This is a genomic window from Chloroflexota bacterium (assembly GCA_016219275.1).
GTDB lineage: Bacteria > Chloroflexota > Anaerolineae > UBA4142 > UBA4142 > JACRBM01.
Window position 1 is genome coordinate 115344 of the sequence record JACRBM010000058.1, and the last position, 90004, is coordinate 205347.

81 protein-coding genes and 1 pseudogene (1 of these 82 running past the window's edge) are annotated in these 90004 nt (G+C 56.8%); 48 read left to right on the forward strand and 34 right to left on the reverse strand.

What is annotated here, in order from left to right; all coding sequences use genetic code 11:
- From HY868_16205 to HY868_16260, 12 genes and pseudogenes are all read left to right on the forward strand, one after another.
- Positions 1–564: the 3' portion of a type II toxin-antitoxin system HicB family antitoxin gene (locus HY868_16205; GenBank protein ID MBI5303680.1), read on the forward strand. Its footprint begins 90 nt before the window's first position; the window shows 564 of its 654 coding nt (coding positions 91–654); its start codon lies beyond the left edge, outside the window; its stop codon occupies positions 562–564.
- A gap of 78 nt (positions 565–642) precedes the next feature.
- On the forward strand, positions 643–1764 hold the full coding sequence (locus HY868_16210) for a tetratricopeptide repeat protein (GenBank protein ID MBI5303681.1): 1122 nt from the start codon (positions 643–645) through the stop codon (positions 1762–1764).
- Between the two features lie 35 nt (positions 1765–1799).
- Positions 1800–3065: a threonine synthase gene (gene thrC, locus HY868_16215; GenBank protein ID MBI5303682.1), complete on the forward strand. Its 1266-nt coding sequence runs from the start codon at positions 1800–1802 to the stop codon at positions 3063–3065.
- A gap of 111 nt (positions 3066–3176) precedes the next feature.
- Complete coding sequence (locus HY868_16220) at positions 3177–3935, forward strand: SUMF1/EgtB/PvdO family nonheme iron enzyme (GenBank protein MBI5303683.1); 759 nt, start codon at positions 3177–3179, stop codon at positions 3933–3935.
- A gap of 52 nt (positions 3936–3987) precedes the next feature.
- Positions 3988–5202: a twin-arginine translocase TatA/TatE family subunit gene (tatA, locus tag HY868_16225; GenBank protein ID MBI5303684.1), complete on the forward strand. Its 1215-nt coding sequence runs from the start codon at positions 3988–3990 to the stop codon at positions 5200–5202.
- Between the two features lie 18 nt (positions 5203–5220).
- A pseudogene (locus HY868_16230) lies at positions 5221–5547 on the forward strand (SUMF1/EgtB/PvdO family nonheme iron enzyme).
- A gap of 190 nt (positions 5548–5737) precedes the next feature.
- Positions 5738–6337 carry a hypothetical protein gene (locus tag HY868_16235; GenBank protein ID MBI5303685.1) on the forward strand — a complete coding sequence of 200 codons (600 nt, stop codon included), beginning with the start codon at positions 5738–5740 and terminating at the stop codon, positions 6335–6337.
- A gap of 65 nt (positions 6338–6402) precedes the next feature.
- A complete protein-coding gene (locus HY868_16240; GenBank protein ID MBI5303686.1) occupies positions 6403–7782 on the forward strand; it encodes a pyridoxal-phosphate dependent enzyme in 1380 nt (459 codons plus the stop codon).
- Positions 7783–8075: 293 nt separating this feature from the next.
- Complete coding sequence (locus HY868_16245) at positions 8076–9053, forward strand: polysaccharide deacetylase family protein (protein ID MBI5303687.1); 978 nt, start codon at positions 8076–8078, stop codon at positions 9051–9053.
- A 1-nt stretch (position 9054) separates the two neighbouring features.
- Entirely contained in the window at positions 9055–9675 is a 621-nt protein-coding gene (locus HY868_16250) for a hypothetical protein (GenBank protein MBI5303688.1), read from the forward strand.
- A complete protein-coding gene (locus HY868_16255; GenBank protein MBI5303689.1) occupies positions 9672–11030 on the forward strand; it encodes a hypothetical protein in 1359 nt (452 codons plus the stop codon). The genes HY868_16250 and HY868_16255 overlap by 4 nt, the downstream gene beginning before the upstream one ends.
- Complete coding sequence (locus tag HY868_16260; protein MBI5303690.1) at positions 11027–12145, forward strand: hypothetical protein; 1119 nt, start codon at positions 11027–11029, stop codon at positions 12143–12145. The genes HY868_16255 and HY868_16260 overlap by 4 nt, the downstream gene beginning before the upstream one ends.
- 22 nt (positions 12146–12167) lie before the next feature.
- Here HY868_16260 and HY868_16265 read toward each other — a convergent pair whose 3' ends face one another.
- Positions 12168–13358, reverse strand: a complete 1191-nt coding sequence (locus tag HY868_16265) for an MFS transporter (protein MBI5303691.1) — start codon at positions 13356–13358, stop codon at positions 12168–12170.
- A 168-nt stretch (positions 13359–13526) separates the two neighbouring features.
- Between HY868_16265 and HY868_16270 the strand changes: the two genes are divergently transcribed.
- From HY868_16270 to HY868_16290, 5 genes are all read left to right on the forward strand, one after another.
- Positions 13527–14435 carry a 1-acyl-sn-glycerol-3-phosphate acyltransferase gene (locus HY868_16270; protein MBI5303692.1) on the forward strand — a complete coding sequence of 303 codons (909 nt, stop codon included), beginning with the start codon at positions 13527–13529 and terminating at the stop codon, positions 14433–14435.
- 50 nt (positions 14436–14485) lie between these two features.
- Entirely contained in the window at positions 14486–14842 is a 357-nt protein-coding gene (locus tag HY868_16275; GenBank protein ID MBI5303693.1) for a hypothetical protein, read from the forward strand.
- A gap of 18 nt (positions 14843–14860) precedes the next feature.
- Complete coding sequence (ribA, locus tag HY868_16280; protein MBI5303694.1) at positions 14861–15511, forward strand: GTP cyclohydrolase II; 651 nt, start codon at positions 14861–14863, stop codon at positions 15509–15511.
- Positions 15512–15521: 10 nt separating this feature from the next.
- Positions 15522–16172: a dihydrofolate reductase family protein gene (locus tag HY868_16285; GenBank protein MBI5303695.1), complete on the forward strand. Its 651-nt coding sequence runs from the start codon at positions 15522–15524 to the stop codon at positions 16170–16172.
- A gap of 130 nt (positions 16173–16302) precedes the next feature.
- Positions 16303–17286, forward strand: coding sequence for a zinc-binding alcohol dehydrogenase (locus HY868_16290; protein ID MBI5303696.1), 984 nt, complete (start codon positions 16303–16305; stop codon positions 17284–17286).
- Positions 17287–17394: 108 nt separating this feature from the next.
- Here HY868_16290 and HY868_16295 read toward each other — a convergent pair whose 3' ends face one another.
- From HY868_16295 to HY868_16310, 4 genes are all read right to left on the reverse strand, one after another.
- Positions 17395–17934, reverse strand: a complete 540-nt coding sequence (locus HY868_16295) for a hypothetical protein (GenBank protein MBI5303697.1) — start codon at positions 17932–17934, stop codon at positions 17395–17397.
- 64 nt (positions 17935–17998) lie between these two features.
- Positions 17999–18763 carry a coenzyme F420-0:L-glutamate ligase gene (gene cofE, locus HY868_16300; protein MBI5303698.1) on the reverse strand — a complete coding sequence of 255 codons (765 nt, stop codon included), beginning with the start codon at positions 18761–18763 and terminating at the stop codon, positions 17999–18001.
- 218 nt (positions 18764–18981) lie between these two features.
- Positions 18982–19653 (reverse strand): NADPH-dependent F420 reductase, encoded by a 672-nt coding sequence (npdG, locus tag HY868_16305; GenBank protein MBI5303699.1) that lies wholly within the window; start codon positions 19651–19653, stop codon positions 18982–18984.
- Positions 19654–19745: 92 nt separating this feature from the next.
- Positions 19746–21434 carry a hypothetical protein gene (locus HY868_16310; protein ID MBI5303700.1) on the reverse strand — a complete coding sequence of 563 codons (1689 nt, stop codon included), beginning with the start codon at positions 21432–21434 and terminating at the stop codon, positions 19746–19748.
- Positions 21435–21759: 325 nt separating this feature from the next.
- Between HY868_16310 and HY868_16315 the strand changes: the two genes are divergently transcribed.
- From HY868_16315 to HY868_16325, 3 genes are all read left to right on the forward strand, one after another.
- Positions 21760–23001, forward strand: coding sequence for an SUMF1/EgtB/PvdO family nonheme iron enzyme (locus HY868_16315; protein MBI5303701.1), 1242 nt, complete (start codon positions 21760–21762; stop codon positions 22999–23001).
- Positions 23002–23201: 200 nt separating this feature from the next.
- Positions 23202–23438: a hypothetical protein gene (locus HY868_16320; protein MBI5303702.1), complete on the forward strand. Its 237-nt coding sequence runs from the start codon at positions 23202–23204 to the stop codon at positions 23436–23438.
- The gene (locus tag HY868_16325) at positions 23435–23719 is read left to right on the forward strand and encodes a type II toxin-antitoxin system mRNA interferase toxin, RelE/StbE family (protein MBI5303703.1); all 285 of its coding nucleotides are present in this window, start codon (positions 23435–23437) and stop codon (positions 23717–23719) included. The genes HY868_16320 and HY868_16325 overlap by 4 nt, the downstream gene beginning before the upstream one ends.
- Positions 23720–23774: 55 nt before the next feature.
- On the opposite strand, the gene HY868_16330 is transcribed toward HY868_16325, so the two are convergent.
- From HY868_16330 to HY868_16405, 16 genes are all read right to left on the reverse strand, one after another.
- Complete coding sequence (locus tag HY868_16330) at positions 23775–24011, reverse strand: DUF2283 domain-containing protein (protein MBI5303704.1); 237 nt, start codon at positions 24009–24011, stop codon at positions 23775–23777.
- A gap of 345 nt (positions 24012–24356) precedes the next feature.
- A complete protein-coding gene (locus tag HY868_16335; GenBank protein ID MBI5303705.1) occupies positions 24357–24998 on the reverse strand; it encodes a response regulator transcription factor in 642 nt (213 codons plus the stop codon).
- Between the two features lie 70 nt (positions 24999–25068).
- Positions 25069–27021: a GAF domain-containing sensor histidine kinase gene (locus tag HY868_16340; GenBank protein MBI5303706.1), complete on the reverse strand. Its 1953-nt coding sequence runs from the start codon at positions 27019–27021 to the stop codon at positions 25069–25071.
- Between the two features lie 145 nt (positions 27022–27166).
- Positions 27167–28507 (reverse strand): polysulfide reductase NrfD, encoded by a 1341-nt coding sequence (gene nrfD / locus HY868_16345; protein ID MBI5303707.1) that lies wholly within the window; start codon positions 28505–28507, stop codon positions 27167–27169.
- Positions 28507–29409, reverse strand: coding sequence for a 4Fe-4S dicluster domain-containing protein (locus HY868_16350; GenBank protein MBI5303708.1), 903 nt, complete (start codon positions 29407–29409; stop codon positions 28507–28509). Before HY868_16350 ends, nrfD begins: the two co-directional genes overlap by 1 nt.
- A gap of 198 nt (positions 29410–29607) precedes the next feature.
- Positions 29608–30504 carry a PD40 domain-containing protein gene (locus HY868_16355; protein ID MBI5303709.1) on the reverse strand — a complete coding sequence of 299 codons (897 nt, stop codon included), beginning with the start codon at positions 30502–30504 and terminating at the stop codon, positions 29608–29610.
- 358 nt (positions 30505–30862) lie between these two features.
- A complete protein-coding gene (locus tag HY868_16360) occupies positions 30863–31513 on the reverse strand; it encodes a response regulator transcription factor (protein MBI5303710.1) in 651 nt (216 codons plus the stop codon).
- On the reverse strand, positions 31482–33434 hold the full coding sequence (locus HY868_16365) for a HAMP domain-containing protein (protein MBI5303711.1): 1953 nt from the start codon (positions 33432–33434) through the stop codon (positions 31482–31484). The genes HY868_16360 and HY868_16365 overlap by 32 nt, the downstream gene beginning before the upstream one ends.
- 343 nt (positions 33435–33777) lie before the next feature.
- Positions 33778–35223, reverse strand: a complete 1446-nt coding sequence (gene hybB, locus HY868_16370; protein MBI5303712.1) for a Ni/Fe-hydrogenase cytochrome b subunit — start codon at positions 35221–35223, stop codon at positions 33778–33780.
- A gap of 60 nt (positions 35224–35283) precedes the next feature.
- Entirely contained in the window at positions 35284–36186 is a 903-nt protein-coding gene (locus HY868_16375) for a 4Fe-4S binding protein (protein MBI5303713.1), read from the reverse strand.
- A gap of 34 nt (positions 36187–36220) precedes the next feature.
- Positions 36221–36577 carry a hypothetical protein gene (locus HY868_16380; protein MBI5303714.1) on the reverse strand — a complete coding sequence of 119 codons (357 nt, stop codon included), beginning with the start codon at positions 36575–36577 and terminating at the stop codon, positions 36221–36223.
- Positions 36565–36732 carry a hypothetical protein gene (locus HY868_16385; GenBank protein ID MBI5303715.1) on the reverse strand — a complete coding sequence of 56 codons (168 nt, stop codon included), beginning with the start codon at positions 36730–36732 and terminating at the stop codon, positions 36565–36567. The genes HY868_16380 and HY868_16385 overlap by 13 nt, the downstream gene beginning before the upstream one ends.
- Before the next feature lie 167 nt (positions 36733–36899).
- Positions 36900–38165 carry an anaerobic glycerol-3-phosphate dehydrogenase subunit C gene (locus tag HY868_16390; GenBank protein ID MBI5303716.1) on the reverse strand — a complete coding sequence of 422 codons (1266 nt, stop codon included), beginning with the start codon at positions 38163–38165 and terminating at the stop codon, positions 36900–36902.
- Between the two features lie 53 nt (positions 38166–38218).
- On the reverse strand, positions 38219–39475 hold the full coding sequence (gene glpB / locus HY868_16395) for a glycerol-3-phosphate dehydrogenase subunit GlpB (GenBank protein MBI5303717.1): 1257 nt from the start codon (positions 39473–39475) through the stop codon (positions 38219–38221).
- Entirely contained in the window at positions 39468–41180 is a 1713-nt protein-coding gene (gene glpA, locus HY868_16400) for an anaerobic glycerol-3-phosphate dehydrogenase subunit A (protein ID MBI5303718.1), read from the reverse strand. Before glpA ends, glpB begins: the two co-directional genes overlap by 8 nt.
- 55 nt (positions 41181–41235) lie before the next feature.
- Positions 41236–41679, reverse strand: a complete 444-nt coding sequence (locus tag HY868_16405; protein ID MBI5303719.1) for an acyl-CoA thioesterase — start codon at positions 41677–41679, stop codon at positions 41236–41238.
- Positions 41680–41938: 259 nt separating this feature from the next.
- On the opposite strand from HY868_16405, the gene HY868_16410 reads away from it, so the two are divergent.
- The 9 genes from HY868_16410 (at position 41939) to HY868_16450 (ending at position 51806) form a co-directional block, all read left to right on the forward strand.
- Complete coding sequence (locus HY868_16410; protein MBI5303720.1) at positions 41939–45718, forward strand: tetratricopeptide repeat protein; 3780 nt, start codon at positions 41939–41941, stop codon at positions 45716–45718.
- Between the two features lie 30 nt (positions 45719–45748).
- Complete coding sequence (locus HY868_16415; protein MBI5303721.1) at positions 45749–46744, forward strand: undecaprenyl/decaprenyl-phosphate alpha-N-acetylglucosaminyl 1-phosphate transferase; 996 nt, start codon at positions 45749–45751, stop codon at positions 46742–46744.
- A gap of 43 nt (positions 46745–46787) precedes the next feature.
- The gene (locus HY868_16420; protein MBI5303722.1) at positions 46788–48152 is read left to right on the forward strand and encodes a nucleotide sugar dehydrogenase; all 1365 of its coding nucleotides are present in this window, start codon (positions 46788–46790) and stop codon (positions 48150–48152) included.
- Complete coding sequence (locus tag HY868_16425; protein MBI5303723.1) at positions 48145–48774, forward strand: guanylate kinase; 630 nt, start codon at positions 48145–48147, stop codon at positions 48772–48774. The genes HY868_16420 and HY868_16425 overlap by 8 nt, the downstream gene beginning before the upstream one ends.
- A gap of 156 nt (positions 48775–48930) precedes the next feature.
- Positions 48931–49686: a YebC/PmpR family DNA-binding transcriptional regulator gene (locus HY868_16430; protein ID MBI5303724.1), complete on the forward strand. Its 756-nt coding sequence runs from the start codon at positions 48931–48933 to the stop codon at positions 49684–49686.
- Between the two features lies 1 nt (position 49687).
- Positions 49688–50179: a crossover junction endodeoxyribonuclease RuvC gene (ruvC, locus tag HY868_16435; protein ID MBI5303725.1), complete on the forward strand. Its 492-nt coding sequence runs from the start codon at positions 49688–49690 to the stop codon at positions 50177–50179.
- Positions 50176–50754 (forward strand): Holliday junction branch migration protein RuvA, encoded by a 579-nt coding sequence (gene ruvA, locus HY868_16440; GenBank protein MBI5303726.1) that lies wholly within the window; start codon positions 50176–50178, stop codon positions 50752–50754. Before ruvC ends, ruvA begins: the two co-directional genes overlap by 4 nt.
- A 3-nt stretch (positions 50755–50757) precedes the next feature.
- Positions 50758–51411: a hypothetical protein gene (locus HY868_16445; protein ID MBI5303727.1), complete on the forward strand. Its 654-nt coding sequence runs from the start codon at positions 50758–50760 to the stop codon at positions 51409–51411.
- A complete protein-coding gene (locus tag HY868_16450; protein MBI5303728.1) occupies positions 51411–51806 on the forward strand; it encodes a hypothetical protein in 396 nt (131 codons plus the stop codon). The genes HY868_16445 and HY868_16450 overlap by 1 nt, the downstream gene beginning before the upstream one ends.
- A 39-nt stretch (positions 51807–51845) precedes the next feature.
- On the opposite strand, the gene HY868_16455 is transcribed toward HY868_16450, so the two are convergent.
- Positions 51846–52508, reverse strand: a complete 663-nt coding sequence (locus tag HY868_16455; protein MBI5303729.1) for a hypothetical protein — start codon at positions 52506–52508, stop codon at positions 51846–51848.
- 81 nt (positions 52509–52589) lie between these two features.
- Here HY868_16455 and HY868_16460 point away from each other — a divergent pair, with 81 nt between their 5' ends.
- The 11 genes from HY868_16460 to murJ all read left to right on the forward strand — a co-directional run bounded on the left by HY868_16460 (position 52590) and on the right by murJ (position 65284).
- A complete protein-coding gene (locus HY868_16460) occupies positions 52590–53123 on the forward strand; it encodes a ribonuclease H-like domain-containing protein (protein ID MBI5303730.1) in 534 nt (177 codons plus the stop codon).
- 238 nt (positions 53124–53361) lie between these two features.
- The gene (locus HY868_16465; protein ID MBI5303731.1) at positions 53362–54420 is read left to right on the forward strand and encodes a BMP family ABC transporter substrate-binding protein; all 1059 of its coding nucleotides are present in this window, start codon (positions 53362–53364) and stop codon (positions 54418–54420) included.
- A 133-nt stretch (positions 54421–54553) separates the two neighbouring features.
- On the forward strand, positions 54554–56098 hold the full coding sequence (locus tag HY868_16470) for an ABC transporter ATP-binding protein (protein MBI5303732.1): 1545 nt from the start codon (positions 54554–54556) through the stop codon (positions 56096–56098).
- Positions 56091–57446, forward strand: a complete 1356-nt coding sequence (locus tag HY868_16475) for an ABC transporter permease (GenBank protein MBI5303733.1) — start codon at positions 56091–56093, stop codon at positions 57444–57446. Before HY868_16470 ends, HY868_16475 begins: the two co-directional genes overlap by 8 nt.
- 239 nt (positions 57447–57685) lie before the next feature.
- Positions 57686–58798 (forward strand): ABC transporter permease, encoded by a 1113-nt coding sequence (locus HY868_16480; protein MBI5303734.1) that lies wholly within the window; start codon positions 57686–57688, stop codon positions 58796–58798.
- Between the two features lie 67 nt (positions 58799–58865).
- Positions 58866–59333, forward strand: a complete 468-nt coding sequence (locus HY868_16485; protein MBI5303735.1) for a hypothetical protein — start codon at positions 58866–58868, stop codon at positions 59331–59333.
- Positions 59215–61278: an SUMF1/EgtB/PvdO family nonheme iron enzyme gene (locus HY868_16490; protein ID MBI5303736.1), complete on the forward strand. Its 2064-nt coding sequence runs from the start codon at positions 59215–59217 to the stop codon at positions 61276–61278. The genes HY868_16485 and HY868_16490 overlap by 119 nt, the downstream gene beginning before the upstream one ends.
- 252 nt (positions 61279–61530) lie before the next feature.
- On the forward strand, positions 61531–62106 hold the full coding sequence (locus HY868_16495; GenBank protein ID MBI5303737.1) for a nucleotidyltransferase domain-containing protein: 576 nt from the start codon (positions 61531–61533) through the stop codon (positions 62104–62106).
- On the forward strand, positions 62103–62594 hold the full coding sequence (locus HY868_16500) for a hypothetical protein (GenBank protein ID MBI5303738.1): 492 nt from the start codon (positions 62103–62105) through the stop codon (positions 62592–62594). The genes HY868_16495 and HY868_16500 overlap by 4 nt, the downstream gene beginning before the upstream one ends.
- On the forward strand, positions 62591–63877 hold the full coding sequence (locus tag HY868_16505; GenBank protein ID MBI5303739.1) for a C39 family peptidase: 1287 nt from the start codon (positions 62591–62593) through the stop codon (positions 63875–63877). The genes HY868_16500 and HY868_16505 overlap by 4 nt, the downstream gene beginning before the upstream one ends.
- A 60-nt stretch (positions 63878–63937) precedes the next feature.
- Positions 63938–65284, forward strand: a complete 1347-nt coding sequence (murJ, locus tag HY868_16510; protein ID MBI5303740.1) for a murein biosynthesis integral membrane protein MurJ — start codon at positions 63938–63940, stop codon at positions 65282–65284.
- 556 nt (positions 65285–65840) lie between these two features.
- Here murJ and HY868_16515 read toward each other — a convergent pair.
- From HY868_16515 to HY868_16525, 3 genes are all read right to left on the reverse strand, one after another.
- Positions 65841–66509: a hypothetical protein gene (locus HY868_16515; GenBank protein ID MBI5303741.1), complete on the reverse strand. Its 669-nt coding sequence runs from the start codon at positions 66507–66509 to the stop codon at positions 65841–65843.
- A 147-nt stretch (positions 66510–66656) separates the two neighbouring features.
- Positions 66657–68150 (reverse strand): radical SAM protein, encoded by a 1494-nt coding sequence (locus HY868_16520; GenBank protein ID MBI5303742.1) that lies wholly within the window; start codon positions 68148–68150, stop codon positions 66657–66659.
- An 11-nt stretch (positions 68151–68161) separates the two neighbouring features.
- Positions 68162–71203 carry a hypothetical protein gene (locus tag HY868_16525; protein MBI5303743.1) on the reverse strand — a complete coding sequence of 1014 codons (3042 nt, stop codon included), beginning with the start codon at positions 71201–71203 and terminating at the stop codon, positions 68162–68164.
- Here HY868_16525 and HY868_16530 point away from each other — a divergent pair.
- Entirely contained in the window at positions 71183–71674 is a 492-nt protein-coding gene (locus HY868_16530; protein ID MBI5303744.1) for a hypothetical protein, read from the forward strand. The genes HY868_16525 and HY868_16530 overlap by 21 nt on opposite strands.
- Here the strand turns inward: HY868_16530 and HY868_16535 are convergent.
- The 7 genes from HY868_16535 to HY868_16565 form a co-directional block, all read right to left on the reverse strand.
- A complete protein-coding gene (locus HY868_16535; GenBank protein ID MBI5303745.1) occupies positions 71663–72772 on the reverse strand; it encodes a hypothetical protein in 1110 nt (369 codons plus the stop codon). The two genes, HY868_16530 and HY868_16535, sit on opposite strands and share 12 nt — an antisense overlap.
- A 76-nt stretch (positions 72773–72848) precedes the next feature.
- Positions 72849–74051 carry a hypothetical protein gene (locus tag HY868_16540; protein ID MBI5303746.1) on the reverse strand — a complete coding sequence of 401 codons (1203 nt, stop codon included), beginning with the start codon at positions 74049–74051 and terminating at the stop codon, positions 72849–72851.
- 214 nt (positions 74052–74265) lie between these two features.
- Positions 74266–75579 (reverse strand): winged helix-turn-helix domain-containing protein, encoded by a 1314-nt coding sequence (locus tag HY868_16545; protein ID MBI5303747.1) that lies wholly within the window; start codon positions 75577–75579, stop codon positions 74266–74268.
- A complete protein-coding gene (locus HY868_16550; GenBank protein ID MBI5303748.1) occupies positions 75570–77792 on the reverse strand; it encodes a hypothetical protein in 2223 nt (740 codons plus the stop codon). The genes HY868_16545 and HY868_16550 overlap by 10 nt, the downstream gene beginning before the upstream one ends.
- 134 nt (positions 77793–77926) lie before the next feature.
- Entirely contained in the window at positions 77927–78817 is an 891-nt protein-coding gene (locus HY868_16555) for an SWIM zinc finger family protein (GenBank protein ID MBI5303749.1), read from the reverse strand.
- 98 nt (positions 78818–78915) lie between these two features.
- Positions 78916–81645: a DEAD/DEAH box helicase gene (locus tag HY868_16560; protein MBI5303750.1), complete on the reverse strand. Its 2730-nt coding sequence runs from the start codon at positions 81643–81645 to the stop codon at positions 78916–78918.
- Between the two features lie 738 nt (positions 81646–82383).
- Complete coding sequence (locus HY868_16565; GenBank protein MBI5303751.1) at positions 82384–83310, reverse strand: tyrosine-type recombinase/integrase; 927 nt, start codon at positions 83308–83310, stop codon at positions 82384–82386.
- Between the two features lie 430 nt (positions 83311–83740).
- Here HY868_16565 and HY868_16570 point away from each other — a divergent pair, with 430 nt between their 5' ends.
- Positions 83741–83995: a hypothetical protein gene (locus HY868_16570; protein ID MBI5303752.1), complete on the forward strand. Its 255-nt coding sequence runs from the start codon at positions 83741–83743 to the stop codon at positions 83993–83995.
- An 8-nt stretch (positions 83996–84003) separates the two neighbouring features.
- On the opposite strand, the gene HY868_16575 is transcribed toward HY868_16570, so the two are convergent.
- The gene (locus HY868_16575; protein ID MBI5303753.1) at positions 84004–84351 is read right to left on the reverse strand and encodes a helix-turn-helix transcriptional regulator; all 348 of its coding nucleotides are present in this window, start codon (positions 84349–84351) and stop codon (positions 84004–84006) included.
- 477 nt (positions 84352–84828) lie between these two features.
- Here HY868_16575 and HY868_16580 point away from each other — a divergent pair, with 477 nt between their 5' ends.
- The 3 genes from HY868_16580 to HY868_16590 all read left to right on the forward strand — a co-directional run bounded on the left by HY868_16580 (position 84829) and on the right by HY868_16590 (position 86490).
- Positions 84829–85272: a reverse transcriptase-like protein gene (locus HY868_16580; GenBank protein MBI5303754.1), complete on the forward strand. Its 444-nt coding sequence runs from the start codon at positions 84829–84831 to the stop codon at positions 85270–85272.
- Positions 85273–85906: 634 nt separating this feature from the next.
- Complete coding sequence (locus HY868_16585) at positions 85907–86122, forward strand: hypothetical protein (protein ID MBI5303755.1); 216 nt, start codon at positions 85907–85909, stop codon at positions 86120–86122.
- A complete protein-coding gene (locus HY868_16590; protein MBI5303756.1) occupies positions 86119–86490 on the forward strand; it encodes a hypothetical protein in 372 nt (123 codons plus the stop codon). Before HY868_16585 ends, HY868_16590 begins: the two co-directional genes overlap by 4 nt.
- Positions 86491–86493: 3 nt before the next feature.
- On the opposite strand, the gene HY868_16595 is transcribed toward HY868_16590, so the two are convergent.
- On the reverse strand, positions 86494–86706 hold the full coding sequence (locus tag HY868_16595; GenBank protein ID MBI5303757.1) for a hypothetical protein: 213 nt from the start codon (positions 86704–86706) through the stop codon (positions 86494–86496).
- A gap of 1014 nt (positions 86707–87720) precedes the next feature.
- Between HY868_16595 and HY868_16600 the strand changes: the two genes are divergently transcribed.
- From HY868_16600 to radC, 3 genes are read left to right on the forward strand one after another with little or no spacing between them, the layout of a single operon-like run.
- Positions 87721–88086 carry a hypothetical protein gene (locus HY868_16600; GenBank protein ID MBI5303758.1) on the forward strand — a complete coding sequence of 122 codons (366 nt, stop codon included), beginning with the start codon at positions 87721–87723 and terminating at the stop codon, positions 88084–88086.
- Positions 88087–88122: 36 nt separating this feature from the next.
- Positions 88123–88929: a hypothetical protein gene (locus tag HY868_16605; GenBank protein MBI5303759.1), complete on the forward strand. Its 807-nt coding sequence runs from the start codon at positions 88123–88125 to the stop codon at positions 88927–88929.
- Complete coding sequence (gene radC, locus HY868_16610; GenBank protein MBI5303760.1) at positions 88916–89896, forward strand: DNA repair protein RadC; 981 nt, start codon at positions 88916–88918, stop codon at positions 89894–89896. Before HY868_16605 ends, radC begins: the two co-directional genes overlap by 14 nt.
- Positions 89897–90004 lie beyond the last annotated feature (108 nt).

Consider the following 90004-nt stretch of genomic DNA (forward strand, 5'->3'; position numbering starts at 1 on the left):
GTGGCGCGCGGCAAGACGAAGGACGAAGCGATGGCGAATGTGCGCGAAGCCATCGCGGCGTACCTCGCGTGGTTGCGTCAACATCATCTCGACGCGCCGGATGCGAATGAAGCAATCGAGCTCGACGTGACCGAAACGGAGAGCACGATCTTGCCGCCGGATTACGCGGCGATGAATTATGACGAACTCGAAGACTTGTGGCATCGCGCCGCGCTCTCGCGTCAAGAGTTGCTCCGCGTTCTTGCCGCGATGCCGGCGGACGCGCTCACTCGCAAATCGGGTGAAAATGATTGGGCAATCCGCAACATCCTCGCGCATCTCGCGCAAGCGGATCTGTGGTACGCGTCGCGGCTGGACGAAGGCGGCTTGCCGGAATTGTTGTGGCGCATCGCGGCGACGCGCGCGCTCGTGTTGCAACGTCTCCAGAATTTACCCGCCGACGAACGCGCGCGCGTGACCAATCACGGCGGCGAAGAATGGACGCCGCGCAAGGTCGCGCGACGAATGCTCGAACACGAGCGCGAGCATCTGGAACAGATCCGGGAAATTCTGAAAGCGCAATAGTTCGATAGTGGAATAGTGCGATAGTTACGTGACTGCGTTTTCAACTATCGCATTATCGCATTATCGCATGAGCAAACTATGGGACTATTTGACCTGCTCTCGATTTTCTACGCGGTGCTTGGCGTGCGCGCGTTGTGGACACTCAAGCAGAATTGGCGCGCGTTCACCGACGACGAGTTGTCCCCGTTCGACCGGCGACTCGCGAGCGAACTCGCGTTCTTCGTGCTCGTGCCAATCGGTGTGTTTCTGCACGAACTCGGTCACGCCGCGGCGACGTACCAAATGGGCGGAACGATTGATTGGTTCGGTGGCGGATTTCACTACGCGCTGTTTTTCGGATACGTGATTCCGCGCGGGCGATTCACAGACTTGCAAGATTGGTGGATTTCGCTCGCGGGCAATCTTGTGTCGGTGATTTTCGGATTTGCCCTCTTGCTTCTGACGCGCGTTTCCAACCGAGCATGGTTCAAGTACACGATGCTCGCGTCCGCGCGGATTCAACTGGGTTGGGCGCTCGTCGGTTATCCGCTGATCACGTTCGCCGGTTTTGAAGGCGATTGGCAAACGATCTATTTTGCGCTTCCGAACCTGGGTGTAGCTGTTTTTATCGCGCAAGCAATCCTGGTGATTGGATTGTTTTTGCTCGACCGCAGCGCCTGGGTCAAACGTTGGGAAGTGAGTCTGGACACACACGCGCGCGATGAATTACGCAAACTGGACAACGCGATTGCCGCGCGTCCTGGCACACCCGATCCGATCATCGAGCGCGGCAATTTTTTCGCGGCGTATGGGCACGCCGAATCGGCGATTGCCGAGTATCGCGCCGCGGCGAAACTCGATCCTGGGAATCCGCGTGCGCTCTACAACATCGGGCAGATGCGGCAGATGCAAAAGCGCTACACCGACGCCGAGAAATATTTTCGCGAAGCGTTGCCGCGCGCGGGGAACAACGCGGCAGGCGTTCACCACAGTTTGGCGCTCGCGCTGTTCCATCGCGGGAAAATCGCGGATGCCATGCGCGAATTCGATGCCGCCATCGCGCAGAATCCCAATGTCGCCGAGTTTTTCTTTTGGCGCGGGAATGCGCGGCGCGCACATCGCGACGATACCGGGGCGCGTTCCGATTTCGCTCACGTGCTCGAACTCGCAGTGGATAATCCGGAATTGGTGGCGCGCGCAAAGGAACTACTGAATTCGTGACGCGTGATGTGTGATCGCGCACGATGGGAGACACAATGACTTTTCATTTCAAATGTACGCTGTGCGGCGCTGAGTACGAATCGAACGCGGTGCGCTATGTTTGCCCCAAGCACGGCGATGATGGCATCCTCGACACGATCCTCGACTACAAGGCGATTGCCGCGACGACATCGCCGCGCCAAATTTCCGAGTCGCGCGATTTTTCGATTTGGCGATACGCGCCGCTGTTACCGATTGACGACGCGCACGCTTCGCGATTCGCGCCGCCGCTTCACGTTGGTTGGACGCCGCTCTATCGCGCGACGAAAGCGGGCGCGCAACTCGGTTTGAGCAATCTATATTTGAAGGACGATGGACGCAATCCGACCGCGTCGTTCAAGGATCGTGCGAGCGCGTTCGTCGTCGCCAAGGCGCGCGAACTCGGCGTCGAGATCATCACAACGGCGAGCACGGGGAACGCGGGCGCGGCGCTCGCGGGTCTCGCCGCCGCCGCGCAAATGCCGACTGTGATCTTCGTACCGCAAACCGCGCCGCAAGCCAAGATCGCGCAACTGTTGATTTTCGGTTCGCGTGTGATGCTCGTCAAAGGTAACTACGACCAGGCATTCGATTTGTGTCTCGCCGCGTCGAAAGAATTTGGTTGGTACTGTCGCAACACCGCGTACAATCCGTTCACAGTCGAGGGCAAGAAAACGGCGTCGTTTGAAATTTGCGAACAGTTGATGCAAATTACCAATTACCAATTACCAATTGCCAAATGGACTGCGCCTGATTCGATCTTTGTATCTGTAGGCGATGGCAACATCATCAGCGGTTTGTGGAAAGGGCTTGGAGATTTGTTGAACCTGGGTTGGATCAACCAGATGCCGAAATTGATGGGCATTCAAGCCGAAGGTTCGGCGGCGTGTTACAACGCGTGGAAAGCTGGGACGGAAAAGATTACACCGGTCAACGCGACAACCATCGCGGATTCGATCAGCGCAGACATTCCGCGCGATGGGGTGCGCGCGGTGCGCGCGGTGCGCGAGACCGGCGGCGCGTACCTCACCGTGAGCGACGACGAAATTCTCGCCGCGATTCGCGATCTCGCGCGCACCGAAGCCGTGTTTGCGGAACCAGCGGCGTCCACCGCGTATGCGGGATTGCAGAAAGCGGTCAAGCAAGGTCTTGTGAAATCGGACGAGACGATTGTGTGTCTCATCACCGGCAGCGGTCTCAAAGACATCAAGAGCGCGATGCAAGTTGCGGGTGAAGGCACGCTCATCGAGCCGTCGCTCGACGCGGTTAAACGGATTTTGTAGGGGCGAGGTATTCGCGCAATCGTGTTTCTCGACAAGGTGATTTGCGAATGCCAAACCATTTCCGCAAGAAATCGAATTCGGCGAATGCCTCGCCCTTACGCGGAGGATCTCGTGTCTGTTCACATCGGCAAAGACGGCAAGCGAATGATCCTCATTCCCGCCGGGTTTTTTCTGATGGGGACGAGTGATGCTGATCTGGTCGAGATGGAGGCGCAATACGGTTGGAAGCGCGAGTGGTTTGCGGATGAGATGCCGCAACGCCGCGTGTACCTCGACGCGTATTACATTGACGAAATGCCGGTGACGAATGCCGATTACAAAAAGTTTCTCGATGCTGGCGCACTGCGACCAGTGCCGGAAAACTGGGATAAGCGTTATCGTTCGTACATGATCGGCGCAAGCGATCACCCGGTTACCTGCGTGTCCTGGGATGATGCGAACGCGTACGCGGTGTGGGCGGGCAAGCGCCTGCCGACCGAAGCGGAGTGGGAAAAAGCCGCGCGTGGTACGGACGGTCGTTGGTTTCCCTGGGGTAATCGGCTCGATGTAACACGGTTCAACTCGCGCGAATCAAATGTGCACGGCACGACGCCGGTGAATCAGTTCTCGCCGCGCGGTGATAGTCCGTTCGGCGTGATGGATGTGGTCGGCAATGTATCCGAGTGGTGCGCGGACTGGTACGCGGAGGATTATTTCAAGTTGTCGCCCGACCGAAATCCACGCGGTCCCGCATCCGGCGATTGGCGTGTGCTACGCGGCGGCGCGTGGGATGCCGCATCCGATCTCGCGCGCTGCGCCAGCCGCGATTACATTTCACCGGAAAGTGGATACGCAACGGTAGGGTTTCGCTGTGCAGGGTCAGTTCGATAGTTCGATGGTTGATGGGTTGGCAAACGGTTTTGCTCTTTAACGGAGAAAAACGATGTTTGGATTTCAACCGCAAGATTTGCTGATTATTCTGATCGTTGCGCTCGTTCTATTTGGTCCAAGCCAATTGCCAAAGTTGGCGCGGATGGTGGGCGAATCGTTGCGTGAGTTTCGCAAGGCGACGGATGAAGTACAAAAGCCAGTGGAGGATGCGGCGAAGACCGTGCGCGAGTCGTTGAGCGAACGACCGTTGCTTGTGTTCGTCAGTTCGCTGATGAACCCCAAGTGCGACGATTTGATTGCCGAGCGCGCCGCCGCGAAAAAAGCGATTGAAGCGTTGCCCGTCTCGCGTTCGTGGCGATTTGAGGATAGCCCGGCGTCGCCGGAAGCCGCGCCGCGTGTGTACTTGCGCAAGGTCAAAGAGTGCGATATTTTCGTTTTGGTGCTGGGCAAAGAAATCACGTATCCGGTTTTGCGCGAGTACGCCACCGCGCGTAAACACAAACGACCACGCTTGGCTTTTCTGAAAAAATGCGAACGCACACCGGCAACGCAACAATTTGTTCGTCATATTGGCGGCGAGGTCAAGTGGAAGGATTTTGGCGCGGCGCTGGATTTGGAAAAGCAAATCCAAATTGCGATTGTGGATTTGCTTCTGCTCAAATTTCGCGACAAATTTACCGCGAATCAAATCATCGCGTTGACCGGTTTCCTTTCACAATTGAATAAACCGATTGAAATGCCTGTGCCGCTACCCGCCGAACCCGAATCACCCGCGCCGCGCATTGAGGTGCTTGAACCTGAACCACCGCCCATTGAGAAACCGGATTCGCTGTTCACGCCGACCTACAAGTACGGTAAAGATGGCAAACGAATGATCCTGATTCCCGCCGGCGAATTTTTGCGCGGCACGAGCGATGCCGATATTCTAGAAATGAATCTGCGCTTTGGCTGGGACGCAAAATCGTTTGAAAACGAAAAACCGCAGCGCAAAATTTATCTCGACGCGTACTACATTGGCGAAACGCCGGTGACGAACGAGGAGTACAAAAAATTCGCGGATGCGACTGGGCGCGATGTTCCGTACGATTGGGACAAGAACTGGCGCAGGTTTCCCACTGGTAAGGACAAGCATCCGGTTGCGAATGCGACCTGGGATGACGCGAACGCGTACGCGCATTGGGCGGGCGGACGCTTGCCCACCGAAGCGGAATGGGAAAAAGCCGCGCGCGGGACAGATGGACGATGTTATCCATGGGGCAACGAGTAACCCGATGCAACTCGTTGCAACTTTAACGACAACGAGAAAGGCACAACGCCAGTTGGAAAGTACGGCTCGCGCGGTGATAGCCCATACCATGTAAAAGAAATGGCAGGCAATGTGTGGGAGTGGTGCGCGGATTGGTATGACGCGGAGTACTATAAAAATTCACCGGCACAAAATCCGCGGGGTCCTGATTCTGGGAATTCTCGCGTTCTTCGTGGCGGGTCTTGGGGCAGCTATCGAGATTTCGCGCGTTGTGCGTACCGCGGCCGCAGCAATCCTCATATCCGTTACTACGATATCGGGTTTCGCGTTGCCGAGTCTTTCCCTGGGTTTGGTTCTGTTTCCTGAATTCTGGATTTCTGATTTCTGGGGGGAGTCCAGAGGGTGGCGCAGTTTGCCCCCCTCTGGTCGCCGGAAAAATTGCGAGTGGTAAATGAATGAGACCTGTCAGGTCTTCAAGACCTGACAGGTCTGGGGAGAGCGACGCGGATGAAAGACCTGTCAGGTCTGCCAAGCGGAGGTGACGTTGGAAAAAGAAATTCCACTCGTTCACGGCGGTTATTATCACATTTACAATCGCGGGAACGCGGGCGAAAATATTTTTCGCGAGCAACGCAACTATCCCTACTTTTTAACGCTGTATGCCAAGTACATCGAGCCGGTGGCAGAAACATTTGCCTATTGCCTGCTGCGAAACCATTTCCATTTATTGGTGAGGATTCGCGAACGCGAGACCTGTCAGGTCTCTAAAGACCTGACAGGTCTATCAAAGGTCTTGAATCCATCGCAACAGTTTTCCAATCTGTTCAATAGTTACACCAAATCCATCAACATAGCGTGCGGACGAACCGGCAATCTTTTTCAGCGACCATTCGGCAGAATTCGTGTGACCAATCACGAATACTTTGCCAACCTGGTTCACTACATTCACGTGAATCCACAAAAGCACGGTTTTATTGACGACTTTCGCGAATATCCGTACTCGTCGTATCAGACTTTCCGTTCTGCCAAGCCGACGCGCCTCAATCGCGATGTTGTGTTGGAATGGTTCGGTGGCGGCGACAATTTCAAAATGATACATGATCTTCCGCTCGATACTCAAGCCATTGTCGAGTTGATTGGTAACGATGGCGACTGATAATCGAGACCTGTCAGGTCTTCAAGACCTGACAGGTCTGAGATACACAACACAAGGAGTAACACATGTCCAAACTAATTCTCGGACCTACGTTCGAAGAAATGCTTCACCCCAACAAAATCGCGCCGGAAATTCGCAAGCGCGCGATTGAAGCGAAGACGCAAGACCCGCTCGACCCGATCAACTTGTTCAACATCACCTGGCGCGATGGTAACAACAACATCTACTATCACGTCATGCCGAAGGAGTTGACCGGCGTGGACGCGAACATCGTCGTCCTCTACGGCAAGGATTTTCCGAGTGGCTCGCACAAGGTCGGCGCGGCGTACTCGGTGCTGATCGAAAAGCAATCGTTCGGCGAAGTGGACCCCAGCACGCACACGCTCGTGTGGCCCTCGACCGGCAACTACGGCATCGGTGGCGCGTACGTCGGTTGTCGCATGGGCTTTGACAGCATCGTCGTTTTGCCGGCGGGGATGAGCCAGGAACGTTTCCAGCGCATCGAATCGTACGGCGCGAAAATCATCAAGACGGTCGGCTCGGAATCGAACGTCAAGGAAATTTACGACGAGACGCATCGCCTCAGCCAGAACGCCCAGGTCCGCATCCTCAATCAATTCGAGGTGATGGGCAACTATCGTTTCCACTATCACGTCACCGGCAACACGATTGTCGAACTCGCGGAGGTGTTGAAAGCGCAAGGCATCGGCACCGGCAAAATTTCCGCGTACTGCTCGGCGATGGGAAGCGCGGGTACGATTGCCGCCGGTGATCGTTTGAAGCAAGTGTGGCACGATCACAAGATCGTCGGACTCGAACCGATTCAATGCCCCACGCTGTTCAACAATGGCTATGGCTCGCACGACATTCAGGGCATTGGCGATAAGCATGTGACTTGGATTCATAACGTTATGAATCAAGACGCGATTATGTGCCTCGACGACATTGAATGTAAAAAGGGTTTGCAACTGCTTACCGAAGAAGCCGGCTGGAATACGCTCGTCAAACGCTTCGGCGTGCCGCGCGAGTCCGTCGAAAAGATGGCGACGATCTTCGGCATCAGCGGCGTGTGCAACGTGCTCGGCGCGATCAAGACCGCGAAATTCTACGGGATGGGCAAGGACGACACCGTCGTCACGATCTGCACGGATGCGATTGATCGCTATCATTCGGTGATGGGCGAAATGACGCAGATGTTCGGTAAGATGGACGAAGCCGAAGCGACCGCACGCGCCCATATCTTCCGCGATCAAAGAACGGATTGGATTCGCGAAGGCACGACGGACACGCGTCGCCAGTGGCACAATCTCAAATACTATACCTGGGTCGAGCAACAGGGCAAGACCGTCGAAGAACTCGACGCGCAACTGAGCCAGGAATGGTGGATCAAGCATCAACAGATGGTCGGCGAGATTGATGCGAAACTGAAAGCGGCGAGGGGCTAGTACCATTGCGAGCGAAGCGAAGCGATCCCCAAGCAACTTGGGGATCGCTTCGTCGGCACAAACCGCCTCATCAATGACATTTTGAATTTATGGATAATCACCAACGGGAGTGTGGTTCAACTTCGGGGTGAGCTTGGAATTCGACCGTCACGCAGCTGACATAAACCTCGTTTACCCTGCTATGCTTTGGACGGTTCGAGCGTGATATGCAGAACTCGCCCCCAAACTGAACTGCACCCACCAAAGGTCTGTGGTTTGCGTTTCTGGCGTCTTGTGATATACTCGTACTCGCAATGAAGTTCAGACGATTCCTATCGGCAACTCCCATCGCGGTGATGTTGGCGCTCGTTGGATACGCGATGGGACCCGCCTCACAATCGCCTGTAGTGGTGCATATGGCTGGGCTGGTTCTTCCGTCTGCCACGCCAACGGCGACGAATACGCCAACTGCAACATTGACGCCGACGCCGACCAACACACCGACCAGCACGCCCACGCCAACTGATACGCCCACATCTACACCCACCCGTACGCGCACGCCAGTGCCGCCGACGCGCGATCCTGGTCTGCGCGCTGCGCGCGTGCCGATTTTGATGTACCACTATGTCAGTGTTCCACCGCCGGACGCGGACAAGTACCGGCTCGATCTCTCCGTAACCCCCGCGAATTTTGACGCGCAGATGGAATATCTTGCGATTGAAGGGTACACGCCGGTTACCGTCTCCGCTTTGACCGACCATTTGCTTTACGGCGCGCCTTTGCCGCCCAAGCCCATCTTGCTGACATTCGACGACGGTTATCTTGATAATTACGAATTCGCATTCCCGATTCTGAAAAAGTACAAATTCGTCGGCACGATTAGTGTGATCACCGATTTCGTCGAAGGCAAAAGACCTGGCTATGTCAACTGGAATCAGTTGGAAGACATGGCAATCGCGGGAATGGAAATCGCATCGCATACTTTAGATCATCAGGATCTGAGTCGCTTGCCACGCGCGCTTCAGGTGAAGGAAATCGCCGAATCCAAAGCCGCCATCGAAACGCGCATCGGCACGCCGGTGAAAACGTTCTGTTATCCCGCCGGCAAATACACGGCGACGACGCTGGATGTGTTGCGCTCCGCCGGATACCTCGCCGGACTGACCGAAATTCAAGGCACGCGCCAATCCACGGATCAACTTTTTGAATTGCGCCGCATCCGCGTGCGCGGCAGTTATTCGGTCGCCGATTTCGGATACTGGATCAAATACTTTCTCGCAAGCGGCAAGTAACGTGCCTCCGTTCGCTGACCTCGAACTGGTTGCCCAGGCGGCGGTGCTCGTCGGCTTGGTCGCCGGGGCGTCCATCATCGTTCTGATTGCCGATTGGCGGGTTGCCCTCTTTGCGCTGACCGCGCAGTACCTCCTCGCCACCGTTGTGCTCGACGCGCTCCTTCCGTTTGAAACCGCGATCCTCCGCGCGATTTCCGGCGCGCTCGCCGTGTTGGTGTTGTACTTGACCGCGCGCCAAACCCGCGCGTACCACGCCAACATGTTCATCATCGGATTTTCGTTTCGCCTGTTCGCGCTCGCGCTCGTCGCCGCGAGTATTTTCGGCATCGCCTCCTCGATGACGTTTTTGAATCTCGCGCCGCGCGTCTTGTTCAGCGGCTTGTTCCTCATCGCGACCGGTATCCTTGTCGCGATTCTCTCGCGCAATGTGTTGCGGCTCGGCGTCGGCATTCTGTTGTTCAACAGTGGCTTTTGTATTCTGGAGACCGCGACCGAATCGAGTTTGATGCTGTACGGATTGCTGAACATTGCCGACCTGTTGCTCGCGGTCGTCGTCGCACACCTTGCGAAAATTTCGCTCGACGAAGGTTTGGAACGCCATCGTCGCGGAGAAGCGCCGTGAGCGTACTCCTTCTCGTTATCGCGTGCATCATCGCCGGAGTGGCGATTCGTTTTTTGCGCCGCTGGCCCCGCCTCGTGTTCATCGCAACGTTGCTCGCCGCGCTCACGCTCGGCGCGATCATCGCGACCGCCTCCGACGCGCCGTTTAGTTTTTTCGGACGCGCGCTCGCGCTCGACGCCTCGTCGCGCGTGTTTCTGATTCCAGCCGTCGCGATTGCCGCCGCGCTGGCGTTTTTTGGTCCGCTCAATTTCGATGCGCCCAGCACTTCCTTCTCCCAGATTCTCGTCAACTCGCAAGGTGCGTTTTTATTTTGGAGTCTCGCGCCGCTCATCGTCGCGATTGCGATTGACAGCTTTCCGCTCGCGATCTTTTTCTGGGCGTTGGGTTTGATCGTGTTGATGTTGCTCGCGCAACCGCGTCGCGAAGGAAACGTGGGCGGCGCGGCGCAGTTCATTCTTGTCACGGTCATCGCCGTGTCAAGTCTCTTGCTCGCGAGCCGGCTCATGGATTTGTATCCGCTCACGCCGGAAAATCTCGAACTGATTCGCACGACCGTAATTCTGCTCGCGCTGGGACTGGGTATCTTGCTCGCGGTCGCGCCGTTTCACGTGTGGCTGGGTCCGCTCGCCGATGAAATCCCCGCGCTCGGCGTCGCGTTCCTAGCCGGCGTCGCGCAACCGGTCGGCGTATGGTTGTTGTTCCAGCGCATGAACAACTTGTTTTGGCTAACCGATAAATCACCCTTGTTCACGGTTCTGCTTTTCGGCGGCGCGCTGACCGTGCCGGTCGGCGCGTTACTCGCGATCACCGAACAGCGCGATGGTCGCTTGATCGCGTACCTCGCGCTCGTGTCGCTTGGTCATGCCTTGATCGGACTGGGATTGAATACACCGCTCGCGACGATGGGCGCGTTGGCAGCGTTGTTCGATCGCGCGCTGGGTGTCGCGCTCGTCGCCGGGGGTTTTAGCTTTGTGCGTCATCATCCCGAGCGGCGCTGGCAATCCGTCGGCGCGCTCGCGATTTTACTTGGTGGGATGACGCTGGCAGGTGTTCCGCCCACGCCGGGATTTGCGGCGCGCTGGGTCATCTATCGCGAATTTGCCGCGACGAATGTCGAACTCGTCGCCTTGCTGGCAATCGCGAACGCGGCGGTCTTTTTGGCGACGGTGCGCGTGGTGTGGGGAATTCTCAACGCGCCCGCGCCAGAGCAGACGGACGAAGTCAAGGTCGTCCCGTACTTGTCCGCGCTGGTCGTCGCGTTGCTCGTTGTGTGTCTCGTCGTCGCGGGACTCGCGCCGCAACCGATGGCGAACGTGTTGACCCAGGTTATCGAAACCGCGCGGTACCTCAAATGAGCCGGCGCACTGAGTTCGTGCCGTACCAACCCAGGACGATTCTGAACAAGGGCAAGCGCGCCGACCACTGGTTTTGGACGCGATATAGCGCGTATCCGTACCTGGGTTGTCAGCACGGCTGCGAATTTTGTTACTGCCGCGAGCGCAAATTTTATCCGTACGAAAACGTGGATGATTTTGCGTTCGTCATCAAGGTGAAAGAGAATGCGCCCGCGCTGTTGCGCCGCGCGTTGAGCCGCGCGCCGGTGGACGCCGTTTTCACCGGCGATTATCAACCGGCTGAGAAAAAGTTTACGCTCTCGCGACAAATGCTCCAGGTCTGCGCCGAGCTTGGCTTTCCCGTTTTCGTCCTCTCCCGTTCCCCGCTCGTCCTGCGCGACCTCGATGTGTTGCAAACGATCAACGCGCGCACACGCGCGACCGTCGCGTTCAGCGTCATCGCGACGCCCGACTCGCCGCATCACGCGATCGCGCGCCAACTCGAACGACTCGCGCCGGTCGCGGAGAAACGATTTGCCGCGATGGAACAGCTCGCGCGCGCGGGCATCACGACCGGCGCGTGCATGATGCCGATTCTGCCCGGTGTGTGCGACGACGACGCGAACATTCAGAATGTCGCGCGGTGGACGGCGGAGCACGGCGGCAAGTTTGTGTTGGCGGGCGGCTTGACGCTGGCGGACCAACAGCGCGAATTTTTCTTCGGCAAACTGCGCGCGCAATTTCCGCATCTCGTCGGACTGTACGAACGGCTCTATCCGGTCGGCAGTTACGCTCCGAGCGGTTGGTCCTCGCGCGAGGTGTTGCGGCGCGTGCGCGCGGCGTGCGAACGCGTCGGCATCGGCGACCGAATGCCGCGCCCGATTATCGCGGGCGAGAAACGCGCGCGCAACAAACGCATCGTCGAGGTGTTGGCAAATCAGATTTACGCGATGGAGTTGGAAGACACGCCGACGCAACGCGTGTGGGCGTATCGTAAAGCCGCGTGGGCAATCGAGGATTTGGAACAAGACGTGGGTTTGGTGTATCGGACCCTGGGTCTGAGAGGACTCGAAGCGATTCCGAATGTCGCGCGTCCGCTCGCGCGCGAGATCGAACGATTGATGCAAACGATGTAGGGAACGCTCCGGCGAGCGTTCCCTACGTTTTTAGCGCGCGCGACGCAATGACGAGTGCGGACGCGGCGAACACACTGCCGAGCCAGTACGGCGCGGTGATCGCGATCGCATCGAACGACGCGCCGGCGATGGTTGGACCGACGATCATCGCGAGACTGAGGATCGCTTGCGTGCCACCCATCAGGCGACCTTGCTCGCGGGCGTCAACCCGTTGCGACACGAGACTCGTCAGCGATGGAATGCTCGTGCCGCTCCCCAACGCGCCGAGCGCAACGATCGGATACACCATCCAGTCTTGCGGCGCGACCGCAATCGCGGCAAGACTTGCCATCATCAAACCCAGCCCTCCGATGACGCGTCGCTTTTCCCCAAAGACCGGTTGAATCTTGCCGAACAAGACTCCCTGAATCAGCACCGCGCAGACGCCGACGAACGCAAAGAAAAATCCGTTGCGCGTGCTGTCCCAGCCAAAGCGGGCTTGACTGAACAAGGGAAAATTTGTTTGCAGTCCGGCGAACGCGAGGTTGAGCAAAAACATCGCGAGCAACAACGCGCGGAGCGTTGGTAGTGCGATGACGCCGCGCAGTTGCGCGACCCAGTTTAGTGCGCGGTGTTCGGACGTGGTTTTGCGTTTTTCCGGTAGCAATGATTCCGGGAGAACGCGCCAGCCAAAGATCACATTCGCCAGCGCAATCGCGCACGCGACGAACGCGGGCACGCTCAATCCGAACGCGCTCAACAATCCTCCGAGCGCGGGACCGAGCATCAACCCCAAGCCAAACGCCGCGCCGACCAAGCCCATCCCGCGCGCGCGATTTTCCGGCGTGGTGATGTCGGCGATGTACGCGTACGCGGTCGTGAGATTCCCGCCGGTGATGCCGTCGAGCGCGACCGCGAGAAAAATGAGCGCGAGCGAATTCGCCAAGCCGAGCAACAGGAACGCCGTCGCGGTGCCAAGCAAACAGACGAGCAAAACCGGTCGGCGTCCGTGCCGGTCGGACAACTCGCCGAGAATTGGTCCGCTGACGAGTTGCATCAACGCGTACACTGAGCCAAGAGCACCGGCAAAGAACGCGCCCGCGTGTTGCTCCTGTACAAAGTACGGCAATAGCGGAATCATTATTCCATAGCCGAGCAGATCCACGAAAACCGTGACAAAGATGAACGCGAGCGGCGACCGTTGCGCGCGCGAATTCGAGGATGACGAATCCATGCGTGCCATCATACCACAAAAGTAAGGGCGAGGCATTTGCCGAAGGTGTCCACTCAAAGCAACACGATTCGGCAAGTGACTCGCCCTTACCGCGCGACCCAACCACGCGAAAATTGCCGGGGCGATTGAAAAACGACGCGCAAGTAGGTATAATGCGCCCAACCAACTATGGCGACGCAAACACTCGCATTGCCAATCCAAAACCAAATTGACGCGCTGACCCGTATCAATCTCGACGACATGCTCGATAATTTTGGGCTGGGCAAACTCGCGCATGGACGTCGCGTCATCGAGCGCGTCATGTGGGGACCCGCGCAAATGCTCGCGCGCCAGGTTGTGCGGCTCGATGAGCGCGTCGGCGCGGCGGGCGTTCAGGTCGCCGGACGCGAATTGCTGGAGCAGTACATTCGGCGGCTGGAGGTTGTCGGCGCGGAAAACATTCCGACGACCGGCGGTGTGTTGTTCGCGTCGAATCACCCGGGGATGGTGGACACGCTCGCGTTTTTCACGAGCACGCGCCGCGCGGACGTGCGACTTGTCTCGAATGATCGTCCCTTTTTGCGCGCGCTGCCGAACATCGCGGCGCATTTGATTTTCGTGCACGATGATCCGACCAAACGCATGATGGTGGCGCGCCAGGTGACGCGCGCGTTGCAAAACGGCGACGCGGTGTTCATCTGCCCGGCGGGTGAGATCGAACCCGACCCTGCTGTGATGCCCGGCGCACGCGAATCGCTCGCGCGGTGGTCGGACAGTCTGGGGCTGTTCGTGCGCGCCGCGCCGAACGCCGTCGTCGTGCCGACGGTGATTAGCGGCGTGATTCATTACGGCGCGTTGACTAATCCACTGACGCGCGTGCGCCGCGCGCAAAAAGATCGCGCGCGCGTTGCCGCGACGATTCAAGCCGCGTTGCACGCGGTTGGTTACTTGCGGCGCACGATGGTCGCGCGTATCGAGTTCGGCGCGCCGTTGCCCGCGCGCGAATTGGCGACGCGCGGCGACGCCGCCGCGATCACGCGCGCGATCATCCACGCGGTCGAACCGATGATCGAACGCGCGCGGCGCACATCTGATTGATGACTGGTTGCGTAATCTAAATGGCTCGCGGTTGACGAGGAGGTTTGAACATGACGACAACGCGTTTCGGCGCACTGCAAATTATCATCGTGCTGTTGACGTTGGCGACGGCGCTCATCCACTTGTGGCTGGGCATCGCGCAAGTCACTATGGGCATCATGGGCGGCGTGATGTTTCTACTGAACGCGGCGGGCTATGTGGGTTTGATTGCCGCGCTGTATCTGAACGTGCCCATCGAGTTCATCGCCAAGCGTCGTTCGCTAGTGCGGATTGCGCTCGTCGTGTTCGCGGCGATCACGATTCTGGGCTGGGCGGCAATCGGGGCGCGCAACGAAATTGGTTTTCTCGATAAAGCGATTGAAGTCCTGTTGATCATCTTGCTCGTGCTCGAGGCGCGTCAGGAATAACGCGCCCATTGTTGATCTATGGCTGACTATCAAATCAAGATGATGGAGTGCGCGCGCATTCCCACCGAGTTCGGCGAATTTCGTTTATGCCTGTACGAAAACAATCAAGATCGCAAAGAGCATCTTGCGCTGGTCATGGGCAACGTGCGCGATCAAGATAATGTGCTCGCGCGCATTCACTCCGAATGTTTCACCGGCGACGTGCTGGGTTCGTTGCGGTGCGATTGCGGCGAGCAACTTGCGCGCGCGATGCAATTGATCGCGGCGCAAGGGACGGGCGTCGTCGTGTATCTGCGGCAAGAAGGACGCGGCATTGGGTTGTTGAGCAAACTGCGCGCGTACAACTTGCAGGATGCAGGGTACGACACCGTGGACGCGAATCTCAAACTGGGTCACGATGTGGACGAACGCGATTACACGCCCGCCAGTTTGATTCTGCGCGATCTGGGTGTGCGGTCGGTACGACTTATCACGAACAATCCCCGGAAACTCGACGCGCTCGACCGGCTGGGTGTGCAAATTACCGCGCGTGTGCCGATTCAACCGACGGTACATTCGCAGAATCGCGGTTACCTCGATACCAAGGCGCGGCGAATGAATCATCTCCTCGATCTCGCGCTGAAACCTAACGGCAACAATGGCGACAAGCCAAACGGCAATCACGCGTAGGGGCGTTTTATTGAACGCCCCTACGCGACCGTTTGTCACATTGTCGTTCGCGCAAAGTCTCGATGGAAGCATCGCCGCCGAGCCGGGCAAGCCGCTCCGTTTGAGTTGTCCCGAAGCGATGACCCGGACGCACGAATTGCGCGCATCGCACGACGCGATTCTGGTCGGCATTGGCACGGTACTCGCCGACGATCCACAACTCACCGTGCGACTCGCGCCCGGTAAATCTCCGCGACCGATCATCCTCGATTCGACGCTCCGTTGCCCAACGCGCGCGCGCTGTGTGGACGCGACGCGCCGCACGATCATCGCGACGACGGATGCCGCGTCGCGCGAACGCGAACACGCACTCGTTGCAGCCGGCGCGGTCGTGTGGCGATTTTCCGGCGCGCGCGTAAACTTGGACGCGTTGCTCGCGCGTCTAAACGACGAAGGCATCGCGTCGTTGATGGTCGAGGGTGGCGCGCGCGTGATCGCGAGTTTTCTGCGCGCGCGTTTGGTGGATCGCGTCGTCATCACGATTGCGCCGGTGTTGGTCGGCGGAGTGCGCGCCGTGCCGGAATTGATCGCGCACGGCGAATTATTTCCGCGTCTGCGCGATGCCGAGATGCAACAAGTGGGTACGGATTGGATCGTGTCAGGAACTGTCGAATGGAATTGATTTAGGATTGTTGCGAGGAACAGAGCAAACCCCCACCCCCACCCTCCCCTGCGAAAGCGGGGGAGGGTGGGGGGGGGGGAGATTGCTTCGCCGCTTTGCGGTTCGCAATGACACAAGTGAGTACAAATAAATGCAACGTCAAGCTGTGTGGTTTGAATCACCGTTTCACATCGCGGTGCGCGACGAGCCGATGCCGGCTCTCGCGCCCGACCAGGTGTTGGTTGAGACCATCGTCTCGGCAATCAGCGCGGGCACCGAGTTGTTGTTTTATCGCGGACTCGTGCCGGAGGATTTGCAGATGGACACGGCGATTGCGGTGCTGGCGGGCGAGGTGCATTATCCGTTGCAGTACGGCTACGCGTGTGTCGGTCGGGTGAGCGAAGTCGGCGCGGAGGTGCCGCGCGAGTGGCTGGGTCGCGTCGTCATTGCGTTTCAACCGCACGCCAGTCATTTTGTCGCGCGGCTCGATCAAGTGATGCGCGTGCCGGATGGCATCGTGCCGGAGCACGCGGCGTTTTTGCCGAATGTCGAGACGGCGGTGAATCTCGTGATGGATGGCGCGCCGATCATCGGCGAGCGCGTTGCAGTCGTGGGGCAAGGCATCGTCGGTTTGCTGACGACGGCGCTCCTCGCGCGTTTGCCGCTGGCGCGACTCGTGACGTTCGATCAATTCGCGTTGCGGCGCGAACGTTCGCGCGCGATGGGCGCGTACGAATCGTTCGAACCCGCGCCGCGCGCCCAGGATATGGATTTGACGTACGAGTTGTCCGGAAATCCGGCGGCGCTCGATCTCGCGCTCACGGTGACCGGGTTTGCCGGACGCATCGTCATCGGTTCGTGGTACGGGCACAAACGCGCGGCGATTGATCTCGGCGGACGTTTTCATCGCAGTCGGATTCGCATTCTTAGTAGCCAGGTGAGTACGCTTGCGCCGGAATTTTCCGCGCGCTGGGACAAGGTGCGGCGACTCCAGGTCGCGTGGACGATGCTCGCGCAATTGCCGTTGGCGCAACTCGTCACGCATCATTTCCCAGTGCGCGATGCCGCGCGCGCGTACGCGCTACTCGACCAGGAACCGGAGCGCGCGTTGCAAGTGTTGTTGACGTACTCATAATGCCGCGTTGCCGCGATCAATATTATTGGGACGCGGATAAACGCGGATAAACGCGGATTGTTTTTTCTCCGCGTCCCAATAACGTCCATCATAGAAAACGTGCGACGATTAGGTTCGTCGCACGTTTTTGTTTGGTCGTTGCGGAAGCATCGGCGGATTCGTTTTGCGGAGCGCGTCCGAATCCAACTCGACGACTGCCAGGCGTTGGAGCAATTCGACGAGCACGCGCACGCGTCCCTGGGGCGATAAGCGCCGGTCAAAGACCGCATCCAAGTCCGCGAGAGGTCCAGAAGTGATGACGACGTGGTCGCCGGGTTTGAGGATTTCGCCGCGCGTATCTACGACGTCGGATTCCGCGAGCCGCCCGCGAATCGCGTTGATCACGCGCTCGTCCACCGGCACTGGCTCGTCGCCGATCATCACGACGCGATTGACGCCGGGCGCATAGTGCAACGTCCACAACCCGACTTGTTTAATATCGGTCTTGATGAAAAGATAGCACGGAAAAAACGCGCGCGTGTCGCCGCGTCCGCGCCGGCGCGGGGCGGGCGTGGTCGGAAAGAACACGTCATACCCGCGCTCGATAAAATATCCCTCGACTTGGCGTTCTTTGTGTGGTTTGGTGTGGATGGCGTACCAATGAAGCATTTCTTTTTCCCTGTGGAATTGACGGCTGACCGCCGACGGCAGACCGCGTATTTTTGGCGGTCGTTCAACGAAACAAATCGTGTTCCTTGGCGCGCACTATCGTACGCGCGGGGCTGACGTGTTCCGAGCGCGGGATGCCGCGCGCGTGAACGATCGGACGACCTTCGTCGGCTTGACCTTGCACGAGCGATGCCGCGGACGCGATTTGGTCCGCCAAGCCAACGATGGTTGAGTGAAGTTGATACCCGAACAAATCAGATTGCCCGCGCATATCTTCGAGCGCGGGCAGACCGGCGACGCCAATCGCGATGCCGACCGCGCCGTTGCGCCACGCGCGTCCGTGCGTATCGTTGATGACGATGCCGAGCGCGTGCCCGGTGAGCGCCTGCAATCGCGCGCGCAATTTTCCGGCGGAGCGATCCGCGTCTTCGGGCAAACGCAAAACCCACTCATCGTCATCGCGCGGCGCGACATTCGAACGATCAATTCCCGCGTTCGCGCAGACCCAGCCCTGGTGTGTTTCGACGATGATGAGTTCGTGCCGCACGCGCACGATTTCGCGCGTGTCCCACAATACGACCTCGCAAAAGCGCGCGTCCTTGCCGGTCTGTTGCGCGAGTTCGAGCGCGCGCGGCGAAGGTGTCACATCGCGCAAACGCACCATGCGCCCTTCCGATTTGCTGACGATTTTTTGCGCGAGCACGAGCACATCGCCGTCGGCGAGCGCGAGGTGCGCGTCGTCCAGCCCGCGCAAAATAATCGCGGCGAGGTCATCGCCGCGCTGAATCAGCGGAATGTTCGGGAGAGCCGTGAGTGTCAGTTGAGTCATTGTGAATTTGCCGCACGCTTGGCGTCACGCAGAATCGCACAGAATCACACAGAAAAAATCTCTAACAACTCAGATGTCATTTCGAGGAGCGCCGTTTGCGACGAGAAATCTCATTCCGCGGGGGGAAATGATTTCTCCCTTCGGTCGAAATGACAGTGAGCGGGGTATATACAAAGTTCTGTGCCTTTCTGCGCGGCGCGCAGCGTGCGGCTAATCAATCAGCCGCGCGGCACGCCGACGAGACGAATGCCCGCGCCTTTGATTTTGTATTTGATGTTGACCGCGATCAGGATCGCGGTGAATGCTTCGACCGCGGACGCGTTCGCGAGCATGCCGCCGTCGAACGCGTCAATGCCGATGCGGCGAACCAGGTCAATCACGGTCGCGCGCGCGTCCTTGTCGTTACCGCAGACGAGCACGTCGGTGTCAATTTTTTCGGCGATTGATTCGAGTTTTTCCGGCGAAACATTTTGGAACGCACACACGACCCTGGTCGCGTTGCCAAAGAATTGTTGCACCTCGGCAGTGACCGAACCGGCGGGCGGCAATTTCGCGCGGCTCTTGCGTTCGGGGTCGAGCGACGACGCGATGTTGATGACGATCTTGTTCTGCGCCGCGTCGCGTAAATCTTGTAGAATCGGATTCATGCCGCTGTACGGAATCGAAAGCAGTACGACATCCGCGCGCGCTGCCGCATCGCGATTCGAATATCCTTCGACGTTCGTTTGATTGATGCGTTGGTTGAGTTCGGTCGCCGCATTCTGCGCTTTCAGCGCGTCGCGCGAGCCGATGAGGACGCGCACGCCGGCGCGCGCAAAACGCGTCGCAAGCGCGTTGCCTTCCTTGCCGGTGCCGCCGATAATCGCGAGAGAGGGTGTGGTGGGTTGCATGGGAGAATTCGTTTACCACGGAGTTCACAGAGGGCACAGAGATTTTTCATTTTTCTCCGTGTCCTCTGTGTGCTCCGTGGTGAAATTAGTTTTTATCGCGCGACGAACTTGACCGCGTCGAAGACGATGCTCGTTGAAAGGAACGGTTCGTACGTCACATCGGAGAGCGAGACGTACTCGCCGCCGCGCGCGTGGAAATAGTAGGTGCCGAGCGAGACCCACTGGTTCGGGTAGAGCGCCTGAGCAACGCGGCGCATTTGGTACGCGCCGCCGTGCTGCACCCAGTAGCGCGCGTTGCGCGTGCTGGCAATGCCGGCGGGAATGTAAACGAACGTTTCGTAATAGCCCGCGGCGGGCAGCGTCGGATACCAGCGCGCCCAGTTGTAGTACGGCGCGGCGTACGTATTGTTCTCGGTCCAGTACGCGAAACTGCCATAACTGTTCGGCGCTTGATGCCATCCGCTGGCGGAGCCGCCCTTGCTAAACCCAGGATTGCGTACATCCACGATCACTTCACCGCCGGGTGGCGGGGGCGGCGGAGGATTGACGCCGGAGGCAATCGTCACGCGCAGCATCGAGCCGCCATCGCGTTGATAGTACTCGACGCGCCAATCGTGCGCGCCCGCGTTGAGGTACACGGTGACCGCGTACGTCGTCGGCGCTTGATCGCGCCACTGGTCAATCAGGATGTTATTGTCCACCCACACGCGCACCCCATCGTCCGACGTCGCAGCGACAGTGTAGTATCCATTGGCGTGCGTGTTACGGCGCGATGTAAATCGCGCAGACCAATTGGTGCCTGGGATGCCCAAGCCGGGCGATTGTCCGTTCCAATTAAAGTTGAGGTTCGTATCATCGCGGAACAAGGTCGGCGCGCCGGAGAGATTCGGATTGTTGAAATACTCGCCGTGCCAGGTTTCGATGTCGGCAATCGTCGTCCAGGTGAGCACGGCGAGCGCCGCGCCGCCGCGTTGATAATACTCCATCTTGACCGCGTGATTGCCTTCGGTCAGCGCGATGTCGCCCGACCAAGCGGTAGGACCTTGATCAATCCAGCGATCAATGATGAGTTGATTGTCTACCCACAAACGCGCGCCGTCGTCGGTCGTCGTCGTGAAACGATAGTTGCCGGTGGCAAAGTACTGCGTGCGCGTCCACCGCACCGAAAAGTTGACGCCGGGAATGCCGCCGCCCGGACCCGCGGTGCCAAAGTTGAAATTGATCGCGGAATCGTTGCGGATGAAGACCGGCGACCCGGCGAGATCGGGATTGTTATAGTACTCGCCGCGCCAATCGGGATAACTCGCGGACGCGATTTGCAAACGCGCTTCGGCGGTACCGTCGGCTTGATAGTACTCCATCTTGACGAGATGAAAGCCCATCGCGAGATTGACGGTCGCGTTGTGCGCGGCGGTCGTTTGGTCGCGCCACTGGTCAATCACGAGCGTATCGTCCACGAACAGGCGCACACCGTCGTCGGTGATCGTCGTCAACGTCCAATTCCCGGCGCGGTCGAAATAGACCCAGCGAATCCAACGAACGGAAAAGTTTTGTCCAGGAATGCCGCCGCCCGGTCCGCCGCTGCCCCACACGAAATTGATGTTCGGGTCATCACGCGTAAAGACGGGATTGCCTTGCAGATTGCGATTCGAATAATAGAAACCGGTCCACGCCGTCGCGGTCTGCGCGTTGGGCGACGCGGCAACGGATGTCGTACTCACGATTCCGGCAACGAGCAATGCCAGGACGATCAAAACGATGTGTAACGTCGTTCGCTTCATCGAGTCCTCCCCAAGTTAATGCGCGGTCAAGGTGTTTGGCATTCTTAAGGCAAGTATACAACAAAACGAAATTTTCGCAATACGTGAGTCGGGTAGCCGGGTGGTTAGGTGGTTGGATAGTTGGGGCTGGGATTGGGTGAGCGAGTTCCTTCTCCTCACCCTTGCCCTCTCCCCAAAGGGGCGAGGGATTTTGCTCCCTCTTCCTTGCAGGGAGAGGGTTGGGGTGAGGGTGGCGCATGTTCCCTCCCCTGCGAAGCGGGGGAGGGTCAGGGTGGGGGGTTTTTGAGTTTTTGGCAAGAGTTTGGTAGAATGTAGACGAATCACAATGCCTCCCAAATTCTTCATCACGCACTCGTGGAAAGACATTGATTTTGCGCGCAAGTTGTGCGACGATTTGCGCGCAAATGGGCTGGACGGATTTTTCGACGCGTACTCGATCAAGCCGGGCGATTTGATTTCAAAAGAAATTAGCGATGGCTTGGAAAAGTGCGACGTTTACGTACCGATTCTTTCGCACGCCGCGCTGAAATCGCCGTGGTGCGATGAAGAGATTCACGCCGCACTTACACTGGGAAAATTTCCCGGACGCAGTGGACGCCCGCGCATTATTCCGATTTTGGTTGAAGATTGCCAGGAGGCGATGCCAATTTTATTGCGGACGCGGCTCTACATCATGTTTGACGGATGTTACGATGACGCGTTCCGCGAATTGCTGATCAAAGGATTTGGCGTTGCACTTCAAACACCTACGCCCAAATCACAGCCGCCGGAAGTCTTGGCGCTACCCTCTCCGAAAGTTGTATCACTACTTCGGAGAATTATGAGCCCAGCGCATTCCATCATCCACCCAAAGGCCAAGAAAGAAATGATCCTGGTTCCCGCCGGTGAATTTGTGATGGGCGACGATAAAGGAGGCAAAGACGAAAAGCCGTCACACAAGGTTTTCCTGAACGCGTTCTATATTTCACGCTACCCAGTGACAAACGCTGAATACAAAAAATTTGTGGACGCCACGAAACACAGAATCCCACGTCATTGGCAGAACGAAGAGATTCCAACGGGCAACGAAAATGATCCGGTTGTCTATGTGAGTTGGGAAGACGCGGTGGGATATTGCAAATGGGCTGGCGTGCGCTTGCCAACCGAAGCGGAATGGGAAAAAGCCGCGAGCTGGGATGACGCGAAAAAATTGAAACGAGTTTATCCTTGGGGTGATGAGTTTGACGCGGATAAGTGCAACACATCCGAATCGAAAATTGGCGACACAACTCCAGTTGGCAAGTACTCACCTCAGGGTGACAGCGAGTACGGTGTGGGCGATATGGCAGGGAATGTTTGGGAATGGTGCGCGGATTGGTACGATGGAAACTATTACAAGAATTCTCCGGCACAAAATCCGCAAGGACCGGATTCTAGATCGCAACGTGTCCTTCGTGGCGGGTCATGGAACCTCAGTCGAGATTTCGCGCGTTGTGCGATCCGCGACCACGTCAATCCTCATAACCGTAGCTACGTTATCGGGTTTCGCGTTGCCGAGTCTTTCCCTGGGGTTGGTTCTGTCTCCTGATTTCTGACCGCTTCGCGTGTTTTCTGTTCTGCTGTTTTTCTTGGGGGGAGTCCAGAGGGGGGCGTAGTTTGCCCCCCTCTGGTCGCGCGGGGAAAGATGACAACGGACAAGGGCGGATTGAACGGACAAAAGACCCATCAAGAAAATTGGTTTCAGTATTTGCGCGTGATTGTGATATAATCCTTGCGGGAGGAAAAACTATGGCTAGCACAATCAGCCGCAAACGGCGGCGCGGCGTTGCGGATATGACGGTGGATGAATTGCAGACATTGATCGAGCGCGTGGTTGATCGCAAAATGTCCGAGTGGGCAAGCGACCCGCGTATTGCACGTCGCCGCGCGGCAATTGCCGCAAATGCCATCACTACACGCGCCGAGTATCGCGCGGGCAAGGTGCGGCGTGGAACTGCTAAAGAGTTACTTGCCGAAGTCGAATGAGAAACCTGGTCTGGGGTTCGTCATTCAAACGCGCGCTCAAGCGAACTTTGCGCCGCCATCCCAAGTGGCGCGAGCGGATTGCGGATGTGCTGGATGACCTCGCGGCTGACGCGTTCACCCCACAACTCGAAACGCACAAACTGAAAGGTGAACTGGCTGGCTTGTGGGCTTGTACCGTTGAGTACGATTGCCGTATTGTGTTCGAGTTTGTCAAGCATCTACAAATCGGCGAAGAAGAAATCTTGTTGATTGATATTGGTACGCACGATCAGGTTTATTGATCAAAACAACAAGACCCGTCAGGTCGCTAGCGCGAAAACCTGACGGGTCGTTTTTTTACGTTCTGGCTAATTGCATTTGTGCGGTGATCGGAATAGATAGAATGTCTGTGCCGGTAAACCGTCGCGAGAAATTCAGGATGGTGATCCCTTCAACATTCCGAGTTTTGGGATTGAGTCGCACGACCATGTCATCGCCCATTTCTTGCGATTCTTGTTCGGGATAGGGTTGCCCTTGCGAAAAGTACAGAATATCCGCCTCACGATCATAGTAAAAACTCAATCGCTCGCCCATACTACTTCTCCATTTACTCGCGTCCGTGTGAGATACGCGGATAAAACAAAAGACCGACCATTCGTTCTCACAACGACCGCCAAATTTTTTCCACCAAGAATCTCAGCGTAGAACCGATAAAAGATCAGCGTTTCAACATCGCGTTGGCTTCGCGCTAACGCGCCATTGCGCTATCACTCTCTCTAGAGCGAATTCCGATTCGATTTACGGTATGCGTTGTATCCAAGACCTGTCAGGTTTCGAAAAACCTGACAGGTCTCGCTTTCGTCACGTACTTTCTGTCACCGAACGCTCCGGCGAGCGTTCGCTACAACAATCCAACGATCCAACCACCCAACCACCCAACTATCCCTCGACTTCGATCAACCCCTTGCGAATCGCGTACTTGACCAACTCGGTGCGGCTGTGCAGGTTGAGTTTCGCCATGATGTTCGCGCGATGCCGCTCGACCGTTTTCACGCTGATCGTCAACCGGTCCGCGATTTCCTGATTCGTCAGTCCGTCCGCGATGTGGCGCAATACTTCTTGCTCGCGGTCCGTCAAGCCGTCGAGCGACGCGCGGTCTTCGCCTTGCGCCGCGCGTCCCATGTAATCGCGCACGAGCGCCTTGGCGAGCGACGGGTACAGAAACACGTTGCCTTCGCGCACGGTGCGAATCGCGGTAATGAGATCGGTGGGCGCGGCTTTTTTCGGCACATAGCCGGACGCGCCGGCTTGCATCATCTTGAAGAAATACTCGTCGCTCTCGTGCATCGTCAGCGCGAGAATCGCGGTGTTTGGCAGCGCGCGTTTGATTTGCCGCGTCGCCTCAAAGCCGTCGAGGTCGGGCAACGTAATGTCCATCAAAATAATATCGGGTTTCAGTTCCTTGGCGCGTTCGACCGCGGTGCGTCCGTTGTCCACTTCGGCGATAATCTCAATATCATCCTGGGTCGAAAGCAACATCCGCAGACCCGCGCGCACGATTTCGTGATCGTCCACGAGCATCAATCTGATTTTTGACACGCCATACCTCTCAACACCGAAAGGATGAAGGATGAATTTTTCATCCTATCCTTCATCCTTGCATTTTCACCGGAATTTCCACGATCAGTTTTGTCCCACATCCTGGCTCGGACTCGATGGTGAATTTGCCGCCGACGAGTTCGACGCGCTCTTGCACGCCGAGCAAGCCCCACGCGCGGCGCACCGGATACTTGCCCATCACCTGATTCACTTCGAACCCGACGCCGTCGTCGTCCACGACGAGCGTGACCTTGTCCGCGCCGAAAGCGAGTTTTACGTTCGCGTGTTTGGCGCGCGCGTGGCGACCGACATTGTTCAACGCCTCTTGCGCGATGCGAAACAACACCGTCTCGACCTGGGTTGGCAAGCGGCGTTTCGTGCCAACCACTTCAAAGTTTGCCGGCACGTTCATGCGTTCGGAGAATTGTTGCATGTACCAACGCACCGCCGAGACCAAGCCCATATCGTCGAGCAGCGAGGGACGCAAATCGGAAACGAACTGGCGCAAGTTTTCGATTGCGCGCATCGTCACATTTTTCAGTTCGCCGACCTGGCGTTCCGCTTTCGGCGGATCGGTCGCGACGGTTTGCTCGACCGCGCCCAAGCCGACCGCGAGCGCAGTGAGCATCTGCCCGGTCTCGTCGTGCAATTCGCGCGCGATGCGTTTGCGTTCTTCCTCTTGCGCCGCGACCGCGCGTTCGAGCAATTCACCGCGCAACACATCGCGCTCTTGCACCTGCAAGTACAACTGCGAATTCTCGATCGCGATGGCGATTTGACGCGCGAGCGTGTGAATCACCGCAAAATTCGAGAACGCGCGTTGATGCGCGAGACACAACACGCCGACCGTTTTTTCTTTCGCGATGAGCGGCACGGCAATCGTCGCAATGTCCGAATCGGACAAGGGGTTGTACGTCACTTCGCCGGTTTCGAACGCGCGTTGCACGCCATCGCTCAGATACCGACGTTCCGGCTCGGTCAAGGTCAACTTGGGATCGCGTGTGCGTTGCGCGCGCAGGACGAGCGTGTTCTGGAGTGGATCAACGAGGTAGACCATGCCCGATATGAGCGGCTGGAGATTCGTCACGATCTTGGCGAGCGAATCGTCGAGCAAGCGATCCATGTCCAAGGACGAGCCGAGCACGCGGCATGTTTCGAACATCACCATCAATTCGCGCGCGGCTTCTTCTTGCGCGTCAAAGCGCGCGCGATTCGCTTCGTCCAAGCGCCGCGCGTACTCCACCTCGAACACGCGCAGCACGCGAATCATAAAGAACGCGAACAAGCCAATCGCGAGGATGCGAAAGACTTCGACCGGCACGCCGACCGTGTGCAGGAACACTTCTTTGTTGATCACGTTCGACGGAACGAGTGTGGTCGGAGGCACGATGATTTGATCGAGCACACCGTACCACGCGAGCGCGAGCGCCGCGCCAACCAGGTCGCGTCCGAACTGGGGCATCTGCTGTGTGACGAGCGCGCGGCGTTCCATCAACAACGCCAACGCGGCAAAGGTGGTGGCGGGCAAACCGAGCATGTAACTCGTCCACACTCCGGCGAGTTCCATGCGCGTAATGAACGGCGCGGGACCGTTGATGATGCGAAGCAGTTGCAGTCCCGCCGCGTAGATGCCGAGTGAGATGAGCGGCAGCGCGACAAACCGGCGCGAGCGTTCGGGCAGGACGGCGCTCAACAATTGCACGGCAAACAGAAATAATGCAAAGAAGGAAATGCCTTCCAGACTCAATTTGACGATTTCCGCCCAGCCGGGTTCCTGCACGAACGTCGGAATCGCCGCCGCGAGTTTCGAAAGCATTTCGAGCCACTCGTTGACCGCGTGCGTCAACGCGAACAGCGCGAGGAAGGGCAAGGCGCGCGTCAAGGGTAGTTCGCTCCGCCGACCCATTTCGAGCGCGACGGCAAAGCCGGTCAAAAAGTGCGCTAGCCCGTAGAAAAAATAAATTAGGATGATGTTCGCTTGAAAAAACGCGGTTAGCTCAGTCATGGAATTTTGATTGGCAAGACAATGTAGAAAATTGCCCTGCACGTACCACGATTATACAAACGCATTGGTAGAAATGCAAAACCCTCCCCTGTTCGCCGGCGCGAAGCGTGCGAACGGGGGAGGGCAAGGGTGGGGGTCGGATCGTTTACGCGTGTTGTGTTTGCAGTACTTCTTGCGCCGCGGGTTTTTCTTCTTCTTCGCGTTTCAGTGTGCCTTCAAACAACGGCAGATAGTGTCCGACGAGTGTGTAGACCGTGATGATGCCGGCGAACACGCCGACTTGAATCGCGAGTTCAATCGGGCTGGGCCAGTAGGTATAGCCCTCGACCGAGCGGAGTGCGAACCACGCCACGTCGAAGCGATTCAACAAGATGCCGAACAGGACGAACGCCGCGCCGATGAGCGAGAGCATCCGACTGGCTTGCACGCGCTTGAGCGCAAAGTACACGATTGGGATCGCGACGCCGATGATCAACTCTGCCGCGTACATCACACTGTAGATGCCGCTCGTCCAAAGCATTTCGATTTCGCCCATCGTCAACAACTCGCCCAGTTTGAGCACGAGATACACGCCGAGCACCCAGGGCAGGAACGACGCGAGATCGCCGACGAGTTTTTGTTTGAGACTGCGCTTGAACACCCAGAAACTTACCGTCGCGCCGCCGACGACCATCGCCAAGCCCGCGGCGATTGAAGAGATGTAGAACTGGAGCGGGATGATCGGCGAATACCACAATGGGTGGAGTCGTTCGCTGATGATTACGAACAGCGAACCAAGCGACGATTGGTGGAGCGTCGAAAGCGTCGAACCGATGATGACGAGCGGGATGGTAATGCTTTTGACGAACGCAAGCCGCCGCTTTGATCCGATGCGTTCCAAGATGACCGGGCTGAACTCGGACACGAGCACGGTCGTGTAGAGCAGGATGCACCAACTGACTTCGAACAATGCCGAGTTGATGTTCGGGTAGATGACAAAGTGATAGAAGCGGTCCCAGCGACCCAGGTCCATGAATAGAATCACCAACACCGAAATGTAACCCAGCAGACCGGTCAGTACGGTTGGTCGAATCGCCGCGTGAAAGTGGTGCATCTGGAAAATGTACACCAACGTCGCGAGCGTGAACGCGCCGCCGGAGAACGCGACCATGAACAGATCGAAACCGATCCACAAGCCCCAGGGGTACGCCTGGTTCAAGTTCGTGGATGCGCCGAGTCCGACGACCAAGCGATAAATTCCGGCGGCGACGCCAATCACCGCGAACATCGCCATGGCGGGCAGCCACGCGGGCAGCGCGTCGAGTTCGCGCGTGATGAATTTGAACCACGCCGGTCGCGGTCGCCGGGGTTCTTCGGCGGGCTTGCCGTCGCGCAGTTTGCGTTCGATCCAGTATCCGATGGTCAAGACGAGCAAAAGGGGTATGCCGACACGCCCGAAAAAGAACACGAACATCATGAGCGCGTCAACCAGAATTTGCAGATCCATTAGTGACCTCCATTCTCGTCATTGGCAACGATGGGCGCTAATTCCATCTCATTGCGTTTCTTGACGAGCCAGTAGACGCCACTCAATGCCATCGCCATTCCTGCCGCGACCGTCGGCGTCGAGTGCATGATCGTCGCGTTGATTTCCGCCGGCGCCTCTTCGGGCAACACGGGGAAACCCAATTGCTCGAACGGGATCGCCGAGATGTACATCACGGCTGTGCCGCCAATCTCGCGCTCGCCGTAAACGTGTTTCACATACGCGCTCTTGGCAGAGTACACGCGTTCGTTTGCGATGGTTAATAACTCCGTGCGGTCACCGTACGAAAGTGCGTTTGCCGGACACGCTTGCACACATGCCGGCGCTTGCCCCTTGGCTTGCAAATCCGCGCACCCGTTGCACTTGCGAATGAGCGAGAGTTGCTTGCTCCACTCGAACGTCGGCACGCCGAACGGACACGCGTACATGCAGTATCGGCAACCGATGCAGCGGTTCTCGTCGTACACAACCGGACCCTCCGGGGTTTTCTGCAACGCGCCGACGGTGCACGCGGCAACGCAACTCGGATTGACACAGCTCATACATTGTCGCTTGACCGGTTGGTTCTTGGGTTTTTCGTTCACGAGCACGTTCCGCATTTCGACGACGGACAACGCGCTCGCGCTCAAAATGGTCGTGCGGGTGTCTTGGGGCAAATTGTTTTTCTTTTGACATGCCAATTGACACTGTTTGCAACCGACACATTTACTCAGGTCTACCAACGTGGCTTTGCTGGCACGCGGCGAAATTGGAACGTGGTTTTGTGGTGCGCTCACAAAGCTGGGTGCCGTCTTGGCACCGATGCCAAGCAGGGCAACGCTGGCGCCGGCGACTTTGAGAAAATCACGTCTGGTCATACTCATCGAACACCTCCAATCTATAAGATCAATCCCGGTACCGCTCAACGCGGTTTATTTTTGTAACTCTGCCTATTTGTTATTTCGAGCGAAGCGAGAAATCTCCGCTGTTGGCTAGATGAGATTTCTCGTCGCACACTTGCCCTGGCGGGAACGCAAGTGCCAGGGAACTACCCTCCTCGAAATGACAGACTAGGCAGGCGCTTATTTTTTCTTCGGCGCGCACGAGCACGAGGGCTGGGCGTTGGACGCTAGACTGCTCGTCAAATTCACGCGTCGCAAATTTCCCAGGTCAATCGCGACAATCTCCGAATCGGACTCGTAGAGAATCCGCGCGCCGTCGGCGGACCAACTCGGCGATTGATTGATCGCTAGACTTTTGGTAAGTCGCCGCACGCCCGCTCCATCGGCATTCATCATGTAAATTTCCCACGCGCGATCGCGCGTCGAGGTGAATGCGAGGTACTGACCATCGGGCGACCATGCCGGGTCGCGCGCATCGAAGGGCGGATGCGTGATGCGTTTGAGCTCACCCGTCGCGGTGCTCAATGTGTAGATTTCCCAACGTCCATCGCGGTCGGAAGTGAACGCCAGGTATTTGCCGTCGGGCGACCACGCGGGTTGCCAATCGTAGGTGGGATTATCGGTAAGCCGCGCGACGTTCGACCCGTTCGCGTTCATCACGTAAATGTTCCAGTTGCCGTCGCGGTCGGAGGCGAATGCGATACGCGCGCCGTCCGGCGACCAGGTCGGTTGCCAATCGAATCCTGGGGCGTTCGTCAATCGCGTGACGTTCGAGCCGTCCGCGTTCATCACATAGATTTCATAGTTGCCATCGCGGTCGGAAGCAAACGCGATGCGTTCGCCGTCGGGCGACCAGGCAGGCGTTTTATCGTCCGCGAGATTTTCGGTGAGACGTCGCACGTCCGTCCCGTCCGCGTTCATCGTGTAAATATCAAAGTAGAAACAGCGATCGCGATCTGAGGTGTAAACGACGCGGCTCGCTTGCGCGGTTGCCGACATCAGGATACTCGTGGTATCACGCGTGGGGGTAGGTTTAGAAAATGTGGAGAGAGCCGTGTCGCTTGGTCCGCACGACATGCTGATCAAAAGTGGTAAAATTAATTTGCCGATCCAGAGTGTAAACTTGAGCATCGCTCACCCCGCTTGGTTGTTCAATGAATAATTCCATCTGCAGTATAGGGTGGCGCGCGAAATTATATAACAGGTACTTGACGGGTGTTGACCCTAGGGGTTCATTCGGTTTTTATCCCGGCAAATTCGAGGGGTATGATTTGGGGAGATTACGGGGACGCGTACCTGGGTGGACCTTCGTTTACCCGGTAAAAACACCGGGCAGATACCCCGATGATAGACCGGGGGTTACCCCGGAAACAAAAAAGGACGACCCAGCGGGTCGTCCCACAGATACAGATAGTTGAATTGTATAGACGCGCGATCAATTGCTTTTTTCGGTCAAGCCATGTTCCAGCGCGTAGCGCACCAAGTCCGCAACGGTGTGCGCGCCCAACTTGCTCATCAAATTCGCGCGATGCCACTCGACGGTTTTGACGCTGATCGAAAGCGCGGACGCGATTTGCGAATTGGTTTCGCCGAGCACGATGTGTTGCAAAATTTCCAACTCGCGCGGCGTGATGGATTCCGTCACGGAGCCATTGCCTTCTTGATGCCGCAATTCTTCGACGACCGCGGTTGCCGCCGAGGGATACAAAAACGTTTCGCCGCGCGCGACGACGCGTAACGCGCCGATCAAATCGTTGCCGAGCGCGCGCTTGGAGACGTACCCCGATGCGCCGGCTTGGAGCAACGGCAGCACGTACTGCCGATCTTCGTGTTGCGTGAGCACGAGCACGCGCGTCTCGGGATGGCGCTGGCGGATGATGCGCGTCGCTTCGACGCCATTCATCCCCGGCATCGCAATGTCCATCAGCACGACATCCGGCGACAATTCGTTCACGCGCGCAATTGCTTGCGCGCCGTCTTCCGCCTCGCCGACGACCTCGATATCGTTATAGTAACTCAGCAACGCGCGCAAGCCCTCGCGCAGGATTGCGTGATCATCCGCCATCAGCACGCGAATTTTCGACATGGATTGCCTCCTCCATCGGCGCAGGCACGCGTACGAAAATCAAGGTGCCTTCGCCGGGCGTGGTTTGCAGTTCGAACGTTCCACCCAAAATTTCCGCGCGTTCCTGCATCCCGCGCAGTCCCAGCCCCAAGCCCGGCGAATTGGAAACGTCCAGGTTGCTTGGATCGAACCCGCGCCCGTTATCGCAAATGGTGAGCGTGACCCAGCCGCGTTCGTGTTTCACGCGCACCCGAACCCGCGTTGCCTGGGCGTGGCGCGCGATGTTCGTGAGCGCCTCTTGCGCGATGCGAAAGAACGACGTCTCCACGACCGGCGGCAAACGCGCCGGCTGTCCCACTTCTTCGATGCAGACTTGAATGCCGAGCGGCTCCAAGCGTTGTTCGCCGTACCAGCCGATTGCCGGCACCAAACCCAAATCGTCGAGCAGTGTGGGGCGCAGATCGGCGATGATGCGGTGAATGTTTTTCAACAATCCTTCGGCGATGGATTTGGTGCGCTTGAGATACACGTTCGCTTTTTGCGCGTCCTGTGCGAGCGCCATCGGAATCGTATCCATGCCGACCATCAACGCCGAAAGACCCTGGCTCGTTTCGTCGTGCAGTTCGCGCGCGATGCGTTTGCGTTCGTCTTCTTGCGCGGAAATGACGCGATGCAGTAACTCGCCGCGCAAGTGTTCCTTGTGTTGCAGTTCCGCGTAGAGCCGCCGATTTTCGCGCGCCGCCGCTTCGTACGCCGCGGTGCGTTCTTGCACGCGCGCGTCCAGCTCGCGATTCCACGCTTGGATTTCTTCGTGCGAGTGGCGCAAACGCACGCGCATCTCGTCGAACGCGCGCGCCAGCACGCCAACCTCGTCATGCCCGAAGGTTTTAAGCGGCGAGTTCAAATCGCCGGCGGTGATGCGCCGCGTCGCGGCGGTCAGTGCTTGCACTGGGCGAATGACGCTGCGCGTCGTCAAGTACGCCATCGCGAGCGCGCCGACCAACATCACGACGAGCAAGGCAAAGATGCGCATCTGCAGGGTGCGCGTCGAGCTGAACACTTCTTCTTCACTCTGGCGCACGGTCATGCCCCACTGCGCGCGTTCGAGCGGCGCGAAGGCGAGCACCTCGGCGCGGGGTCCGGCATTCGCGGTGGATTGCGTGTGGCAATCGTGGCACGCCGAAACCGAGGGACGATGATCGCGAATCATCCCCATCAAACTGAAACCGTGATCGCTATCGCCGTCCACGCGACCTTCGCGCGTGCTCGCCAAAATGCGTCCGCTCAAATCCACCAGATCCATGTAGCCGGATTCACCCAAACCGATCGGGTGCGTGAACGCGCGAATTTTCGCGCCGGAAAAATTCAGCGCGATGACGAGCGCGCCGCTCACTTTGTTCGACGCGTTGCGAATCGGCGACGCGGCGACGATGAATGGCGGCTGTCCGTTGGCGGATTGCGCGACGTGCGCGACGGAAAAGGGTGTGCCGTTGAGCGCGGTCATGACCGGCGGAAAATCGCCGAACGAAATTTTGGCGTTGCTCTCCGGCTTGGATGCCAAGACGTGACCTTTGGTGTCCACGAGGAAGACGTGCGACGCGACAAAATTCAAACGTTGGTACGCCTGGTCGAGGTACACGTTGGCGCGAGCGGTGTCGGACCAATAATCTTCGGAAGCGGTATACGTAAGGACGTTTTCAATGTGATCGAGCAACGCGTCCACGTAGCTCGCGGACATTTGCGCGAGGACGACGCGCTCTTGCAGGTTGCGTTGGGTGTTGTCGCTCAACGCCGCCGTGCCGAGGTACGCAAAGAGACCGATCATCGAAAAGGTGCCGATGACAACCAAGATGCCGATCTTGGTGCTCAACCCGATGCTCGCGCTGAATTCCAGGATTCGTTTGACGAGGGAAGTTTCAGTTTCAGTTGATCTGTCGTTCATCTTCGTTTTGCAATTACTGTACTGTGTAAATCCTTAAAAGTCAAACCTATTCCGACCCACACGGTTTTTCAATAGTTCAACGCAGGAGAGGGAATCCATCCCCACCCTAACCCTCCCCCGTTAGCAGAAACCGCTGGCAGGAGAGGAAACAACTCCCTCCCCTGTTCGGCGCAGTTTGTCGAACGGGGGAGTGCTGGGGTGGGGGTTTGAGTAACCTTGTTCCGATCCCAAGATACCAACAGGGCACGCGGATCATTTTTCATTCGCGTCCCCTGTCGGATACTTGGTGGAGGAGACCCGAAGGGTCGCTTGCGCGAAAATCCTTCGGGTCTCGTGCCGCGTACTATACTTTGGCGTGTTCGTGTTCGTCAGTAAAGAGCGGCAGGAATTTTGCCGCGAGTGCGAAGGCGACCACACCCAAACTCACGATCGAGACCGTAATCCAGATTTCACTCCACGCTGGGACGTAGGTCGCGCCGCCGTTCGCATACGCCCACCAACCCAGGAGCGACGTATTCAAGCGATTCAGGATCACGCCGCCGACGATCAAACCGCCGGAGGCAAACACCACACGCGGATTTTCGCGACCCCGTTTTGTGGCGAGCACGACCATTGGCACAATGACACCCAGGATCATTTCGATTCCGTAGAGCGTGGTGTGGAATCCCGAAATGGTGAGCGCCGACCATGCGCCGCGCATCGTCAAATCCGCGATCTTGGCGATGAGGTAAATGCCGAGCACGACCGCCGCCGCGCGTCCCAGACCCTTGAGCAGGTTGCTTTCCAATTCGCGACCGAACGCGCGCGCACTCAAATTCGATTCGACAATCGTCATACCCAAGCCGACCGCAACCGCGCTGATGAAGAAGAACACGGGCATCAACGGCGAGTACCACAGCGGATTGATTTTTTCCGGCACGATCAGGAACAGACTGCCGAGCGACGATTGGTGCAACGTCGAGAGACACATGCCCAGGATCACGAGTGGCAGTGTGATCGCGCGTACCACCTTGAGGGGCCATTTCAATTGGAAGCGTTCAAAGATCATCGGACTGAACTCGAGGACGAGCACGGTCGTGTAGAGAATCACGCACCACGCGACTTCGAGCATCGGCGAGTGGATGTTCCACATGTAGAACACATGCCAGATATTGTACCAGCGACCCAGGTCGAAGAGTAAGCCGACGATGACAAGCAAGTAGCCGAGCAGCGCGGTCAAGATCGCAGGGCGGACGATGGGATTGTACGCTTTCAGGTTGAACACGTGCACCGTGCCAGCCATAACGAATCCACCCGCCGCCAGCGCCACACCGCTCACCACGTCGAACCCGATCCAGAGTCCCCAGGGAAACTCGTTGCTGAGGTTCGTCGTATAACCGATCCCGAAGAAAAAACGTGCCACTGCGATGCCAATCGCGACGATCCACAATATGGCGATGAACGTCACCGCCAACACCGTCCTTGCCGGGATGCTCGGCACCTGGATGCGCTTTAGGACCGGGTAGCGCTCGCTGAGTGGTTTGCTATCACGCGCGGCATCGGGATTCATTTTGCGTTCGACCCACATGCCGAGTCCGAGCAACAACGCGATCGGCAAACCGACGCGAAAGACGAACAGGTACGCGAGCACTGCCGCGTCGCGGAACCACAAGAACAGATCAATGAACTGATTCGTCGCCAATGTGTAGATGACGACGCCGGCAATCGCGAGCGCGATCACGCCAGCCAAGACGAGCAGGATGTTGCGAAGGGCAATTCGGCTTTGAGTTTTCGTAGTGGTCGTAAACATGATTATTTCTCCCGATTCGTTTGAATAGTGTTTCCGATAGGGGCGTTCAATTGAACGCCCTTACTTATTCGTCACGCGGACGGGCGCTTCGGTCAACTTGCCGGCTTCATGGCGATGCGTCCACCAAGCGATGCCGCTCAATAATGCCAACGCGGACGCAAACACGGCAGGAATTTTCGATTGGACGTTCCAGGTATAGTTCGGTTTGGCTTCGTGCGGCAAATCCATCCGGAAACCGAGTTGCTCGAACGGCGTCGCGCTCAGGTACAGCATCGCGGTCCCGCCGACTTCATGCTCGCCGTAGATGTGGTGCACGTACTTGTCCGGCGCTTGCGCGATGCGATCGCGCGCAATCGTCAGCAACTCGTCACGCGGTCCATAGTAGAGCGCGCGGCTGGGACATGCTTGCACGCACGCCGGGGTGTTGCGTTTGCCATCCGCCATACAACTTTGCGAGCACTTGTTGATCTTGGGGCTGGCGGAATCCCAGTTGTATTTCGGCGCGCCAAACGGACACGCCATCATGCAGTAGCGACAACCGATGCACTTGTCGGCATCGTACTGGACCGCGCCGCTCGGCGTCTTTTCGAACGCGCCGACCGGGCACACCGATGCGCACGACGGTTCTTCGCAGTGCATACATTGCATCTTGACCGGCTTGATGACCGGTTTCTTGGGATCCTGGGAGATGTTCTTCATCTCGACGAACGTCAGCGTCGTTGCCGAGAGACCGACCGGCGTTTCATTCGTCGGCAGATTGTTCGCGACCTTGCACGCGTTCTGGCAACTGCGGCACCCGACGCACCGGGATGCATCAATCAGAATGCCATTGCCGGCTTGAGGATACACGGGCACGGTCTTGGCATTGCCGGTCAGCACTTGCGGCGCGACATTCGCGCCGACGGTCAACATCGCCGCGCCCGCGCCGCACGCTTTCAAAAAATCACGTCGAGTGAGACTCATGGGGTACCTCCGAGGGATCAGTTCGTTCGAATGATTATGCAACTTTGGTTTGTGGCTTGTAGAGCGCGCAGGAAAAACAATCTTCGCGCACTTTGTGTCCGTCGGCTTGCAGCGCGAGCCAGCAGGGCAGGTCGGGATGTTTCGTCGCCGCGCATTTCGCGCGGGTGGTCGAATCGCAGTGTTTGAAATCCCAGCAATGCAGACGGATCACTTTAGTTGGCGTGCGGCGTTCCATCTCATTTTTGCGCGTGCCGTTTTCTTCGGGTGGGCGCATTTTCTTTTCAAGCCAGCGCCCCACCAAAATGGTTAGCGCAATTGGGATGCCGAGTCGCAGCGCGAACATGCCAATCAAGCCGAGCCATTCGATAAAGGTTTCGATCATCGCTTCCATCCCACACCTCCATCGTTTGATCCTTGCGAAGGTTTGAGAACTTTCGCAAGGTTGAGTTTGCGCTCAACCAGCGCGCCGAGCGCGAGCATCGCGACGATGGGGAGAACTAGACGTGTGACAAACAACGTCGTGAGGAACAGGATTTCGCTTACCATTTTGTTCTCCTTTGGAATCGCTCTCTTCTGCCTCTGTTATACTTCTTTTTCCTATGCACCCGCCATTCGTAGAACACTTGATTTTTGCAACAAGAAAACACCCCATTCACGCGTGGGGTGTTTTGTGTATATCAGCACCGTTTTGGGAACGCTACGGTGAGCGTTCCCTACGGATTTTTCAACTGGCGTTTTTCCAAATCGAACAAACCGTACGCCGCTGCGAGAATTTCGACTGGCGCGCGTCCCTTTTTTTGCGTGCCATGTTGCAATTGCCAGCGGCAGATTTCGGAATCGGCGGTGACGAACGACGCGCCGGCTTGCGCGTCTACAAAACGAAACGCCTCTTGTCCAACCTTCATCGCGATATCGTACTTTTCCGCTTTGTACCCATACGTCCCGGCGAGTCCACAACATTTCGCGTCGCCCTCGCGCACGTCGAGACCTGGGATCAACGTCATCACGTCGAGTGACGGTCTGCCCATGCGATGCGCGCGCACTTGGCACGAGACGTGGTACGGCAGAACCATTTGCAAATCGCGAAACTCGGTGTCGAGTTCACCGCGGTCGTGCAGGTCGCGCAAAAATTCTGACATGTCCCAGACCGCGTTTTTGAAACGCTGTGTGTGGTCGTTTTCGAGGTCGAGCATTTCGGACGCTTCTTCGCGCAACACCAGAACGCAACTCGTGCTCGTGCCGACAATCGGATAGCCCTTGTCCGCGAACGGCAGAAGTTTGGTGAGATTGTTTTGGTACAGATTTTTCGCGGCGGGAAATTCGCCATTGTTCAGCATCGGCAAGCCGCAACAATTTTGCGGGGGCACGATCACTTCGAACCCGTTGCGTTCGAGCACCATCACCGCGGCTTGCCCGACGGCGGGTTCGTAATAATTCGTCGAGCAACCATGAAAGTACACGACCTTCTTGTCCGATTTCAATCGCGCGCTTTGTGTGCGCCGAAACCAGGTTGTGAAACTACCGCCGGTCGCCCAGTGCGGAATCGGCGCGTGGCGCGCGACGCCCATGATTTTTTCCGCCATAAACCGGCTGAACGGATTGTGAAATCCCAGGTTGGCGATCTGCGGCGCGAGGTTGCCGATGCGACCCAGGATTTCGTTGCGTCCGAAAAACCAGTTGCGGAGTGGGATGCCGCGCTCGGCGACGATCTGCGCTTTGGCGCGCGCGTTGATCTCGGCGATGCGAACACCGGTCGGACACACTTCGTTGCAGACGCGGCATGCGGAACAATAATCTACCGAGTGATCGGGCGAGTGCGTTTGGACGCTCGCGCGAAATCGTTGTGCTTGCGGACCCACGTACTTGGGTCCGGGAAATTTATCCGTGACTGCCGCGACCGGGCAGTACGATGTGCAGATGTTGCACTTGATACATTCGTCGAGCGTCGTGCTGACGGAATGCCAGGATTGGGTATGCATACAAGCTCCAAGTTTAAAATGAAAAGTTAAATGTGAATTGCGGCGGTCGGTGGTCAGCGGTCGGCGGTCGCTTTGCCGACTGCCGTGCCGGTCGCAATCGCAATGCCTTCGAGACTGCGTTCGCGGATCGCGTCGGCGTGCGCGAGAATGCCGCCCGCCGCGTACAGATTCTCAAACACGCGCGCGCCGTTTGCGTCCACCGGTTGAAAATCGCGATTGACGCGGACGCCGGTGCGAAAGACCGGATGTCCTTGCGAATCAATAAAGCGCGTGCGAAACCAATCGGTGCGCTGTGCAGGCGCGGCGAGCGGCAATCCGAAAACGACCTCCCAGGTTTTGCCGGTGTGATCGCTGTTGACGCCCCCGCCGAGAATCCCGCCGGTCGCGAGCACGAACACGTCGCCGCGATGTTTGAGCGGACGACCGCTCGTCTCGCTTTCGACGTACTGGATGCGCCCGTTCTCTGCGTGGAACGCGGTCACTTGCATATTCACATCCACGCGCACACCCAGCTTTTGCAAGTGCTGATTCAACGCGGTGTTCAGGCGAATGCCTGGCACGCTCGGCGGCAAGGTTGGAATCTCGAAAATGTCCGCGCCGGTCGCGTCTCGCAAATCTCCTATCACGTCGTCGTGTACGTTCATGCCGAGAATCGCCGGCAAGCCGATGCGTTCGCCTGCGCGGACAAGTTGTTTGAGCGCGCCACCCAGTTTCGCGCGCGTCGCCGTATCGTCGAGAGTGGATGCAAGTTGCACCGTGTTGCTGTCGTGCCGTGCGGTGATGGTGTCGAGCGGTAGAAACGCCGCGCGCGCGGCGTGTCCTTGCTTACTCAAATTCTCCGCGATCAGTTCCGGATAAAAATCGCGCATCCCGCGCAAGCCGACGATGAGCATTGGTTGTTGGCGACTCAAATCGCCGGTGAGCTGCGCGCGCGGAGCGATGAATGCCGGACGCGCCGCGCCAACCGGCGAAGGCAACCACAAATTTTTCGTCGCGTTGCCTTCGTACGGCAAACCGATCTCGCGCGTGAGCGCGGCGAATTGCGCGAACGCGTCGGCAATCGCGCGGCGGTCAATCAGTGCGTACGGATGATTCGGTTCGGCGTGCGTCAACGCGTCGAGTGAATCGAATACGTTTTGCGCCGGTGATTTTTCGTCGGGATAATAACCGAGTGCGTCAATCGTTCCCGCGCTCCAATGTGTTGCGCCCCAGCCCTTGGCGACGATCTTGACGCGCGCGCCATTTTTCGCGGCGTGATACGCGGTGACGAGTCCCGCGAGTCCTGCGCCGATGATGACGACCTCAGTCATGTTTCACCTCGGCTGCGCCGGTCTGCGTGTAAAAATCGCTCATTGGACTAGATAGATTTTCGTCCGGCAAATGGTCCGCGTTCATCAGCGCGAGATAGATCAACTCATCCAAGCGTTCTTGCTTCAACTGGCGTCCCCACAAAATCGGCGTGAGACCTTTCCAGCGTTCCTGGAGAAAATCGCGGAGCAAAAGATTGGGATTGGAGGTTGGAGGTTGGAGGTTGGAATTTGGAGATTGATTGCGCGAAGGTGATTGCAAATTCGCGACGTTCCAAACGTTTGCTTGTTCACTATTGACTGTTAACTGTTGACTGTTGACTGTCAACTCGTGGACAATCCCCGCCGCGCGGTACGTGCAGAATCCGCCCTGGCACGGACCCATGCCTAGTCGTAGATCGCGCCGCAAGTCGTCGAGCGTGAATGTCGGATTGTTGCGCGCGGCATTTTCGAGCATCGCGCGTGTGACGAGTTCGCATTCGCACACGAGTTCACTTTGCAAATGGTTCTCTTCAACTTCGGCGAGGCGATGACCGAGCCAATAGTGCCCGTGTTCCGCGCCGGGCACCGGCGTCGTCGCGGTGATGCACGGCTTGCGCGTGCCGAGTTGCTCGCACACCTTGTTCAGCGTGATTTCCGCCATCAAGCGGAACGTCGTCCACTTGCCTCCGATGATCGTGAGCAGACCAGACATCCCATCGCGCGCTTGGTGATCGAGCAGAGTCAAGCCGCGCGTCGCGTCGCGGCTCGCGCCGGTGAAATGTTCTTGGTAGAGTGGACGCACGCCCGCCCACGCGCGCACGACGCGCGCGCGGCTGATCCCAGGAATCAGTTTGTCGCCTTCATTCAACAACAGTTCGACTTCCCAGGGTTCGATGCTCAAATTTTCCGGATGCGGCACGCGTTCGTCGGTCGTGCCGATCACCGCGACGGTGTGAATCGGCACGATGATGTCGCCGTCGTCCGGCATCTTGCAGCGATTGAGGACGGTGTTGATGAGCCGATGATTCATCGCGAGCATCACGCCCTTGCCGGGAATCACGTCCACGCGCAGTCCCGCCGTCTGCGCGATCAAGCCCGCCCACGCACCGGACGCGTTGAGCGTCATCGCCGCGCGAATCTCGACGTCCTCGTCGTGCATCACATCGCGCACACGCGCGCCGACGACGCGATTTGTTTCGACGAGCAGTTGTAAAACTTCGTGGTACGTGAGGATGCGCGCGCCGGCTTGTTGCGCGGCTTGCGCGGTCGAGTGTGTCGCTTGAAAACTATCTGCCGAACCATCGGGCACCTGGAAAACTCGACTTGCGCGCGGATTCATCAGCGGCTCGCGTTTGCGCGCGGCGTCCACCGAAATTTCTTCGCACGGCACGCCGGTTTGTTGACACGCCGCGACGAACTTGTCCGGGTACTCTCCTTCGTCCGCCGGTGTCACGACGAAAAATCCGCTCGTGTCTTCGATGCAGTGCGCGTGCGTTTTTCGCAAGGTACGATTTTCTTGAATGCACTCGACCGCGCTCTGCGGGTCTTTGACGACGTAGCGACCGCCGCTGTGGAGCAAGCCGTGATAGCGTCCGGTGGTGCCGTGCGTCAGGTCGCGTTTCTCGACGAGGACGACGCGAAAGCCGCGCAACGCCGCGTCCCACGCGATGCCCGTCCCGGTCGCGCCGCCGCCAATGACGAGAATGTCTGTCTCTAGACGTTTCATTTTTTGATTTCCTTTGTGCAGACCTGCGAGGTCTGCAAGACCTCGCAGGTCTCGTTCATGCACTCCCGCTGACCGTTGCTTCCAAGTCGTGGATGCGTTGTTTCAAATCATCGGGCAACCGGGTTTTTTTCTTTTCGCGATAATTATACGCGACGATGACGCCTTCGCCCTCCGCCGCGATGCGGTGTGCCTGGTGGCTCACGATGCAATGCTCCATCACAAAACGATCTTCTTCGATGTGGGTGATGCGTGTGCCAACCGAAACGATATCGGGATAGGTCAGCGGCATTTTGAACTTGCATTGCACCGAACCCAGGATCGGTCCGACGTTCGATTGCGCGTTCACGCCAAAGAATCCCAGTTTTTGAAAATACGCGATGCGCGCGCTTTCAAAGTAGCGAAGATAAATAGTGTTATTCACGTGACCCAGCGCGTCCATGTCGCCCCACGCCACGGGAATTTCAATCACGACCGGATATTTCGCTAGCAACTTGTTCATTTGAGTTTCCTTGCATGGGAATTTGCGCGTGATTATACCGCGAGTGATGTGAAAACCCAAGATGGATTCCAACCCCCTCCCTCACCCTCCCCCGTCAAAGACAGGGGAGGGAATTTGAAAAGCCATGAATGCAAATCCACATAACTTGTCGCCGCGCGATGATTATGCTACAATGGCGCCATCGCTCCGAAGAGTTACATCGGACCGAGACATGCTCTACTCACTTTTGTGCGCTCCCATTTAAGGTAAAGTATACCCAATGCTTACACGCCTCTCCAACTTTTGCGACAAACTGCTCGAAGCCGGCTGGCTCGCCGCGCTCATCGTCGCGCCGATTTATTTTGACATCTACTCCAGTCGCGTGTTCGAGCCGGACAAGGCGGGGCTGGTCCGTTCACTCGCACTCATCATGGTTGCCGCGTGGGTGATCAAGCGCGTCGAGACCGGTTTTCTGCGCGCGCCGCTGCGCGCGAGTATCCTCGAATGGACGCGCGAAAATCCGCTCTTGTTGCCGACGCTGGCGGTGGTCATCGTCTATCTCATTTCGACGCTGTTCTCTGTCGCGCCGAGTGTGAGTTTCTGGGGTTCGTATCAACGCTTGCAGGGCGCGTACTCGATGTTCTCGTACATCGTGATTTTCCTGATGACGGTCACATCGCTCCGCACGCGCGCGCAATTGGACCGCGCACTCAACGTCGTCGTTCTGACCAGTTTCCCGGTCGCGTTCTACGGTTTGCTCCAACACTTTGAAATGGATCCGTTGCCCTGGGGCGGCGATACCACCGTCCGCATCGCGGCGAATATGGGCAACTCGATTTTCGTCGCGGCGTACTTGATCATGGCGGTGCCGCTCGCGCTCGCGCGTTGGATGCAATCGCTCGCGCGGGTCAGCGCGGATACCTTGCCACGCGTGCCCATTGTCGCGGCAGCGGCGCTCGCGCTCGCGGCGTTGATGACGTTGTGGCTGTTTAATTTTATGGCGGGCACGATATTCGCGATTGCCCTACTCGTCGTCGCGTTGATCGTCGCGTGGCTTACGCGAACACCGCTGCGCGATTGGCTCGTGCTCGCCTCGTTTACGTTGATTCTCGCGGCGCAAGCGGTCGCGATTTTCTTTAGCCAAAGCCGCGGACCCTGGCTGGGTTTGGCGGGCGGTCTGTTTGCGTTCATCGTGATCTACGCGCTCGCGCGCGGCGCGCGCAAGGTGATGCTCGGCGCGATTGGCATGGCGATCTTGGCGGTCGCGTTTCTCGTCCTCTTCAATTTGCCGAATACGCCGCTCGCGCCGCTCAAGCAAGTGCCGTACCTGGGTCGCCTGGGACAGGTCTTTGATGCCGAACCTGGTTCGACTGGACGCGTCCGCGAGTTGATCTGGGAAGGCGCGTTGCAACTCGTTGTCCCGCACGCGCCACTCTGGTCGCCGCTGTCTGGCGACGACGCGATCAACGTGATTCGTCCGCTCGTCGGGTATGGTCCCGAAGCGATGTACGTCGCGTTCAATCCGTTCTATCCGCCGGAACTGGGACGCACCGAAGCGCGCAATGCGTCGCCCGACCGTTCGCACAATGAAACCTTCGACGCGCTCGTGACGACCGGCTTGTTGGGATTCGGCGCGTACATTCTCTTGTTCATTTCGGTTTTTTACTTTGGGCTCAAGTGGCTGGGATTTATTCAATCGTCCGATCAGCGCAACGCGTTCGTCGCGCTGTGGCTCATCGGTGGGTCTCTCGCCGCGCTCGTCGTCGGCGCGTGGCGCGGCTGGAATTACATCGGCGTTGCCTTACCCGCCGGGATGGTTGTCGGGTTGCTCGTGTTTCTCGTCCTCGACGCGTTGCGTGCGCGCGATTTCGCGCGGATCGAAGGCGAACGCGCGTTGTTGCTCTCCGCACTGCTCGCCGCGCTCATCGCGCACTTTTTTGAAATTCACTTTGGAATCGCAATCGTCGCGACGCGCACCTACTTTTGGTTCTACGCCGCGTTGCTCGTGCTCATTGGCATGAATCGCCTGAGCGACGAGACGCGCCCAAGCCCCGCGCCGGAATCGGCGCGCGTCGAGCCGGAAGAGTCGCCGAAGGATGCGCGTCGTCGCAAACGGCGTTCCACTGCGCGACCGGTCGAGCCAGCGCGCCGCGAGGCGGAGATGTCGCCCGCGCCAGTGCTGGGTTGGACGGCGGCGGCGACACTCGTAATGTTGACGCTCGCGTTTTGCTTTGTGACGAATCAAGCTGGCTCGCCGAGCGCGTTCGGCGCATTGGAGCGCGCCTTGCTTTACAAAGGTACAGAGCAAACATTCGGGGTATTGTTGTTGTTTTTGCTGACCTGGATCATCCTGGGTATCGTCGGCTTGAGCGCGGAAATGCCGCGTAGCGGCGTCACGCGCGACGCGTGGACACTTTCGATTGCGTTGTACGCGGTGCTCTCGTTTACCGCGTGGGTGTGGTACGTGTTGTTGCAACTGCGTTGGCTCACGCAACCGGGCGATCAGACCGAGATGTTTATCAACGCCCTGGGTCTGTACTATATCGCGTTCCTGCTCGCGGTCGGCGTCCTGGGATTTGCGCTCGCGGCATCCGCGCGCGGCGAGGCAGTCGCGCGCTTTCAGCCGGCGAATATGGTCGCCACGCCGTTGCTGATTCTCGTGGTCGGCGGATTGATCTACACGACGAATTTTGCCGGCGTGCAGGCGGACATTTATTACAAAGCCGGCACGAACTATGACGCGGCGGGCGCGTGGGATCGCAGCATCACCGCGTACCAACGCGCGTTCGATCTGCAGCCGACCCAGGATTTCTACGCGCTGTTCCTGGGGCGCGCGTATCTCGAAGGCGCGCGCGCGATCAACGACTCGGCGCAACGCACATCACTGCTGACCGCGAGTCAACGCACGCTCGAACTCGCGCGCCAGATGAATCCGCTCAACACCGATCACTCGGCGAATCTCGCGCGCTTGTTCCGCTTGACCACGACGTTGACGGAGGCGCCGGCGGAAAAAACCGCGCGCATCCAAAAATCCATCGGCTATTACGGCGATGCCACGCGCTTGTCGCCGAACGCGGCGCATCTGCGGAACGAGTGGGCGCTCACGTACATGCTCGCGAACGATTTGCCCAAGATGCGCGAGCAACTCGATATTTCACTCTCGCTCGACACGACGTTCGCGCAAACGTATCTGTACTGGGGCGAGTACTATCGCATCACGGGCGATTTGAACAAGGCGATTGATTTCTACTTGCAGGCGCTCGCGCGTGATGTAACGGCTTTGTCCGATCCAACCGGCGCGCCGTTGCCCGATCCGTTCACCGTCCTCGCGCGACCCGAGTTCATGTCGCGCACCGTCGAGGCGTACCGCGCCGTGCTCGCCAAGAGTCCGAACCTCGCCGCGCGACTCGTGCTCGCCGAGTTGTACGAAGGAAACGGGCAACTCGACCGCGCGCGCCAAGAGTTGGAGCAAGCCGTCCAGACCGCGCCGAACGAAATCAACGCGCATCTCGCCTTGGTAAATTTCCTATCGCAAAACGGACAGATCGAACCGGCGGTGAAGGCGATGCAACGCATGATGGAATTGTACGCGCCGAGCAATCCGGACTATGCGCGCCTACAAGAATTTTTGCGGCAGTTGCAAAATCTCCAGACCGCGATTCAGAACGCGCAAAAAGCGCCGAACGACCCCAAGCCGCATCGCGATCTCGCGGCGATGTGGCGCGCGCGCGGTCAGCCGCAGTTTGCCGTGCCCGAGTACGCCATCGTCGCGCGTCTCGCGCCGACCGAGTACGACGCGCAGAAAAACCTGGCGCTGTTGAATTTGCAGTTAGGTAAGATGGATGACGCGCAGAGCGCGCTCGTCGCCGCCGTGGCGCTCGCGCCGGAAAACGAAAAATCGTTTTGGCAGAACGCGCAAGCCGTGCTCAACGCGCACAAGGCGCGTCAATTCGACGAGGCGATGCGCGCCGCGCAAGCCGCCGTGGCGCTCGCGCCGGAGAATGATCGTCCGGCATTGCAGGCGTACATCCAGTTGTTAAAAGATCAAGCGAAAAAATAGCGACGACCCGTCGTCATCCCAATCCGAACCATGACGAACTTGCTTTTGATATTTGCCACCGCGCTCGTTTTTGCGATTGCCGCGACGCCCATCGCGCGGCAGATCGCGTTGCGTGTCGGCATCATCAACGCGCCAAAAGCGAACCGCTTTTCGACCAAGCGCATTCCGATGCTGGGTGGCATCGCGATGTACGCCGCGTTCATTCTCGCGGTGATATTGTTCGCCGACCGGTTTTACATTTCGCAAATGATCGGCATTCTCGTCGGCGCAACCTGGGTGTCGTTGCTCGGCGTGTGGGATGATCGCGCGACGCTCCATCCGTTCGTCAAGCTGATCGGACAAATTCTCGGCGCGCTCATTTTGGTGATGACCGGGTTGACCGTCGAGTTCCTGCATCAACCGGTGTTGAACGCGGCGGTCACGGTACTCTGGGTCGTGGGCATCACGAACGCGATCAATTTTCTGGACAATATGGATGGTCTATCGAGCGGCGTGGCGGCAATCGCGGCGCTTTTTTTTCTGCTCCTTGCCGCGTGGAATGGACAAATCCTGGTCGGGAGTCTCGCCGCCGCGTTGCTCGGCGCGTCGCTCGGTTTCTTGCTGTACAATTTCAATCCCGCCTCCATTTTCATGGGCGATGCGGGATCGTTGTTCATCGGCTTTGTGCTCGCGGCAGTTGGCATCAAGTTACGTTTTCCAAACAATGTAGACCTCGTGACCTGGATGGTGCCGGTGTTTGTGCTCGGTTTGCCGATTTTCGACACGACGCTCATCACCTTATCGCGGATGCGGCGACGCGTGCCGTTCTACGTCGGTGGTAAAGATCACTTGTCGCATCGGCTTGTCAAGCTGGGTCTGACGACGCGGCGTGCGGTGCTGACGTGTTACGCGCTGGCGGCGATCCTGGGTTTGCTCGCGCTGTTCGTTTCACAAGCCGATGTGATGCAGGCGTACATCGTCGCGGCGCTGGTCGCGCTTATCGCGCTGGTCGCATTGTGGCGGCTCGAACGCTCCTTGGTCGTTTGACCCACACGTTGCACTATTGCTTATTCCTATCTATGTGGAGGCGATGTTGAATCTCAAAACAAAAATCGGTAAACGTCAAGCGCACGTCGCGGTGATTGGGTTGGGTTATGTGGGTTTGCCGCTCGCGGTTCAATTCGCGCGCGAAGGTTTTCCGGTGGTGGGGGTAGATATTGACGCGCGCAAAATCGCGAGTCTGGCAAAGGGGGTGAGTTACATTCCCGATGTGCCGACCGATGACTTGTTGCGCGTGATCGCGAAAAAGAAATTTGCCGCGACCACTGATTACGCTTTGTTGAGCGATGCGGACGTGATTTTTATTTGTGTGCCCACGCCGTTCGACAAGATGAAAGCGCCCGATCTCAAACCAGTGATTGCGGCGACCGAAGGCATCGCGCCGCGCTTGCAACGCGGGCAACTGGTGATCTTGCAGAGCACGACGTACCCTGGGACAACGGAAGAAGTCTGCTTGCCGATTCTCGAAACGAGTGGACTCAAAGCCGGTGTGGATTTTCATCTCGCCTTTTCGCCGGAGCGGATTGATCCCGGCGCGACGAATAGCGCGGGTTGGAACGTCAAGAACACGCCCAAGGTGCTCGGCGGTCTCACGCCGCGCTGCACCGAGTTAGCGAAGGCGTTGCTCGTGCATCTCACGCCGGCGGTACACGTCGTTTCGTCGCCGCGCGCGGCGGAGATGAGCAAACTGCTCGAAAATATTTTTCGGTCGGTCAACATCGCGCTCGTCAACGAGCTGGCGCACTTGAGCGAGCGGATGGATATTGATATCTGGGAAGTGATTGACGCGGCGAAGACGAAACCGTTTGGGTTTATGCCGTTCTATCCGGGAGCTGGAGTGGGTGGCCACTGCATTCCGGTTGACCCGTACTATCTTTCGTGGAAGGCGCGCGAGTACGATTTCTTTACGCGTTTTATCGAACTGGCGGCGGACATTAACGCGGGGATGCCGTACCACGTTGTGAAACTTGTGAGCGACGCGTTGAGTGATCGCGGCAAGACGTTGCATGGCGCGAACGTGCTCGTGCTCGGCGTCGCGTTCAAATCGAACGTGGACGACGCGCGCAACTCGCCAGCCGAACGCGTCATCGAGATTTTGCTCGAACGCGGCGCCAAGGTGAACTATCACGATCCGTATGTTCCAGAGTTTCATGTCGGCGACGATGTGTTTTATCGCGAACGCGTGACCTTGCGCTCGGCGCCGCTGACGCGTCAGACGCTGCGCGCGAGTGATGTTGTCGTCATCGTCACCGCGCATCGCGATGTAAACTACCAACTCGTCGTGACGCACGCGCCAGTGCTCGTGGATTCGGCGAACATTACAAAGAACCTGGGTCACGCGGAAAAAATCACGCGGCTGGGCGCGCCGCCGCGAAGGAAAGCAAGTCATGTCTGATTCTGAAACATTGACGATCCCATCCTTGCAGCAACCGGCGTTGTTGATCGTCGTGTCGGGTCCATCGGGGGTCGGCAAAGACGCGGCGCTGAAACGAATGCGCGAGCTGAACTATCCGTTTCACTTTCTCGTCACGTGCACCACGCGACCCAAACGCGAGAACGAAGTGGACGGCACGGACTATCACTTTATCACGAAAGAACAATTCGCCGAGATGCGCGCGCGCGATGAGTTTCTCGAACACGCGGTCGTGTACGGGCACGAGTACGGCAATTCCAAGCAAGAAGTGCGCGCGGCGCTCACGCGCGGCGAGGACGTGATCATGCGAATTGACGTGCAGGGCGCGTCCACGGTGCGTAAGATCGTGCCCGATGCCGTGTTCATTTTCCTACTGCCGCCTTCGATGCAAGTGTTGGAACGGCGCCTGCGTTCGCGGCGCACCGAGCCAGAAGAGTACTTGCAGATTCGTCTGCACGCCGCGCGACTCGAAATGAACGAAGTAGACAAGTTCGACTATGCGATTGTGAACGAAGACGACGCGCTCGATGAAACGGCGGATGCGATTCAAGGCATCATCGAAGCGGAAAAACTTCGCGTCAAACCGCGGCAAGTGAATTTATGATTTTCGATTTAGAATTTCAAAAACCCAAATCCAAACGATCAGACGGACGCGTGGCACGATGCGCCAGTTGATATGGATGTTGAACGCGTACTATTTTTGAATTTCAAAATCGCGTGGTATAATGCGATTGAACTCGTCAATGATGGGAGGACGTCAATGTCTGGACATTCTAAATGGGCGCAGATCAAACGGAAAAAGGGCGTCGCCGACGTCAAGAAAGGCGCGATCTTTACCCGGCTTGGACGCGAAATTTCGCTCGCCGCGCGTGAAGGCGGTGGCGACCCCAACGCGAATTTTACGTTACGTCTCGCGGTGGACAAGGCGCGCGCATCGAACATGCCGAAGGAAAACATCGAGCGCGCGATCAAGCGCGGCACCGGCGAGTTAGCGGAAGGCGGACAACTCGAAGACGTGATGTACGAAGGGTACGGACCCGGCGGCGCGGCATTGCTCGTGCAAATCCTGACCGACAATCGCAATCGCGCGGCATCCGAAGTGCGACACTTGTTCACGCGCGGCGGCGGCAACCTCGCGACGGCGAACGCAGTGGCGTGGATGTTCGAGAAACGGGGCGTCATCACGCTCGAACATATCAAGAACCCGGACGACCTCGCGCTCGAATTGATTGATGCGGGCGCGGAGGATTACAAAGCCGACGGCGGCACGCTGGATTTGTTCTGCGCGCCGGAGAATTTGAAAACGCTGCGCGACGAACTCAACAAACGCAAGATCCCGATCACCTCGGCGGAACTCGCGTGGATCGCCAAGAACCCGGCGACGGTGACGGACGAGCAAGCCGTCTCGACGATGAAATTGATGGAAGCGCTCGAAGAACACGACGACGTCCAAAAAGTGTTTTCGAACCTCGACATCTCCGATGCGATTATGGCGAAATTCGAGTCCGCCAAATAAAATGATCATCTTGGGAGTAGACCCAGGAACGGCGATCACCGGCTATGGTCTGATTGCCAGTGACGGCGATGAACTCCACCTGATCGCGTACGGCGCGATTACGACGCCCGCCGATTGGCACATGCCGCGGCGTTTGCAACACATCTATCGCGAACTCACCACGCTCATCGCCAAGCATCAGCCGACGGACGCCGTTGTCGAAAAATTATTTTTCAGTAAGAATGTACGCACCGCGCTGTCTGTCGGTCAGGCACGCGGTGTCGCTTTGCTTGCCGCCGCGCAAGCGAACATCATGCCGCACGAGTACACGCCGCTCGAAATCAAACAAGCGGTCGTCGGTTACGGGCGCGCGGACAAAGCCCAAGTCCAGCAAATGGTGCGGTTGCTGTTGCAACTCGATCACGTGCCCCAGCCGGACGATGCGGCGGACGCGCTCGCGGTCGCGATTTGTCACGCGCATCGCGCGCGCTTTGAAAGGTTGACCCAGGAATGATTGCAACGATTCACGGCAAGTTACAATCGCGCACCAACGATTCGTTCGTGGTGAACGTCGGCGGCATCGGTCTGCGCGTGCGCGTGACGAGCGGCACGGCGGCAAACCTGGGCGCGCTCGGCAGCGATGTGATGTTGTTCACGCACTTGCGCGTGCGCGAGGACGAACTTTCGCTGTACGGATTTGCGACCGAAGACGAACTGGGGTTGTTCGAAACCCTGCTCACCGTCAGTGGCATCGGTCCCAAAGTGGCGATGGGCATTCTCTCCGCCGCGTCCACCGACACACTACGGATGGCAATCGCGCAAGGCAACGTGGATGTGCTGACGTCCTTTCCGGGCATTGGCAAGAAAACCGCGCAGAGATTGGTGCTTGAACTCAAGGGTAAGGTGAACGTGAGCGGCTTGGGCGAGGTGAGCGAATTGACGCCGCTCGATGAAGACGTGCTCAACGCGTTGATCAACCTGGGTTACAGCGCGGCGGAAGCGGCGCGCGCCGCGCGCGCCGTGCCCGCGTCCGCCAAGACGCTCGAAGACCGCTTGCGTGTTGCGTTGCAGTACCTGGGCGGAGGATAGCCGATGCAAAAACTCCAACAATCGTCCAACCAAAACCTGGGACGTGGTTGTTTGCTCGTGTTCGCGATTTTCTGGACGCTCATTTCGTGTGTCATCGGCGCGATGTCGGCAGGCGGCGCGATCCTGGCATGGAGCGTGTCCGAACGCAGCGGCTTTGAATGGTTCATGTTGTTTCCGGTCATTTTCAGTTTGCCATTCATCGGCGTCGGTATCTTTTTGCTCACGGTTGCTTTGCGTCCATTCATCGCGGGCACGCGGTTGGAAAAAGCGGAGATCACGGTCTCGACGACGACCCCGCGTATCGGAGACGAAGTGACCCTGACGTACTCCCAAGTTTTCAAACGCGCGACGGAGGTTGAGAGCATTCAATTCAAGTGGCTCTTGCGCGAAACGGCGCGCTATCGCCGCGGCACGAATACCTACACGGTGACGCACGATAAGGTTGCGCAAGAATTTTCGTATCCCGCGCGGCGCTACGAAGCGAGCGAACGCTTGAACGTACGCCGCGACTTGGTCGTGCCCGACGATGCGATGCACACGTTCCTCGCGACGAACAACAAATTGCAATGGTTCATCCAAGCCACCATCAAGATGAAGGGTTGGCTCGACTATGTCGAAGAGTACGAAATGACGGTGATGCCGGAAGTGAGGCAGTGATGGCGAACGCGGAATTTCAAATCACTCTGCGCGAGGGCGAACCGGCGGGCGCGTTGATGCAGTACGCGCCGAACGGCGTGATTCGCGGCGAGGTGCGCTTGACGACCGATGGCGCGGTCAACTGTCGCGGCGCGTACTTGCGTTTGATGTGGCACACCGAAGGACGCGGCGACCGCGACGAAGAGAAACTGGGAGAGATTGTCCTATCGCCCGGCGCGCTACCGGCGAACGCAAACATTCAACGCGCGTTCGAGTTTACGTTGCCGATCGCGCCGTGGAGTTATGCGGGACAGTATATCAACATCGTTTGGGAAATCGTCGGCGTGGTGGATTTACCGCTGGCGAAGGATATTGTCGCGCGCGAGCCGTTCATCGTCGCGCCGCGTCGCACGTAGCGCAAATTGGAAATTTGCACTGGCAAGTTGGAAACTTGCCTACAGAATCGCGCGTAATCGTTCGGCAGTGATCGGCTCGGCGCGTTCCAGGCGTTGAAACACGTCGTACAGGAAATGATCGAGCGCGCGCAAATCGCCGCCAAAACGCTGGCTTAAAAACTGAATTGCGTCGGGTGTGAACGTAATCGCGCGTGACTCGCCGCGCGCGAAATAGTCGAGGCGCGTTTGCAAGATCGCGGCGAGGTGCGCGGCGGTTGCCGGTTCGAGGCGTAGCGCGGTGAGCGGCAAGCCGTGCCGCGCAAACTCGCGAGTGAAATCGGTATGCGTGCCGAGCACGAGCCGCGTGTGTGATGCGGCACCGAGCAAGCGGTTGCGCTCGCGCGAGCCGAGCCGTTGCGCTTCGTCGAGCAAGAACACGTCGAGCGAGTCGGCGTCGGTTGTAAAACGCGATTGCCCTTCGGCGCGGTACTCGTACGCGACGCGCTTGCCGGCGCGTTTGAATCGCGCCGCGAGCGCGAGGAGCATCGTCGTTTTGCCAAACCCGCGCGCGCCGAGGATTTGTACATGCGCGTTATCGCGCTCAATCGTCGCGATGAACGCATCCGGCAAAACCGCGATGTCCGCCCACTCGTCGTCGGTGAGCGCGCGAAACGGATTGCACTGCAAGCCCAGCGCGTGAAATGGAAAATAGCGGTTCGACATCGCGGGATATTTTACGAGACATCGGCTCGAAATCCAAATCGAAAACCGCAATCGAAAATCGCAAATCGAAGGGAGGTTATCTTGAACGACATTTTCTTCGACCTCGAAACGCAAAAGTCGTTTCAAGAAGTCGGCGGGCGCGAGAACCTCAAGTTGTTGCGCGTGTCGGTCGCGGTGACGTTTGCGACCGCGACGAATGAGTTCAAAGCGTACACTGAAAAAGACGTACCCGCGTTGATCGCGGATTTGAAAGCGGCGGAGCGGGTGATCGGTTTCAACATTCTCAACTTTGATTATCCGGTATTGAAAGCGTACACGAACGAACGCCTCAACGATTTGAAATCACTCGACTTGCTCGACGACCTGTACAACAAGCTGGGTTTCCGAGTTAGTCTCGATACGCTCGCGAACGCGACGCTCGGCAAAAATAAATCGGCGGATGGCTTGCAAGCGATTCAATGGTTTCGCGAGGGCAAGCTGGAGGAATTGATCGCGTATTGTCGCGATGACGTCGCGGTGACCAAGCAATTGTTCGAGTTTGGACGCGACCAGGGTTACGTGCAGTATCGCGACAAATTCAACCGCGCACATCAAGTTCGTGTGACGTGGCAGTAGGGGTGAGGTATTTGCAACGGATCCGGAATTCGGACGCGCGATGTGGCAAATGCCTCGCCCGTACAATTTTGCCGCGTCGCACAATCGGCATATAATTACAGACGAACCCCTATCACAATCCCCATCAAATCATTTCGGTCGGTCGATGTGAAGCGACTCGCGAGAGGAGGTGATGCGTCCCCAAACTTGCACACCTAACCACTCGGAGTCAGGTTCAGAATCCAAAGGAGGAGTAGGAATGCGTACTCGAATGTTCGTGCTCGTCGCTTTGCTCGTTGCTGTCGCGTTGGTCCTGGGCGCGTGCGCTGGTCCCGCCGCCACAACCGGTGGCAAGCTCAAGATCGGTCTCGTCACCGATACCGGCGGCGTGAATGACAAATCGTTCAACCAGTCGGCGTGGGCGGGCGTACAAAAAGCCGTCAAAGACCTGGGCGGCGAAGCCAAGTTCATCGAATCGAAACAGCCCACCGATTACGAAAAGAACATTGATCAGTTCGCCACCGAAAAGTACGATGTCGTCATCAGCGTTGGTTTCTTGATGGGCGATGCCACGGCGGCGAAAGCCAAGCAGTACCCCAACTTGAAATTCGCGATCATTGACAACGCGTACTTTCCGACCAAGGGTGACAAGAATTGCCCAGAAACGGTCAAGGATTGCTACGCCGATGGCGGACTCAAGAATGTCACGTCGTTGATGTTCCAGGAAGATGAAGTTGGATTTCTCGCGGGCGTGGTGGCGGGCGGCATGACCAAAACCAATGTCGTCTGCACGATTTCTGGGATGGAAATTCCTCCCGTCGTTCGCTTTGTCGTCGGTTTCCAGAACGGCGCCAAGTGGATGAAGCCGGGTGTGCAAGCACTCAACACATACATCCCCTCGTTCACGGATCCCGCCAAGGGTAAAGAGACCGCGACGCAAATGATCGGACAAAAATGCGACGTGGGCTTTGGCGTCGGCGGCAACACCGGCAACGGTGGTTTGCTCGCGATGAAAGAAAAGGGCTTGATGGCGATTGGCGTGGACGTGGATCAGTACATCACGTACCCCGAAGTGAAGGACGCGCTGGTCACGAGCGCGGCGAAGAACGTGGACGTTGCCGTGTTCAATTACTTGAAGGCGGTCAGCGAGAAATCCGACAAAGCCGGCATGAGCACCGCGAATTTGAAGAACGGCGGTGTGGGGCTTGCGCCGTATCACGACTGGGAAAGCAAAGTTCCGGCCGATGTGAAAGCGAAAGTGAAGGAAGCGACCGACGCGTTGATTAGCGGCAAACTGGCGACCGGTTACAAGCCGTAAACGCGACAACTGAATAACGATTCAACACGCAAGGTGCTGTGCCACGCGGCACAGCACCTTTTTGTAGATTGTACCCCTCCCTCACCCTCCCCTTGCCAAGGGGAGGGATGGGGTGGGGTTGCAAGGAGCACCAATGACCTTTGCTCTTCAAGCCAACGGGATCACGAAACGGTTTCCGGGCGTGCTCGCGAACGACAACGTGAGTTTCGATTTGAAACGCGGCGAGATTCACGGCTTGCTCGGCGAGAATGGCGCGGGCAAAACGACGCTGATGAATATTCTGTACGGTTTGTATCAACCGGACGAGGGACAGATTTCACTCGACGGCAAACCGACGCGCATCACCAGTCCGCACGATGCGATCGCGCAAGGCATCGGGATGGTGCACCAACACTTTATGCTCGTGCCGCCGCTCACCGTGACCGAAAACATTATGCTGGGTCAGGAGGCATTGCGACCGGCGATGCAATTCCTGGGTCGCCTCGCGCCGCTCGACCGCAAGACCGCGTCCGCGCGCATCCGCGAATTGTCGCACCAGTACGGATTGGATATTGACTCGGACGCGTACGTCAAGGATTTGTCGGTCGGCGCGCAACAACGCGTCGAGATCGTCAAGGCGTTGTATCGCCGCGCGGATATTTTGATTCTCGACGAGCCAACCGCGGTGCTCACGCCGCAAGAAGCGGACGATCTGTTTCACATCATGAGCGGGATGGCGGTCTCCGGCAAGTCCATCATTTTCATCACGCACAAATTGCGCGAGATGCAAATCGTGGCGGATCGCATTAGCGTGATGCGCGGCGGCAAAATGGTCGGCACGACGACGCCGCACGAGGCGACCCAGGAAATGCTCGCGGAGATGATGGTCGGACGCAAGGTGATTTTGCAAGTGGATAAAGCGCCGATGCGCGCGGGCGATGTGGTGTTGCGCGCCGAAAATTTGCAGGCACAGGATGATCGCCACCATCAAATTGTCAATGGCGTGTCGTTCGAGGTGCGCGCCGGCGAAATCCTGGGGATTGCCGGCGTGCAGGGCAACGGACAACGCGAGTTGGTCGAGGCGCTCACCGGTTTGCGTCACGTTACGGGCGGCAACATCGAATTGCTGGGTCACGATGTCACGCGCGCGACGCCGCGCCACATCACCGAGTTGGGCGCGGCGCACGTGCCCGAAGACCGGCACAAACACGGCTTGGTGTTGAGTTTTCCGATTCGCGATAATTTTGTCCTGTGCACGTACTATAAATCGCCGTTCGTGACGGGCTGGGAGTTGGACGAGGCGCGCATCGCGCAAGAGGCGGACAAGTTGGTGCGCGAGTTTGATGTGCGCACGCCGAGCATCGAGACGCACGCGGGATCGTTGTCCGGCGGCAATCAGCAAAAGGTGATCGTCGCGCGCGAGTTGGATCGCCCGGTGAAATTGCTGATCGTCAATCAACCGACGCGCGGCTTGGACGTTGGCTCGATTGAATTCATTCACAAACGCATCATCGCCGCGCGCGATAGCGGCGCTGCCGTATTGCTCGTCTCCGCCGAGTTAGACGAAGTGCTCTCGCTCGCGGATCGCATCGCGGTGATGTACAAAGGCAGTATCTTGCAAACGCTCGATGCGCGCGACGCGACGCGCGAACAACTGGGTCTGTTGATGGCAGGCGTCAAGGAAGGCAAACATGTCTAGCGTAGCAGAAGCGCGTGCACCGCGCGCGGATTGGTTGCGCGTGCTCGACCTCCTCAGTATGCCCGCGCTCGCGATGGTGTTGGCATTCGTCGGCGGCGCGCTGATTATTTGGATCACGAGTGGCAGTCTGATTACCGTTGGCGAGGCGTACGGCGGGATGATCAATGGCGCATTCTTCAAGACGCGCGGGTTTAGCGAAACCTTGGTCGCGACGACGCCGTACATTTTCCTGGGTCTTGCGCTCGCGCTCGGTTTCAAAGCCGGGTTGTTCAACATCGGCGTCGAGGGGCAATTTTTCGTCGGCGCGATTGGCGCGGCGTGGGTCGGCAGCGCGTTCTCTGGTCTGCCGGCGATCATTCATCTGCCGCTCGCGCTGGGCGCGGGCGCGCTGGGCGGCGCACTCTGGGCAATGATTCCTGGTTACCTCAAAGCGAAAACTGGCGCGCACGAAGTCATCAACACGATCATGATGAATTACATCGCGTTTCGCCTCACCGAGTTTGTGGTCAGCGGTCCGTTGCGCGACGCCCATTCGAGCGCGGTGCAGACGCCGCGCGTTGCGCCAAACGCCGAGCTGTGGTCGCTGTATGCGATTCCCGAACGCTTGGGCGATCCGCTGAACGCGTTGGGCGTCGCGCTCGTGTGCGCGTTTCTCGGTTGGACGTTCGCAACCTGGCAGACTGCGCGTCCGAGTGCGGCGCGCCGTTTTGCGTCCGCGTCACAACGCCGCCTCGCAACCCTGGGTGTCGGCGCGGTAGTCGGCATCGTGACGTTTCTCGTTTTGCCGCCGCTCACACGCGCGTGGTGGCTCCTGAACGATCAGTACGATCGTTTGCACATCGGTATTTTCCTCGCGCTCGTGACCGCAGTTGCCGTGTGGCGTTTGTTGTGGAAGACGACGCTCGGCTTTGAGATGCGAATGGTCGGCGCGAATCCGGACGCGGCGAAGTACGCCGGCATCAACAGCACGCGCAACATCGTCGTGACGATGGCGCTCTCGGGCGCGCTCGCCGGCGTCGCGGGTACGATCGAGGTGCTAGGCGTTTCGATCTGTCGTTGTTTGCCGTTGTTCTTTTCGAGCGGGTACGGTTTCGACAGCATCGCGATTGCGTTGCTCGCGCAGAATCATCCGTTCGGCATCGTGCTCGGTTCGTTCGTGTTTGGCGCGATGCGGAACGGCGCAGATTTGATGGAACTGAATTCCGGTGTGTCCAAGTACGTCATCTCGCTGATCCAGGGTTTGGTGTTGTTGTTCGTCGCCGCGCCGGCGATGGTGCGCTGGCTGTTGCGTTTGCGCGCGCGCGCGGGCGAAGAGCAAGCGACGATCACGCGGGGGTGGGGGGGATAACGGATAGGAACGGATAAACGGAGAAACGGATCGGAAGCGGAGAAACGGATCGGAAGCGGAGAAACGGATCGGAAACGGATAAGCGGATCGGAAGCGGATGAGCGGATAAGCGGATGTAAAATCGTTTGTTCGTCAATACCTGCGCCAGTCAAAATTGAATGCAGAATCGTGGGGCAATTTTCCAAAATTGCCAAACCTAATGTGCGTGTGGCGAAGGGATTGTTTGTTGGAGATGGGACATGGCGAATTCGATGATCAGAAAATCTGCGCCCAATCAAGTGGGATTCTCGGCGAAGGCGCGTCAATGGGTGACAGCGGTGTTCGTTGTCGTGGGACTTGTCGCGGCGTTCCTGATTTTCAATGCGGTGATCGGCGGCAAGTGCGATTCGCACTGCGTGATCGGCATGTTGAATCAAACGTTGCGCTATGCCGCGCCGGTCGCGCTCGCCGCGTTCTGCGGCATTATGTGCGAACGCGCGGCGGTCGTCAACATCGGCATCGAAGGGATGATGTTGATGGGCGCGATGGTCGCGTACGCGGCGAATCTTTTTTCGTTCGTCGCGATGAAGAGCGCGGGACTCGATCCGGCAACCGCGGGCGAGGTGAGCCGCGTGCTCGCGCTCGTCGCGGCGATTGCGGCGAGCGGGTTGCTGGCGCTCTTGCACGCGTTCGTCTCGATTCGTTTTCGCGCGGATCAAATCATCAGCGGCACCGTCATCAACATTCTCGCGATTGGTATCACCGGCTATTTCTATCGCCAGTTCCTCTCGCAGGACATTCCGGCGGGACCCGGCACGTTTCCGCCGTTCGATATTCCGCTTCTCGCGCAAATCCCGGTCATCGGCGCGATTTTCTTTAGCGGGCAAAAGCCCATCGTTTACTTGATGCTGATCCTGACGGTCGCGATTCATTTCGTCTTGTTCTACACGCCCTGGGGCTTGCGAACGCGCGCGGTCGGCGAGAATCCGCGCGCGGCGGATACGCTCGGCATTGACGTGTACCGTGTGCGGTACATCAACGTGTTTGTCGGTGGCTTGATCGCGGGCTTGGGCGGTGCGTGGTTCACGCTCGAAGCGGTGGACGTGTTCAATCCGTTGATGACGAACGGGCTGGGTTTCATCGGACTCGCCGCGATGATTTTTGGCAGTTGGGCGCCGATTGGCGCGTGGGTCGGCGCGCTGATCTTCGGTCTCGGCAGTACGGTCACAACGACGATCAGCATTTTCCGCCCGGACATTCCGTCGCAGTTGCCGCAAATGTTGCCGTACATTTTGACGATGATCGTGCTCGCCGGGTTTGTTGGGCGCGCGGTACCGCCGGCGGCGGATGGACAGCCGTATGAAAAGCAGTGAGCAGTGAACAGTGAACAGTGGGATGTGATGAGTGATGCGTAATTGGTAATTCGAGAGGAGGCGCGCGATGATCGAATGGGTTGCGATTGCGACGGCGCTGGCGGCTGCCGCGCAAACGGTCGGCGGCGAGTTGGTGAAAGAAGGTTTGAAATCGTCGCTCAAGCCGGCGAGCGAACAGTTCAACGCGAATTTCTTGCGCGGCTATAAAGCCAAGCAACACGAAAACAATTTGCGCCGCGCGCTCGAAGCGACCGAGACCGCGTTCCGCGCGACGCCGAGCTTGACCACCGCGCAAGCGGACGCGGTGCTGACGCGCGTCACGCAACTCGCGCGTAACCCGCGATTGCAAAAGCAAACGCTCGCGCTGCTCCTCACGTTTCGACGATCAAAGCCCCTCGCGCATCCCCGACGATTTCTTGCGCGCGTTCGGTCTCACCGACGAACTGCGTCCCGCGCTTGCCGCGTTTCTCTACGAACTCCGTTCGCATTTCGCGCAGATCAAACAGTACGAGCCGTTGATGCAATTCGCGCTTGATTTACGCGCACAGAAAAAACGCGATGAAACGAACGCGTGGCTCGCGGCGATGGCCGGCGCGCAAGGCATTCTCGCGACGAGCGACGACGCGCAAGCGTTGAAGGATTACCTCGCGCACGTCCGCGAAAAACGTACCTACCTCTCGTTCCTCTTTGTTCGCCCGCGCTCGCGTGAAGCGACGACCGAAGCCGAACTCGAAGCGGTGTTCGTGCCGCTTCAAGTGCAAGACCCGGAACAAGAAGAAAAAATGCGGCGCAAATCGTCAGACCTGTCAGGTCTCAAAGACCTGACAGGTCTCGAGCGCGAGAAACCGTCAACGATCAACGACATTCTGCCGCGCTACGATTGCCTCTTGCTCAAAGGCGCGCCCGGTTCCGGCAAGACGACACTGTTGCGTCACCTTGCGCTCGCGTTTGCGAATGGCGACGCGCGCGAAAAACTCGCGTGGCAGGGCGAGCCGCTTTTGCCGATTCTCGTGCCGCTCCGCAACTTTGGCGCGTACCTTGACGCGCATCGCAAAGAATTTCCCGACCCCGCGCCCATGTCTCTGCTGACCTACATCCAGCAACACTTTGGGCAGAACGCGCTCGCACAACTCTCCGCGTTTTTCCGCGACCGCGAGGGCGGCAAGGACGCGTCGGACACCTGGGCGCGGCGGTTCCTCGTCGTCGCGCATCAACGCAGCGGCTTGTACGTCGAGGGTGCGCCGAACCTCTACAACTTTTCGCACTCGAACTTTCGAGAGTATCTTGCCGCGACCGAACTCGTCAAGGAACTCGATAGCGATCTCGTCCGCATCGTGTTGGAACACGTGGGCGACGCGTGGTGGGAAGAAACGATTTTGCTCGCGATGGCGTTGAAGGAACTGGGCGACCCGCGCCGCAAGTTGGTGATGGACGAATTGTTGGCGCGCGGACATTTATTGATGGCGGGCAAGTGCGCGGTGGATATGAGCGACCGCCTGCCTGCGCCATTGCGCCAGGAGATCACGGATAAATTGCTCGCGCAGATGCAGGCGTTGCGCGCGCCGATCAAAACCCGCGCGTCCGCCGGCGAAGCGCTCGACGCGCTTGGCTGGCTTCCCCCCGACCTCGACACGTTCGTCCACATTCCTGCTGGTGAAACGACATTCAACGACGAGCGCGTGCGCGTGCCGGAATTTTTCGTCGCCAAATATCCGGTTACCAATTACCAATTCCAAAAATTTATTGACGCCGGCGGCTACGAAAACGAAACCTACTGGCGCGATCAACGCGGCGTGGACGAAAAGGGGCGCGAACAAAACTTGAAAGACGAAGCGTGGAAGTGGTTGCAAGAACGCGGCGGTGTGGAACGCCGACCGTTTTACTGGGACAATCCGCGCTTTCACCGCGCCGGCTATCCGGTGATTGGCGTGACATGGTACGAGGCGAGCGCGTACTGCAAGTGGCTGACGGAGCAAATCGCGAATGGTGGATTGCTGATGGCAGATAGTCAGTGGCAATCGGTCAACCCGCTTTTGCTTTCTGCTATTCGCAATCAGCCATCTGCGCTTGTTTTCCGTTTGCCCACCGAACTGGAGTGGGTGCGTGCAGCGGGTGGCGACGCGAATAATCGGTATCCCTGGCAATCCCCAACCCCACCCCAGCCCTCCCCTTTGCAAGGGGAGGGTGAGGGAGGGGTGATTGCGCGCGCGAATGTGAAGGAGAGCGACCTGGGTGGCACAACGCCGGTCGCAATGTACCCCGACGGCGCGCGCGTAACGGAAGGAGGTGAACGCATATTTGATCTAGCCGGAAATGTCTGGGAGTGGACAAGCAACACTTTTGAAAAATCGTACCGAGGCGCGTGGATGCGCGGTGGATCGTGGGCTTGGAACGCAGACCCCGCTTCCGTCTCGTCGCGCATCGACCTCAACCGCCACTCCGACTACCACAACTACGGTTTGCGCGTGTTCGCCCAGTAATTTTCCTGAAGCACTTGACAACTGACAACTGACAACTGACAACTGATCTCACCCCATCCCCGTCCCTTCCCCTGCTCCTGACGATTTTTGTCAGGAGCAGGGGAAGGGGGGACAAGGGTATTGTCATTGTCATTTCGACGAGCGGTTTGTGCGAGGAGAAATCTCCGTTCACACAGGGACAAGATTTCTCGCTCTGCTCGAAATGACAGGTAGGTGCGACTTTGACAAAACCCTAAAAGGGGACACGAGACGATGAAAACCTACAAACATCTCTACGAACAAATCGCGACGTTCGAAAATCTGCTGCGCGCGTTCGACAAGGCGAAACGGCACAAGCGGATGAAACGACACGTCGCGGAATTCGAGCTGAACCTCGAACACAACCTGCTCGAACTGGAACCCGAAGAGTCTTGGAGACTCTTCGGGTTTTGGTTGCCGCGCGTCACGATTCATGCTACAATACCGACGATGAAAGACGAAAAATTTGCCGAGTACTTGCCGGGTATTCGCCGACGATGGAACGCCGAACGCGACGCGTGGGCACAGCGACGCGCCCACGCGTGGCATGGCGCGCGTCGCGCGGCGGAGGTGTTGCGTCAATTTGGCGCGACGCGCGTCATCGCATTCGGCTCGCTCACGCGCACTGGCATGTTCGACGCGCGCTCGGACATTGATCTCGCGGTGCAAGCCATTTCTCCCGATCAGTTTTGGGATGCCTATGTCCAAGCCGCAATGGTCGTCGGCGATTTTGAATTTGACCTGGTTGATCTTGATCACTGTGTCGCTCATCTGCGCGATGAGATTCTACAAAACGGAGTGCCGCTATGATTTCGCGCTATCAAGTCTTTCGCGAACGGATTGCCAATGAGTGGCACGACATTCGCCGCGCCGCCGATAAAGCGCAACAGGCATTTCACATCTCGGCGCGCGGCGGCAAGGACGAAACGTTTTATCTCGATTCGACTGCGCTGAATCTGCATGGATTCTACAACGGTGTCGAACAACTCTTTGAATGGATTGCCAAAGAATTCGACGACACGGTGCCCAGTGGCTCGGCTTGGCATCGGCAACTCTTGGCGCAAATGCAAATCGCCGTGCCAACCGTGCGCCCGGCGGTGATTCGCCCGACGACGCGGCTGGCATTGGAAAAATATCTCGGCTTTCGTCATATTGTCCGAAATCTCTACACTTGGGATTTTGATGTTAAACGCATGACGAGTCTCGTGGATGATTTGCCACAAGTGCTTTTGGATTTGCAAACTGATCTTGAACAGTTTCGCGATTTTCTCGACGCGGCTGGTCACGCCGACGAATGATTGATTTCATTTTTCCCACAACGGCGCGGGCAGTTCTCCGCGCTGTTTTGATTGGCGCAGGAATCGGTACTGCCATTGCCGCGCTCATCGTGTTCGCGTTCGCTAACGCGTTGCCCGATCTCGTCGTCGAAAAATATCACTCGCTCCGTTATCGCGTCGCCGAGTACTTGCCCCAGCCCACGATCCCCGCGTTCGTGCCCACGCCGCTTGCAACCGCCGAATCAACTAACCAACCAACAACCCAACAACCCCACGATCCAGCGACCCAACGATCCAACGACCCAACGACCCAACGACCTAACCACCCAATTGCTACCCTGTCACCGACTCGTCGCCCAACTAGTCAACGCTCCAACCATCAAACCATCCAACCGACCGTGATGTTACGCGGTTTCAAACACGATTACCAACGTTGGAACAATTGTGGTCCGACGACGCTGGGAATGATGCTGAGTTATTTCGGTCGCGCGGATACGCAAGCCGAGATTGCCGCGTTCACGAAACCGAATTACGACGACCGCAACGTGCGCCCCGACGAACTGTCCGCGTATGTGGATCGCACTGGTCTGCACGCGATCATTCGCGTCAATGGCACGCTCGATGAACTCAAAACATTTTTGTCGAACGGCATCCCGGTGATCGTCGAGACTGCGCTCGTCAAACAGCCGCAAGGATGGATGGGGCACTATCGTTTGTTGAGCGGGTACGACGCCAAACAATTTTCGACGCTCGATTCGTACGATGGACCGAGCGTCAAGATCACGTTCGACGATCTCGACAAGGATTGGCGCGCGTTCAACCGGCTCTATCTCGTCGTCTACACCGAGGACCAAGCCGCGCGCGTGCGCGCCATCATCGGCGAGGCGATGGATGACCGCGCGATGTACACGCAAGCCGTAACGCGCGCGCGTGAAGAGATTGCGGCGAATCCACAAGACGCGTTCGCGCAGTTCAACCTGGGAATGAGTTTGGTCGGCTTGAAGCGTTACGCCGAAGCCGCCGCCGCGTTCGACAAAGCGCGCAACCTGGGATTGCCGTGGCGCATGTTATGGTACCAGTTCGGTCCGTACGAGGCGTACTTGCAGACCAAACGGTACGACGAAGTGTACGGTCTTGCCAACGCGTTGCTCGCCGGGTTCGATGGTTTGGAAGAGTCGCACTATTACAAAGGACTCGCGCTCCGCGCCCAAGGTCGCGCCGACGACGCGCGCGCCGAGTTCCAAATCGCGCTCAAGTACAACAAAAACTATCGCGATGCCCAACGCGCGTTGAAAGACCGCTGACCTCGAACACACGCCAACTGTTCACTGTTCACTGTCCCCTGACCACTCGACCATCTAACCATGCGACTATTCTCCGACCGCCGCTTACTCATCTCCTCCGCCATCGTCGCGAGCGGATTCGCCGCGAGCAAAATCCTGGGTCTGCTCCGCGAAATCATCATCGCGCGCGCGTTCGGCACGGGCGGCGACCTCGACGCGTTCTTCGCCGCGACCTCATTCGCCGATCTGTTGTTCGCGGTTGTCGCGGGCGGGTCGCTCGCGTCCGTGTTCATCCCCGTGTTCAGCGGCTACCTCGTGCGCGATCAAGCCGCGCGCGCGGCGGGCTGGCGTTTCGCAAGCGCAGTCGTCACCGATGTGTTTCTCGTCGTCGCGAGTTTGTCCGCACTTGGCATGGTATTTGCGCCGGAAATCGTCGGCGGAATTCTCGCGCCTGGTTTTTCGCCGGCGCAACGCGCGCTCACCGCCGAATTGTTGCGACTCGTGTTGATCTCGACCTCGATTTTTGGCGTCAGCGGCACACTCACCGGGATTCTGCATGCGCATCAACATTTCGCGCTGCCCGCAATCGCGCCGTCGCTTTATAATTTCGGCATCATCGCCGGCGCGATGTGGCTCGCGCCGCAGTTTGGCATCCTAGGCGTCGCGTACGGTGTTGTCGCCGGGAGCGCGGCGCATTTCCTCGTCCAGGTTCCCGCTCTGATCTATTTTCGCGCGCACTACACGCCGACGCTTGGCGCGCGCGATTCAGGCGTCGGTCGCTTGCTGGCATTACTCGGTCCGCGTCTCGTGACGATGCTCGTTGTGCGCGCCACGTGGTTAATGATGACGAATCTCGCGTCGCGTCTGGGTGAGGGGAGCGTCAGCGCGTTGAGTTACGCGTACTCGCTATGGCAATTTCCCGAATCGCTGATCGGTACGGCGATTGCGCTCGCGGTCTTTCCGCGTCTCGCGCGCCACGTCGCGGCAAACGAATTCGCGCAACTGCGTGCGACGTACACGCGCACACTCGCGCTGATTCTCGGTTTGGCGATTCCCGCGATGCTCGCGCTCGTCGTGTTCGCGCGTCCCATCGTCGCGTTGTTGTTCGCGCGCGGCGCGTTCGGCGCGGCGTCAACCGAGCTGGTCGCGACAGTGTTGCAAATCTACGCGCTCGCGATTGTCGGCGAGTCCGCGCTCGAATTGACCGCACGCGTGTTTTACGCGCAACACGACGCGCGCACGCCGATGTTCGTCGCGCTCGTCGCGATGTTGGTGCGCGCCGGGTTGATGGTGTGGTGGAGTGGTACGTGGGGTGCGCCCGGACTCGCGCTCGCGTACGCGGTCGGGGTTGCCATCGAAGGTGGCGCACTGGGTTGGCTCGCGCGTGCGCGATGGGATCGCGATCCAATGAAAAGACCTGCCGAGTGAAGGCAGGTCGTCGTTCCTGATGAGGAACTGTGTGAGGGAAACACAATCAAGTGTTCCGGGATGTTGAGTGTATTCAGTTGTGAAAGTGAGCCGCGTCAGGTCATGTAGACCATCACCACCTTTATGTACTATGATGAATGGATGATTGAATCAAATCTCGGGTGAATTCGGTTTTATCGTTGTCCGAGTCAGGTCATATCTGTCACCACCTCCTCTACAGTGTGCTGTGAATTGATTGCGGAATCAAATCGCTTGTCTCGAAATTTGCCGACGGTTGAACGCTTTGCCCTATCTGTCTCCTTTCTCCTTCAATGCTGTCGTCACGCGAGGTCATCAATATCTACACCTCCTTTTGCTCGCGTGTCACTTACGCATTTGGTTGGGTTTCCAGTTCGGTGAAGTTGTCAGGATATCCTCTGCCACCCCGCAAGAGGGCTATGGCGACGAATACACAGAGGACCATGATGGGAGGGAATACAGCCAATCCGATGAGTGTGGCGTGTGCCCAGTCATTCCAGTTCATGTGTTCTCCTCTATCAAATCGTGAGTGCCTGACTTATGCAATACGTCGGAACCTGAAGATGCGACCATCGCGTTCGTACTGTTTGGCTCGACAAAGTTCCGCGCGACGGAGTTCTTTCTCGTCGGCTGTTTGCTCGTGTCCTACGATAATTGGATTGGGGTCTGAATCGGGTTCGTCGGCTTGGATCGTTTTGACCGATGAATTGAATGTGCGTACGCGTGCTGGCGCTGGGTGTAACGAATTGTCGAACAAGGATCGGAGTGACGGGATGGTCAAACCGCCGGGTTGCCTGATGACCAGGTAAGCGACGACCACAATAGGAATCCACCTGATCACATCTGACAGTGCCGCGACGACCAGTCCAATCCAATTCGGCAAATTCCGATTCCACTCACGCGCTTGTTCTGCTTCCAACGCCGCTTGCGTTTGGCGTTTTTGCTCGTCCAAGCGTGTCGTTTCGAGGCGGTGATCGTTTTCGATCTTTCGGCTGCGAATCTCTTCCTCTGTGCGGTCGTTGGCGAGTTTCTTTTCGCGCGCCTCTTCGGATTTCACTTGCGCGAATGCTGGACCGATGTCGCTGTGGAGCCATTGAAGCCGGTCGAGCGCAACCGCGCCGACGATGAATGCGGCGACCAAGAGTCCGGCGACAAACAGCACTAGGGCGATTGTTCCGCTATCGTTGGGTCGAAATTGTCCCTGCATATTTTCCTCCTCGCTCTCGATTTCCTTTCATGTCTGCATTATCCACGCCGAAACTGACACTGCAAGATACGAAAACGAACAAATAAAAAACGGGAAGGTTACATTTCCTTCCCGTTCAATCACAGAACCCTTTCACTTCGCTGTCACCTAACTGACACAGCCGTTTTGCTTGAGCAAGCGTAGTCCTTCGAGCCGAAGCGCCGCTGGAAACAGTGTTTGGTAAATCCGGCAATTGGGGCTGGATACATCCCAACGTCCCGTCGCGCGAAAGGTTTCGAGGGGACAGCCGCCCGCGCAACGATAGCGATAGGCGCAATCGCGACAACCCACTTTTTCGTCAACGGCGACGTTTCGAATCGCACCACTTGACACGCGATTCAGCAACGATCCGTCGAGTGTGTCGCTCGCCGGTTTGTCCAAGTGCATTTGGCACTGCGCGAGTTTTCCATCATGCGAAATCACCAGATAGGCGAACCCGACTCCGCACGTGTGCGTGTGTGCTTCAGCTTGGACGCGATCGAGCAACCCGTTGAAGAACGGACGCGTCGGCAGACGCGACTCGAAGACGGCATATGCCGCGAGCATCCCTTCGATGATCGCCGATTCCTCCAGCGCGAGTTCTTGTCGCGACGTGGACAGGATGTTCTGGCGATAAAAATTCAGACTGACCGGCAAATCGCGTTCTAATGCCCATTGCACGGCATCCGCCGCGCCCGCCGCGTTGACGCGCGTGACGGTGATCGTGATGTCGGGACGAATTTGGCGCGGCAACAGTACTCGATCAACCGTGTCTTGGATGATGCCGAAAGAATCACGTCCATCTTTGAACGCGCGCAAGCGGTTGTGCATTTCGCCTACCCCATCAAGCGAGATCATCAGCTTGACGCCGGTGTTGGCGAACCAATCGGCATCTTCCGGTTTGATGCGTGTTCCGTTGCTCAAGACTACTTGCCGCAATCCGATTCCCGTTTCGTCCGAAATTTGTCGCGCATGTTCGACCAGACGACGAATGAGTTGGAAATGCAAGGTCGGCTCACCGCCGGCGTACTTGAGTTTGACGCGCGAAAAATGATGCGCTTGCGCCGTCCGGAAAATGCGCTCGACCGCGCGCAAACCGATTTCTTCGCTCATCCGCGCCGATGATTTTCGGACGTAGCAATATGGACAGTCGAGGTTGCAAGCATTGGTGATGTGAAGCCAGCAGGTCAACGTTTCGGGCTTTGAATCGCGCGCGATAGGTTTGTTGCCGCGTGGCAGGATCAGACGTTGTGTAGCAAAGGTTCGATCCACTGGTTGGGTCAGTGGTTGGGGATCAGTAAATGACTGCCAGCGCGACCAAGCCGTTGGATTCAACACACTTGGACCGAGCGGCGCGTACGGACTGTAAACCAGTTTAAATCCGAGTGGAAGATCGGCGATATGCGTGTTGGATGAGCGAACAAAATTCTGGGCTGGTTTCCACGTCGGCGAGGAAAGACGCGGTGTGTCTGGGCAAGCACAATCATTTTCAAGATCAGCGCATTCGTCTTCATCAAAAGTGAGTGCGAGCGCTCCATCCGGGCAGGCGCAGTCTTCATCGCGCGTATTCGTCTCGGCAGTGAAGACGATGGGAGACCTAAAGTCAGTATCATTCGGATCCATAGCAACGTCCTTTAATCATACGTTCCAAAACAGGACTGAAGATAACTTTCTACATCGCCCAAATCTACCGGTTTGATTTCGCCTGTCTTGTACTTTTCGCGGGCGTTGCGAATGTGTTCCTGCAAGTCGTTCAGTTCAGTCAGATTGAATTTCTTGGCATCCTCGTAAAGGCGATCATAAATAACCGTGAGTGCGAATGAACGCGGTGAAAGGAGTTGTGCGTAACCGACACCGCGCACATACGCCTCTGCGGCAGTGCGAAGATGCTCTTGCGCCTGGGAATCTTGATGGACAAATTGATGCAGTTCCGGTTTTTTCGCCTGAGGATTATCTTTTTCAATTTCCTCGGTGCGTTGGCAAAAGCGCCCAACACTCATCTGCGCGCGCAAGTGCTCGATCTTGCTCGCCTGAGTATAAACGTACAGATCATCGCGTTCGGCGGATGGCAATTTGGAATTCTCTTGAATCAGCGCGTCCGGCGGAATCAGACCATTCTCAAGAATTGCCGCCAGCGTCTTCTCTGCCTGGGCGTAGTCGTTTGCATAATAGTTTGCCCAAGCAAAGTTGACCCGCGCATCCAACTCGAGACGGGGATTCTTGATCTCGTGTGCCAACTTGATGGCTTCATCCAAATAGTGAAGAGCATCACGGTAGCGGAGATGCCATTTGTCCGGCGACAGGTCGAGGTCAATCAGAATGCGATCACGGTGCAAACAACCCAACTCGATCAAGGTCTCGACGCGCCGTACTGGTTCACCTTTGGCAGAACTTTCGGTGAATAGTTTGAGCGCTTCGTTGACCGCTAGTTCTGCTTGGTCATAGATGATTTCAGCCGGTTCGGCAAACACGCGCCCAGCAGTCCGCGCCTCATTCGCCAAACGACGCAACGCTTCCCCTAGCTGAATCAAAGCGAGTCCCAAGCCGCGTGACTCTTCGACTCGGCGAAAGTATGCTACCGCCGTTGCCGCTTCGCTCCAAGCCAAGTCTTGACGCAAATGGCGGTTGTCAATTAGCGCCAGCGTATTATATGAATAGGCAATCGGGACCTCCGCCCCTATGTCTTTTTTCATCGCTAAACCGTCTAGACAGACGCGACGCGCGCGCAAACGATTCATATCTGAAAACGCGCGCGCGAGGTTCGTGAGCACTTGGGCTTTGTGCGCTTTTGATTCAGTGCCGCGCGCATACTTGAGCGCCAAACCGTACATTTTCACCGCTTTGCCAAGCCGTCCGATGGTCACAAATCCATAGCCGGCAAAATTGTATATCAACGAGATGGTGCGCCGCAAACGACCTTCCGCAGGATGTCCGATAAAGCCGCATTCGTCGCGTTCGGAAAACACAGGTGTGTTTTGGTCCTTTGTTGCCAACTGGACTAATTCACCCGCTGTGTCTTCCAATTTCCTACAGAAATCGAGAATGTCTGCGCCTTGCATCACCCGCGCGTACTCGCGCCAACAGGTTCGTTCGCCACGCGCAAATGTGTGGCTCCAGCTTCTCTTCTCATTCGGAGCCATCTCCTGGATCGCGCTTTCTACTCGCTGACTGAAATCAATCGCGCGTTGCCGGTCTTGCCGTAATACGAATCGTTGGATCCAGCGGATAACATCGTCTTGACGAACCGCGCGGCGCAATACCTCCTCCTCTGTTTCGCCACGCTTCTGCGGTGCGGTTCGCGGTTTCATGTCGGCAAACTTGAAGGTGAAGGGATCACTCATTACGCGCCACGACTCGGCTTGCGCCGTTGCCTCGGCTTCTTCATCTTGAGCAAGCCACCTATTTTTACCTATATCAAAAGCAATGTTGCTGAAATTATATGGACTCAACAAGAGGGTATAGTGCATTTCCTCAGTCTCAAAGTCGAGAATTTTCTCGCGAATTTCAATTCGCCTTTCCTCTTCTCGGTCTGTAATCTTTGGAAACTGAACTGACAGCGCTTTAGTAGGAGAAGTGAATTGCAACTGCAACCGTTCCACGTCTCTTGTTTGGAATTCCTTACGTTCCTCCTCAAGTGGACGTCGAGTGAATTCTGCCCAGTCCTTCAACTTGGCATAGAGTCTTTGGCGCGCTTTTGTCTCGTCTTGGCGGTCTTGGGGATTGACAGCCATGTGCTCGGCATAAATTCGATAGATTTCGTCTTGCAATCCTAATCGCTCACCCGGACGACGCTTGATGATGGATAGCTGGCGCATTCCATCAAGATCATTGCGAATCTCTTCCTGTTTTATCGGATTGGGTTTCCACTCTTCGGCTGTCATACCGGCTGGACTATGCAATGCAAAATGAAGTTGGTCCGCGTCCAAGCCAGGGCGCGCTCGCACCAATGCCTTGAGGATTTCAGAGCGCGAACCGGGATAAGCAAAGAGAACTCGGATGAATTCGTGCTCAATATCCCACCGCGCTTGTTCCAACTCTGGAGTAACTTTATTGACGGGATCATCGGTTTTGACCCGCGCGTGCGCTTGCTCCGGCGAATCCCCCAACGGCGCGGGAATGGTCCGCCCATCAACAATCAAATCGGCGTAGAGTGATAATCGAACCGGTTGTCCAGCGGTGTACAGCCATAGCACATCGGTGTGCTCCTGCGCGGACAATTCCCGCATTGTGCTAGCAATCTTTTTGTAATCGCTAGATTGAGCGGCACGTTGTTGCCATTCCTGGCTTAGATATTGGAAATAAGTCTGTGTGTCCGATTCGCTAAAGGGTTCGATAGAAATGTCGGTGATCTCGCAAGGTGACTGAGCTTGTGAGACCGCCTTCGAGATTTCGTCAAAGAAGCGCTTGCCTTCTTCGTACCTACCAGCCAAAATCAATGTTGTATTGAGCAGAGTCCCACTGCGAATCTGATCCACCAGCCACTGCAACGTGTTGAATGAGATCTCCTCTGAACGGATCAGACCGCCTTCGATAAGCCATTCGGAGGTAGTGATGACCAGTTGTTCCGCCGTATCAATCGTCCACACCAACCGACGCCGATTCGCGTTTTCCTTATGATCCTGCAAGAATGCCGACTCGGCTTGTCTGCCGACTTCTTGGACGGTGAAATAGTCCACGCCTTGCTCGCGCAATCGCTGATGACGCCAGAAGGCAGTATCGTAGTGAGGAAAATCCGCGAGGTTAGTCCACTTGATCGCGTCGCGCATCGCGCGTATAAAATTGGTGCGCGTGTGCAAACGCGTGTCGGAGAGGTCTATCAGATCGGAGACGAGCGCATTACCCAACCGAGTCCAATCCCATTCGGCCGGCTGTTCGGAATGCTCGCGTTGCGATTCGGCGCGCGCTTGCGAGTTGCCGGCGCGTTCGATCACTTCTTCGACAAGGCGCGACTTGCCCATCCCACCCTTGCCGCGAATGAGCACAATCTGACAGGATTGATCAGCGCGATAAATCGCCTTTTTGATCTTTTCAAGTTCAATCGTTCGATTGACGAATCTTTCTGTGCGCCGCGCCGCGGCAAAGAGTTGATCGTTCATCACACTGATTCCTCCCTTCGATTTTCCGACGCGCCAAAATCACAGGCGTAAAAGCTCCCACAGCCCTTCAGATACTTTATATCGTTGCGCGGAATTTGTGGAATTGAAAATGATGCCGTATTGGAAAAGCTGATTGATAAGATCATCGTTGATGTCCAGTTTCAGTTTTTCAAGTTCGTCACTGGTCCATTCTTTATCCAGCGATCGGGCAATTTGTATAAGGCAATCCAAAACATTCTGGGTAAGAGGCATGTATCTGGGTTTGCCATTTTGATCTGGGCGTCGAATCAGATTGTCAATACACCCGGAGATATCAGTGCGAGTCAACACAGAAACGGGGAAACTCGTCGCGCGTGGGACCGCGCGATCAAAAAGGAAAGCATTGATATAGGGGTGATCCCAGTTGTAGCCCGTGCAATCGGGGAGAACCGATTCATGACCCTGCATCAGCGGTAACGCTTGAAGTTGTCCGAATGTGAGATTTTGGACTGTTGGATAATGTTTTTTCACGAACCCCAAAAATTGCTCGACGGGATCTGCGAGAGCATCCAGAGGCATCGAAGGTAGGCACTGGTTTTTGCGCAAGACGAAACTATCAATCGAACCTTCGTCGCGTAGCGCAATGAACATTCGAATGCACTCGCGACTCAAAAAACGTTCCAAGATTTGTTCATCTACATCTTGACGGATTTTCTTTTCGACTTCTTCATAGCCATCCACGATCACAATCGGCGAGGGATGTAGATCACAGCGAAGGCAAAGGTCATTTACGAGCCGGTCAATGTTTTGCGCAATTGTGGCATCTGGATCAATTGCCCTAACGTCAGGACAAACTTTGCGCGCATCCTGTTGGATCTCACCAAGCCATTTCAATATCGCTTCATTTTCCAACCCAACACCAGGTTTGACAAGCTCGGGGACTTGGACAAAAAATACAAGCCGCTTGGGAGGAGAATCGTGTCCGCGCAATTCCTCCCGAGCGGCTTGCAAGAACCAGGTTTTGCCCATGCCGGCTGGCGCAACAATCGCCCAGAGACGTTTGTCCACGCGCGACACATTAGCCCAGTCTTGGATTTTGTCTAGTTCAGTCTTTCGACCAACAAAAACTTTTGAATCGTAATCTTCCCAGTTACTCTGCTGCGGAGTCATGGACCCTCCTGTGCGACAAGTGACCACGGACGAGGCAGGCATTGCCCGCGCCATGGTTCATCAGCACAGGTTCAGTTTAGAGCGCCACCGGCAGCGGTAGTTCGTACTGCCAGTCCTGCCTCATTCTATTCCAATCTAGCTTGGTGAATTTTGGCTCGTGGGGAGCGTCAGTCGCATGCGTGTCAATCAAAGAACTAATAATGCGTAACATCCGACGCGGCGAGCCATTAGATGATCGAAGAATCAGCGCATCGAGATTTCCTTTGAGACCATCTCCCGCTAACTGATCGAAACTGGTATAGCGCGAGCCGGCTGAACGAAAACGCTGAACAACTAACTGAAGGAGGAACTCGTCTTTCCACTTTATTATAGTCCTAAATGGCGCGTCTGGCAACTTTAGCAAATGCTTTGTGACCACGGATTCAAGTTCCAAAGGAAGGAAAAACTTGAAATACACTGGCTTGTCGGTCCAATTTTCAAGATTGTCTAAAAGTGGCAAGAGCAGGGCTAACATCGCATCTGGTTTTCGTTCGCGCGCATCTACGCCGTCCGTCAACACGAGTACGCGCTTGAACCCCCATAGCCGCGCAGCGTCCAATCCTTCTTGCAATAGATCAATGCCGGTCGCCATGGATGAGTTCGACGCAGACGATTGCGCTAGTTGGACAAGTTCGAGCAACTGGTGTGATGGCGCGACGTATCGCACCGGGGATTTGCCAATCGAGGTCCAATACGAGGCGATGCCGCGCGGTTTGTTTGGCGCGGGTTGATCGAGAATCTGTCGGATCAATCGTTGGAGATGTCGCTCGCCTACAAGAATTTGCTGACCCAGTGCGCGGATTTGTTCCTGGGTCGGGGATGTCTCAAGCGGATTGAATTGCTCTGCAATTTGAATGAACAAATCAATGGCAAGCGCTTTGGCAAGTCTCCGCCAGTGATCTTTTTCCGTAAGCGGTAATGGGATATCGTCGCTCAATTCGTACGTCACCGCCAGTGATTCGTCGAGTTCAGTTCGACAGTCTGCTTCGACGGCGAGACGCAAAGTGGTCTTACCGCTACCTGGGTCACCATACACAAATATATGGCGTGCCGTTCGGAGCGTCTGAAACGTGTTTTTGTTTTCTAACAGAGGGGAAAGCGGCGAAGGAGTATAATACGAGAATAGATCAGCCGGCGTGGGTACGCTGGATATTTCTTGCTCAGCAACCGGTGTTGCAAACGGATCGAGCTGTAACCCGATTGTGTTCAGATAAGTCTGCCGCGCAGGCACTGGCAGCATAATCGCTCCACGAGGTACTTCAAAGGTCGAAATGGCGAGCCATGGACTAGGTTGATAAATGACTCATTGAATCATCAATAGCCATCAACACAAGAGAGTATTTCAATCGTTCGGGCACAGATTATACTACAAGTGGAAATCAAAATGGGGGAAAAAGGCACTAGAGGATTACACGTTGCTGTCACAACGATTACGCGTGTCTGACACAACCGTGTCATGAGTCTTTGACGCCATCTACCCAGTAGCCCTCATCCCTACGATTTTGAAGATAGATCGGCTGTTTAGGATCGGGTTCGATCACTTTCCTTATTCTTCGTGCGAGCGTGTGGACATTGCCCTTTGAACCGGCAACATCATTGAGTTGCGGATCTTCCAAATCGAATGCTTTGCCCGGAGTTTGACACAAGGTCTGAAGAAATCTGAATGGTTGCACATCGAGCGGGATGAACTTGGGACCACGCCAGACGCCGCGGTGAGTTGGTACCGGATCAGGACGCAGTTGCAAGCATTTTCGAAAATACTCGCGTTTCACTTCGTCGAAGTGAAGCACATCGAGGGGAAGGGAGTACTGGGAAGCGAATTGCAACAGTACTTGCGCGAGTCCGACCCAAGCCGACGGCACGGGTTCTTCAAATTCCTCATCCACTATCTCGGCAAGGCGTTTCGACATGCGCTGGGTCATCAATTCGCCAATCGTTTGAATTGCTCCATTCGTCGAAACGCGGATATGCCGGTTTGCGATCTCGATGGACTGCTCCTCAGTCCATTGCAGGGGAACGATCGCGACGCGTCCGCGCGTTCTGGCTCTGAGTTTGTCATCGCACAAATGCGCTGGTAATGCGGCGATCAGCGTCAGCCCTGGGTGGTGCATCAGCTCTAGCCAAGTGACCAGATGTTCCAGGTTTTCCATCTGAGTTTGCGACAACACATGCTCCACGTCTGAAAAGATCAAGACTTGCTGGAGACCTAATCGGCGACTCACTCCGAGGAGTTCCTCGATTTGTCCCTGGATGTCCAACGTCTCGGTGTCTGTATGATAAATATCTTCAAAGAGAACATCGCGCATCATCTGCGCGTGATCGTCCGACATTCCATCCAGCCAGCGAGAGTACGCGCGTCTGCCGGTGAATTTTTCGATGAGCCAACGTAAAAACTCGCGTTGCGTCGTAGAAAGAGAGTCTAGTTTATCTGGCGCGTCGCCAAGAATTTTCTGGAGGGCAAGCGAGGCAAGTGACATAATCTGACTTAGATGGTTGCCGTCTTTCTTGATGACGTTCTGCGCGCCGGGCCAAGCCGAAGAAGCATAGCGCAACACAAGGGCGGTTTGGCGCGCGTGCCGCTCCAGGGCATCCAATACAACCGACCTGCCACTACCCATACTGCCGGTGATCAGACGCCAGTGGGCTTGGCTAGAGAGAACACTCTCCACCGGGTTTGGCAGATAGCATTCCTGCCACCAACGCTCGTTCTCTTCGTCAGACCGCGATGCGCTGGGCGCAAAAGTCCAATTCGCAAATGCTAGCGGCATTTTACCTTGTTCTCCGCTTCGCGCAATACATTTTCGGTAATTCGTCCATTCAGTGGATTGGATTGTGCAATTGCATTCCACAATCGGATAAAGCAACCGGGATTGTAATCGGCGGCTTGAATCATTTTTTGAAACGCATCACCCTGAAACAAATCGTCGAGTTGGGTATGAATTCCGAAGGCATTGCAGAATCGCTCAAAACGCCAGTGGATCATTTTTTCAAAATCGTCCCGTGTCTCTGTCTTACGCCAATGCAGTTCTTCAAAAGTGATTTGTCCGTCCAGAGATTTTTTGAGCGGCATACTCAAACTAGGAGTTGGGTCTTCGGGAACAAAGATTCTGATGACTATATCGGCGGCAGTCCATTGCTGTAAATTTGGTAATAGGGATTTGGTAAACCACTCGATCCATCCGAACCCCTCGACATCTAAGACTAGCCAGACGCCTTTGCCAAATCCCAACGAATGGGCACATTGTTTCAGTGCTTGGATCCACTGAGAATGGAACAAGGCACGATCAGACAGCGGAACTTGGATTTGTTCTTTGAGGAGACGCAATTGTATTGAGACTTCGCTCTCCCACAGTTTCCGTTGTGCAAGATCTCTAGCAGTATCCAACCATTTCATTTGTTGAGAAGAGAGGAAGCCGATCTCTGCCAAAGCGATTTCTTTGCCCAAGTAAGTCGCACAAAACTGCGCAATCAAACTGCGCTCATCTTGTCCGAGTGGACTGAGCCAGGTTGGATGGATGCACACAAACTCAAGAATTCTTTTAGCAAATTCTGCTTGAATCTCAGGTAGTTGAGGCAATCCGCGCAGGTAGCAAACGAGAACCTCTTTCTCGGCGGTGTATTTTCCCAATCCGAGTGCCAGTGCCGTCCTTCCAGTGCCTTCCAAGCCCCAGACTCCTTTTGGACGAATCCCAGTTTGCATTTGTTGCTGCAAAGGATGATCGTTCCAGAAAGAGCCTGTCGAGGAAAACAAAAGCGACTCTTCTTCCTCAGCAGTAGGATTGGGAAAAGGGTTGGCATTTCTGAGTCTGTTTCCGATTGTGTCAGGGAGAAATAATTCTTCTTGACGTATTGGATTAGGGCGCGTGGGCCAACTACGCGATTGAATCGGATCAACTTGCATTTCAACACGCGCCTTTGCCATCGCTGTTTCAATGAGTTCGGCAGGAGCGTGACCGTACAATCTTCGAATGTAATTCAGTAGAGAAATCGCATCTATCTTACCTTGACTTTTCGCATACAATATAGAATGCGCTGTTTCTTCGCCCCACGTTGGCAACAGTTGTTCGAGTATCTCATTGTTTAACTTGCCATGCGTAATATCCATGAGTTGCTGCATGCGTTGCAAATCAGTTTGTGAAACGTGCTCTTCTGATGCTAGCTGCTTTAGCTTTTCAAATGTCTCACTTGCTTTGATAGCTTCGCGCTTTCGCAGGTACGTTCGGAAATCTTCTAGTTGTGTTTCGGCGAGTTGTTTGTCCTTGTCTGATTTTTCTTCAGCGAGTTTCTTGTTTTTATCTCGCAGATTCTGAATCTGCGTATAGGACCAAACAACGGCAGAAAAAAGTGCCGCCGCCAAAAAAATCAGTGGGCTTTTGTCGCTCTTTTCGTTGTTGACAAAATCGCGAAGCGCCGCCGCGAAAGTTGTTTCGACTTCCAGTCCTAGTTTTTGCTCAGTTCCGATAGCGGGCGAAATGACGATTGCCTGCGGAGTTGAAATGCACCGGAAAGTTGCTTTGATTAGCATGATTCGGAATATGTCATCTGCCCGGAAAGAGAATGGATTGCACGTTGCTTTCTGTGCGTTTACAATTGCCACGGATGACATCTGGGATTCCGTCGTTGAGGCAGGAAACGTAATTGACGTGGCCAGGGGAGCCAATTGAGAATTTGGCGAAATGAATCGCAGTAGCTGGGAAACTGCTACTGTAATAGTCAGTGTATCGGTAGCGGTAATCGAAGGAGGTCGCGTGAAAGTGAGCGTTCTGGGTTTGCTATCCGCCAGAATGACTGCCGGGTAGTCTACTTGAAGTGTTTCGCTGTTGTTCAGGGGGATAGACTTGGTGAGTACAAGCGCGGCTCCGCTGGGCCAACCCAGTAAGACAATGCTCCAGACTGCTACAAATAACAAAGCCACTAGAGTAATGAGCAATACAAACAAGGAGAAAACTCGTTCAAGAGCCGGCGCGCGTGGGATGTTCATAAGCCCTCAGGATTCTCAAGCGCATCATCTTGGATTCCGTTGCTACTTGCTCTATCTCTATTCTACCACAACTCTCTCAAAAATACGATTCAAAACCAGGACTGGGGTGTGGTGTCGCGTGCGTTTACTAATTCTCAACGCTCCGTATCCTGCTCTCCCATCGCCGCGTGCAAACTGACTTCACTTAATCCGCGATACGCGCGCGCGAACAGCACGATGAAATCCACCTTGCTGTCGCGCCAAAACCCCGGCGCGCCCAATCGCTTGACGGGTGCCGCATCTACGGTGGGCGCTTCGATGCGAACCTGGAAATCGGCGAGGTCTTGCTCCGCCTCCCAGAATCGGTCGAGATATTTTTCGAGCGGAATCACCGGCTCGACTGGGACGCGCGGTTTGCGCGTCGTTTCTTGCGCCGACTCGCTTTCGGGTTCGGGCGCGGAGCGGCGCGCACGCAGCATCGCGATGATTTCATCCTTGCTTTTGCCACGCAGTCGGAAGAGCAAAAACGGGTCGGCATCGAATTGCTCGCCGAGCAGATAGTACACTGCCGCGATATGCTTGCAGGGATTTGACCAATCGGGGCACGAGCACTCGGTTTCCAAATCGCCTTTCGACGCGGGAAACAAATTCACCTTCGCCGATGCAAATGCTTCTTCAATATTCTGCGGCATCTCGCCGGATAAAAGTTTCGCGGCAAAGATCGCTTGCTCTGCCATTGCATCGGCGACGCGATTCCAGTCCTTGTCCGACAGCGGCTTGATGGCGACTTGCACTTGATACGGCTTGGGCATACTGCCCTGCACGCGCGAGTCCACGCGACCTGGCTTGATGTCGAGATTCAACACTTGTCCACTGCGCGCGTACGATCTGCCGCGCGCCAAGCGTCCCGAGTCCACCAGACGTTCGAGCGCGGTGAGCCACTTGCTCGCCCACCAGGTCTTGCCGAATTGTCTACCGCTTTGCGCCTTGATCCCATTTGCCTGCCGGCGCGGTTTCGATTTTGGATACCAGCCCCAGTAGCCCATATCAACCCCGTTTGGAAGTTGGTGGTTAGAAACTGGATGTTGGACAAGCCGCATTCCAATCTCCAACCTTCTAATTTCCAACTTCTAACTTCCAATTTCTAATCTCCAACTTCTGCCCTCAACACAAACAATTCGCGCAATTGCTCCGTCGTCATCTCGGTGATCCACGCTTCGCTCGTGCCGACGATACTTTCCGCGAGCACCTTTTTGCGTTCGATCATCGCGTCAATCTTTTCCTCGAAGGTGCCCGCGCACAAATACTTGTGCACTTGTACGTTTTTCGTTTGCCCAATGCGAAACGCGCGGTCGGTCGCCTGGTTCTCCACCGCGGGGTTCCACCAGCGATCAAAATGGAACACGTGGTTCGCGCGCATCAGATTCAATCCCGTACCGCCCGCTTTGATCGAGAGAATAAAAATCAGCGGTCCGTTCGGATCGTCCTGAAAGCGTTCGATCATTTTCGTGCGTGCCTTTGCCGGGACGCCGCCGTGCAAGAACAAAACTTCATCGCCGAATGTTTCTTGCAAGTACGCTTTGAGCAGCGTGCCCATCTCCGCAAACTGTGTGAAGATGAGCGCGCGATCTTTGACGGCGCGCACTTCGTCGAGCATCTCGCTCAAACGGGCGAGCTTGCCGCTCCGTCCGACGAGCGCGCTCCCATCACCCAGGAATTGCGCGGGATGATTGCACACCTGTTTCAATTTCATCAGCGTCGCCAACACGATGCCGCGCCGGTTGATGCCTTCGGCTTCTTCGATCCGCTTGAGCGAATCGCGCACGACGGCTTCGTAAAGTGTCGCCTGCTCTTTTGTCAAATTGCAGAATACTTTCATCTCGTTCTTTTGCGGCAGATCGCTAATGACGTTCGGATCGGTTTTCACGCGGCGGAGAATGAATGGACTGACCAGCGACTTGAGTCGCTTGGTCGCGTTTGCGTCATTCGTGCGTTCAATCGGTTTGGCGAAGCGATTGTAGAAATCGTTTTGCGATCCCAGGAAGTCGGGATTGAGAAATTGGAAAATGCTCCAGAGTTCGGTCAAGCGATTTTCGACCGGCGTGCCGGTGAGCGCGGCGCGCCATTCCGCGTTCGCGCCAATTTTGCGCGCGGCTTGCGCTTGCTTCGTCGTCGGATTTTTGATGTTCTGCGCTTCATCGAGAATTACGTCGCTCCAGGCGACTTGCGCGAGTTGTTCGACATCGCGATGCAACAGCGCGTACGAACTGAGCACGACATCCGCTTGCGCGGCGTGCTGGGCGAGTTCGGTTTTCTTGCGCGTCGCGCCGTGATGAATGTGCACGCGCAGATCGGGCGCAAAGCGCGACAACTCGCGTTCCCAGTTGCTGACAACCGAGGTCGGGCAAATGACGAGCGCGGGTTTGGTCTGGTCGCGTTGTACGCGTTCGGCGAGCAGAAAGGCAATCGTCGTCGGCGTCTTACCCAAGCCCATATCGTCCGCGAGACACGCGCCCAGTTCCCACTGGCGCAGAAACGCGAGCCAGGACAAGCCCGCCGTTTGATAGTGGCGCAACGTTCCGCGAAACGAACCCGGCGCGGCAATCGTCGCGAGTTTTTCGCCGCGCCCGAGTTGCTCGAGCAACTCGGCGATCCAGCCCTCCGCCGCGACACCGGTGACCGGCAAACCGACATTCGTCTTCGTCGGTTCGAGCGAGAGTGCGAGGCGCAACGCGTCTTGCAATGACATCTCACTCGTGCTCTTTTGCTTCTCCCAGAATTTGATCGCCTGCTCGATTTGCTCGGGGCGAATCTCTACCCACTGCCCGCGCACTTGGACGAGTGGCACTTTTAAATTGGCGAGTCGCTCAAATTCTTCACGCGATAATGTTTCACCGCCAAGCGCGAGTTGCCAATCGTACTGAATGACTGAATCGAACGTGAGCGACGCCACTCCACCTTTTTGCTGCGGCGACTGCTTTTTGCTTTTCAGATTGACGCGCACACCCAGCTTGCTGCTGATCCCTGGGATGAGCACGCCAAAGCCCGACGATTGCAACAACATCGCCGTTTCACGGATGAACGTGTACGCTTGCTCGACGTTCAACGCGCACGCTTCGGGTCGCGCGGTGCGAAGACTCGCTTCGATTGGCGCAAACATTTTCGAGGCGAGACCCAGCCCGGCGAGCAAGTGTTCTTGCGGTGCATCGAATTTGCGATTCAGGAATTTGAGCGCATTGCCGCGTTCGCGCCAGACGGCATCGGCGGGCACAAGCAAACTGGGATCGTCGTTCGCTTGCAAAAGATAGCGCACCGCCCAATTGCGTGCGCTCGCTTTGGGCGTAACAATGCCTTCGGCGTTCGCGGTTTCTGGCGGATCGAGACGGAAGCAGATGCGAAATGTATCGCCGTGCGCTGTGCCGATAGGTTCTGCCCACGCGCGGTATTGTTCGTAGAACGCGTTCAGGTTCGCGGTGGATTCTTCGACGATGCTTGTCTCATTGCCCAACGCGTCGAGCCATGCCTCCGCGATGTTTTTGTGCGCGTCGGGCAGATAGCGTCCCCAATCAAGGTTCGCGCGCGCGAACGCATCCATCGTCGTCGCGAGAAAGTTATCGAGCAAATCACGCGGCGCGGGTGCATCGCGCTTGGCGTGTTTATCGTCGCGAAAAATCGCGCGGCAAATCGGCGGCAGCGCGCCGTATGTCGTCAGGCGCGTCAGTCGTTCTTGTTCGCTCGGTTCATCCACGAGTGGTTGCCAGCGCGCGAGGAATTGCGCGTTGCGTTTTTCCAGGGTCGGTTTGATGCGTTGGCGCGCCAGCAATTCGAATGCGAACTTGGCAACGACTTGCCAATAGCGTAGGTCGTTGCCAATCTTGATCCCAGGAAGTAGTTCGTCCTGGGATGGCAAACTCGCGAGCAGGTCGAGGGTTTCTTCGGGTGAAAAGGTCAGCGCGTCGGTGTGCCATTGCGCGAGCTTGACGCGAACCGTGCCGCGCGGCGTGCCTGCCGCGTCATCGCGTAGAATTTCGAGCGAGGGTTGTGGCGCGGCGCGCGTGGAGGGCAGCATCAGTGTGAGCGTAGATTCTTGCGCGCTCCAGCCGTCGAGCGACAGTTCGCGCAACATGCTTCGCAAATCGCGTGTGGACGCGGCGAAGGGATGCTCGCGCGTGCGCGCAGCGGCGCGTGTAACGTTCGTTTCCGCCCAGAGCGCGAACGCGCCTTGTCGTTCTGGGTTGTCGCCGATCAACCAAGAACCGTGCAGGATACGCAAAGTGGTCTCCGTTTTCTCGCGGCGAGTTTGAAAATGTCGTCGAGAAAAAAGCCAACCTATTTCGTCGCCGCGAGACGCATTTTAATCCCGGATGCCATCCTTCGCAAACGCGGGCGGAGTAATTGCGTACCGTATGATTTGCCGCGCACTTGCGCGCTAACATTTTCGGTTCCCAGAAAACAACAACGCGCAAGTCTTGAAACCATTACTTGGTCCGAGACTTGCGCGTTATGTTTTTGAAAGCCACCTTTCAGACTTGAACTGAAAACCGGCCGCTTACGATAGAATGGATGTTCTAATCGAGCAGATATTCTGTCTAAGCGGTCGGTCTTTTATTTTCTAGGGTTCTTGGATCCAAGAGTACTTGTCGTGCGCGTCCGCAAGTTCCTGTTGGCTGAAAACACCATAGAACTGCGCCGTGACTTGTTCGTCACTGTGACCGAGAATCCGGCTAACCCGCCCGAGATCCAAACCGCGCTCCAAAAGAGAGCGCGCCAGTCCATGCCGGAAACTGTGCGGGTTGAATCGCCCTTTGATGCCCGCACTTTTGCCTATTCCCTTGATGGTCTGATACAGACCCGCCGGCGTCAGTGGCCCTTTACGACCGACGAACACCCGCGTCGTTGTCTGTGCCTTCCTCATTTGTTTGCGCTCTTCCAACCATGTGCGCAATGCCTCTGCGGTCGGCGGATTGAAAAAAACCGCGCGGACTTTTTTCCTTCCATGCTTGCCCTTCTCGCGCACAATCGCCTGGCGTTTTTCCAAATCGAGGTCGGTGAGTTCAAGCCCGACCACACCTCCCAAACGACATCCCGTATCCGCCAGAAACATCAACAGCGCGTAATTGCGCGGGGATGCTTTAGCGACTGCGAGCATTTTTTGCATGTCTGTCTCCCGTATCCCCTTGGGTGGTTCGTTCCCCAATGCCGGCAGTTCCAAACGAGCCGCCGGATTCTTTTCGATTTTGCCTTCGTTGAAATGCCAACGAAAGAATTGTCGGACAACTCGGACGTGACCGTGAATGGTCCAGATCGAGAGATATCCCCGCTCACGCGGTCGCGATGTATTCGAGGCATAGCGTTCGTCGCGCTCAAACAACGATGCGCGATACGCGCGCAAATCGTCGAGTGTGACGGTAGACATATCATGATTGCCAAGGTAATCCCGCAGGACGCCCAGCGATTGCTTGTAAATGCGCATGGTCTTGGGGCTGATCATCCCGTGATGCGCCGAGAGATACATTTCAATTGCGCGTTCGAGTTCCATCGCACACTCCTCGTGGTCTTTGACGGTAGGGTAGCACATTCAGAACTTGCGTTCTATCACCGAAAGACGGGATTTTTCCGTGATTTTTCGATCACGGATATCCGTTACTCCTCGGTCGCCGAAATCAAAAGCACGGTAGAAGGATGCCGCGCAACAAAAAATCCGGTATTTTCCCGTGATTTCCGTATCACGGATATCCGTTACTCCTCGGTAGCCGAAATAGAAAAGCGCGGCAGAAGGATGCCGCGCAACAAAAAATCCGGTATTTTCCCGTGATTTCCGTATCACGGATTTCCGTTACTCCCCAGTAACGGAAATAAAACAGCGCGGCAAATGGATGCCGCGCACGAAACGTGGTGGAGGGCGGATCAGCCGTGGGAAGCAAGTCCGCCTTCCACCCACACTGTATCACAAATCAGGTCAGAAAGCAATGAAACGAACAAACGAGCGGACCGTTCACGACATTCAGAAGATTTTCCAGTGGATCGTCACATACAAAACCCACCACGATGGCAACTCTCCATCGCTGGTCGAACTAATGAAGGCGTGCGGCATTTCCAGCCGGAGTGTCGCGCTGTATCAACTGCATCGCTTGCAGAACGCCGGCTACATTCGCCTGACGGCGAGCCGCAAGTCACGCAGCATCTGTATCGTCGGTGGGGAATGGCGCTTGGCCACGCCATGAGGCGAAGGTCAATCGGTTAAGTCGCGGAGGAGGCGCGCGAGTTCGACGCGGGTGTGCACGTCAAGCTTGGCGTAGATGTGCTTGAGGTGGGACTCGACGGTGTGGACGGAGATGTTCAATTCCCGTGCGATGTCGGCGTTGCGCATCCCGCGAGCGACGAGACGAGCGACCTGGGTTTCGCGAGAGGTGAGCGAATCCCATAACCAGGTTCGGTTAGTCGGAGAAGTCGAAGGTGTGATGACCTGCATCATCGGGGCTGGAGTGACTTGCCGCTGTCGTCGGCGGTACCGCTGCAGAGCGATGAGCAGGGCGAGCACACCAGCAATGCTCAAGGTGAGAAAGAGTACGTCCGTCACACCGTTGATTGTATCAGAACATCAGTTCTAAGTCAAAAAATGCGCGGTGATGATGATTGGCACAGGCAGGACCGATGCGGCTTGTCGTCGAGTCTGAACATAGCGCGATCGCCACGAACGCAAAAGGATGCGGGACGGCACAAGTGACTCGGTACGACCTTGCAGGTTCAGGCGCCAAAGCGGAATGGATATTCCCGCCACTTGCAAGCCAAGGAACGCACAGGGAACGCTTCAGCGACCCGCCAGACACCGGTAAATAATCCTGGGTGTGAATCGCGGAACATCTGACCCGGCGATGCACCAAAACGCACCAGGCATAAATAACGGAGGGATCAGCGACAGCTCCGTATCGGATACCTCATACGCGGCAGCGCCCTCTGGTGACAGGGGGCTTCCCAGGCGTTTCGTTTCCTTTACTAAGCAACGCTATGCGAACGACCCAGTAAACCTGGGACGAAATAAAACAGGAGGCATGAAATGCAGTATCGAATTTGGACGGACGGCGCGTGCTCAGGCAATCCTGGGATTGGGGCTTGGGCATCCATCATCGTGGATGAGCAAGGTGATGATGTGCGCCTCGGTCAAGCAGAAGATCACACGACGAACAATCTGATGGAACTGCGCGCAGTCGAGCGTGCGCTTGAATTCGTGGACACGAATGCGCGCGTCGTCGTTTACACCGACAGCAACCTGGTCGTGCAATGGATGATTGGAACATATGAGCGGAAGAATGCTCAATGTGCGGTGATCTCCAATCACATTGACCAACTGATTGCGACGAAAGGGTTGCAGGTCGAATGGGTACACGTTCCTGGGCATGGTGGAGATGAACGCAACGAACAAGCGGATCGGTTTGCCAAGTCGCTGATTCGACTGCGTAAGCGCGAGCTGGCGCAAGAGATGATGCAGAGGCAACGATGAGAAACGCAGACACCCCTACCCCGCCAAAAAAGAGGGGTCACGGAAAGTCAAAAAAGGCAAAAACCCCTAGTGTCAAAAGTAGTGCTCGTGGCTTGAGAGGCGCAAAAAAACGCGGCAAGGCATCCGAGTCCAAGAAGCCCACAATCGTGGCTCTCACGCGATTGCCGTCGGCGAAGGAAATTCGCGAATTGCGCGCTAACCTGGGCCTGTCCGCGACCCAGTTTGGTAAGAAGTTTGGATGTTCGCGGAGCCACATCAAACACTTGGAAGGTGGGAGTAAGAAAGCGCATCCGAAATTCGCGGAACAGTTTTGGAAGTTCCGCGATATGACGCCGCGGACGAGCGTGCGCTTGATAACCCAGGTTGATCTACCGCCGCTGGTCTATGTGGAAACACCGCCGATGCAATGCAGAGGACACGGCAACTATTTCTTTTGGGCAGACCGTCGCCGCGTCTACTGCAAGCACAACAAGGGCGAGTGCCGTAAGTTGTGGTTGCGAAAGTTGAGAGGGGAAAATGCCAGTACTCGATTGTCTCATTACGCTCGCCGCCGGGTGCATCGTCATCCTGGGAATCGGCGTGTGGAAAAAACTAAGCGACGTACGAAATCCAAGGAGGTGGGAGGAGTGAAGAAGTGACAGACCTTGTGGCGATTGACCTCAACCGATTGTGGGTCATTCCGTTTCGCGTGAATGCAGGAATGAAGTGCGGGCATTGTGGACGACCGCAGACGGTCAACGCGAAGATGTTCGAGATCTGGAAGGGCAAGGCGTTTTTGAAAAACCTATGTCCGAATTGCAACGAACGGCGCAAACGCGGACAGATTCAACTCGAAGGAGCATCGAAATGACAATGCGAATGTTCGATCTGAAATGGTTTGTGGTCGTTTTCCTGCTTGTGGCATTGGCAGTCGTGATGGCAAATGGTTTGCCGGAGGAAGAAGCCAAACCACATCAAGGGCAAGCATGGTTGCAATGGGGCGATGATGATTTTATGCCCCAAAACGACTGCGGCAAAAATTACACGCTCAAATTGTGGTGGGTACAACCCGATGGGACACGATGCGAACATACACGCGGCACGGTTAGCAAGGAATACGTCGAGCGAATCGAACGAACCTTCGAGGGCGAGCAAAATCTATTCACCGACAAACTCGACCTTGCGCTTGACTACATCGAAAAAGTGATATGGCGACTGGGGGGATACTCGCCGAATTAAAAACTAGGATAGGACTTGATGCACTCGCCGGACTTCTGCGAAAAGTTCGGCGAGTTCTTTTTTTGCATTGGCAATCGCAAATGAGCCGATGAATGGATGGCGTTGCGGACGAAAGAAATAAACCCGATACACCATACCTCTAGGATTGATGCGCGGTTGAGGAATAATCTCGATACGAATGCCCTTGGAAAGCAGGAAAAGCAAATCACTTAACATTTGCTCATTCATAATCCCATTATAGCACAAATTTGCTAATTCGACACGGTTTTATTTCACTCGTTCTTGCTCGATGCGCCGGCGATAAAAGTGTGTCAAGAGATTGTTTTCGGGGAGAAGTCTCTCCCCGGCGGGAACGAGCGAAAAATTTGTAAGGGCGTGCTCCGCACGCTTATCGCGGCAAATTTTTCTGCGTGTTCCCGCACCCCTCTCTGGAAATGCCACCTCGGTTTTTCTCCACACCCCTTTGTCGGGCAATCGTGTCTCTTCTCTTCTCAAAGGTCATTCCTGCTTGCGCTCGAATGTTTCCTTTGATGTTGTGCTGTAGCTGTGCTGGTTGTTCCTCGCGCTGGAACGATGAACGCGGCGGGGGGGATCGCACGGAACGCGCGCGGCAAGGTCAAGGGGCATCTAAGGATGTTCGAGTTTGGACAAAATTTCTGAACGCGCCCGGCGAATGCCTTGCCTCTTTTCTCCGTCCTCTCTCTGGCTTTTCTTCTTCGCTTTCCTCTCTGCTCGTATTGCAATGACGGCATTCATGCGGGCGCAGAAATTTCGACCAAACTCAAACCTTGATTTTTCGCCCCTTGACTTGCCGTGACCTGGCAGACGCTTCTTTTTTCCAAGGTTGCCACGCCCAGTATTGCACTTTGGGTTGATGGTGGACGCGCGCCCGTGCGGAAGGGCAGACAGAAAGCCTTTGGCTTTCGTGCAAAAAAAACGCACGAAGAAGGGCTTTCACGCAACGCGCTCGCGAAGTTGCAACCCGCGACGGCAACCGTAGATCAATTCTCTGCGTTCAGAGATCGGGATTGCCAAGAGGGAAACGCGCAAGCAACCCAGCGACGAACAGATCAATCCATTCACACATCCGCAATCGGTTCTGTGTGACCGTCTCACTCGTGACAGGAAACGCTAGTACCAGTTAGGCAAAGAGAACGATGCTCCGTTGACTTGTCCGGCATCGCGGCAGACCTGGGAAGCGACGAGAATTCAACTTGAGGAGTTTTTGAAATGGCAGTTTTGAAAAAGCACGGCGCGGAACTCGTGCGCGTGCGCCTGGACCAAGCTGCCCAGGACGATCCCGACATTAAGGGACACGTTTACGAGCGCGCGTACATGAGTGACGGTACCGTACTCGAAAAAGTGACGACCCGTTGGCACGGGCGCGCTGCGACGTGTCCGGGCTGGAAGATTCGCGGCAAGGTCAAGCCGGGCAAATCGCCCGCCGACATCGCCGCGTTTTACGCCGCAAAGGGCTGGGAGGCTACGTTCCTCACAACTCTCTCGCCGTCCATCCCGATCTTGCGCGGTGTGCTCGAGAAAAATCAAGAGCAAGTCAAACTGGGTTTGAGCGATCAGACCCAGTTTGTTTTGTAAGACCAATCCAAATTCACACACACTTGAGAGGTTGAAATGTCTGCACGATGGAACTTGCACGATTGGCAGTTAGAACTCGATGCGCTCTGCATGACGTACTGGGGCGAAACGGCGGGAGTGATCGAGCCGTATTTGCTTCGTCACTACTGGGGTTTATGTCTCTCGCCACAACAGACGTTCGAGACGATTGCGAAAAACCTGGGCTTGGAGTTGGAGTTGCCTGAAAGTCAGGAGACGTACACCGAGAACGAAAACGCGCCCGCGATGCTAGAGACATCAACGGGCGCAGTTGGGCGCACGCTCAAAGAGACATGCACCGCGACTTACGGTTGCATTATACCTGCGAAGACCGCGCTGAGTCAAGCCGTACGGACTTTCCGCAAAACCTATCCGCACTACGCGGACAAGGACCGTCTGAAAACCGCGCGCAAGTTGATTGATGCTGGTGCCGTCCGTCCGGCGAATGACGCGCATACCGCGTTTGACGTGGGCACCCTCGGTCAACCGTTCCACGTCGAAAACAAAAAATGCTCGTGCGGTGAAAGACACGTTGTCTGCGAACATCGTCTCGCGGTCGTCTTGGTGATGGACGCAGACAAAATCGAAATGGCGCGGCGGCTGGATGCGAGCGAGCATCACGCCGTCTTGCATGAAGAACAAGACCCTGCCGATGATCCACACGGCGAGCATGGCACGTGGCTGGGAAAATTGATTCACCAATGCGCCGACAACGAAGTGATGGCGGTCCCGCCCACCGAACCCGGCGAGCGAACCATTTGCCCGCGCTGTCAGCAACCCTACTGCCCGGCGTGCGACGCGGAGGCGAACGATGCCGCAGGGTAATCTGTTCGGTGACCGCAATGACGATTTGCCCTTGTTCTCACAAACGCCGATCCGCGTTCAGCAACAAGCGTTTGAACCAAATCAAACCCAGGTTGAGCAATCCCGCATGGCAACGTGCGGGATTTGTCTTGATACGGGCTGGGTCAAAGCAGACCCGAAGAAAAAGCCGGTCCTCTGCAATTGCGCCGCCGGCGATGCCATCCGAGCCAAACGGAAAGAAGCCGAGATGCGTGACGTGCTGGGTGCTTTGCCGGAATCGAAACGGCTTGCACGGATCCGCCAAAATTCCCAGGCATACACGGATGAGGAACGCGGCGACGATGCGGTGAAACTCTTGCGTGAGGCGACCGCGCTCGACGTGGTGATCGCCAAGCCCCAATGGAACGCCCACGAGGTTTTGCAGGTCCTCTTGGGTGTCGGCGATGCCATCCTGCCTGGGCGACTCTTGCAAGAGTTCGGTTCGGTGCGTGAGGTCGTCCGCGCGAGTGACGGCTATCTGTTGAACGTACGCGGCATGACGGAGCGACGGGTTGCCGCTCTGCGTGCCGCCGTGCGCTTGAACGAACTGGCGCAGGTGCTCGACGAAACGCCCATTGTCAAATCGCCCGCCGATGCCGCGCAACTGCTGACGGACATGCGCTTGCTTGAGCAAGAAGAAATGCGCGTGGTCTTGTTCGATACCAAGAACCATGTGCGGCGCATCGTCACCGTCTATCGCGGCTCCTTGCACACGACCGTGATTCGCGTGGCGGAACTGTTCGCCGAAGCCATCCGCGCGAAAGCCGCTGCGATGATTGTCGCCCACAATCACCCCTCCGGTGATCCATCACCGTCACCAGAAGATGTGGCAGTTACGCGCGAGATCGTCAACGCCGGCAAACTGCTCGACATTGATGTGCTCGATCATCTAGTCCTGGGCGGCAACAAATTTGTGTCGCTCAAAGAGCGCGGCTTGGGGTTCGGATAATGAGCGCCAAGTATCACCCCAACTTGTTCGACAAGTTTCTCCCCAAGGCGGTGCGCGTCTCAAAAGCCTGGTTGCGGAATGCCGACGCGGAAACACGCCGCGCGTTCG

Excerpts from the sequence above, each read along its gene's own strand:
- HY868_16210 (MBI5303681.1), top strand. The coding sequence starts at position 643 with ATGGGACTATTTGACCTGCTCTCGATTTTCTACGCGGTGCTTGGCGTG.
- thrC (MBI5303682.1), top strand. The coding sequence starts at position 1,800 with ATGACTTTTCATTTCAAATGTACGCTGTGCGGCGCTGAGTACGAATCG.
- tatA (MBI5303684.1), top strand. The coding sequence starts at position 3,988 with ATGTTTGGATTTCAACCGCAAGATTTGCTGATTATTCTGATCGTTGCG.
- HY868_16240 (MBI5303686.1), top strand. The coding sequence starts at position 6,403 with ATGTCCAAACTAATTCTCGGACCTACGTTCGAAGAAATGCTTCACCCC.
- HY868_16245 (MBI5303687.1), top strand. The coding sequence starts at position 8,076 with ATGAAGTTCAGACGATTCCTATCGGCAACTCCCATCGCGGTGATGTTG.
- HY868_16260 (MBI5303690.1), top strand. The coding sequence starts at position 11,027 with ATGAGCCGGCGCACTGAGTTCGTGCCGTACCAACCCAGGACGATTCTG.
- HY868_16265 (MBI5303691.1), bottom strand. The coding sequence starts at position 13,358 with ATGGATTCGTCATCCTCGAATTCGCGCGCGCAACGGTCGCCGCTCGCG.
- HY868_16270 (MBI5303692.1), top strand. The coding sequence starts at position 13,527 with ATGGCGACGCAAACACTCGCATTGCCAATCCAAAACCAAATTGACGCG.
- HY868_16275 (MBI5303693.1), top strand. The coding sequence starts at position 14,486 with ATGACGACAACGCGTTTCGGCGCACTGCAAATTATCATCGTGCTGTTG.
- ribA (MBI5303694.1), top strand. The coding sequence starts at position 14,861 with ATGGCTGACTATCAAATCAAGATGATGGAGTGCGCGCGCATTCCCACC.
- HY868_16290 (MBI5303696.1), top strand. The coding sequence starts at position 16,303 with ATGCAACGTCAAGCTGTGTGGTTTGAATCACCGTTTCACATCGCGGTG.
- HY868_16295 (MBI5303697.1), bottom strand. The coding sequence starts at position 17,934 with ATGCTTCATTGGTACGCCATCCACACCAAACCACACAAAGAACGCCAA.
- cofE (MBI5303698.1), bottom strand. The coding sequence starts at position 18,763 with ATGACTCAACTGACACTCACGGCTCTCCCGAACATTCCGCTGATTCAG.
- npdG (MBI5303699.1), bottom strand. The coding sequence starts at position 19,653 with ATGCAACCCACCACACCCTCTCTCGCGATTATCGGCGGCACCGGCAAG.
- HY868_16310 (MBI5303700.1), bottom strand. The coding sequence starts at position 21,434 with ATGAAGCGAACGACGTTACACATCGTTTTGATCGTCCTGGCATTGCTC.
- HY868_16315 (MBI5303701.1), top strand. The coding sequence starts at position 21,760 with ATGCCTCCCAAATTCTTCATCACGCACTCGTGGAAAGACATTGATTTT.
- HY868_16320 (MBI5303702.1), top strand. The coding sequence starts at position 23,202 with ATGGCTAGCACAATCAGCCGCAAACGGCGGCGCGGCGTTGCGGATATG.
- HY868_16325 (MBI5303703.1), top strand. The coding sequence starts at position 23,435 with ATGAGAAACCTGGTCTGGGGTTCGTCATTCAAACGCGCGCTCAAGCGA.
- HY868_16330 (MBI5303704.1), bottom strand. The coding sequence starts at position 24,011 with ATGGGCGAGCGATTGAGTTTTTACTATGATCGTGAGGCGGATATTCTG.
- HY868_16335 (MBI5303705.1), bottom strand. The coding sequence starts at position 24,998 with ATGCTCGTGGACGATCACGAAATCGTGCGCGCGGGTCTGCGGATGTTG.
- HY868_16340 (MBI5303706.1), bottom strand. The coding sequence starts at position 27,021 with ATGACTGAGCTAACCGCGTTTTTTCAAGCGAACATCATCCTAATTTAT.
- nrfD (MBI5303707.1), bottom strand. The coding sequence starts at position 28,507 with ATGGATCTGCAAATTCTGGTTGACGCGCTCATGATGTTCGTGTTCTTT.
- HY868_16350 (MBI5303708.1), bottom strand. The coding sequence starts at position 29,409 with ATGAGTATGACCAGACGTGATTTTCTCAAAGTCGCCGGCGCCAGCGTT.
- HY868_16355 (MBI5303709.1), bottom strand. The coding sequence starts at position 30,504 with ATGTCGTGCGGACCAAGCGACACGGCTCTCTCCACATTTTCTAAACCT.
- HY868_16360 (MBI5303710.1), bottom strand. The coding sequence starts at position 31,513 with ATGTCGAAAATTCGCGTGCTGATGGCGGATGATCACGCAATCCTGCGC.
- HY868_16365 (MBI5303711.1), bottom strand. The coding sequence starts at position 33,434 with ATGAACGACAGATCAACTGAAACTGAAACTTCCCTCGTCAAACGAATC.
- hybB (MBI5303712.1), bottom strand. The coding sequence starts at position 35,223 with ATGTTTACGACCACTACGAAAACTCAAAGCCGAATTGCCCTTCGCAAC.
- HY868_16375 (MBI5303713.1), bottom strand. The coding sequence starts at position 36,186 with ATGAGTCTCACTCGACGTGATTTTTTGAAAGCGTGCGGCGCGGGCGCG.
- HY868_16380 (MBI5303714.1), bottom strand. The coding sequence starts at position 36,577 with ATGGAAGCGATGATCGAAACCTTTATCGAATGGCTCGGCTTGATTGGC.
- HY868_16385 (MBI5303715.1), bottom strand. The coding sequence starts at position 36,732 with ATGGTAAGCGAAATCCTGTTCCTCACGACGTTGTTTGTCACACGTCTA.
- HY868_16390 (MBI5303716.1), bottom strand. The coding sequence starts at position 38,165 with ATGCATACCCAATCCTGGCATTCCGTCAGCACGACGCTCGACGAATGT.
- glpB (MBI5303717.1), bottom strand. The coding sequence starts at position 39,475 with ATGACTGAGGTCGTCATCATCGGCGCAGGACTCGCGGGACTCGTCACC.
- glpA (MBI5303718.1), bottom strand. The coding sequence starts at position 41,180 with ATGAAACGTCTAGAGACAGACATTCTCGTCATTGGCGGCGGCGCGACC.
- HY868_16405 (MBI5303719.1), bottom strand. The coding sequence starts at position 41,679 with ATGAACAAGTTGCTAGCGAAATATCCGGTCGTGATTGAAATTCCCGTG.
- HY868_16410 (MBI5303720.1), top strand. The coding sequence starts at position 41,939 with ATGCTTACACGCCTCTCCAACTTTTGCGACAAACTGCTCGAAGCCGGC.
- HY868_16415 (MBI5303721.1), top strand. The coding sequence starts at position 45,749 with ATGACGAACTTGCTTTTGATATTTGCCACCGCGCTCGTTTTTGCGATT.
- HY868_16420 (MBI5303722.1), top strand. The coding sequence starts at position 46,788 with ATGTTGAATCTCAAAACAAAAATCGGTAAACGTCAAGCGCACGTCGCG.
- HY868_16425 (MBI5303723.1), top strand. The coding sequence starts at position 48,145 with ATGTCTGATTCTGAAACATTGACGATCCCATCCTTGCAGCAACCGGCG.
- HY868_16430 (MBI5303724.1), top strand. The coding sequence starts at position 48,931 with ATGTCTGGACATTCTAAATGGGCGCAGATCAAACGGAAAAAGGGCGTC.
- ruvC (MBI5303725.1), top strand. The coding sequence starts at position 49,688 with ATGATCATCTTGGGAGTAGACCCAGGAACGGCGATCACCGGCTATGGT.
- ruvA (MBI5303726.1), top strand. The coding sequence starts at position 50,176 with ATGATTGCAACGATTCACGGCAAGTTACAATCGCGCACCAACGATTCG.
- HY868_16445 (MBI5303727.1), top strand. The coding sequence starts at position 50,758 with ATGCAAAAACTCCAACAATCGTCCAACCAAAACCTGGGACGTGGTTGT.
- HY868_16450 (MBI5303728.1), top strand. The coding sequence starts at position 51,411 with ATGGCGAACGCGGAATTTCAAATCACTCTGCGCGAGGGCGAACCGGCG.
- HY868_16455 (MBI5303729.1), bottom strand. The coding sequence starts at position 52,508 with ATGTCGAACCGCTATTTTCCATTTCACGCGCTGGGCTTGCAGTGCAAT.
- HY868_16465 (MBI5303731.1), top strand. The coding sequence starts at position 53,362 with ATGCGTACTCGAATGTTCGTGCTCGTCGCTTTGCTCGTTGCTGTCGCG.
- HY868_16470 (MBI5303732.1), top strand. The coding sequence starts at position 54,554 with ATGACCTTTGCTCTTCAAGCCAACGGGATCACGAAACGGTTTCCGGGC.
- HY868_16475 (MBI5303733.1), top strand. The coding sequence starts at position 56,091 with ATGTCTAGCGTAGCAGAAGCGCGTGCACCGCGCGCGGATTGGTTGCGC.
- HY868_16480 (MBI5303734.1), top strand. The coding sequence starts at position 57,686 with ATGGCGAATTCGATGATCAGAAAATCTGCGCCCAATCAAGTGGGATTC.
- HY868_16485 (MBI5303735.1), top strand. The coding sequence starts at position 58,866 with ATGATCGAATGGGTTGCGATTGCGACGGCGCTGGCGGCTGCCGCGCAA.
- HY868_16495 (MBI5303737.1), top strand. The coding sequence starts at position 61,531 with ATGAAAACCTACAAACATCTCTACGAACAAATCGCGACGTTCGAAAAT.
- HY868_16500 (MBI5303738.1), top strand. The coding sequence starts at position 62,103 with ATGATTTCGCGCTATCAAGTCTTTCGCGAACGGATTGCCAATGAGTGG.
- HY868_16505 (MBI5303739.1), top strand. The coding sequence starts at position 62,591 with ATGATTGATTTCATTTTTCCCACAACGGCGCGGGCAGTTCTCCGCGCT.
- murJ (MBI5303740.1), top strand. The coding sequence starts at position 63,938 with ATGCGACTATTCTCCGACCGCCGCTTACTCATCTCCTCCGCCATCGTC.
- HY868_16515 (MBI5303741.1), bottom strand. The coding sequence starts at position 66,509 with ATGCAGGGACAATTTCGACCCAACGATAGCGGAACAATCGCCCTAGTG.
- HY868_16520 (MBI5303742.1), bottom strand. The coding sequence starts at position 68,150 with ATGGATCCGAATGATACTGACTTTAGGTCTCCCATCGTCTTCACTGCC.
- HY868_16535 (MBI5303745.1), bottom strand. The coding sequence starts at position 72,772 with ATGACTCCGCAGCAGAGTAACTGGGAAGATTACGATTCAAAAGTTTTT.
- HY868_16540 (MBI5303746.1), bottom strand. The coding sequence starts at position 74,051 with ATGCTGCCAGTGCCTGCGCGGCAGACTTATCTGAACACAATCGGGTTA.
- HY868_16545 (MBI5303747.1), bottom strand. The coding sequence starts at position 75,579 with ATGCCGCTAGCATTTGCGAATTGGACTTTTGCGCCCAGCGCATCGCGG.
- HY868_16550 (MBI5303748.1), bottom strand. The coding sequence starts at position 77,792 with ATGAACATCCCACGCGCGCCGGCTCTTGAACGAGTTTTCTCCTTGTTT.
- HY868_16555 (MBI5303749.1), bottom strand. The coding sequence starts at position 78,817 with ATGGGCTACTGGGGCTGGTATCCAAAATCGAAACCGCGCCGGCAGGCA.
- HY868_16565 (MBI5303751.1), bottom strand. The coding sequence starts at position 83,310 with ATGGAACTCGAACGCGCAATTGAAATGTATCTCTCGGCGCATCACGGG.
- HY868_16570 (MBI5303752.1), top strand. The coding sequence starts at position 83,741 with ATGAAACGAACAAACGAGCGGACCGTTCACGACATTCAGAAGATTTTC.
- HY868_16580 (MBI5303754.1), top strand. The coding sequence starts at position 84,829 with ATGCAGTATCGAATTTGGACGGACGGCGCGTGCTCAGGCAATCCTGGG.
- HY868_16590 (MBI5303756.1), top strand. The coding sequence starts at position 86,119 with ATGACAATGCGAATGTTCGATCTGAAATGGTTTGTGGTCGTTTTCCTG.
- HY868_16595 (MBI5303757.1), bottom strand. The coding sequence starts at position 86,706 with ATGTTAAGTGATTTGCTTTTCCTGCTTTCCAAGGGCATTCGTATCGAG.
- HY868_16600 (MBI5303758.1), top strand. The coding sequence starts at position 87,721 with ATGGCAGTTTTGAAAAAGCACGGCGCGGAACTCGTGCGCGTGCGCCTG.
- HY868_16605 (MBI5303759.1), top strand. The coding sequence starts at position 88,123 with ATGTCTGCACGATGGAACTTGCACGATTGGCAGTTAGAACTCGATGCG.
- radC (MBI5303760.1), top strand. The coding sequence starts at position 88,916 with ATGCCGCAGGGTAATCTGTTCGGTGACCGCAATGACGATTTGCCCTTG.